Below are 113,889 nucleotides of genomic sequence, written 5' to 3'. Positions count from 1 at the left end.
GACACCAGCACCAGTTTGTAAGCGACCCGTTGTGCGCTTCGATATTCACACCCGGCGCTGTGCAGCACGCCATGTATGCCCTGGTCGTGGCCGAACTCGAGAAACGCCGGCTGGTGCAGCAATCGTTCGAGGTTCAGGGCCGGTGCCAGGCCGATAACCTCGATGTCGAATCGATAGGGCTGGTTGAGTGCTTCGTGACCGCTGAACCGGACCACCTGGAAACTCAGGTCGTCATCGAGAAGCGTCAGGGTGGTGGGACTTTCCTTGTCGTTGTGCATCGAACACGCTGCCGCCGTTGAATAAGGTGCAAAGCGTACGAAACCCCGGCGCATTGCGGACAGGCCAAAGCGGCATTTCAGAATCCCCCTACAACCGCTGGTGAAGATGTCGATGCCAGTCGGGATTTTTTGGTCGATTGCCAACTTTAGGCCGTATAAACTTGCGCAAAGCGTCGGCCAATGGTTGTCTCGACGCCACAGATGTCACAGATAAGAGAGTGAGAAATGGGCGCACAGTGGAAGGTTAAACACAAAGAAGCGGCAGCCAATGCCAAGGGCAAGATCTTCGGCAAACTGGTGAAGGAAATCACCATTGCTGCGCGCAATGGCGCTGATGTTGCTACCAACGCGCACTTGCGTCTGGTGGTTGAACAGGCCAAGAAAGCTTCGATGCCCAAGGAAACACTGGATCGCGCCATCAAGAAGGGCGCGGGCCTGTTGGGCGAGACCGTGCAATACCATCGCGTGACCTATGAAGGGTTCGCCCCGCATCAGGTGCCGTTGATCGTCGAGTGCGTGACCGACAACATCAACCGCACCGTTGCCGAAATCCGCGTGGCGTTCCGCAAGGGCCAACTGGGCGCTTCCGGTTCGGTGGCCTGGGACTTCAACCATGTCGGCATGATCGAAGCGTCGCCGGACACCCCGGACGCCGACCCGGAAATGGCCGCCATCGAAGCCGGTGCACAGGATTTCGAACCGGGTGAAGAGGGTGCAACCCTGTTCCTGACCGAACCGACCGACCTCGACGCGGTACAGAAAGCCCTGCCGGAACAAGGCTTCACCGTGCTGTCGGCCAAACTGGGCTACCAGCCGAAAAACCCGGTCAGCGGCCTGAGCGACGAGCAGATGGCGGAAGTCGAAGCCTTCCTCGAAGGCCTCGATAACCATGACGACGTGCAAGACATGTTTGTCGGGTTGGCGGGTTGATCTGATTCACCAGTGACACCGTCTTCGCGAGCAAGCCCGCTCCCACAGGTTTAGCGCTGTCGCTGTGGGAGCGAGCTTGCTCGCGATTGACCGCATAGCGGTCACAGATTTTTCAGTTGCTCCACGACATCGCTAAACCCCGGCCGCTCCAGCACCTGCGGTTGACAGCAACGCCGCTCCAGATCTTCCAGCACCCCACGCCCTTCATCGCTCAACCCCGAGTCGATCCGCGCCAGCAACTCCCCCAGCAACACCCCGAACGCCCGCACCTCGATCCGCTGCAAGGCACGGCTTTCAAGGCTGTCGGAAATCCCGTGGAACGATGCCGCGCCAAAGTCCCCCAGCAAGCAGTCTCCCTGCTCATTCCACAGGATATTGTGCCCGTAGAGGTCGCCGTGGGTGATGCCATGGCTGTGCAGGTGTTCGGCCACCGAGGCAATGCCCGAGGCAATGCGCAGCGCCACGGCCACACTGAAGCGCAAGTCGTCGGGGTAGATGTCGCGGCTGCACGACGCCAGGCTCGGCAGTGCGGCGAGGTTGCGGTAACTCGGCGCGATCAGTTGCATCACCAGCCCGGCGGTTTGCTGCGGGTGATCGACAATCCGCCCTTCGACGCGGATCAGGTTCGGGTGCAGGCCGGCGGTGATGCAGGCGTTCATCTCGTGCAGCGGTGAACCATCGCTGGTCATTTCGCCCTTGTAGAGCTTTACCGCAACGGCCATGGGCGGTTGCTCTGCCTGTTGCCAGACTGCCTGATGGATCACCCCGGACGCACCTTCGCCGAGCTGTTTTTCCAGGCGCAATGCCGACCAGTCAATGCGCGGTGTCGCGTCGAGGGCCGCGGCGTCGGCTTCGGTTTCCAGCGGGTTACCGGCGTACGCCAGCCAGGTCAGGCTCGGCAATTCCAGCAGCCATTGCGGTAACTCGGTCAACTGGTTGGCCGCAATGCGGATCAGTTCCAGCCGATGGCACTGACGCAACGACTCCGGCAGCGCGCGCAAACGGTTGCCGGCGAGCATGAGCTTTTGCAGGTATGGCCGCTCTCCCAACTCGCTCGGCAGCGTCTCGATGCAGTTGTCGGTCAGGATCAGCCAGCGCAGCAGCGGGGGCAGCGCCGCAGCGGGCACATGGGCGATGCGGTTGGCCTTGAAGCCGATCATCGTCAGTGCGGCGCATTGGCCCAGGCAGGCCGGCAACTCGGTGAAGCGGTTATCGGAACAGAACAGCACGCGCAGACGGGTCAGGCGATGCAAGTCTTCCGGCAGGGCGCTCAAGGCATTGCCGCTGAGGTTGAGTACTTCCAGCGAGTCCGCCAGATCGAAAATTTCCCGAGGGAATTCCGTGAGGTCGTCGACCAGATCCAGCCGCGTGATGCCTGACAACTCGCCGGCACGCAATTGAGCAAGGGTATGCATGAACAGATTCGCCATTAGCCAAGGGGAGGACGCGTGGCCCTGGAAATGGGCGACATGATAGCTGCAAAGATGTGGCGACTGTCAGGCCGCTTTCGCGAGCAAGCCCGCTCCCACATTGGATCACTCCCGTCCGGGCAATTTGGTCAACTGTGGGAGCGGGCTTGCTCGCGAAGAGGCCCTTCAATACAACACAATAATATCGCTCAGGCCGGTTCGCTGACTTCGACCAGTTGCCCCAATCGACTGCGGGTGCGCGCCAGGTCAATGGCATCGCCGTCCAGGCTTTCGCGCAGGGCGTGCTGTGCGAGCAGTGTCAGGTGCTTGTCCTGGTCGTACAGTACGTCGATGAGGTTGATGAAGCGCTGTTGGGCGGCCATCGAGCACTCAGCGAGCCGCGGCAGGTCATCGATGATCCAGCGATCGAAGCGGCGGCACAGCTCCAGGTAATCCATCACGGCCACAGGCTGCTCGCACAGGTCGGCGAAAGTAAATCCGATGCGGCGCTCATCGCACAAACGCGCCCGGAAATGCCGGGTACCTACGGGGAGCGACAGCGGCGGGGCGCCGCGATCCGGCAGATCCAATGAGCGCCGCTGCACCGCGCTGGCCGGCCACACATAATGGCCTTGGGTGAACAGCTGCTGCGCGTGGCTGCGGACCTGGCTGCGATAGTCGTGCGGACCGCCGACTTCCATGACTTGCATGCGTGCATTGATCAAGTCGATCACCGGTTTGAAGCGGGCGTGGTACAGCGGATTGGGCAACAGGCCTGCGGGCGGGTAGTTGGAGGTGACCAGCAACAGGATGCCACGCTGAAACAGTGCCTTGAACAACCGGGTGATGAGCATCGCATCGCCGATGTCGTGCACATGGAACTCATCGAAACACAGCACCTTGCAATCGCTGAGCAGAGCGTCCAGGGTGATCGCCAGGGCGTCGGGCTGTTCGCGATGCTCGAACATGCCCTGGTGCAGTTGGGCGAAAAACTGATGGAAGTGCAGGCGTTGTTTTTGCACGAGGGGAACGGCCCGGAAAAAACCGTCGAGCAGCCAGCTCTTGCCGCGCCCCACGGCACCATGCAGGTAAAGGCCCGGAAGGGTTTGCGTCGAAGTGCCCATCAACAGGCAGGCATGCCGGGCCATGCAGTCGATCACGCGTTGCTGGCTGTGACTGAGGGTGTAGCCCCGGGAATGGGCCTGGTGACGAAAGTAGTCGTGGATAACCTCGCTTGCCTCGGCGCTGCCGGCAGCCGGTGCCTTACCGAGAAGGCGACGCAACGATTGCCAGCGCGATTTGATTCGCGAACGATTGGGTGGTCGAACGGCCACTGAGATGTCACCTCTGGTGTGCGGGCAGGCTCCCTGAGCCGGGGCGCCATAGTGTAACCAGAGCAGAGAATTTGCTTCCAGTTGTGTCGGTGCGCGTCGGAGCGGTTCCGACCGGTCACTTGGAAGGGCCTATAGGAGCGAGCTTGCTCGCGAAAAACTCTGGATAGCGCGGGCACTCAGGCAGCACGCGTTATCGTTGACGTCCATCGCGAGCAAGCTCGCTCCTATAGGAGGGGGCGTTTGCGAAACACAGTCGTGTCAGTCGCCTATCGCTCAATGCTCCGATTCCACCGTGCATTCCACGCAGGGCGCTGTTCGTTGACCTGATCCCAATCCACCGCGATTGCGGTCTCCAGGTATTGTTGCATCGCTTCGACCTGCCCACGGGTTCGCTCGGAGGTCGGGGTATTGGGGTTTGAAGGAATCTGGTCGCCGTCCTCAAGCGCGGCCGCCTGGGCTTCGGGAGTGAGCAGGAACGCGGCGAGTTTTTGCGCCAGTTGCGGTTGCGTGTTGTTGGCGATGGCGCATTCAGCGACGTTGAGCACCACGGCGCCTTCCTTCGGTTGTGCGTATTCCACTGGCATGCCCTTGAGCTTCAGGGCGGTGACCTGGGTCGGTGTCAGCGGAAACAGCGCCGCCTCGTCGGTCTGGAGCATTTCGGAAATCTTCGCCGAACTCGGGATGTATTCCAGTACGTTGCGCCCAACCGTGTTCGGCCAAGCCTTGAACCCCGGATCGACGTTGGTTTCGCTGCCGCCCTGAATCCGGTTGAACATCAGGAAACCGTGCAGGCCGAAGGTGGAGGAGGCCATCGACTGGAACACCAGTTTGTCCTTGAAGCGCGGGTCAGCCATGTCCATCCACGAGGTCGGCGCGCTCCAGCCTTTCTCCTTGAACAAGCGTGTGTTGTAGGCCAGCCCGGTGACGCCGAGACTGACGGCTACCGCTTCATCCTTGATCCGCCCCTTGGCGGGAATCTGCGCCAGGGCCGGGTTGTTTTCGAGTTTGTCGCACAGGCCCATGGCGATGGCGCGGTACATGATGCCGTCGTCGAGGAACATCACATGCATCTGCGGGTTGTCCTTGCTGGCCTGGACCTTGGCCAGGATATCGGCGGAGGTCCCGGGCACGATCACCACTTTGACGTTGTTGGCCTTCTCGAAGGCCGGCAGTACCTTGTCGGCGTAAAGCCGCTCCATGGTCCCGCCGTTCATGCCCAGGTAAAGCGTCGGTTCGGCGTGGGCCGGGGTGAGGGTGAGCAGGGCGCTCATGCAGGACAAACCGAGCAGTGCGTTGCGTTTGAGGTTTTTCATTGGCGCGACCTTCCTCTATCAAGCTACGGAGATGGAGTGAAACCGGGTGATGGAAAACGCATCCAGCGACGTCTTTGACGCGCCGCTACAGATGATCTCGGTGAGCGCCTGGCCCACCGCCGGGCCGATCTGGAAACCGGCGCCGGCAAAGCCGAACGCATGCAACAGACCGGGCTGGGTACGGCTGTGGCCGATCACCGGCTGGCGATCAGGCAGGTAACCCTCGGTGCCGCTCCAGGTACGAATCGCCTGGGCACCTTCAAGAAACGGATAGAGCTCGACGGCCTGGCGCAGGATTTCCAGCACGGCGCCTTGACCGGGGCGGGCGCGGGCGTCGTCCAGGGCAAAACCCTGGCCGCCACCCAACACGCAATTGCCGCGGGCGACCTGTCGCGCGTAGATGCCGCCACCCTCGACGCCGGTGCTGGCATCCATCACCAACGGCAGGGGTTCGGTGACCAGCATTGCCGGGTGCCCGGAATGCATCGGCACCGGTTCGCCGAATTGCGCGGCGATGCTGCCTGCCCAAGCCCCGGCGCAGTTCAGCAGCCAGGGTGCGTGCAACTGCATGCCGTTTTGCGTGCGTACGCAAAAGCGCTGGCCGTCGTGTTCCACGGCGGTGACCGTGCATTGCTCATGTACCTGCACACCGTGTCGCCGCGCCGCCCGGGCGAACGCAGGGGACACCAGACGCGGATTGGCGTGACCGTCATCCGGGCAATACGAGGCGCCCACCGCGACGTCTCCCACCCATGGAAAACGGCTGCGCAGCTCGGTGCGGTCAAGCACCTGCAAGTCGAGGCCGAAGCCCTGGCTGCTGGCAGCGTAGTCTTGCAGGGCACGCAAATCGTCTGTACTGCGGGCGAGTTTCAGGTGGCCGCTGCGTTGATATTCGCCGTCGATGCCAATCAATTGCGGCAGCTGCGCCCAGATGGCGTGGGCACGTTGCGACAGTGGCAATTGCGACAATGGTCGGCCCTGGCGGCGGACGCCACCGTAGTTGACGCCGCTGGAATGGGAACCGCAGAAGTCCCGCTCCAGCAGCACCACGCGACGCCCGGCCTTGCCGAGAAACAGCGCCGCCGAAGCACCCACAATGCCGCCGCCGATGATCACTGCGTCGACTTCGATCATGCGTCGATCTCCAGGCCAAAGGGCAGCGGCTTGATGGGGGCCTGGGCGCGCAGCCGGCCAATGTCGGACACCGCGCGCTGGCTTTCGCAGGCGATGATCTCCGCTGCCGCCGCGCCGCACATCCGACCCTGACAGCGACCCATGCCGACCCGGCAATGGGCCTTGACCCGATTTATTTCCCAGTGACCCTCGCGCACCACTTCACGAATATCGCCGGCGCGGACTTCTTCGCAGCGGCAGACCATCACGTCATCGGCGATGCCGGTGGCCCAGTTCTCGGGAAAGGCGAAGGCGCGCTCCAGGCCCTGACGAAAATCGCCGATGCGTTCCAGCACCTGTTCAAGCTGTGTGGTGCGTTGCGTCGGGATCAGGTAGCCGATGTCTTCGAGCAACGCCAATGCGGCGCGTTCGCCGGCCATTTCCGCGGCGTCGGCGCCCATGATCCCGGCGCCGTCACCGGCCAGGTACACCTCGGCGACGCTGCTGCGCCCGGCGCGATCGCGTTGTGGGAGCCAGGCGCGATTGAGCGGGTTCCAGGCAAATTCGCAGCCGAGCAGGTCGGCGAGCTGGGTTTCGCTGCGCAGGCCGTGGGCGAACGCTACGGCATCGCAGTTCAGTCGATGTTCGCCTTTTGCGTCGGACCAGATCAGCGCCTGCACCCGTTGATCTCCGTCGACATGCTTCAAGGTTGCACCCTGATGCACCGGGATGCCGTGGGCGGTCAGCCAGCCACGGTAGTAGATGCCTTTGACCAGCGTGGCCGGTTGCGACAGCAGGCCGGGCAGGGCGCGAGCCTGGGCGCTGAAGGGTGAGCTGTCGAGTACCGCGACCACCTTGGCGCCAGCCTTGGCGTATTGATACGCGACCAGGTACAGCAACGGGCCACTGCCGGCGAACACCACGCGCTCGCCGATGGCGCAACCCTGAAACTTCAAGGCGATCTGCGCCGCGCCGAGGCTGTAGACCCCGGGTAGCGTCCAGCCCGGCACCGGCAAAATCCGGTCGGTGGCGCCGGTGGCGACGATCACCCGGGAAAATTCCAGTCGTGCGGCACGTCCGTCCTGCAAGGTGTCGAGGGCGCCGTCCTCGGCATTCCACACCAGGGTTTCAGGGCGGTAATCGAGCTGTTCGCGCAACTCGTCGATGGTCTGGTGCAACGCACTGGCCTTGGGCGCTTCGAAGCCATACAGCTTGACTGGCGAACGCTTGAAGTTGACCGGCTGACGCCGATAAACCTGTCCGCCACCGCGTGCAGCTTCGTCCAGCAGCACCGGGCGAACGCCGTGCGCGACCAGGGCTTGCGCCGCGCGAATGCCGGCAGGTCCGGCGCCGATGATGACGATGGATTTCATGCGCACCTCGGCTGCTGTGCTTTTGCGGGAGCGGGCTTGCTCGCGAACACGGCGACACAGGCAGCCGAGATGTTGGCTGGCAGGCCGCTTTCGCGAGCCAGCGCGCTCCCACAGGGGATTCGGTTTCTGTAGTGGGAATGGGTGTTCATATCGATCGCCCCGGTTCGCGGTTGATGTGTTGCCCGGCTTCCAGCAACGTCGAGCACGCACGTACCCGGCGGCCATCGCCCAGGCGCACCCAGCAGTCCTGGCAGGCGCCCATCAGGCAGAAGCCGGCGCGGGGTTCGGCGCTGAAGTCGCTGCCGCGCAGGTGATCGCTGCAGGTCAGCACCGCAGTCAGCACGGTGTCGCCGAGCAAGCCGCTGGCCGGTTGGCCGTCGAGAGTAAAGTCCAGGACCGGGCGGTCGCCTTCGGCCAGTCGTTTCAGCAGCGCCATGGCGTCCTCATTGTTTGCCCACCAGAACCCGATCCAGGCCATAGACCCGGTCGAGCAGAATCATGGTCAGCGCGGTCAGCGCGATGACCAGTGCCGACACCGCCGCCATCATCGGATCGATGGATTCGGTGGCGTAGACGTACATGCGTACCGGCAGGGTTTGCGTGGCCGGCGAGGTGACGAAGATCGACAGGGTGACTTCGTCGAAACTGTTGATGAATGCCAGCAGCCAGCCACCGGCGACCCCCGGCAGGATCATCGGCAAAGTGATCTGCCGGAACAGCGTGAAACGCCCGGCACCCAAGGATTGCGCGGCGTGTTCGGCGCTGCGATCCAGGCCGATGGCCGAGGCCAGCACCAGGCGCAGCACATAGGGTGTGATCACCAACACGTGAGCGAATATCAGCCAGGCGAAGCTGCCGTTGACCCCTATCAGCGCAAACAAACGCAGCAGCGCCACACCCAGTACCAGGTGCGGAATGATGATTGGCGACAGAAACAGCCCATTGAAAAAGTCCCGGCCAGGGAATTCGAAGCGGGTGATCGCCAGCGCCGCCGGCACGGCAATCAGTGTCGCCAGACTGGCCGCGCTGAACGCCAGAATCAGGCTGTTATAGAAGGCATCGACAAAGTCGGCGCGCTCGAACACGGCCCGGAACCAGCGCAGGGAAAACTCGGTGGTCGGCAGGCTCAGGGTGTTCTCCGGAGTGAAGGCCACCAGGCACACCACCACCAACGGAGCGAGCATGAACAGCACCACCAGGGTGTGAAACAGCAGGGCGAAAGAACCGTTCCTGGACATGACGAATTATCCCAATGACTTCTTGTAGCGGCCTTCGATCATGCGGTTCCACGACAGCATGATCAGCAGGTTGATGAGCAGCAGAGCCACGGCGATGGCCGCGCCCATGGGCCAGTTGAGTTCTGACAGGTACTGGTCGTAGATCAGCGTGGCGACCATCTTCAGGCGACGTCCGCCGAGCAGGCCGGGAATGGCGAAGGAGCTGGCGGCGAGGCCGAACACGATCAGGGTGCCGGACAGGATGCCGGGCATGATCTGCGGCAATACCACCTGGCGAATCACCGTGAAGTGACCGGCGCCCAGCGACAGCGCGGCTTGTTCGGCGGCCGGGTCGAGTTTCTGCAGCGAGGTCCACACCGGAATGATCATGAACGGCAGCATCACGTGAACCAACGCAATCACCACCGCGAACGGCGTGTAGAGCAGCTTCATCGGCGAGCCGCCGAAGGCTTGCAGGGTCTGGTTGACCAGGCCGTCGGCGCCGAGCAGCAGGCTCCAGCCGAAGGCGCGTACTACGACCGAGATCAGCAGCGGCGTGAGGATCAGGATCAAAAAAATCGAACGCCACGGCGCACCCATGCGGCTGAGGATGTACGCCTCGGGAACCCCGATCAGCACGCAGAGCAAGGTGGTGAGGGCGCTGATCCACAGGGTGCGCAGAAAAATCTCGTAGAAGTACGGATCGCCCAGCAGGCTGCCGTAGTGTTCGACGGTGTAGGCGTCGCCCTTGATCCCCGAGCCGTAGTCGAAGACGTTGAACGACAGCAGCAACGTCAGCATCAACGGGATCACCAGCAGGCTGACATACAACGCCAGGGCAGGTGCCGACAGCAGGTAACCCTGGCGCCCCAGGCGAATGGCGGCGAGTGCACTCATGCCGTCACCTCGTCGACACTCAGCACCCGCAACAGCGCCGCGTCCCAGTCAAGGCCGACCGCCGTGCCTTCGCTCAATGGTGCCGAGCCATCGTTGCGGCGCACCACGCAGAGTTCGCCCAGGGTCGTCGACACACCGTACAGCCATTGGCTGCCGAGGAAGAAACGGCTGCTGACCTTGCCTTGCAGGCGACCAGCGCCAGCCTCGCGCAGATCGATTTTCTCCGGACGCAGGCTCAGGGTCAGGTCGCCATCGCCACGTCCGCACACCTGAACCACACCGGCCGTATCGCGTTCACCGGGCAGCAGGTTGGCCTTGCCGACGAACCCGGAAATGAACTCGGTACGCGGGTGTTCGTAGAGGGTGTAGGGCGCGTCGATCTGGGTGATGCGTCCGGCCTGCATCACCACCACGCGGTCGCTGATCGACAGGGCTTCGGACTGGTCGTGGGTGACCATCAGCGTGGTGATGCCGACCTCACGCTGGATGCGGCGGATCTCGAACTGCATCTCTTCGCGCAGATTGGCGTCGAGGTTGGACAGCGGTTCATCGAGCAGCAGCACCGGTGGCTGGATCACCAAAGCCCGAGCCAGAGCTACACGCTGGCGCTGGCCGCCGGACAGCTCCCGTGGGTAGCGCTCTGCGTGCTGGTGCAGGCGAACCAGTTTCAGAACCCGCTCAACCCGCTGTTGGATCTCGGCATTCGGCACCTTGCGCATGCGCAGGCCGAAGGCGACGTTGTCCTTGACGGTCATGTGCGGGAACAGCGCGTAACTCTGGAACACCACACCCAGGCCACGGCTGGCGGGCTTGGCATGGGTGATGTCACGACCGTCCAGGACGATACGCCCGCTGGTGACTTCAACGAACCCGGCGATCATTTGCAGGGTGGTGGTTTTACCGCATCCGGAGGGACCGAGCAGGGAAACGAATTCGCCTTTCTCCACCGAGAGGTCGGTGGCGACCACGGCGTCGATTTCACCGTAGCGTTTGCCGAGTTTTTCAAGTTGCAAAAAAGCCATGACTGCGCCTCCACCTGAGATTGTTATGCGTCGCCCGAAGGCGCGCTTTTTTGTATGGGCAGATACGAAAAAAATGTTTCCGGGGGGGCGTTGGCGCTCGACTTGAGTCGGCTGCCGCTGTTGTTCGAATCGCCCCTGTCTGGACGCAGATTAGGACGAAGACTAGGATGGGCTCAATGGCCTATTTCACTGAAGCGCTAACTATTTTCAGTTTCATTCGGTGAGTAAATTAATCGTTGAGAAAATTCATGTCTGATTCCACTGAGCGGAATGTAAATAAAAATGATGTCGGTGTCGGCGCTGTCTCACGACTGTTTGCGGTGCTGCGTGCGTTGGGCGATACCGTCGAGGACGGTGAGCGCGTGACGCAACTGGCGCAACACATCGGTTTGTCGCAGCCGACGACCCATCGTTTATTGCGCAGTCTGATGGACGAGGGCATGGTCGAGCAGGATGCGCGCAGCAAGCGCTACCGCCTGAGCCTGGACTTTTTCGCCTTGGCCGCCCGTGCGGGCAATAGCGGCAACCTGCGCGAACTGGTGCGCCCGGCACTGCTGCGGCTTTCGGCAACGCTGGGGGATTCGTTGTTTCTGCTGGCGCGCAGCGGCTTTGATGCAATCTGCCTGGATCGCAGTGAAGGGCCGTTTCCGATTCGTACGTTCACCGGTGACATCGGCGGGCGCGTGGCGTTGGGGGTGGGGCAGGGCAGCCTGGCAATCCTGGCGTTCCTGCCGGAAGAGGAGCGCGACACGGTGATCCATTACAACCTGCCGCGGCTGAAGGACTTCCATCTGTATGACGAGGTGTTCCTGCGCTCGGAAGTCGAGAGCGTGCGCAAGCTCGGTTACGCCGGGCGCAACACCGGTGTGCTGCAGGGTATGGCCGGGGTGGCGGTGCCGATTCTCGATCGTGAGGGGCGGGCGGTGGCGGCGTTGAGCGTGGCGACTGTGAGTGACCGCCTGGGGCCGGATCGATTGCCGACGGTGGTGGAGATGCTCAAGCGCGAAGCGGCATTGATCGGGCCGCGGATCAATCCGTTCGATCCATTGCTGCGCCGGCCTTCTCAAGTATTTGGACAGGGGTGAGTCACCACAGATCCCCTGTGGGAGCGGGCTTGCTCGCGAAGGCGGTGTATCAGATAAATGAATGTCGACTGACACTCCGCTTTCGCGAGCAAGCCCGCTCCCACAATAGAACAGTGTTCCATTCATGTTCTGTGGGTGTGACTAAAACTGCACGGTCTGCTTCAGCATCTGCGCCGCCGGCGTATCCGCCGGGCTGACCATTGCATAGTTGTAACCGCCCCCCGACCAATACTCGGCCTGCAAGTCGCCATCACTGCGACTGCCTCTTGGCAGCATGAAGTTTTTCGGTCCCGGTGGGCGCACGTAGAAGCTGATTTTCTGCCCGCCCTGATTCTCGTAGACCACCATCGCCGCTGGCCCTTGTTCGGTGCTGAGCAAGCGCCCGCTGGCCGGTTTGAAGCCTGCCCCCGACAGGTCAGGCAAGCGATTGGCCTGGGTGAAATAACGGTCGAGCCAGCTCTGCATGTCGCCGTCGTCGCTGGCCTTGTAGTCGGCTGGCAGGATCCCTTGCTGGGCAATCAGACGATAGGCCTGCAGCGCATCGGTCATCGGCAGCTGTGCGCCAGTGAAGGTCATCTCACGGGCCTGCCAGCCACTGAAGCCGCCGATGCTGACCGCGATCAGCAATGCGGCCACGCTGGCCAGATGTCGCCGCGATTGGCGTTTCAGACGTTGGCGAATCATGGCCGGATCGAGTTCCGGATTGGCCGGTTGTTGCAACACGCCACTCAGGGCCGCGCGCAGTTGCTGGGCATCTTGTTGCCAGGCCCGCACTTGATCGGCAACCGCCGGATTGCTTGTGAGAAAAGTCTCCACCAGGCGCCGGTCGGCGTCGCTCAGTTGGTGGTCGACGTAGGCGTGCAGGTCTCGCTCGCTGGGGGGCATGCTGATCATTTGAGTCTCCGCAGGGAGGGGCGGTTGATTTCGCCATCGCTGAGTTGGCGCAGGGCCTGGCGAGCCCGGGACAGGCGGGACATCACGGTGCCGGTGGGTACGTCGAGAATCTCGGCGACCTCTTTGTAACTCAAGCCTTCTACCGAGACCCAGAGCAGCAGCGCGCGTTGTTCGGTGGGCAGTTGATCGAAGGCATTGAGGGTCGATTGAGCAATGACGGTGCGCTCCACCGAGGGCTGGGCATCGTCACGGCCGGTGAAAAAATCGAGCATGCGCGCGTAGCGCCGGGAGCGGCGGTGCGCATCGAGAAACTGCCGATACAGAATCGAGAACAGCCAGGCGCGCAAGTCGCCCTCGGCGCGTTTGCCAGCCCAACTCGACAGTGCCCGCTCCAGACTCGCCTGCACCAGGTCGTCAGCGCTGCTCGGGTTGCGCGTCAGCGACACGGCGAACCGTCGCAATCGGGGAATGATTTCTCTGAGTTGTTCGTCGATATCGTTCATGAAGTTCTGGCTAGTCACTACGCTTGGGACTAGGAAGACGCCCGGTACTCGAGGTTATTCCACGTCAGAAAAAATAAATACCGCGTGTGGGAATAAACCTGTGTGCGGTTCGTCTGCTTGATTCTTCTCACTTGTGGCCGATGGCCCTGGAGTCTTTCATGGTAGATCGATCATCACCGCCCACCCGGCCACCCTTGAGTGCGGCAAGCCTGACGTTGCGTCTGGCGGGCATTGCCGTGGTCGTTGCCGCACTGGCAGGGGCGTTTGCCTACGTCAACGGCACCTTCGACCCACAGCGCCTGACCCCGAAGAAACTGATCAACGTGCTGGAAACCAACAATGGCGTGCATCCGGGTTTCCGTCGCAACCATTCAAAAGGCGTGTGCGTGATCGGGTATTTCGAGAGCAGTGGTGAGGCGCGCAGCTATTCCACCGCTCAGGTCTTCAATGAGGCGCAGACGCCGGTGGTCGGGCGTTTCGCCTTGCCGGCCGGTAACCCCTACGCGCCGGACAGTGCCGTGCCGATCCGCAGCATGGCCTTGCGCTTTACTCAGGCCAACGGCCAGCAGTGGCGCACCGGGATGAACAGCATGCCGGTGTTCCCGGTGGGCACGCCCGAGGCGTTCTATCAATTGCAAAAAGCCCAGTCACCAGACCCGGCCACCGGCAAACCGGACCCCAAGGCTGTGCCCGCATTCTTTGCTTCGCACCCGGAAGCGGCACCTTTCCTGGCCTGGATCAAAGCCGCCAAGCCGTCGGCCAGTTATGTGACCGAAAACTACAACAGCGTCAATGCGTTCTACCTGGTCAACGCGGCGGGTCAACGCCAGGCCGTGCGCTGGAACATGGTGCCTCTGGCTCAGGACGCACCAGGGGCCACGGCACCGCAGGGCAGTGATTTCCTGGAGAAAGACCTGGTCCAGCGAATCGCCGCAGGCCCGTTGCGCTGGCAACTGAACATCACCCTGGCCAACCCCGGCGATCCGGTGAACGACGCCAGCAAGGCCTGGCCCGAAGGACGCAAGGTGTTGAATGCCGGCACGCTGGTGCTTGAAAAGACTCAGCCGCAACTCAACGGCGAATGCCGTGACATCAATTACGATCCGCTGGTGTTGCCTGCCGGGATCGAAGGTTCCGACGACCCTTTGCTCGCCGCTCGTTCAGCCGGTTACGCCAATTCCTACCTGCGTCGCACCAGTGAAGTCAGCCAGTTGCCCGCCGCCACACAGGAGACCCGGCAATGAGCACTCAACCGAACCACTTCGCCCCGCTGGCACGCCTGCTGCACTGGCTTATGGCGCTGATGATCATCGCCATGCTGTTTATCGGTGCCGGCATGGTCGCCTCGGTGTCCGAGCGGCATGAATGGCTGATCCATTTGCACAAACCCTTGGGGGTCGCGATTTTGCTGTTGGTGATCGTGCGGCTGGTGGTGCGTTTCTCCACCACACAACCACCGCTGCCAGCGGACCTGCCGGGTTGGCAAGCGCTGGCGGCCAAGGCTTCGCACGTCTTGTTGTATGCACTGATGCTGGTCTTGCCGCTGCTGGGTTGGGCGATGATTTCGGCATCGGGCGAACCGGTCATGCTCAGCAGTTCGTTGCAACTGCCGTCGATTGTGTCGGCGAATGCGCAGCTGTTTGCGTTTTTGCGCAAGGCGCATGGGTATCTGGCGTATCTGTTGTTTCTGACCGTGTTGCTGCATCTGGCGGCGGCGTTGTTTCACGGTTGGGTGCGGCGAGATGAAGTGCTGGACAGTATGTTGCGGGGTAAGGATCGCGGTTGATCACGCTGGGCTGTGATTTGGCTTTTGTCACAGGGTGATCGTCTGCTTACCTGTCAACTCTGACAGTTTCGCTGATCTGAAAAAGCACGTTCAATGCTCAAAGACTGCAGTGGTCCCGAATGGGGCCAGTCGGACAGCACTGATCGTGCCATTCAGGGAGACGAACCATGTTCAAGACTGCAGGCGTGCGTTCCATACGACGCGCTTTTTTCGGGCTGTCGTTAGTGTGTTTGGCGGTGATACTCGGTGCTTGTGCGCATCCGCCGACGACTGACTCCGGAGAACCGAAAAGCTGGGTTGTCGAAAATGTTGCGAGTAAATCGACAGCAGAGCTGTATGCGGACTTGATTGCGCCGGCGGTTTTCGAACGTTCGAGTTCGAAGGTTATTGATGGTTATACCGTTGAGAGTGGCAAGCTGCGCATGCCAGATAAGTCCGAGGGTTCGCTGGTGACGGTGCGTACGGCAAATGGAAGTCTTGTCTCGTTAGTCAATAAGCCAGGCAAAAGCGGGCTGTTTTTAGTCAACAAACAAGGCTTGAGTACGTTTAGTCCAGAGCCGAAATTTGATCCGGCAGTCGAGGACGGCATTCCAAGTCCCGATGAAAAAGTTGCCACGGCGCTGGTAAATTCAGCCAGCGAGGATCCCAAAATTGTTGATGTCTTGTTGGGCTATTCTCGTGCGGCGGTTAATCGAGTAGGCGGGGATGTGATGGCCCATGCGTTATCACAAATAGAGTCTGTTAACTTAGCCTTGAGAATCTCAGAGGTTTCCAATGTTTCACTTAGATTGGTCGGGATTCAGGTAGTGGAGCAGAATTACCCAACAACGACCGGGACCCTAGGGCAATTAAGAAAGATTTTTTCTGCAGGCATGGCCGAATACGTACCTGACATAATTTATGGTTTTTTTGATTCGACTCCAGAGGATACGGCCACAGGTTGGGGGAATATAGGAGGCCGTGCGGGTATTGGATTGGCACGTAGCATCAATACGTATAGGCATGAGGTAGGTCACAATGCTGGAAGTATTCATTGCAATTCCAACGGCGGGGCTAAATACCATTATGGGTATAACAATGGGAAGACTTCTACGATTTTGTGTGGAGAGTCAACGGGGTACTATTCAACACCTGCTCTGAACGATGAGTTCGGTTTGCCGCGTGGGGATGCTGTAACCGCAGATACAGCGCGTATATGGCGCGAAAATGCTGAGCGGCTATCCTCTTACGCTCCCTCCCGGCCAACCGCGCCAGGAAACTTTGCCAAAGTTGGGTCAACTGCTAGTACGATTACTTTTAGCTGGAACGCATCACCTGAAGCCGTTCGATATGAAATATACAGTGTGGAGGTTGCTTATGAAAATTTACCAAAAAAAATTGGAGACAGTACAGCGCTAACGTTTACCGCAACCAATATTTCAGGGGAGGCGCTGTACTTTGTTAAGGCTGTTAGTTCTATTGGACTGGTTTCAGTCCCGAGCAATTCCGTTGTTGCAAGGCCATAAATGCTCAAGTGAGTGACGTGGCCTTTTGTCAGGCCACGTCGCTATGTAGTCGAATCAGCGCAGGGTATCGACCATATCCGCAAGCGTGGTCAGCACATCCTTCCCCAACTGCTTCGACCGCTTGCCCGACCAGCCCGTCAACGGATTCGGATGATCATCATGATCCTTGAACGGCATTTCCAGGGTCAGCGACAGGCAGTCGTACTTCTGGCCAACGCTGTTGCAGGCCAGCGTCATGTTGGCCTGGCCCGGTTCGTCGCGGGTGTAGCCGTACTTGGTCTGGAAGTCTTTGGTGGTGTGCTTCAGGTGGCTGCGGAAGTGCTCCTCGAGCTTTGCGATCCGCGGCGTGTAACCGGGGTTGCCTTCGCAGCCGGCGGTGAACACGTGAGGGATCTCCTCATCGCCGTGAACGTCGAGGAACATATCGACGCCATGCTTTTCCATCTGCTGCTGAACGAACAGGACCTCCGGGCTGATTTCCTGGGTGGCGCTCTGCCAGGCACGATTGAGGTCCTGGCCCATGGCGTTGGTGCGCAGGTGACCGTGGAAAGCGCCGTCCGGGTTCATGTTCGGCACCAGGTACAGGTCGGCGCTGGCCAGCAGTTTGTTCAGCACCGGGTCGTCGTGTTTTTCCAGGCGTTCGATCACGCCTTCCATGAACCACTCGGCCATGTGTTCGCCCGGATGTTGCTGGGCAATCATCCACACCTTGCGTCGGCCTTCGGCCCCGGTGCCTTTGCGCAACAGCTGGATGTCACGGCCTTCGACGCTCTTGCCGGTGGCTAGCAGTTCGGTACCGGCCTTGCTCAGCGCCTGTTCGATCAGCCAGTCGTGGCGGCCACGGCTGTAGGGTTCGAAGTAGGCGAACCAGGCGTGGGTCTGCTCGGCTTCGAGGCTGAAGCGCAGGCAGTCGCCTTCGAAAATGGTGGGTACGCGGAACCAGTTGACGTGATCGTAGGACGCCACCGCCTGATAGCCGGTCCAGGCTTTGTTATAGGAGGACTGGCTGGCATTGTTCAGGCGAAACCAGTGCTCCTGGCCGACATGCAGGCCGCTGGCCTTGAAGTGGAACCACTGGAAATGGGCGCTGCGGGTGTCCGGGCGAATGGCCAGAAGCGGTTTGAGCGGATCGCTGATGTCGATGACTTGGATGTTGCCGCTGTCGAAGTTGGCACTGATGTCGAAAGAGGATTTGCCCACGGTCATAATCGGGTCCTGAATATGATTTTTATCGCGGCTACTTTACACGCAAGAGAGGGGTGAAACCGAGGGAAATTGCGGGTTGCAGGGGGGGCGTCCTCCTTGACGCCGACGCAGCTTAGAGGCTATGCGATTGATTCTCAAGTGCTATCTGTCGCTGGTTTGAACCCATGATGCCGGGCTTCTCTTGCCAACTGGAATTCTTTTGATATCATCCGCGCCATCGAATTTGCGGCACCCAAAGACTTCATTAGCCTGAAGCCAAAGCCAGAAAAAACTGGCAAAAAAAAGACCCGGCAAAAAGCCGGGTCAAAAACCGTGATTAGCCTGATGAGGAGATAGTCCAGGAGACCGACCTAAGGTCACCTGGTCCATCGACTGATCTCGCGACCAGCTGAAGCAATAATAATCATTCTCGTTTGCGGGTCAAGCATTTTTACCTGCGCGGCAGGAAAATTCTTTCCTGTCCTCTCGATTTACCTTCTCACTTCAAGTGTTTTCATACTTTTCCAGCGAACGATCGACCATCGCCTTGGCCATGTCGATCATGTGCACCGTCGAAAACGCCAGGTCACGGTTTACGCCTTGCAGGTGACTGGCTGATTCGTATGCAGTGGCGGCAGCACAGCGCAGCAGGTCCAAGGCATGGACCAGCGCCTCTTCGCCGCTGATGTTGCGGTTGACATCAAAAAAACGCGACTCGGCCACTTCCTCCGAAACGGCAGGTTTCAGGTAATAGTCCAGCGCGCGTTGTGCCGCCGCCGAGTCCAGGGATGAGGTGAGGGTAGTGTCGATTTGCGCGTCCGGCAGGTCATTGGCGGGTGGGTTCATGGCGATGGCAAGCTCCGTGTTAGATTCAGATCCGTGAGTCGATCCTAATACGAACTGTATTTGTGACGAGGATTTAAATACTACAATTTGTGTTTTGATGGTCGGAGGCGCCCACGTATCGTGCCGCACATGGATAAATGGATTGAATTGGTCAAGGCCAAGATGAGTGAACTCAAAATCACTCAAGAGATACTCGCCGAGCGCCTCGGGATGTCCCAGGGCGGCATTGGCCACTGGCTCAACAAACGTCGTGAACCCGGCATCGATGACATGAACCGTGTGCTGCAGGCGTTGGGCCTGGAGTTTCTCGAGGTGGCGCTGGTGATCCGGGAACCGCAGGCGTCAACGGACGACGAAATCCCCCTGACCCGCAAGTACAACCCGTACTTTCGCTATCCGATCAGTGACTGGCACGAGCCTGCCGAAGTGCGCGACGGCGAGGTCCCGGTGTACGGCAAGGAGCGCTATGAACTGTCCGATTACCACGCCCGGGGGCCGGCATTCTGGTTGAGAGTGGCAGGCGATGCGATGACCGCGCCCAATGGCATCAGCATCCCGGAAGGCATGTTGATTCTGGTGGACCCGGCCGTGGAAGCCGTGCCTGGCAAACTGGTCATTGCCCAGTGGCCGGACAGCACCGAAGCCACGTTTCGCAAGCTGATCGAAGAGGGTGGTCAGCGTTATCTGGTCCCGCTCAATCCGACGTATCCGAAAGCCTTGTACGCCGATGAGTGTCGAATCATCGGCGTAGTGGTTCAGGCAACCGCCAGGTTCTGATCAGATGGGTCCTGGCAATGCGCAGGACCCATCTTCATTTCACGCTTCTTCCAGTTCGACCAGTGCACTGCCTTCGCTGACCATCTCGCCTTCCTGGCAATACAGCGCCTTGATCACCCCGGCATGGGGCGCGCGAATGCTGTGCTCCATTTTCATCGCTTCCAGTACCACCAACTGCGCCCCGGCCTCGACCGATTGCCCGGCCTCCACCAGCACGCGGACGATGCTGCCGTTCATCGGTGCGGTCAGCCCGCCCTGATGGCTGTGGCTGGCCTCGACGGCGCTGATCGGGTCATAGGCCTCGATGCGGTGCAATTCGCCATCCCACTGCAAATACACATGCTCGCCACGGCGTATTGCCCGGTGTTGACGGCGCACGCCAGCCTGCTCGGTCAACAGATGCTCACCCTTGAGCCGGGCACTGTGAGCATTGATATCGCCCAGCGTCAGTGCACGGTCCTGGCCTTCACAACTCAAGTGCAGAGTGATTTCTCTCGGCAAACCGGCACGCAGACCATTAGGCGCCGCCCACGGTGAGCTCGGGTCATCGGCACGGGTTGCGTGCGGCTGGCTCTGGGCAAATGCCTGGGCGGCGGCTTGCCAGAACTCATCGCCGAGTTGTGCTGGCGCCGGCAGCAACTGTTCCTGATAGCGCGGAATGAAGCCGGTATCGAGTTCGGCAGCGGCGAACGCCGGGTGACCGATGATGCGCCGCAGGAAGTTGATGTTGGTTTTCAACCCGCCGATGGCGAACTCGTCGAGCATGCTCAGCAGGCGCAACCGTGCCTGTTCACGATCCTCGCCCCAGGCAATCAGCTTGCCGAGCATCGGGTCGTAGAATGGCGAAATTTCATCGCCTTCTTCGACGCCGCTGTCCACCCGGCGCCCAGGCCCCGGGGCGGATTCGCGATACAGCTCCAGGCGACCGGTCGCCGGCAGGAAATCATTGCCTGGATCTTCGGCGTACAGCCGCACTTCGATCGCGTGACCCACCAGCGGCACCTGATCCTGAGTCATCGGCAACGCTTCACCGCGTGCCACGCGAATCTGCCAGGCCACCAGGTCGAGACCGGTGATGGCTTCGGTGACCGGGTGTTCGACTTGCAGGCGGGTGTTCATCTCCATGAAGAAGAATTCGCCGCGGGCATCCAGCAAAAACTCGACGGTGCCGGCACCGACGTAGCCGATGGCCTGCGCCGAACGCACAGCCGCTTCACCCATGGCGCGCCGCAGTTCCGGGCTCAGGCCCGGTGCCGGGGCTTCTTCGACGACTTTCTGGTGCCGGCGCTGAATCGAGCAGTCACGCTCGTTGAGGTACAGGCAGTTGCCGTGCTGGTCGGCGAACACCTGGATTTCCACATGACGTGGCTTGAGCAGGTATTTCTCCACCAGCATCCGCGAATCGCCGAACGACGATTGCGCCTCACGCTGCGCCGAGGCCAGGGCTTCGGCCAGCTGGCTGACGTCCTCGACCACTTTCATGCCTTTGCCGCCACCGCCCGCGGTGGCCTTGAGCAGTACCGGGTAGCCGATGCGTTCGCAGGCGGCGCGGAAGGTTTCCAGGTCCTGGGCTTCGCCGTGATAACCAGGCACCAGTGGCACGCCGGCGGTTTCCATCAGGGCTTTGGCCGCGGACTTGCTGCCCATGGCGTCGATGGCCGAGGCCGGTGGGCCGAGGAAAATCAGACCGGCGTTTTCAATGGCGCGGGCGAATCCGGCGTTCTCCGACAGAAAACCATAGCCGGGGTGAATCGCCTGGGCGCCGCTGGCCTTGGCGGCGGCGATCAGCTTGTCGATCTGCAGATAACTGTCGGCGGCTTTGCTGCCACCCAGGTCAACGCGAATGTCGGCTTCGCGGCTGTGCCGGGCGTCACGGTCGGTGGCGCTGTGCACGGCCACGGTCGTCAGGCCCAGGGCCTTGGCGGTGCGCATCACCCGGCAAGCGATTTCGCCACGGTTGGACACCAGCAGGGTGGTGAGGACAGGTGCGCTCATCAACGGGGCTCCTTGGTGGTTTCGGCTTGCCAGCTCGGCGGACGTTTTTGCAGGAAGGCACGCAGGCCTTCCTGCCCCTCGGGGCTGACGCGGATGCGGGCGATGGCGTTTTCGGTGTAGCGGCGCAATGCCGGGGTCAATGAGCCGTCGCCGACTTCGCGCAACAGATCCTTGCTGGCGCGCATGGCCGCCGGGCTGTTGAGCAGCAGATTGTCGATCCACTGCTCGACTTTCTGTTCCAGCTCGGCACTGGCATAGCTCTCCGACAACAGGCCGATTTCCCGTGCCCGTTGCCCGCCAAAGCGCTCAGCCGTCAGGGCATAACGCCGGGTCGCGCGCTCGCCGATGGCTTGCACCACGAATGGGCTGATCACTGCAGGTGCCAGGCCGATGCGCACTTCCGACAGGCAGAACTGCGCGTCATCGGCACCGATGGCCATGTCGCAGCAACTGATCAGGCCCAGCGCGCCGCCGAAGGCTGCGCCTTGCACCACGGCCAGGGTCGGCACTTTCAGTTTGGCCAGGTTGTACATCAACTCCGCCAGTTCCCGGGCGTCATCGAGGTTGGTGGCGTAATCGAGTTCGGCCGATTGCTGCATCCAGGCCAGGTCAGCGCCGGCGCTGAAGTGCTTGCCACGGCCGCGCACGATCAGGAATCGCAGGCTGGCATCGCTCGCGACTTTGTCGAGGGCGATGATCAGTTCGCGGATCATTTCGGCGTTGAAGGCGTTGTTCTTTTCTTCACGGCTGAGCCACAGGGTGGCAAAACCACGCGGATCGCTCAGCAGTTCGAGGGTGTTGAAGTCGCTCATATTCGTCCGTCTCCACGGCTCTTGTGTAGGAGCGAGCTTGCTCGCGATGGGCTACAGGGCGGCGCGTTTTTTCAGAAAACACGCGTTATCGTTAACGTCCATCGCGAGCAAGCTCGCTCCTACAGCAAAAAAATCACATCCGGAACACGCCGAAGCGGCTCGGTTCGATTGGCGCGTTCAACGACGCGGACAAGGCCAGGGCCAGTACGTCGCGGGTCTGGGCCGGGTCGATGACACCGTCGTCCCACAGGCGCGCGCTGGAATAGTAGGGGTGACCCTGTTCTTCGTACTGGTCGAGGATCGGTTGCTTGATCTCGGCTTCCTGCTCGGCACTGAAACCATGGCCGCTGCGTTCGGCCTGTTCGCGCTTGACCTGCACCAGCACGCCGGCCGCCTGCTCGGCGCCCATCACCCCGATGCGTGCGTTTGGCCACATCCACAAGAAGCGCGGATCGTAGGCGCGACCGCACATGCCGTAGTTACCGGCACCGAAGCTGCCGCCGATGATCACCGTGAACTTCGGCACCTTGGCGCAAGCCACCGCCGTCACCAGTTTCGCGCCGTGCTTGGCAATACCGCCGGCTTCGTATTTCTGGCCGACCATGAAGCCGGTGATGTTTTGCAGGAACAACAACGGAATGCCGCGCTGGCATGCCAGTTCAATGAAGTGCGCGCCTTTCTGCGCCGCTTCGGCGAACAGAATGCCGTTATTGGCGAGGATAGCGATCGGGTAACCGTGCAGGTAAGCAAAACCGCAGACCAGCGTTGTCCCGAACAGCGCCTTGAACTCGTCGAACACCGACCCGTCCACCAGTCGCGCGATGACTTCGCGCACGTCGAACGGCTGCTTGGCATCGGCCGGCACCACGCCGTACAACTCGTCGCTGCCGTAGAGCGGGGCGATCGGCGTGCGTTGTTGAACCTCGCCTTGTTTGCGCCAATTGAGGTTGGCCACACTGCGGCGCGCCAGCGCCAGGGCGTGTTCATCGCTCTCGGCGTAATGGTCGGCCACACCGGAAATCTTGCAGTGCACATCGGCCCCGCCGAGGTCTTCGGCGCTGACCACTTCACCGGTCGCGGCCTTCACCAGCGGCGGACCGGCGAGGAAGATCGTCGCTTGTTCGCGGACCATGATCGCTTCGTCGGCCATCGCCGGCACGTAGGCGCCGCCAGCGGTGCAGGAGCCCATGACCACGGCAATCTGCGGAATGCCCATGGCGCTCATGTTGGCCTGGTTGAAGAAGATCCGGCCGAAGTGCTCACGGTCAGGGAACACTTCATCCTGACGCGGCAGGTTGGCGCCGCCCGAATCCACCAGGTAGATGCACGGCAGGCGGTTCTGCTGGGCAATGGTCTGGGCGCGCAGGTGTTTTTTCACGGTCAGGGGGTAATACGAGCCGCCTTTTACCGTGGCGTCGTTGGCGACGATCATGCACTCGACGCCTTCCACACGACCGATCCCGGCAATCACGCCCGCAGCGGGGACGTCTTCGCCATACACCTCATACGCCGCCAGTTGGCTGATCTCCAGAAACGGCGAACCCGGATCGAGCAAGCGGTTGATGCGCTCGCGAGGCAGCAGTTTGCCCCGCGAGGTGTGGCGTTCCTGAGCCTTCGGGCCGCCACCTTGTGCCACTTGGGCGAGCAGGGTGTGCAGCGCGTCGACCTGCTTGAGCATCGCCGCGCTGTTGGTGGCGAACTCCGCTGAACGAGGGTTGAGCTGGGTATGCAGAATCATGGCTTACTCCGTAAGCAGCTTTAAGCGGCAAGCTTCAAGCTGCAAGAGGATCGCTTCTGCTTGTCGCTTGAAGCTTGCCGCTTGCAGCTGACGAAATTCATTTCGTCTCGTTAAACAGTTCGCGACCGATCAGCATGCGACGGATCTCACTGGTGCCCGCGCCGATTTCGTACAGCTTGGCGTCACGCAACAGACGGCCGGCCGGGAATTCATTGATGTAGCCGTTGCCACCGAGAATCTGGATCGCGTCCAGAGCCATTTGCGTGGCGCGTTCGGCGCTGTAGAGGATCACGCCGGCGGCGTCCTTGCGCGTGGTTTCGCCGCGCTCGCAAGCCTGGGCCACGGCGTACAGGTAGGCGCGGCTGGCGTTGAGCTGGGTGTACATGTCGGCGACCTTGCCCTGGATCAGCTGGAATTCGCCGATGCTTTGGCCGAACTGCTTGCGGTCGTGGATGTACGGCACGATCAGGTCCATGCACGCCTGCATGATGCCGGTCGGGCCACCTGAAAGGACGACGCGCTCGTAGTCGAGGCCGCTCATCAGCACTTTCACGCCGCCGTTGAGCACGCCGAGGATGTTTTCTTCCGGCACTTCGACGTCATCGAAGAACAGCTCGCAGGTGTTCGAACCGCGCATGCCGAGCTTGTCGAACTTGTTGCTGCGGCTGAAACCTTTCCAGTCGCGCTCGACGATGAACGCGGTGATGCCGTGGGGGCCCTTTTCCATGTCGGTCTTGGCGTAGATCACGTAGGTGTTGGCGTCCGGACCGTTGGTGATCCAGGTCTTGCTGCCGTTGAGCACGTAGTGGTCGCCACGCTTGTCGGCGCGCAGTTTCATCGAGACCACGTCGGAACCGGCATTCGGCTCACTCATGGCCAGCGCGCCGATGTGCTCGCCTCTGATCAGCTTCGGCAGGTATTTGGATTTCTGTTCGTGGTTGCCGTTGCGGTTGATCTGGTTGACGCAGAGGTTGGAGTGGGCGCCATAGGACAGGGCCACCGAGGCCGAGCCGCGGCTGATTTCTTCCATGGCGACCACGTGAGCCAGGTAACCCAGGCCAGCGCCGCCGTACTCTTCCGGCACGGTAATGCCCAGCAGGCCCATGTCGCCGAATTTGCGCCACAGGTCGGCGGGGAACAGGTTGTCGATGTCGATCTGAGCGGCGCGCGGGGCGATCTCCTTGGCGACGAAGGACTGGACCTGATCGCGCAGCATGTCGATGGTTTCACCGAGGGCAAAGTTCAGGGATGGATAGCTCATGGGTCACCTTTTGGCTTTTTTGTGGGGCGGGGGAGGGCCGTGATTGGGTTCTCACCTTTACGTTAACGTAAGCCTGTGACGAATGGCTGTCAATCACCCTTTACGTTAACGTCAACTTGAGCGAGAGTAGAGGCAGTTCAAGATAGAACGCGGACCCATCCTGTGGGAGCGGGCTTGCTCGCGAAGGCGTCCTGTCAGTCGACATTCATGTTGTCTGATACACCGCTTTCGCGAGCAAGCCCGCTCCCACAAGGGACCGCCGGTAGCCCATAAATAAAGACAATAGGGGTCGTCATGGATCAACCCAGTGCAAGCCCGCAACGCAGTTACACCCGTGGTTCCCAGGACAAAGCCTTGCTGGCGATGACCATCGGCCAGGCGTTCGACAACACGGTCGCGCAGTACCCGGACGGGGAGGCGCTGGTGGTGCGCCATCAACAGCTGCGTTACACCTGGCGGCAACTGGCCGAGGCTGCGGACCTGCACGCCAGGGCGCTGCTGGCGCTGGGGCTGCAAGCCGGGGACCGCCTTGGTATCTGGGCGCCGAACTGTGCGCAGTGGTGCATCAGCCAGGTTGCCACCGCGAAAATCGGCGTGATCCTGGTCAATATCAATCCGGCGTATCGCAGTTCCGAACTCGAATACGTGCTCAAGCAATCCGGCTGCCAATGGCTGGTTTGCGCCGGCGCCTTCAAGACGTCGAACTATCACGCGATGCTGCAAGGCCTGGTGCCCGAGCTGGCCGAGCAATCCATCGGCAAACTGCAGAGCGAGCGGTTGCCGCAGTTGCGTGGCGTAATCAGCCTGGATGCCCAGCCGCCGTCGGGGTTCCTGCCCTGGTCGCAACTGGCCGGTCTGGCGGGCAGCGTGACGGTCGAGCAACTGCATGAGCGCCAGAACAGCCTGCATTTCGATCAGCCGGTGAATATCCAGTACACCTCTGGCACTACCGGTTTCCCCAAGGGCGCGACCCTCAGTCACTACAACATTCTCAACAACGGTTACATGGTCGGTGAAAGCCTGGGCCTGACGGCGGCCGATCGCCTGGTGATCCCGGTGCCCTTGTATCACTGCTTCGGCATGGTCATGGGCAATCTCGGCTGCATCACCCATGGCAGCACGATGATTTATCCGAACGACGCGTTCGATCCGTTGCTGACCCTCAGCACTGTGGCTGACGAAAAAGCCACGGCGCTGTACGGCGTGCCGACCATGTTCATCGCCATGCTCGATCAACCTCAACGTGCCGAATTCGATCTGTCGAGCCTGCGCACCGGGATCATGGCAGGCGCAACCTGTCCTATTGAAGTGATGCGTCGGGTCATCAGCGAAATGCACATGAGCGAAGTGCAGATTGCCTACGGCATGACGGAAACCAGTCCGGTGTCATTGCAGACCGGTCCTTCAGACGACCTGGAACTGCGCGTGACCACCGTCGGCCGCACCCAGCCGCAGCTTGAAAGCAAGATCATCGACGAAGCCGGCAACCTGGTGCCGCGGGGCACCATCGGTGAGCTGTGCACTCGCGGTTACAGCGTGATGCTGGGTTACTGGAACAACCCCGAAGGCACCGCAGAAGCCATCGATCAGGCAGGCTGGATGCACACCGGTGATCTGGCGAGCATGAACGATGAGGGGTACGTGTGTATTGCCGGGCGCAACAAGGACATGATCATCCGTGGCGGTGAGAATATTTACCCGCGGGAGCTGGAAGAGTTTTTCTTCACGCATCCGGCCGTTGCGGATGTTCAGGTAATCGGCATTCCATGCTCGCGCTACGGCGAAGAGATCGTTGCCTGGATCAAGTTCCACCCCGGCCACAGCGCTACCGAACAAGAGCTGCAAGCCTGGTGCAAGGAGCGCATCGCGCACTTCAAGACGCCGCGTTACTTCAAGTTCGTGGAAGAGTTTCCAATGACCGTGACCGGCAAGATCCAGAAATTCCGGATGCGCGAGATCAGTATCGAGGAGTTGCGCATCAACAAAGGCTGAACACAACCTAATGTGGGAGCGGGCTTGCTCGCGAAGGCGTCGGATCAGTCGATACATGTATTGACTGATCCGACGCCTTCGCGAGCAAGCCCGCTCCCACAGTTTTGATCGAGGAAAACCTGAATGCCAGACAGCACAAAGGGGAGCCGAAGCTCCCCTTTAATTTGTCGTTGCGCGTGCTCTTTTTTTATTATTGAGGGTCGGTCTGTTGTTGTTTTTGGCAACCGTTGCCCTTTACCGCTGTTTTTGGCGATCCCCATCCGGGATCAAGAGCAAACGTATTTTTTTGAGCGCTGATCTGCTTTTTCGCTGAGCGATCCAACCAGTACGGGAGCTACCTGAAGGTAGTTTTATTATTCTCTGTCTGGTCGCGGGTCACTTCGAAAAGCACCCTGAAAAGCACATCTTCTCCAAAAAAATCTGTTAGCTGCGTCTCTGCCGTGTTGTTTTTGTTATGTCAGAGTCGTTACGTCTTGTTTTTATTAGGGTTGCCGCAATTTTTTTATTCTTGTTATGCGATAGATATAGCAGGAGCCGTGCCAACTTTTTAAAAGTCTTTAAAATCAACGTTTTACGGTTTTGCAGGGTTTTTCGACTCAGGCAAAACCCTACATTTTGTTTCCGTGTTACTCGCTTGTGCCCACGTTTGAGTCTGCGCGGTAACACCCGGACACACTCAACCCACTCACTGTGCGCTGCGAGCCCTGGCCACGCGGGAACCGGTCGGGCGACCCAATACGCTGCAAATCTGTTGACCGGCGAGCATCAGGGCGTCGAGGTCGATTCCGGTGGCGATACCCAGGCCGTTCAGCAGGTAAACCACGTCTTCGGTCGCGACGTTACCGCTGGCGCCCTTGGCATAGGGACAGCCGCCGAGACCGGCGATGGAGCTGTCGAACACCGAGATACCTTCCAGCAGGCTGGCGTAAATGTTGGCCACGGCCTGGCCGTAGGTGTCGTGGAAGTGCCCGGCGAGTTTTTCACGGGGTACATCCTTTGCTACCACTTCGAACATTTTCCGCGTCGCGCCAGCGGTGCCGGTGCCGATGGTGTCCCCCAGCGAGACCTCGTAGCAGCCCATGGCATAGAGCTCGCGAGCGACCAAAGCGACTTGCTCCGGGGGAATGTGACCTTCATAGGGGCAGCCCAGCACGCAGGACACGTACCCGCGCACGGTCACTCCCTGTTGTCTGGCGGCCTCCATGATCGGCGCGAAACGCTCCAGGCTTTCGCTGATCGAGCAATTGATATTGCGCTGGGAAAACGCTTCGGACGCCGCGGCGAACACGGCCACTTCCTTGACCCCGGCGGCGAGGGCATCTTCAAAACCGCGCAGGTTGGGAGCAAGTGCGCCATAGACCACACCCGGTTTGCGCTGGATCTGCGCGAAAACCTCGGCGGAGCCGGCCATCTGCGGCACCCACTTGGGCGACACGAAACTGCCGACTTCTATATAGCCGAGCCCGGCTGCGGTCAGTGCATCGACCAGTTGCACCTTGTCGGCAACACTGATGGGTTGGGCTTCGTTTTGCAGGCCGTCGCGCGGGCCGACTTCGACAATGCGTACGTGGGAGGGGAGGGACATGGGCTTCGACCTGTGCTGATTGTTCGGAGAAACCTGTAGGAGCGAGCTTGCTCGCGATGGGTTCTCAGGCACCGCGTTTATCCAGCAAACACGCGTTATCGTTAACGACCATCGCGAGCAAGCTCGCTCCTACAGGGGGGCGGTGTGGATTTATTGAATCGATTCCTGGCTTTTGAGGGTCTGCTCCAGCGCCTGTACGCAGCGCTCTTCGGCAGTATCGAGCTCCAGTTTCATCTGTTCGATGTCCAGCAACTGTTGTTCAAGCTGCTCACGGCGCTCGCTGATTTTCGCCAGCATGCTGTGCAACTGTTTGGTGTTACCGCTGGACGGATCGTAAAGCTCGATCAGCTCGCGGCATTCAGCCAGCGAGAAACCGATGCGTTTTCCCCGCAGGATCAGCTTCAGGCTGACTTTGTCCCGGGGCGAGTAAATGCGTTCCTGACCACGGCGCTCGGGGCTGAGCAGGCCTTGCTCCTCATAAAAGCGAATGGCGCGGGTGGTGATGTCGAGCTCGCGGGCGAGGTCGGAAATGCTGTAGGTCTGGCTGCTCATGGAAGCGCTCGCAAAAGGTCATGGCGCTAAGCTAATGGCAGGTTGACGTTTACGTCAAGGGGCGTGAATTTTCAGTGTTCTTGCTGGCCCCTTCGCGAGCAAGCTCGCTCCCACATTGGATCTTCAGTGGACACAAAACTGGTGCCCTGCACAGATCCCTGTGGGAGCGAGCTTGCTCGCGATGGGGGCACCCCGGTATCAAGCCCTACACCTTCTCGAGCTTCTTCTCCTGCGCCGTCACCTGCTGGCACAACTCGATCATCTGCTCGCGCATCCAGCGGTTCGCAGGGTCCTGGTCAGTGCTTTCGTGCCAGTAAAGGTGGGTTTCCACCGGCGGCACATCGTTGACCGGCAGATAAAAGGCGTGCAGGTCGTTACGGCGGGCGAAGCGTTCCGGCACGGTCATGACCATGTCCGTCTGCTGCAACACCTGCGAGGCCATCAGGTAATGCTGGGAACGCAGGGCGATCTTGCGCTGGATGCCCATCTTGCCCAGCGCCAGGTCGACATAGCCGAGGCCGCTGCGGCGGCTGGAAATATGGATGTGGGTCAGGCTGAGGTAGTCATCCAGCGTGAGTTTTTCCTTGCCCGCCAGCGGATGCCCCTTGCGCATGGCGCACACGTAGCGGTCTTCCATCAACTTGACGTGACGCACTTGCGGGTCGGTGTTGAGCGGCGCATCGACCGCAAAGTCCAGGCGGCCGGCCGCCAGTTCCTTGGTGGTCTCGCGGCGTTTGGACAGAAAACTCTCGATGATCACCGTCGGCGCCAGGCGGCGCAGGCGCTGGAACAACGGCGGCAGGATCACCGCTTCGGTGAGGTCGGTCATGCTGATGCGATAGGTCTTGACCGCTTGCTGCGGGTTGAAAATGCGGCTTTCCTGCACCGACACGCGTAGCAGTGAGAGCGCATTGCGCACCGGGCCGATGATGTTCTGCGCCATGGGCGTCGGCACCATGCCCTGGGCCGTGCGTACGAACAGCGGGTCGTTGAAGGTCTCGCGCAGGCGGGCCAGAGCGTTCGACACCGCCGGTTGGGTGATGCCGACAATCTGCCCGGCGCGGGTCAGGTTGGCTTCGGTGTAGATCGCGTCGAAGACGATGAAAAGGTTGAGATCGACCTTGCTCAGATTCATTACGCGGCTCTCTTATTGTGTGGGCGGGCTGACCTTGACGATCAGCCGATCATATATCGGTGATGAATGTTTATACACGCCGAGAATAGGCTAGGTAAATTTTCATGGCTGTTCTAGCATCGATTGCATGATCTAAACAACCTCCCCCAAGAAGGTATCTCGCTCATGGATTTCGCTTATTCGCCCAAGGTTCAGGAACTGCGTGAGCGCGTAACAGCGTTCATGGACACCTACGTTTATCCCGCCGAAGCCGTGTTCGAGCGCCAGGTCGCCGAGGGCGACCGCTGGCAGCCGACCGCGATCATGGAAGAACTCAAACTCAAGGCCAAGGCTGAAGGGCTGTGGAATTTGTTTCTGCCTGAGTCTGAGCTCGGTGCCGGTCTGACCAACCTCGAATACGCGCCGCTGGCGGAAATCATGGGCCGCTCGCTGCTGGGGCCAGAGCCGTTCAACTGCTCGGCACCGGACACCGGCAACATGGAGGTGCTGGTGCGTTATGCCAACGAAGAACAGAAGCAACGCTGGCTCGAACCCTTGCTGCGCGGCGAGATTCGCTCGGCATTCGCCATGACCGAACCGGACGTGGCGTCCTCCGATGCCACCAACATGGCCGCCCGTGCGGTGCGCGATGGTGATGAGTGGGTGATCAACGGCAAGAAATGGTGGACCTCGGGGGCTTGCGATCCTCGCTGCAAAATCCTGATTTTCATGGGGCTGAGCAATCCGGACGCGCCACGCCACGCCCAGCACTCGATGATTCTGGTGCCGGTCGATACCCCCGGCGTGAAGATTGTGCGTCCGCTGCCGGTGTTCGGTTACGACGATGCGCCTCATGGTCACGCCGAAGTGCTGTTTGAAAACGTCCGGGTGCCGTACGAAAACGTCCTGCTGGGCGAAGGACGCGGCTTCGAAATCGCTCAAGGTCGCCTTGGTCCGGGCCGGATTCACCACTGCATGCGTTCGATCGGTATGGCCGAGCGTGCGCTGGAACTGATGTGCAAGCGCTCGGTGAGCCGTACGGCATTCGGCAAGCCCCTGGCGCGGCTGGGCGGTAACGTCGACAAGATCGCCGATTCGCGGATGGAAATCGACATGGCACGCCTGCTGACACTCAAGGCGGCGTACATGATGGACACCGTTGGCAACAAAGTGGCCCGCAGCGAGATCGCACAGATCAAGGTCGTCGCGCCAAACGTTGCGCTGCGGGTGATCGACCGGGCGATCCAGATCCATGGCGGGGCAGGGGTTTCCAACGATTTCCCGCTGGCCTACATGTACGCGATGCAGCGCACCCTGCGCCTGGCCGACGGCCCGGACGAAGTGCACCGTGCGGCGATCGGCAAGTTCGAGATCGGCAAGTATGTGCCGAAAGAGATGATGCGTAGCGGGCAGTAATACCGCGGCGCCTGCCTTCGCGAGCAAGCCCGCTCCCACATTGGATCTCTACATGGCGCAGATTCAGTGTGGGAGCGGGCTTGCTCGCGAAGGCGTCATTCCATTCAATACAGCAACATCAGATTCAATACACCCAAACCTCAACCCGCCGATTCTTGATCCTTCCCTCATCGGCGCTATTGGCCGCCACCGGCATCTGCGCTCCAAACCCGCGAATCTCGCGAAACACCACACCGCTTTTCACCAACTCCCGCCTTACCGCCATGGCCCGCAGCTTCGACAACAGATCGGCGCGCGCCGGGTCGCTCTTGGCATCGCCAAAGCCCACCAGTGTTACCTGGCCATTGGTTTTGTCGTGCTGCTTTATATAGTCGAGCACCCGGGACAAGTCTTGTTGCGCCTTGTTGTCCAGCGTTGCGCTGCCTTCCTCGAAACGAAAGTTGACCGACAAACGCTGCGCATGACGGCTGAGGGCCTGATAACCCTCGGGCATCAACGCATTGGGTGTCACGGTCATGGCCTGGACGGTCTGGGCGATGAAACCGTTGGCGGCGACAATCGCTTGTCCTTTACTGCTTTGGGCGAACGCCGCCAGTGCATCGGCCCAAGGGTTGTTTCCGCTCGGTGGCAGATAAAAAAACAGTCGGCGGGACAGCGGATAGTCTTCCGTGGCAATCAGGTTGTCCAGTGGCGGCATGGCTTGTGATTGCCCATCGACAATCGCCACGGCTTTGGCCCGACGCACGTAGGGCAGGCCGATAAAACCAATGCCTTGTGGGTCTGCACTCACGGCGTCGGACAGTTGTTCACTGGATTCGAAGCGTTTCGCCGCGCTACTGAGACTTTTCCCTCGATCACTCAGGACCAGCTCCTTGAAGGTGTCGTAGGTACCGGACTGATCATCCCGCGCATACAGGTGAATCGGCCCGCCGCGGCCGCCGATGTCTTCCCAGGTTTTGACTTCGCCACTGAAAATGCGCGCCAGTTGCTCGGTGCCGAGTTGAGTCAGCGGATTGTCCGGGTGCAGGATGATCGCCAGGCCATCGATGGCGATGACTTGTTCGGCACCCGGGCTTTTCAGATCGCCCAGGGATGCAAGGCTCATCCGTTCGCTGTCCTTGATCGGGCGCGATGAGGCGGCGAGGTCGGCATTGGCGGCTTTCAGGGCGGCAAAACCAGTGCTCGAACCGTGGGCTGCGACTTCAACGACAACCCGGCTGCCCTGATCGGTTTCACCCACGATGCGCAGTTCGTTGGCGGTAGCCAGGGTTTCGCGGTGAATCCTGCGCAGGCCCTGTTCGCCCAGCAGGCCCTCGACCAGCGCCGGTCCCAGGGCTGCACCGATGGTGTTGGAGCCCTGAATGCGCAGCACCGGGCCTTGTCCGGCTGTCGGCAAATTGCCGGCAGCCGCCAGGTGTGGCAAGCCGAGGCACAGCATCAACAGGAACAATACGCGCAGCATCATGCCGGCACCTTATATAGCCAAGGGAGGTGTCGGGAGATTAAGTCAGTAAGGTTTCCGAAAAATGACACTTTTCCAATGTGGGAGCGGGCTTGCTCGCGAAGAGGGCGTATCAGTCGACATCATTGTTGAATGACACACCGCTTTCGCGAGCAAGCCCGCTCCCACATTGGTGTTGCGTACGTCTCGGGATCAGCTCAACTCAAGCCAGATCGGCGCATGGTCCGAAGGTTTTTCCATGCCGCGCAGCTCGTAGTCCACACCGGCGGCCTTCACACGCGGCAGCAAGCCGTGGGAGGCGAGGATCAGATCGATGCGCAGGCCTCGCTTGGGTTCGTCTTCGAAGCCACGGCTGCGGTAGTCGAACCAGCTGAAGGTGTCGGTCACGTCCGGGTTCAGGTGACGGAAACTGTCGACCAGGCCCCAGTTCTTCAGGCGGGCCATCCACTCGCGCTCTTCCGGCAGGAAGCTGCATTTGCCGGTTTTCAGCCAGCGCTTCATGTTGTCCGGGCCGATGCCGATGTCGCAGTCTTCCGGGGAAATGTTCACATCGCCCATCACCACCAGCGGCTGGTCGTTCTTGAACTGGCTTTCCAGCAATTGCTGCAAGTCGCCGTAGAAGCGTTCCTTGGCCGGGAATTTGGTCGGGTGGTCGCGGCTTTCGCCCTGTGGGAAATAACCGTTCATGATGGTGACCGGTACACCGTTGGCGTCGGCGAAGGTGCCCCAGATGAATCGCCGCTGGGCATCTTCTTCGTCGGTGGCGAAACCTTTATGCAGGGCCAGCGGTTCCTGGCGCGAGAGCAGGGCGACGCCGTAATGGCCTTTTTGCCCGTGGAAATACACGTGGTAGCCCAGCGCCTGCACCTCGGCCAGCGGGAACTGCTCATCGTGGACTTTGGTTTCCTGCAAGCCGATCACATCGGGCTGGTGCTTTTCGATCAGCGCCGCCAGCTGATGGGGACGGGCGCGCAGCCCGTTGATGTTGAAGGAGACGATCTTCATGGTCGGCAGTCCTGGCAAAAGGGCGATGCTAGCTGACATGGGGGAATCGGGCCAGTGTGGGGTGAGGGGATTGAGTTTTTCCAGTCAGCCTTGTGTGGGCAGTGATGGCCTTTTCGCGAGCAAGCCCGCTCCCACAGGTTTATGCGCCGGCCTTTGCTTTTGTGGGAGCGGGCTTGCTCGCGAAGGCTATTTCATTGCCTACACTGATTGCGGATCTGTAAGGAACTGTGACAGCACCGATCAGCTCGTAACAACAGGAGCGCAGCCATCCGAGCTGTGCCGGGGAGATCAACCGTCATGCCCGAAACCTCGACCGCCATCGCCGATATTCACATGCTCGACAGCGGCTACGCCCGTGAAGCCCGTTCGCTGCTGTACCAGGCTTATCGACACGAACCGACTTTCGGCTATCTGTTCGAAGCTGAACGCCCCGGTTACGAACAGCGGGTTCGCGCCACGGTGCGCGAACTGGTGACCCAGCATTTTCTCCAGGACCTGCCGGCCATCGGTCTGCTGGTCAACGACCGCCTGATCGGCATCGCCCTGATTGCGCCGCCGCAACGTCGCCTTGGGGTCACCGAAAGTTGGGCGTGGCGCCTGCGCATGGTGCTCAGCACGGGATTTCGCTGCACCCGTCGCTACCTCGAGTATCACGCTGCCGTGGAGGCCTGCGTGCCGAACGACTCGGTGCACGTCTTGCCGTTGCTGGGGGTTCACCCGCAGTTCCAGGGCCAGCATTTCGGCGAACAGCTGTTGCAAGCCGTGCACAACTGGTGCGCGGTGGATGAACACTCACAGGGCGTGATCCTCGACACCGGGAACCCTCGCTATCTGGAGTTCTATAAACGTCAGGGCTATGAGGAAATCGGTGAAGTTGCGGTTGGGCCGGTTCGCGAACACGTGTTTTTTCACCCCAATCCCCAGGTGTTACAAACAGCAACGGCTTAGACCACGAACTTTCCGGGCATGTCAGGCTCTATCACGCTTCCGTGTTCATGAACCATGCTCGTGATAGCATCCGCGCCTATGAAGTTTCCAGGAAGATTTACCAGTGGCGTGCTTATGCTGTTATCCAGCTGCACGGCGCTGGCGCAAAGTGAATTGGATGTGCGGATCAAACCGTCCAACGATGAACTGAAGGCCAATATAGAGGGCTATATCGGCAGCCTCGGCGATCGTGACGAAGAAGCCTTGCAGCGCTTCAGTCGTGGCGCCGAGGAGCAGGCGCGCAAGGCCGCCCAGGCCTTGGGTTATTACCAGCCGCACATCGACAGCGAAGTGAAGGGTGGCGAAAAGCCACGCCTGGTGTTGAAGGTCGACCCCGGCGAGCCGGTGCACTTGCGCAATGTCACGGTGCGAGTCGAAGGACCCGCGGCGTCCCTCAAATCCTTTCGAATCCCCAAAAGCGACGCGCTCAAGCCCGGTGCCGTGCTCAACCATGGGCATTACGAGGACGCCAAGCGCCTGATCCAGAACCAGGCTTCGCGTTATGGCTTTTTCAGCGGCCGTTTCACCCGTTCGACACTGTCGGTCGACCCCCGGGCCGGCGTTGCCGATATCGACCTTATCTATGAAAGCGGTCCACGCTATTCCTTGGGCAAGGTCAGTTTCGAGGGCGATACGCCGTTCGATGACGAACTGCTGCAGCGCATGGTGCCCTTCAAGGCCGGTACACCTTACGACTCGGAGCTGATTGCCGAACTCAATCAGAACCTGCAATCGAGTGGCTACTTCGAAGGCGTGCGCGTGGACGCAGCACCCGCGGCGTCAAAAGAGAATGCGATCCCGGTAGACGTCAAGCTCGAAACCCGCAAGCCACGGACCATGGGCCTGGGCCTGGGTTTCTCCACCGACGTCGGCCCACGGGCCAAGGCCAACTGGACCCGGCACTGGGTCAACCCACAAGGGCACAGTTATGGCTGGGAAACCGAAGTCTCGGCACCCCGGCAAAACGTCGGGCTGTTCTACGACATTCCGCTGGACCCGCCACTGACCGACAAACTGCGTTTTGCCGGTGGCTACCAGAATGAAGAAATCGCCGATAAGGAAAGCCACAGCAAGTTGCTGACCCTCGGCCCCGAGTGGCACAGCAAACTGCCCAGCGGCTGGCAACGGGTGGTGTCGCTGAAGTGGCAGCGCGAAGATTACCAACTGGGCGATGACTCGGGACTCAGCACCTTGCTGATGCCCGGTGTGAGTTATTCGTACCTCAAAAGCGACAACCGCATCGATCCGCACAACGGCTATCGCCTGCAATTCGAATCCAAGGTGGCCAAGGAGGGGCTGGGTTCCGACAGCAACCTGCTCTATGGCACGGCATTGGTCAAAGGCCTGACTACGGTGTTCGATAAACACCGCTTCCTCGGACGGGTGCAGGTCGGCGGCAGTGCCACCAACGGCTTCAAATCTGTACCGCCATCGTTGCGCTTCTTCGCCGGTGGCGATCAGAGCGTGCGCGGCTACGACTATCAGAGCCTGTCGCCGGAAAACTCCGACGGCGATCGCATCGGTGGCCGCTACATGGTGGCCGCCAGCGCGGAGTATCAGTATTCGGTCGCCGAAAAATGGCGGATAGCGACCTTTGTCGACCAAGGCAACGCCTTCAACACCCTCGAACTGCCGAGCCTCAAGACCGGGGTCGGTATCGGCGTGCGCTGGGTATCGCCGGTGGGGCCGATCCGCCTCGACCTGGCCCATGCACTGGACGACGATGGTGGCATTCGACTGCACTTTTCCATGGGGCCTGAGCTGTGAAGCGTGGTTTGAAAGTAACGCTGTTGGCGATAGCCGCACTGTTGATGCTGGTTGTCCTGACGCTGGCCACTGTGCTGGGCACGGCGACGGGCAGCCGTTGGGCGTTGGGCTTCGTGCCGGGATTGACCCTGGACAACTTCCAGGGCCGGTTGGGCGGGCAGTGGAGTGCTGACCGTGTGTTGTGGCAGCAGGACACCAGCCGGATTGAACTGAACCAGATGATTTTCGCCTGGTCGCCGTTGTGCCTGACCCGCATGACCTTGTGCATCGAGCAATTGCAGGCCGACCAGGTCAGCCTGACGTTCCCGCCGGGTTCCGAAGAGCCGGACAGCGGCCCGATTACCCTGCCGGAACTGAAGTTGCCGCTGGCCATCGAGTTGGGAGATGTCAAGGTCGGCAGCCTGCTGTTCAACGGCAGTGAAGAGCTCAAGGGTTTGCAGCTGGCAGCACACTGGACCCCTGAGGGCATGCAGATCGATTCCGTGCATTTGCAGCGCGATGACCTCAACCTGAACCTGTCCGGCTCGCTGCAACCGATCGGCAATTGGCCGCTTCACGCGCAAGGCAAGTTGACCCTGTCGACCCCCGCGCCGTGGGAGCTGGCGCTCAAGATTGATGGCGACCTGCTGAAAACCCTCAATCTCAGAGCCGACAGCAGCGGTTACCTCAACGGGCAACTGACCGGCGAACTGCAACCGCTGGTGGACAACCTGCCGGCCAAGGTGCGGATCACCGCCGATGGCTTCAAACCCGGTGCCGATCTGCCGGACACCCTGCAACTCAATCAGCTTGAACTCAGCGGTGCCGGCGACTTGAAGAACGGCTACGCGCTGCTCGGCAAGGCCACGCTGCCCGCCGAGCAAGGGCCGGTCGCCCTGGCGCTGCAAGGCAAGGTCGACGCCAACGGCGCGCAGATCGCCGCGCTCGACCTGACCGCCAACGACAAGCAAAGCCTCAAGCTCACAGGGCTCGTGGATTGGAGCAAAGGCCTGAGCGCCGAAGCGAAAATCGACTGGCTGGACTTCCCGTGGCACCGTCTCTATCCATTGATCGACGAGCCGGAGGTGGCGTTGCGCCGCTTCAACGGTGAGGTGTCCTACACCGACGGCAAGTACCTTGGTCATTTTGAAGCCGCGGCGGATGGTCCGGCCGGTGCCTTCACCCTGGCCAGTCCGTTCGCGGGCGACCTGAAGACAATCTACCTGCAACAGATTCAACTCCAGGCCGGGCAGGGTAAGGCTGAAGGGCACCTGAACCTGCAGTTCGCCGACGGTATTGCCTGGGACACCGCGCTGGACCTGTCGGCGATCAACCCGGCGTACTGGGTCGCGGAGCTGCCGGGCACGCTGGCGGGGCCGTTGCGCAGCACGGGCGAATTGAAAAACGAAGTGCTCAGCCTCAACGCCGACCTGGACCTCAAGGGCAAACTGCGCGGCCAGCCAGCGGTGATCCAGGCCAAGGCCGATGGCCGTGGTGAGCAATGGAACCTCAACGCCCTGCAGGTTCGCCTGGGCGAGAACAGCATCAGCGGCAAGGGCAGCCTGCAACAGAAACTCGCCGGGCAGATCGATCTCAAGCTGCCGCGCCTGGCCCAGCTCTGGCCAGAGCTGCGCGGCCAACTCAATGGCCGCGTGGATGTCGCCGGCACACTCAAGGCGCCCCAGGGCAAGCTTGACTTGCAAGGCTCGCAATTGGTTTTCCAGGACAATCGCCTGCAAAGCCTGAACCTGGACGCCACGCTGGACAATGCGCAACGGGCGAAAGTCGATCTCAAGGGCAGCGGCATCCAGGCCGGTGACACCTCGCTGGGAACCCTGACCGCCAGTGGCCAGGGCGATATCAAGAACCAGAAGCTGAGCCTCGATCTGCAAGGGCCGAAACTGAAACTGGCGCTGGGTCTGGACGGTGCGCTGGATAAAGGCAATTGGCGTGGACGCCTGGCCAGCGGTGATATCCAGGCCGGTGGCCAGGACTGGAAGCTGCAAGGGCCGGCGAAACTCGAACGCCTGGCGGACGGCAAAATCAACTTCGGTGCCCATTGCTGGGCATCCGGCCAGGCCAGCCTGTGCGGGGAAGACTCGCGCCTGATGCCAGAGCCGAAGCTGCGTTATCACCTCAAGCAGTTCCCGATCGACAGCCTCGCACAGTGGTTGCCGAAGGATTTCGCCTGGCAGGGGCGGCTCAATGCCGACCTGCAACTGGATCTGCCGGCCAGTGGCCCCAACGGCCAGGTCAGTGTCGATGCTGGTGGCGGCACGTTGCGCATCAAGGACAAGGACCAGTGGCTGGACTTCCCGTACCAGACCCTGAAACTCACCAGCAAACTCACGCCCAAACGTATCGACACCGAACTCAATTTCGTCGGCGGCAAGCTCGGCGAATTGATGGTGCAGGCGCAGCTCAATCCGTTGCCGAAGAACAAGCCGTTGAGCGGCTCGTTCCGTTTGAGCGGGCTGGACTTGTCGGTGGCTCGGCCATTCGTGCCAATGGTCGAGAAGCTGACGGGGCGCCTGAATGGCAGCGGCACGATTTCCGGCGGACTTTTGGCGCCGCAGGTCAATGGCAGTCTGCAACTCAGTGACGGCGTGGTGGCCGGGCCTGAATTGCCGATGGAGTTGCAAAACCTGCACGTTCAGGCGCTCATCGCCGGTGAAAGCGTGCAACTGAACGGTGGCTGGAACAGCGGCAAGGCCGGGCAGGGCCGCTTGAACGGCAACATCGCCTGGGGTCAGGCGCTGGTGGTGGATCTGGTGCTCAAGGGCACGCAATTGCCGGTCACCGTCGAGCCTTACGCCAAGCTTGAAGTCGCACCGGACCTGAAGATTTCAATGAAGGGCGATGAGCTGGCCATCGCCGGCAAGGTGCTGGTGCCCAGGGGCGAAATCACCATTCGTGAATTGCCGCCGTCGACGGTCAAGGTCTCCGATGACACGGTGATCGTCGGTCAGCAGACCGAGGAGGGCAAGCCACCGCTGGCAATGAAGATGGACATCGAAGTGCTGGTCGGCGAGGACAAACTGAGCTTTGCCGGGTTTGGCCTGACGGCGAATGTGCAGGGGCATGTGCACATCGGCGACAACATGGACACCCGTGGCGAGCTGTGGCTCAACGACGGGCGTTACCGCGCCTATGGCCAGCGGCTGTCGGTGCGCCGGGCACGTTTGCTGTTTGCCGGGCCCATCGATCAGCCGTACCTGGACATCGAAGCCATTCGCAAGACCGACGACATCATCGCCGGCATTCGTTTGAGTGGCAGCGCCGAACAACCGACCACGCAAATCTTTTCGGAACCGGCGATGAGCCAGGAGCAGGCCTTGTCCTATCTGGTGCTCGGGCGTCCGCTGAGCAGCAATGGCGAAGACAACAACATGCTCGCCCAGGCGGCCCTCGGGTTGGGCTTGATGGGCAGTTCCGGTGTGACCAGCGGCATTGCCAAGAACCTGGGCATCCAGGACTTCCAGCTCGACACCCAGGGCAGTGGCGACGCCACCAGTGTGGTGGCCAGCGGTAATATTTCCGAGAAACTCAGCCTGCGTTATGGCGTCGGCGTGTTCGAACCGGCCAACACCATTGCCCTGCGCTACAAGCTGAGCAAAAGGGTCTACCTCGAGGCCGCCGGCGGCGTGGCCAGTTCGCTGGACATCTTCTACAAGCGGGATTTCTAAGCCCGCATTTCCTACAAAAGACCGAGTCACCCCATTCGCGAGCAAGCCCGCTCCCACAGGTTCAGCGTGATCCCTGTGGGAGCGGGCTTGCTCGCGAAGGCGTCGGCGTGGACAGCACAAAATCTGATGCCATTAGTCAACTATTTACAAAGCATGCTAACTATTGCGTTGACATTCGCTGCCTAGGCAGTAACATTTAGACATATATTCACTGCCTAGGCAGCTAATTGGTGGTCAGATGAAACATTTCTCTCCAGACGATTTCCACAATTGCCATCTCGGCCTGCTGCTCGGACGCGCCGCGCTGCTCAAGGACCGGATCATCGACACCCACATGGAACCCCACGGCATCACCGCCGCGCAGTTCAAGGTGTTGATCATCATGGCCCAGTACGGCGTCGATTCGCCGGGCGAGTTGTGCCGTCATCTGTCCCTGGACAGCGGCTCGATGACGCGCATGCTCGATCGTCTGGAACAGAAGGGCTTCCTCGCCCGCCAACGCTCCGAGGCGGATCGCCGTCAGGTGCAGCTGGTACTCACGGAAGACGGCCAGAAGCTCGCCGGGCTGTTGCCGCACATCGGCGCCGAAGCCATGAATGAACTGGCCGGTGCCATCACTCCAGATGAGCTGAAAACCCTGGAGATGATTCTGAAGAAGATTTTGGTAGCCGCCGGTGACTCGATCACCCTGCTGCGGGTAGGTGACAAATGAGCAGTAAACCCTTGCGTGCCGGCTTGAGCCTGGTGCTGCTGGCCATGAGCCTGGCCGGTTGCGCCAGTTACAGCGGCCTGAAAACCGAAGGTGTCAGCCTCGACGCGAAAAACTTCAAGGCCGGGCAATCCCTCGGCGGCGTGACCCTGTCGCCGGCCGCCTGGCCGAAAAGCGACTGGTGGAAAAGCCTCGGCGACCCGCAACTCGACGGCCTGATCCGCGAGGCCCTGCGCGACAGCCCGGACATGCAGATCGCCGACGCCCGTGCCCACCAGGCCAGCGCCGCCGCCTACGCCGCCGACGCCGCGCGGATGCCGACCCTGGATGCCAGCGCCGGTGTCAGCCGCTCGCGCCTGGCCCGGGACCAGGACCCGCTCGGGCAGGGTGACGCGTACGCCACCCTTCGCAATATCAGCACCAGCTTCAACTACAACTTCGACCTGTGGGGCGGCCAGCGCGATGCCTGGGAAGCGGCCCTCGGCCAGGCCCGTGCCGCCGAAGTCGACCAGCAGGCCGCGCAACTGACCCTGGCCGCCGACGTCGCCCGGGCCTACAGCGATCTCGGTCAGGCGCACATCGTGTATGACCTGTCCAGCGAAGACCTCAAGCGTACCCGGCAAATGCTCGAGCTGAGCCAGCGGCGCCTGACGGCCGGGATCGACAGCCAGTACCAGTTCCAGCAGACCGAAAGCCTCGAAGCCACCTCCCTAGCCAATTTGATCGACGCTGAAAAGCGCCTGAACAGCGCGAAGATCGCCCTTGCGGTGCTGCTCGGCAAAGGTCCGGACCGCGGCAATGAAATTGCCCGGCCGAACATTCTTCAGCCGAGTGCGGTAGCGCTACCTTCGGTGTTGCCGGCCGAGTTGCTCGGGCGTCGCCCGGACCTGGTCGCCGCGCGCTGGCGGGTCGAGGCGGCGAGCAAAAGCATCGACGCCGGCAAGACCCGGTTCTACCCCAACCTGAACCTCAGCGCCGCTGCCGGCGCTGAGTCCTTGTTGGGCGATGCGATGTTTGGATCGGCCAGCCGCTTCTTCAGCATTGCACCGACGATTTCTGTGCCGATTTTCGACGGTGGCCGCTTGCGCGCCGACCTCGATTCGCGCGACGCCGACTACGACCTCGCCGTGGCGCAATACAACAAAAGCCTGGTGAAGGCGCTGGGGGATGTCAGTGACAGCGTCAACCAACTGCGCGATATCGGCCGGCAGATCGCTGCCCAGCAGCATGCCACCGACATCGCCCAGGATTCCTACAACACCGTGGTCCAGCGTTACGGTTCCGGCATCGGCAACTACCTGGACGTGCTCAGCATCGAGCAGCAATTGCTCCAGGCCCAGCGTCAGCTGGCCAACCTGAATGCCGAGCAGATCGACCTGTCGATCCAGCTGATGCAGGCGCTGGGCGGCGGTTTCCAGCCTGAGGCCATCGCCTCGGCCAATGCCACGCCAGCCACGCTGACCCACTAATTCAAGGTACTTGTCATGGCCACTGCCGATACAACTCAACCTCCGGAAAACACCCAAGGCAACCCCGACTCGGGCAAGCGCAAGTTCATGTTGCTGGTGCTGGCTGCCGCCGTCGTGCTCAGCGGCGCGGGTGTCTGGGCCTACCACGAGTTTTATGGACGCTGGAGCGAAAGCACCGACGACGCCTATGTGAACGGCAATGTGGTGGAAATCACCCCGCTGGTCACGGGCACTGTGGTCAGCATCGGCGCCGACGATGGCGATCTGGTGCATGAAGGCCAGGTGTTGGTGAACTTTGACCCGAACGACGCCGAAATCGGTCTGCAAAACGCCCAGGCCAATCTGGCCCGTACCGTGCGTCAGGTGCGTGGCCTGTACAGCGATGTGGATGGCATGAAAGCACAGGTCAATGCGCAGAAAGCCGAAGTGCAAAAGGCCCAGGACAACTTCAGCCGGCGCAAGAACCTCGCCGCCGGCGGGGCGATTTCCCAGGAAGAGCTGTCCCACGCCCGCGACGACCTGACCTCGGCGCAAAACGCCCTGGCCAATGCCGAACAAAAGCTCAAGACCACCAGCGCGCTGGTCGATGACACCGTGGTGTCTTCGCACCCCGATGTGATGGCCGCCGCCGCACAACTGCGTCAGGCCTACCTGAACAACTCACGCAGCGTCCTGATTGCACCGGTCACCGGTTACGTGGCCAAGCGTTCTGTACAGCTCGGCCAGCGCGTGCAACCGGGTACCGCGCTGATGGCGGTGATTCCGCTGGATCAACTGTGGATCGACGCCAACTTCAAGGAAACCCAATTGCGCGATATGCGCATTGGCCAACCGGTCGAGATCGAAACCGACCTGTACGGCAGCAGCGTCAAGTACAGCGGCACCATCGACAGCCTCGGCGCCGGTACCGGCAGCGCCTTTGCCCTGCTGCCGGCGCAGAACGCCACCGGCAACTGGATCAAGATCGTGCAGCGCGTACCGGTGCGAGTCCACGTCAACGCCGAGGAACTGGCCAAACATCCGCTGCGGGTCGGGCTGTCGACCATGGTCGATGTGGACCTGCACGACCAGAGCGGGCCGGTGCTGGCGCAACAGCCGCCGCAGAAGGCTTCGTTCAGCACCAACGTCTACGACCGTCAGCTGGCCGAGGCCGACGCGATGATCACCCGGTTGATCCACGACAACAGCGCCGCGGTCAGCAAAACCGCGCAACGCTGAAATGCCATTACCTCGAGCCTGTGGGAGCGGGCTTGCTCGCGAAGGCGGAGGGTCAGGCGACATCCATGTTGAATGTGCCGACCTCTTCGCGGGCAAGCCCGCTCCCACAGGGTTGGCTGCGTCCGTGACGGACGCGGCACCCATCAGGTTTCCAAGGGTTCGCGATGAGCAATAACGCGTCTTTCACACCGCCAAGCCTGTTACTTAGCACCATCGGCCTGTCGCTGGCGACCTTCATGCAGGTGCTCGACACCACCATCGCCAACGTGGCGCTGCCGACGATTTCCGGCAACCTGGGCGTGAGTTCGGAGCAGGGCACCTGGGTCATCACCTCGTTTGCGGTGAGCAATGCCATCGCCTTGCCGCTGACCGGTTGGCTCAGTCGGCGTTTTGGCGAGGTGAAGCTGTTTGTCTGGGCGACACTGCTGTTCGTGCTGGCCTCGTTCCTGTGCGGGATTTCCACCTCGATGCCCGAGCTGGTGGGCTTCCGGGTGCTGCAAGGGGTGGTGGCGGGGCCGTTGTACCCGATGACCCAGACGTTGCTGATCGCGGTTTATCCGCCAGCGAAGCGGGGGCTGGCCCTGGCGTTGCTGGCGATGGTCACGGTGGTCGCGCCGATTGCCGGGCCGATCCTCGGCGGCTGGATCACCGACAGCTATAGCTGGCCGTGGATTTTCTTCATCAACGTGCCGATCGGCCTGTTCGCGGCATGGGTGGTCACCCAGCAGATGAAAAAGCGCCCGGTGGTCACCAGCCGCCAGCCGATGGATTACGTTGGTCTGATTGCGCTGATCATCGGTGTCGGGGCGCTGCAGATCGTGCTCGACAAGGGTAACGATGCCGACTGGTTCGAATCGAGCTTCATCGTGATCGGCAGTGTGATTTCGGTGGTGGCCCTGGTGTTCTTCGTGATCTGGGAAATGACCGATGAACACCCGGTGGTCAACCTGCGTCTGTTCGCCCACCGCAACTTCCGCTACGGCACCATTGTGTTGATCCTGGGCTATGCCGGGTTCTTCGGGATCAACCTGATCCTGCCGCAGTGGCTGCAGACACGCTTGGGCTACACCGCGACCTGGGCCGGTTTTGCCGTGGCACCGCTGGGGATCCTGCCGGTGTTGCTGGCACCCTTTGTTGGCAAATACGCACCGAAATTCGACATGCGGTTACTGGCGGGCGGTGCGTTCCTGGCCATTGGCCTCAGTTGCTTCATGCGCGCCGGGTTCACCAATGAAGTGGATTTCCAGCATATCGCCATGGTGCAGCTGTTCATGGGGATCGGCGTGGCGCTGTTCTTCATGCCGACCCTGACCATCCTGCTCTCGGACCTGCCGCCGAGCCAGATCGCCGACGGTTCCGGGTTGGCGACGTTCCTGCGGACCCTGGGCGGTAGTTTCGCGGCGTCGCTGACCACCTGGATCTGGATTCGCCGTGCCGACCAGCACCATGCCTACCTGACCGAAAGCATCACCCCGTTCGACCCGGCGACCCGCGAAGCGCTGAGCAATCTGGGCGGGGCGGGGGCCAAGGCCTATACGCAACTGGATCAGATGGTGATCAGCCAGGCGTACATCATGTCCACGGTGGATTACTTCACCTTGCTGGGCTGGATGTTCCTGGGGCTGATCCTGATCGTGTGGCTGGCCAGGCCGCCGTTTACGGCCAAGGCCGGGCCTGCGGCCTCGGGACACTAAGGCAGCACATAACCTGTGGGAGCGGGCTTGCCCGCGAAGGCGGCGGATCAGTCATACAGATCTCGACTGACACTCCCTCTTCGCGGGCAAGCCCGCTCCCACAGGTTTTTGTGTTCGGCTGTTAGTTTGCGGGTGCTGCCAGTTGCGGTGGCGGTGTGAAATCAAACGGCGCCAGCGCAAACCCTTGCTCATCCACCTGCAACGCCCACCCCTGACGATCCCAATCCCCCAGCACAATGCGCCGGGCGGCCTGGTCGCCCAACTGCAACTTGTGGATCGCCGGACGATGGGTATGCCCGTGGATCAAGGTCTTCACCCCGAACTCCTGCATGATCCGCGGAATCTCTTCGGGCGTGACGTCGACGATGTCATTGGCCTTCATCCGCACCTGGGCACGGCTTTCACTGCGCAGTTTGCGTGCCAGCTTGTGCCGGGTGCGCAAGGGCAGGTTGCGCAGGATGAACAGGGTGATCGGGTTGCGCAGGTAGCGGCGCAGCTTCATATAGCCTTCGTCGCGGGTGCACAGGCTGTCGCCGTGCATCAGCAGCACCGGCTCGCCGTTGAATTGCACGACACTCGGGTCTTTGAGCAGGGTGCAGCCAGCCTGCTTGCAGAAGGCCTTGCCGAGCATGAAATCACGATTGCCGTGCATCAGGAAAATGGCCGTGCCGCTGTCGCTGAGGTCGCGCAGGGCCTGGCAGATGGAGCGCTGGAAGGGCGTCATGGCGTCGTCGCCAATCCACACCTCGAAAAAGTCGCCCAGGATGTACAACGCACTCGCCGAGCGGGCGCGTCCGGCGAGCAAATCCAGAAACGCCCGGGTAATGTCCGGGCGCTCCTCTTCCAGATGTAAATCTGAAATCAGCAATATCACTCAATGATCTCGGCTTTCTCGATGATCACGTCGTCTGCCGGAACGTCCTGGTGGCCGGACTTGGAAGTGGTGGCCACGCCTTTGATCTTGTCGACAACGTCGGTGCCGGCGGTCACTTTACCGAATACCGCGTAGCCCCAGCCTTGAACGTTCTTGCCGCTGTGGTTGAGGAAGCTGTTGTCCGCCACGTTGATGAAGAACTGTGCGGAAGCCGAATGCGGCTCCATGGTGCGGGCCATGGCGATGGTGTACTTGTCGTTGGAAAGACCGTTGTCGGCTTCGTTCTGGATGCTTGGACGCTTGTCTTTCTTTTCTTTCATGCCTGGCTCGAAACCGCCGCCCTGGATCATGAAGTTGCCGATGACACGGTGGAAAACGGTGTTTTCGTAGTGACCGGCTTTAACGTACTCGACGAAGTTGGCCACGGTGATCGGGGCTTTGTCGGCGTTCAGTTCGAGGACGATGTCGCCGAAATTGGTAGTCAGTTTGACTTGGGTCATGATCGTTACTCACTAAGGGAATTCGTGGTTTTGGGACATTCCATCCCGCAACCGGTTCAGCCTGTCTCGGCCAAGGTGCGCAGTTTAGCGTGACAGGCACGAATTTCGAGGCGGTTTTTTCATTTGCGGCCCATTAAATGCGACGGTTTACAGAGTGCGCTCTGTCAGGCACTTGACGGCATCGGCTATGATAGCGGCTTTGTTTTGTCCGGCCTTCATTACGGCCACGCACTTGTACGTTCAAGGATCCTATGAGCAAGCCCACTGTCGACCCTACCTCGAATGCCAAGACCGGCCCAGCCGTGCCGGTCAACTTCCTGCGGCCGATCATCCAGGCAGACCTGGACTCGGGCAAGCACACGCAAATCGTCACCCGTTTCCCGCCTGAACCCAACGGCTACCTGCACATCGGTCACGCCAAGTCGATCTGCGTGAACTTCGGCCTGGCCCAGGAGTTCGGCGGCGTCACGCACCTGCGTTTCGACGACACCAACCCGGCCAAGGAAGACCAGGAATACATCGACGCGATCGAAAGCGACGTCAAATGGCTGGGCTTCGAGTGGTCCGGTGAAGTGCGCTACGCCTCGCAATATTTCGACCAGTTGCACGACTGGGCAGTGGAGCTGATCAAATCCGGGAATGCCTACGTCGATGACCTGACGCCGGAGCAAGCCAAGGAATACCGTGGCAGCCTGACCGAACCTGGCAAGAACAGCCCGTTCCGCGATCGCAGCGTCGAAGAGAACCTGGACCTGTTCGCCCGCATGAAGGCCGGCGAGTTCAAGGACGGCGCACGGGTGCTGCGGGCCAAGATCGACATGGCTTCGCCGAACATGAACCTGCGTGATCCGATCATGTATCGCATCCGTCACGCTCACCACCACCAGACCGGTGACAAGTGGTGCATCTACCCGAACTACGACTTCACCCACGGTCAGTCGGACGCCATCGAAGGCATCACCCACTCGATCTGCACCCTGGAGTTCGAAAGCCACCGTCCGCTGTACGAGTGGTTCCTCGAGCACTTGCCGGTGCCGGCCAACCCGCGCCAGTACGAGTTCAGCCGCTTGAACCTGAACTACACCATCACCAGCAAGCGCAAGCTCAAGCAGCTGGTCGATGAGAAGCACGTCAACGGCTGGGACGACCCGCGCATGTCCACGCTGTCGGGTTTCCGCCGCCGTGGCTACACGCCGAAATCGATCCGCAACTTCTGCGAAATGATCGGCACCAACCGTTCCGACGGCGTGGTTGACTTCGGCATGCTCGAGTTCAGCATCCGTGACGACCTCGACCACAGCGCTCCGCGTGCCATGTGCGTGCTGCGTCCGCTGAAAGTCGTGATCACCAACTACCCGCAAGGCCAGGTCGAGAACCTCGAACTGCCGTGCCACCCGAAAGAAGACATGGGCGTGCGTGCTTTGCCGTTCGCCCGTGAAATCTACATCGACCGTGAAGACTTCATGGAAGAGCCGCCGAAGGGCTACAAGCGCCTGGAACCGGCCGGTGAAGTGCGTCTGCGTGGCAGCTACGTGATCCGCGCCGACGAAGCGATCAAGGACGCCGATGGCAACATCGTCGAACTGCGCTGCTCGTACGATCCGGACACCCTGGGCAAGAACCCGGAAGGCCGCAAGGTCAAAGGCGTGATCCACTGGGTGCCGGCCGCGGCCAGCGTCGAGTGCGAAGTGCGTCTGTACGATCGTCTGTTCCGTTCTCCGAACCCGGAGAAGGCCGAAGACAGCGCCAGTTTCCTGGACAACATCAACCCTGACTCGCTGCAGGTACTCACCGGTTGTCGTGCTGAGCCTTCGTTGGGCAATGCACAGCCGGAAGACCGTTTCCAGTTCGAGCGCGAAGGCTACTTCGTCGCCGATCTCAAGGACTCGAAACCAGGTCAGCCGGTATTCAACCGTACCGTGACCCTGCGTGATTCGTGGGGCCAGTGATTCAGCGTCAAGGGAAATAACGTGCTTACGATCTACAACACGCTCACCAAGAGCAAAGAAGTCTTCAAGCCGCTCGATGGCAACAAGGTGCGCATGTACGTGTGCGGCATGACCGTGTACGACTACTGCCACCTGGGCCACGGCCGCAGCATGGTTGCGTTCGACCTGGTGACCCGCTGGTTGCGCTTTAGCGGTTACGACCTGACCTATGTGCGCAACATCACCGACATCGACGACAAGATCATCAATCGGGCCAATGAGAACGGCGAGTCGTTCGAAGCCTTGACCGAGCGCATGATCGCGGCGATGCACGAAGATGAAGCGCGCCTGAACATCAAGAAGCCGGACATGGAGCCGCGTGCCACCGATCACATTCCGGGCATGCACGCGATGATCCAGACCCTGATCGACAAGGGTTATGCCTACGCCTCGGGCAATGGCGACGTGTACTACCGCGTCGGCAAGTTCATGGGCTACGGCAAGCTGTCGCGCAAGAAGATCGAAGACCTGCGCATCGGCGCGCGCATCGAAGTCGACGAGTCCAAGCAGGACCCGCTGGACTTCGTGCTGTGGAAAGCGGCCAAGCCGGGCGAACCGAGCTGGGAATCGCCGTGGGGCGCCGGGCGTCCGGGCTGGCACATCGAATGCTCGGTGATGTCGACCTGCTGCCTCGGTGAGACTTTCGACATTCATGGCGGCGGCAGCGATCTCGAGTTCCCGCACCACGAAAACGAAATCGCCCAGAGCGAAGCGGCCACCGGCAAGACCTACGCCAACGCGTGGATGCATTGCGGCATGATCCGTATCAATGGCGAGAAGATGTCCAAGTCCTTGAACAACTTCTTCACCATCCGCGACGTGCTCGACAAGTACCACCCGGAAGTCGTGCGTTACTTGCTGGTGTCGAGCCACTACCGCAGCGCCATCAACTACTCGGAAGACAACCTCAAGGACGCCAAGGGCGCCCTGGAGCGTTTCTACCACGCGTTGAAAGGCCTGCCGAATGTGGCGCCGGCGGGCGGCGAAGCCTTCGTCGAGCGTTTCACCCAGGTGATGAACGACGACTTCGGCACGCCGGAAGCCTGTGCGGTGCTGTTCGAGATGGTCCGCGAGATCAACCGTCTGCGCGAGAGCGATCTCGACGCAGCGGCTGGTCTGGCAGCCCGTTTGAAAGAACTGGCCAGCGTGCTGGGTGTGTTGCAGCTCGAAGCCGATGACTTCCTGCAGGCCGGTGCCGAAGGGCGCGTGGATGCAGCCCAGGTCGAGGCGTTGATTGCCGCTCGCCTGGCGGCACGTGCCGGCAAGGACTGGGCCGAATCCGACCGCATCCGCGACCAGCTCACCGCCATGGGCGTGGTGCTGGAAGACGGCAAGGGCGGCACGACCTGGCGTCTGGCTGACTGACAGCGGCTGTATTGGCTATAAAAACAAAACCCGCCTTGTGCGGGTTTTTGTTTTTCGGGGGTGGCTGTTCGTTCTTTGGCGACAGGACTGACGCCTTCGCGGGCAAGCCCGCTCCCACAGTTGATCTTTGGTGTGTTTGAGTTTTGAGTACAACGCAAATCCAATGTGGGAGCGGGCTTGCCCGCGAAGAGGCCCATTCGGCCAACTTGTCATTCAGCCTGGCGCAACCGCTTGTACAGGGTATTGCGACTAACTCCCAACCGCCGCGCCAGATACGAAATATTCCCCCCGACCGCCTGCAACTGCCGATTCAGTGCTTCCACATCATTCAAGTCGATGCCCAGCGGCTCCGGCGTCTCCACCGGTTCCATCTCCAGGTCGACAAAAAAATCATCCGGCAAGTGCTCAGCCCGCACCGGCTGTTCCTCGGCCATGGCCAGGGCCACCTGGATCACGCTGCTGACCTGGCGCAAGTTGCCCGGCCACGGGTGGCGGCTGAATAACGCCATCACTTCCTGACTCAAACCGGCCCATTGCGTCGGTTCGCGGTGCTGCTCCCACAGGCGTTTGAACAGTGCCTCCTTATCGCTGCGCTCGCGCAGGGGCGGCAGTTCCAGGGTCAGGCCGCCGATGCGGTAGTACAAGTCTTCACGAAACCGCCCCAGTTGTACTTGTTCGCGCAGCGAGCGATTGGTCGCTGAAATGATGCGCAAGTCCACAGGGAACAATTCGCTGCTGCCCACCGGCTGTACGCAACGTTCCTGCAACACCCGCAACAGTCGCGCCTGTGTCGGCAGCGGCATGTCACCGATTTCGTCGAGAAACAGCGTGCCTTTGTCAGCCTTGCGGATCAGCCCGATGCTGCCTTTCTGGTTGGCGCCGGTGAACGCGCCTTTCTCATAGCCGAATAACTCGGACTCCACCAGTTCGGCGGGAATCGCCGCACAGTTGACGGCGATGAGCGCTTGTTTGCTGCGCGAACTGGCCTGGTGCAGGGCCTTGACGAAGACTTCCTTGCCGACCCCGGTTTCACCATGGATCAGCAGTGGAATGTCTTTTTCCAGCAAGCGTTCGGCCTGGCGCACGGCTTTTTCCACGCGGCTGTCGCCGAAATGCAGGGTGTTGAGGCTGATGGCCGCGGGTGTAGCGACAACCGGCTCGGTGAATACTCGGGGTTGAATGGATGCCTGTTTCGGCCGCTTCAGCAGGCACTGGAAGCGGTTGCGTCCTGAGGTTTGCAAGGCGAAGGGCAGGCCTTCGGGCTGATTGAGCAGTTCCAGCAGAGAGACCTTGAACAGGCTCTCGACACTGACCCGCGACAGGCTGATGCCCAGCAGATTGTCGGCCCGGCGATTGGCCGACAGCACCTGGCCGCTTTCATCGAAAATCAGCAAGCCAGCCCATTGGCTGTCGAGGTTGTTCAGCCCGGTGTTGAACGTCAACTGGAAATGCTGGCCATGGAACAGGTTGAGGATCAGCCGGTTTTCCACGGTCTGGCTCATCATCTTGACCATGCCCAGGGTGTGGGATGGCGGCAGGTAGCTGTCGCTGGACACGTCCAGCACCGCGATTACCTTGCGCTCGGCATCGAAAATCGGCGCGGCGGAACCGGTCATGAAGCGGTTGGCCTTGAGGAAATGTTCGTCGTGCTCGATGTGCACGGCTTGTTCACAGGCCAGGGCGGTGCCAATGGCGTTGGTGCCGGTGCAACGTTCCATCCAGCTGGCGCCGGCGCTGAAACCCCGGGCCAGTTTCGGCTCGATAAAACGCTGGGTGCCCCACGATGTGAGCACCTGGCCCTGATGGTCGGCGAGCATGATCAGGCAATTGGAATTGCTCAGGATGTTCTCGTAGTAGGGCAGCACTTCCTGATGGGTGGTTTGCACCAGTGAGTGCTGGCTCTCCAGCAGTTGCGCGATGCCCGCGGCCGGCAATTGATCGAATGCCGGCGCGCTCTGATGACTGAGGCCGAACGCGCGGCAACGCGACCAGGAGTCCTGGATGATGGCGTCGTGGGACAGCGGCAGGGCAGGTGCGGCCATGGCAGTCGATCTCTGAACAAGACTTTATTGTTTTTATGGGATAGCGCCGATCCCTGTAGGAGCGAGCTTGCTCGCGATGCACGTGAGAGCGCCGCATTTACTCAGGCAGCCCTCGTCAACGTTAACGTCCATCGCGAGCAAGCTCGCTCCTATAGGGGCCGTGAACAGTCCGTAGAGTGTTGTTCACTATTGTTCACTGTCAATGGGTGAACTGTTCAATTGTTCATTTCGGATTGTTCATTTGTGTTCAGCAACGAACGTCGATGGGCCGTGATTTTCACTTATTTTAAGCTAAATCAGTGGCTTGGGATTTTTGGCACGGATGTCGCTTTATCGCTCCGGTCGCTTGACTCCAATAATAAAAGGCCGAGCCATGTCACTCACCCTGGAGCACGTCAGCCGCACCGTCGAGGGCCAGACCTGGATCGACGATGCCAACCTGAGTTTTGAACCCGGTTCCTTCAACGTTTTGCTGGGGCGCACCCTGTCCGGCAAAACCAGCCTGATGCGCCTGATGGCCGGTCTGGACAAGCCCGACAGCGGGCGCATCCTGATGAACGGCGTCGACGTTACCCAACGGCCAGTGCGTTTGCGCAATGTGTCGATGGTTTATCAGCAATTCATCAATTACCCGACGATGACGGTGTTCGACAACATCGCCTCGCCGCTGCGCCAGGCCGGTGTATCCAGCGAGCTGATCCAGAGCAAGGTGCTGGAAACCGCGAAGATGTTGCGCATCGAAAAATTTCTGAAGCGCTATCCGCTGGAGCTTTCCGGTGGCCAGCAACAACGCACGGCCATGGCCCGGGCGCTGGTCAAGGATGCCGAGTTGATCCTGTTCGACGAGCCACTGGTCAACCTCGACTACAAGTTGCGCGAGGAACTGCGCCAGGAAATGCGCGAGCTGTTCAAGGCGCGCCATACCATCGCGATCTATGCCACCACCGAACCCAACGAGGCCCTGGCCCTGGGCGGCACCACCACCATTCTTCACGAAGGGCGGGTGATCCAGAGCGGCCAGTCGTCTTCGGTCTATCACCAGCCGCAAACCGTGCTGGCGGCGGAGCTGTTCTCCGAGCCGCCGATCAACCTGATGCCGGGGCGCATTGCCGGCAACGAAGTGAGTTTCGCCAACTTCGTGCACTTTCCGCTGAACGTCGATTTGCGCCCGGTGGGCGAGGGCGAGTTCCGCTTCGGCGTGCGACCCAGCCATATCTCGCTGGTGCCGAGCAATGACGATGACCTCGAACTGGCGGTAACCGTCGAGGTGGCCGAGATCAGTGGCTCGGAAACTTTCCTGCACGTGCGCAACGAGCATTTCCTGCTGGTGCTGCACCTGCCGGGAGTTCACGAATACGACGTCGATGCGCCCATCCGTATCTACATCCCGACCCATAAACTGTTTGTGTTCGATACGCAGGGCCGGCTGGTTCAGGCGCCGGGCCAGCGTGTCGCGAGGGTAGCCTGATGGCCGAAATCCGTTTGCAGAACCTCGCCCACAGTTACACCAAAACCCCGGTGGGACCCGAGGACTACGCGATCCGCGAGATGGACCACATCTGGGAGCAGGGCGGCGCCTATGCGTTGCTCGGTCCGTCGGGCTGTGGCAAATCAACCTTGCTCAACATTATTTCCGGGCTGCTCAGCCCGTCCCAGGGGCATGTGCTGTTCGACGGCAAAGCGGTCAACGACCTGACGCCGGAGAAGCGCAACATTGCTCAGGTTTTTCAGTTCCCGGTGGTCTACGACACCATGACGGTGTTCGACAACCTGGCCTTCCCGCTACGCAACCAGGGCATGGCCGAGGCAAGCATTCATACCAAGGTGCAGGAAATCGCCGAAGTCCTCGACCTGCAGAGCCTGCTGAGCAAAAAGGCGCGCAACCTCACCGCCGACGAAAAACAGAAAGTCTCCATGGGCCGTGGGCTGGTACGCGACGATGTGTCGGCGATCCTGTTCGACGAGCCGCTGACGGTGATCGACCCGCACCTGAAGTGGAAACTGCGACGCAAGCTCAAGCAAATTCACGAGCAGTTCAACATCACCATGGTCTACGTCACCCACGATCAGCTGGAGGCCTCGACCTTCGCCGACAAGATTGCGGTGATGTACGGCGGGCAGATCGTGCAATTCGGCACACCACGGGAATTGTTCGAGCGCCCGAGTCACACCTTTGTCGGCTACTTCATCGGCAGCCCGGGGATGAACCTGATCGAGGTGCAGCCGCAGCCGGGGGGCGTCGGGTTCGCCTCGACCCACCTGCCGCTGTCCGAGGCCATGCAACAACGCATCTCCGAATCCGAATGGCAAACCCTGAAGGTCGGCATTCGCCCGGAGTTCGTCCATGTGTGGGACGAAGCCTTTGATGATGCGCTGCGGGCACAGGTCGTACACGTCGAGGACCTGGGTACCTACAAGATCATGAGCCTCAACCTCGATGGCACGCCCCTGAAAGTGCGCCTGGCCGAAGACAAACCGGTGCCACAGGGCACGGCCTACATCAGCTTTCCTGCGCAATGGCTGATGGTCTATGCCGATGATTTCCTGCTCGAAGCCCATGCCAACCAGGAGGCGCAGCCATGAACAAGGTGCAGAACAACAAGGCCTGGTGGCTGGTGCTGCCGGTGTTCCTGCTGGTGGCGTTCAGTGCGGTGATCCCGATGATGACTGTGGTCAACTATTCGGTGCAGGACATCTTCGACCAGTCCAGCCGCTATTTCGTCGGCGCCGACTGGTACAAGCAGGTACTGCTCGACCCGCGGCTGCATGACTCGCTGCTGCGCCAGTTCATCTATTCCGCCTGCGTGCTGCTGATCGAAATTCCGCTGGGCATCGCCATCGCCCTGACCATGCCGACCAAGGGCCGCTGGTCGTCGGTGGTGCTGATTGTGTTGGCCATCCCGCTACTGATCCCGTGGAACGTGGTCGGCACCATCTGGCAGATCTTCGGCCGCGCCGACATCGGCCTGCTCGGTTCGAGCCTCAATGCCATGGGCATCAGCTACAACTATGCGGCGAACACCGCGGACGCCTGGGTCACCGTGCTGGTGATGGACGTCTGGCACTGGACCTCGCTGGTGGCGCTGTTGTGTTTCTCCGGGTTGCGGGCGATTCCGGATGTGTATTACCAGGCGGCGCGGATCGACCGCGCCTCTGCCTGGGCGGTGTTCCGGCATATCCAGTTGCCCAAGCTCAAGAGCGTGCTGCTGATCGCCGTGATGCTGCGTTTCATGGACAGTTTCATGATCTACACCGAGCCCTTCGTGCTCACGGGCGGCGGTCCGGGCAATGCCACGACCTTCCTCAGCCAGACCCTGACCCAGATGGCCGTAGGGCAATTCGACCTGGGGCCGGCCGCAGCGTTCTCGCTGGTGTACTTCCTGATCATCCTGTTGGTGTCCTGGCTGTTCTATACCGCCATGACTCACTCTGACGCCAACCGTTGAGGCCCGCGCCATGAGCAAAAGAAAGCTTATCCCCCTGCTGCTCTACATCCTGTTCCTGCTGGTGCCGATCTACTGGCTGCTGAACATGTCCTTCAAAAGCAACAGCGAAATCCTCGGCGGCCTGACGCTGTTCCCGCAGGATTTCACCCTGGCCAACTACAAGGTGATCTTCACCGACCCGAGCTGGTACACCGGCTACATCAACTCGGCGTATTACGTGAGCCTGAACACGATCATTTCCCTGACCGTGGCACTGCCGGCGGCTTATGCGTTTTCACGTTATCGCTTCCTGGGCGACAAGCACCTGTTCTTCTGGCTGCTGACCAACCGCATGGCGCCGCCGGCGGTGTTCCTGTTGCCGTTCTTCCAGCTGTATTCGTCGATCGGGTTGTTCGACACCCATATTGCCGTGGCCCTGGCTCACTGCCTGTTCAACGTGCCGCTGGCGGTGTGGATTCTCGAAGGCTTCATGTCCGGCGTGCCCAAGGAAATCGACGAAACCGCCTACATCGATGGCTACAGTTTTCCCAAGTTCTTCGTGAAGATTTTCATCCCGCTGATCGGCTCCGGCATTGGTGTGACGGCGTTCTTCTGCTTCATGTTTTCCTGGGTCGAACTGCTGCTGGCACGAACCCTCACCTCGGTGAACGCCAAACCCATCGCGGCGGTGATGACCCGCACCGTTTCGGCATCCGGTATCGACTGGGGTGTACTGGCAGCGGCGGGGGTGTTGACCATCCTGCCGGGCATGCTGGTGATCTGGTTTGTTCGCAACCACGTGGCCAAGGGCTTTGCCCTGGGCCGGGTATGAGGAGCTGATGATGGAATGGATGAGTTGGACCGCCCCTACGGCGGCGTTCTTCGGCGTCATTGCCTTGATCCTGGTGGGCATGACCACCTGGGAGTTGCGTTCGCCGAGCGTGCTTCGGCGAGGTTTGCTACCGATTGCCACCACCCGTGGCGATCGCTTGTTCATCGGTCTTCTCGGCAGCGCCTACCTGCATTTGCTGGTAATCGGCGTCACCGACTGGAGCATCTGGGTGGCGTTCGCGTTGTCCCTGGTGTGGCTGTTGGCTGTGATGCGTTGGGGCTAGTCGAATCGCTCGGCACTGTTGCTCCGAAACCCAATAAGGAGGTCTTATGTTCGACAAAAACAATAAGCTGCGACATAGCATTTCATTGGCAGCCATGCTGGCACTCAGCGGTTTGAGCGCTTCGGCCTGGGCCGATGCTTACGAAGATGCCGCAAAAAAATGGATCGGCAGTGAATTCAAGCCATCCACGCTGACGGCCGATCAACAGCTGGAAGAGTTGAAGTGGTTCATCAAGGCGGCGGAACCCTTTCGCGGAATGAACATCAAGGTGGTGTCGGAAACCATCGCCACCCACGAGTACGAGTCCAAGGTGCTGGCCAAGGCCTTTACCGAGATCACCGGGATCAAGCTCACCCACGACCTGCTGCAGGAAGGCGATGTGGTGGAAAAGCTGCAGACCGTGATGCAATCGGACAAGAGCATCTATGACGGCTGGGTCAACGACTCGGACTTGATCGGTACGCACTTTCGGTACGGCAAGACCGAATCGATCACCGACCTGATGGCGAACGAAGGCAAGGACTTCACCTCGCCGACCCTCGACCTCAAGGACTTCATCGGCATTTCCTTCACCACCGCGCCGGACGGCAAGATCTACCAGCTGCCTGACCAGCAGTTCGCCAACCTGTACTGGTTCCGCGCCGACTGGTTCGAGCGCGCGGACCTTAAGGCCAAGTTCAAGGAGAAGTACGGCTACGACTTGGGTGTACCGGTGAACTGGTCCGCCTATGAAGACATTGCCAAGTTCTTCAGCGAAGACGTCAAGGAAATCGACGGCAAACGCGTCTACGGGCACATGGACTACGGCAAGAAGGACCCGTCCCTGGGCTGGCGCTTCACCGATGCCTGGTTCTCCATGGCCGGTGGCGGCGACAAGGGCATCCCCAACGGATTGCCGGTGGACGAGTGGGGCATTCGTGTCGAGGACTGCCACCCGGTGGGTTCCAGCGTGACCCGCGGTGGCGACACCAACGGCCCGGCGGCGGTGTTCGCCACCACCAAGTACGTCGACTGGCTGAAAAAGTACGCGCCACCGGAAGCGGCGGGCATGACCTTTTCCGAATCCGGCCCGGTGCCGTCCCAGGGCAGCATCGCCCAGCAGATTTTCTGGTACACCGCCTTCACCGCCGACATGACCAAGCCAGGCCTGGCGGTGATGAACGCCGATGGCACGCCGAAATGGCGCATGGCGCCGTCACCACGGGGACCGTACTGGGAAGAGGGCATGAAGCTGGGCTATCAGGACGTGGGTTCCTGGACCTTCATGAAGTCCACGCCCGAGAAGCAGAAACTGGCGGCCTGGCTCTATGCGCAGTTCGTGACCTCGAAAACCGTGTCGCTGAAGAAAACCATCGTCGGCCTGACGCCTATCCGCGAATCGGACATCAACTCACAAGCGATGACCGACCTGGCGCCGAAACTCGGTGGCCTGGTGGAGTTCTACCGCAGCCCGGCCCGCGTGCAATGGACCCCGACCGGGACCAACGTACCTGATTATCCTCGCCTCGCGCAGTTGTGGTGGAGCCACATCGCCGAAGCGGCCAGCGGCGACAAAACCCCGCAACAGGCACTCGACGGCCTGGCCAAGGATCAGGACGCGATCATGACCCGTCTGGAGCGTTCGAAGGCACAAGCCACCTGCGCACCGAAAATGAACCCCGAGCGCGATGCTCAGTACTGGTTCGACCAGCCGGGCGCACCGAAACCTAAACTGGAAAACGAGAAACCTAAGGGAGAGACCGTGAGCTACAGCGAGCTGCTGAAATCGTGGGCGGATGCGCGTAAGTAAGTGTTTGGGAGTGTGAAAGGCGAACGGCACCGAAAGGTGCCGTTTTCATTTGTGCTTGACCTACAGTCTTCGCGAGCAAGCCCGCTCCCACATTTGATCGGAGATGGGCTGACTAAATCAAAATAGCCAAATCCGTGTACTTGGCCACCAATGGGTCAGACGTTAGAAGTTTCATGGGTTCAGTCATCGCGGTTGCAACAATGAGGCGGTCGAACGGATCACGATGGTGATGTTCGAGGTCTTTCACGGCAATGGCATGTTCTGAAGTCACAGGCAATTCGATGAACCCGCTTTCGAGGCAGTACTGGCGGATTTCTTCCAGATCAACATTGAGCTTTCCCAGCCCGACCTTGATTGCCATTTCCCAGAATGTCGCTGCGCTGATGTATATGTCGGCAGCGCCTTCAATGAGCTTTCTGGCCTTGCCGGAGAGTTTGGGGTCATCGCTGAGAGCCCAAAGCAAAACATGAGTGTCCAGCAGAACCCTCATTCGTGGGTTCCTTCAAAAGCATCCAGCATGTCGTCCGGCAGTGGTGCATCGAAGTCTTCAGCCAGAACCAGTTTGCCTTTCATCGCACCGATACGCTTCCCGTTGGTTTTTCCTACGGGAACAAGGCGGGCCAAGGCTCGACCATGCTTGGCAATCGTTATGATCTGGCCCGCCGCTGCATCATCGACGAGTTTGGACAGATTGTTTTTTGCTTCGGCCAACGGAACGATGATCATGATTTCTCTCCCATATTCTGGACAAATATAGCCAGAATTTTTCGGGGTGGCAAAGGCAAGCGAGCCATAGCTCGGTTTCGCCATTTCATTGCACATCATCACCATCGGTTCTTGTTTCATTTGAATACTCCTGTAAGCCCGTCGCTCACATTAGCGTTCGGAGCAATCGCCGGATGTCATCGATTGCTGATCGCCAGACAAATACTTTCTGAAAGGAGGGTAGGCCATGAAGATTAAAAGATCGCAGCCTGCGGCAGCTCCTACAGGCTGTACGCCTCCCCAATGTAGGAGCTGCCGCAGGCTGCGATCTTTTGACCTTGAAAACCCCAAACGCAAAAACGGCACCCGAAGGTGCCGTTTCTGTTTGTTGCCGAAAGTCGCCTAAGCGATCAACCCGCCAGACCCGATTGCTGAACCAGGTTCAGCAGCGGTTGTGGGTACAGGCCGAGGAAGAAGGCCAGTACCGCGATGGCCAGCAGCATCACGCCGCCTGCACGTTGTTCCCAGTGCAGCTGGGCATCGACGCGACGCAGGTTCGGTTCGATCAGGTACAGGGTGACCATCACACGCAGGTAGTAGAACACGCCGATGGCGCTGCCCAGTACCAGGGAACCGACCAGCCACCATTGGTGCGACTCGACACCGGTGGCGATGATGTAGAACTTGCCGATGAAGCCCGCGGTCAGCGGGATACCAGCCAGGGACAGCATCATCACGGTCAGTACGGCGGTCAGGTACGGACGGCGCCAGAACAGGCCGCGGTATTCGTACAGGGCGTCTGCGTCACGGCCTTTGTACGGCGAGGACATCAGGGTGATCACGCCGAAGGCGCCGAGGCTGGTGATCACGTAGGTGACCAGGTATACGCCGATGGCTTCCACGGCCAGGCCCTTGCTCGCCACCAGGGCGATCAGCAGGTAGCCGAAGTGGGCGATGGACGAGTAACCCAACAGACGCTTGAGGTTGCTCTGGGTCAGTGCCAGCAGGTTACCGAACAGGATCGACGCAATGGCGATGATGGTCAGCACGTCGCTCAGCACGCCGCTGCTGGCCGCTGGCGAGATCTGGAACAGGCGCACCATCACTGCGAACACGGCCACTTTGGAAGCGGTGGCCAGGAACGCTGCGACCGGTGCCGGAGCACCCTCGTAGACGTCTGGAGTCCAGAGGTGGAAGGGCACCAGCGACAGCTTGAACGCCAGGCCGATCAGCATCATGCCCAGGCCCAGTTGTGCCAGCGAGCTTGGCAGGCCGGTAGCCGCCAGCGCCTGACCGATGCCGACGAAGCTCAGGGAGCCGGAGTCTGCGTACAGCAGGGCCATACCGAACAACAGGAACGCGGAGCCGGCAGCCGACAGCACCATGTACTTGATACCGGCTTCCAGCGAACGCTTGTTGAAGAAGGCATAGGCCACCAGACCGTAGACCGGCACCGACAGCAGTTCCAGACCGATGAACAACCCGGCCAGGTGCTGCGCGCTGACCAGCACCAGGCCACCGGCGGCGGCCATCAGGATCAGCAGGTACAATTCTTCACGGTTGCCCGGGTAACCCGTGCCGCCATCGCCGAGGTAGGCGTGGGCGAGGGTGACACAAGCGAGGGTGGCGACCAGGATCAGTGCCATGTACAGGCAAGCGAAGCTATCGATTTGCAGCAGTGGGGTCACGGCCAATGGCGCGACCTTCAAGGCTGGCAGGATCGACAGCAACGCCAGGTTCAGACCCGCCACGGACAGCAGGAAGGTCTGGGAGTGGTTGCGGCGCCAGGCGATCGCCAGCATCACCACGATGATCGTGGCGCTGGTAATCAACAGCGGCGCTAGCGCGATAAAGTGTTGAGTCGTGAATTCCATAGCGCTCTTACCGGGCCGAAGCGAGTTGAGTGAAGGCGGTGCCGAGCCATTGCTGCACGCCATGCATCGTAGCGGCAGAGGTATCGAGGAACGGTTGTGGGTAGATGCCGATGTAGACCAGCAGCGCTGCCAGACCGACCACCATGATCATTTCGCGACCGTCCATGCCATGCAGTACCGCGTCCGACTTGGCTGGGCCGAAGAAGGCACGGTGGACCATGATCAGCGAGTAGACCGAACCGAACACCAGGCCGGACGTGGCGATGATGGTGACCCATGGGGCGATCGGGAAGGTGCCGATCAGGATCAGGAACTCACCGACGAAGTTACCGGTACCCGGCAGGCCCAGGGACGCCGCCGCGAAGAACAGGCTGAGGGCCGGCAGGTAGGCGATCTTCGACCACAGGCCACCCATTTCACGCATGTCGCGGGTGTGGGTGCGTTCGTACAGCTGGCCACTCAGGATAAAGAGTGCCGCCGCCGACAGACCGTGGGCCAGCATCTGCATCACCGCGCCCTGCAGCGCCAGTTGGCTGCCGGAGTAGATGCCGATCAGTACGAAGCCCATGTGGGAAACGGACGAGAAGGCGATCAGACGCTTGATGTCGGTTTGCGCGAACGCCAGGAACGCACCGTAGAAGATCCCGATCAGACCCAGGGTCATGGCGATCGGCGCGAACTCGGCCGAGGCATTCGGGAACAGCGGCAGGGCGAAACGCAGCAGGCCGTAGGCAGCGGTCTTCAGCAAGATACCGGCGAGGTCGACGGAACCGGCGGTTGGCGCCTGGGCGTGAGCGTCAGGCAGCCAGGAGTGGAACGGCACCACGGGCAGCTTGACCGCAAAGGCGATGAAGAAGCCGAGCATCAGGATGTACTCGGTGGTCATCGACATCTTGGTCTTCAACAGGTCGGCGTAGTTGAAGGTAATCACGCCGGTGTCGTTGAAGTTGACCAGTACCAGACCCAGGATCGCCACCAGCATGATCAGGCCGGAAGCCTGAGTGAAGATGAAGAACTTGGTCGCCGCGTAGATCCGGGTTTTCTTGCCGTCCGAAGAACTGTGACCCCAGAGCGCGATGAGGAAGTACATCGGCACCAGCATCATTTCCCAGAAGAAGAAGAACATGAACAGGTCGAGGGCGAGGAACACGCCGACGACACCGCCCAGGATCCACATCAGGTTCAGGTGGAAGAAGCCCACGTGACGCTGGATCTCTTTCCACGAGCAGAGTACCGAGAGGACACCCAGCAGGCCGGTCAGCATGATCATCAACAGCGACAGGCCGTCGAGGGCCAGGTGCACATTGATACCGAAGCGCTGGATCCAGACGTGCTTGAACTCAAGCGCCCAGGTCGGATCGGCACCCGGTGCCGGAGCAAATGAATAGTCACCGTTGGCCCACAGCCAGAGGCCGAGGGAAAGCAGCAGGGACATGGTGATCAGCGCAATCCAGCGGGGGAGGGTGGCGCCGAAGCGCTCACCCATCCAGCACAGCAGGCCGCCGATGAAGGGGATCAGGATTAGCCAAGGCAGAATCATGACGGGTTCGTTTCCTTTCGCAAATTCGCAAGGTTCATATCAGACCGCTACCAGCACGACGGCGCCGATGACCAGCACGGCACCCGCAGCCATCGAGGCGGCATACCAACGCAGTTGACCGGTCTCGGTACGGCTCAGGGCGGTGTGACCGCCTTTGGCCATGCGCGGGATCAGACCGATGGTCTGGTCGAGCGGGTCTTTGCGCAGGATGTGGCTGATCGCCAGGTAAGGCTTGACGAACAGTTTGTCGTAGATCCAGTCGAAGCCCCAGGCAGCGAACCACCAGGCCGAAAGGACACGGCCGATGCCGCTGTTGGCGATGGCCGTCACGAAGCGACGCTTGCCGAGGAACAGCAGCGCGGACAGCAGGATACCGGCCAGGGCGATGGCGCCCGAAGCGATTTCCAGGCTGTGCTTGGCTTCGCCGCCGGCGTGGCCGACGCTCTCAGGCAGCACGCCGTGCAGCGGTGGAACGATCATTGCGCCGACGAAGGTCGACAGCACGATCAGCACCGACAGTGGCAGCCAGTGGGCAATGCCGTGACCGGCGTGGGCTTCGGTCTTCGCTTCACCGTGGAATGCGATGAAGATCAGGCGGAAGGTGTAGAGCGAAGTCATGAACGCACCCACCAGACCTGCGTAGAGCAGACCGTGGTTGCCGCTGGCGAACGCTTCCCAGAGGATTTCGTCCTTGGAGTAGAAGCCCGCGGTGACCAGTGGCAGGGCCGCCAGGGCCGCACCGCCGACGATGAAGCTGGCGTAGGCCAGTGGCAGCTTTTTCCACAGACCGCCCATCTTGAAGATGTCCTGCTCGTGGTGGCAGGCAACGATCACCGCACCGGATGCAAGGAACAGCAGGGCCTTGAAGAAGGCGTGGGTCATCAGGTGGAAGATCGCGCCATCCCAGGCACCGACGCCCAGGGCCAGGAACATGTAGCCGATCTGGCTCATGGTCGAGTAGGCGAGGATACGCTTGATGTCGGTCTGAACCAGGGCTGCAAAACCTGCCAGGACCAGGGTCACGCCACCGACAATGCCTACCAGGTGCAGGATTTCCGGCGCCAGGGTGAACAGGCCGTGGGTACGGGCGATCAGGTAGACACCGGCGGTCACCATGGTTGCGGCGTGGATCAGTGCCGAAACCGGGGTAGGACCGGCCATCGCGTCCGCCAGCCAGGTTTGCAGTGGCAGTTGCGCGGATTTACCGACAGCGCCGCCCAGCAGCATCAGGGTGGCCATGACCATCCAGAAGTCGCCGGCCTGGAATTTCTGCGGTGCCAGCACCAGCAGTTCCTGGACGTTCAGCGTGCCCAGTTGGGCAAACAGAATGAACAGGCCGATGGCCATGAACACGTCACCGATGCGGGTCACGATGAAGGCCTTGAGTGCGGCGTTACCGTTGTTGCGGTTGCTGTAGTAGAAACCGATCAACAGGTACGAGCACAGGCCCACGCCTTCCCAGCCGAAGTACAGGAACAACAGGTTATCGCCCAGCACGAGGAACAGCATGCTGGCGATGAACAGGTTGGTGTAGGCGAAGAAACGCGAGTAACCGGCTTCACCGCGCATGTACCAGGACGCGAACAGGTGGATCAGGAAGCCGACGCCGACAACCACACCGAGCATGGTCAAGGACAGACCGTCCAGGTACAGGGCGAAATTAGGCGTGAAGCCTTCCACCGCCATCCACTGCCACAACACCTGGGTGTAGTGGCCGCCTTCCGGCGGGGCGACGTTGAATTGCCAGATCACGTAGGCGGTAACGATCGCCGACAGACCGATGGAGCCGACGCCAATCAACGCGGCCAGGTTTTCCGAGATGCGTCCACGGGAGAACGACAGCAGCAGGAAACCGATGAGAGGGAATACGAAAGTCAGATAGAGAAGGTTCATCCGCGCATCTCACTGGCAGCGTCGATATCGAGCGTGTGGAAGCGGCGATACAGTTGCAGCAGGATCGCCAGGCCGATACTGGCCTCGGCGGCTGCCAGGCTGATCACCAGGATGAACATGATCTGTCCATCCGGCTGCGCCCAGCGGCTACCGGCAACGATGAACGCCAAAGCGGAGGCATTCATCATGACCTCCAGGCTCATCAGCACGAAAAGGATGTTGCGGCGGACCATCAGGCCGACCAGGCCGAGGCAGAACAGGATGCCGGCGACCGCCAGACCATGCTCCATGGGGATAGCAGGCATCGTCATTGCTCCTTGGCTTCGTTGCGGCCCAAGTGGAACGCCGTGACGGCTGCGGCGAGCAGCAGCATCGAGGCGAGTTCAACCACCAGCAGGTAAGGGCCGAACAGGCTGATGCCCACGGCCTTGGCGTCTACGGTGGTGTGGCCGATGGCTTCACCGGTCTGGTGGGAGAACAGCACGTACAGCAGTTCCACCAGCAGCAGCGTGGCGAGGAGGACCGGGCCGCCCCATATGCCAGGCTTGAGCCAGGCGCGCTCTTGCTGAACCGAGGCCGGGCCCAGGTTCAGCATCATCACCACGAACACGAACAGCACCATGATGGCGCCAGCATAGGCGATCACTTCCAGGACACCGGCAAACGGTGCGCCGAGGGCGAAGAACGTCATGGCCACGGCGATCAGCGAAATGATCAGGTAGAGCAGGGCGTGCACAGGGTTGGTGTGGGTGATCACGCGAAGCGTGGACACCACAGCGATACCCGATGCGAAATAGAAAGCGAATTCCATCTTTCTTCCTTAAGGCAGCAAGCTCTTCACGTTGATCGGCTGGGCTTCGTTCTGGGCGGAGCCTTTCGGCTTCCCGGCAATCGCCATACCTGCAACACGATAGAAGTTGTAATCAGGGTTTTTGCCGGGGCCGGAGATCAGCAGATCTTCTTTCTCGTAGACCAGGTCCTGACGTTTGAACTCGGCCATCTCGAAATCCGGTGTCAGCTGGATCGCGGTGGTCGGGCAGGCTTCCTCGCAGAGGCCGCAGAAAATGCAGCGCGAGAAGTTGATGCGGAAGAAGTCCGGGTACCAGCGACCGTCTTCGGTTTCAGCTTTCTGCAGCGAGATGCAACCGACCGGGCAGGCCACGGCGCACAGGTTGCAGGCTACGCAACGCTCTTCACCGTCGGGGTCGCGGGTCAGGACGATACGTCCACGGTAGCGCGGCGGCAGGTAGACCGGTTCTTCCGGGTACTGCAGCGTGTCGCGCTTGCGGAAGGCGTGGCCGAAAATCATCACCAGGCTGCGAAGCTGGGTGTAGAAGCCATGCACGATGTCAAATATGTACTTCATGATTCTCTATCCTCACTGAGCCGCGACGGCGGGCGTGTTGAGCAACACGATCGCAGCGGTCACCAGCATGTTGACGAGGGTCAGCGGCAAGCAGAACTTCCAGCTGAAATCCATCACTTGGTCATACCGTGGGCGCGGGATCGAAGCGCGCAGCAGGATGAAGATCATGATGAAGAACGCGGTTTTCAGTGCGAACCAGATGAACGGGATCTGCGGCAGAAGGCCGAACGGACCGTGCCAGCCACCGAAGAACAAGGTCACCAGCAGCGCCGAAATCAACACGATGCCGATGTACTCGCCGACGAAGAACATGCCCCATTTCATGCCGGCGTATTCAATGTGGTAACCGTCGGCCAGTTCCTGTTCTGCTTCCGGCTGGTCGAACGGGTGACGGTGAGTCACGGCCACGCCAGCGATGAAGAAGGTCAGGAACCCGAAGATCTGCGGAATGATGAACCACAGGTTCTGCGCCTGATATTCAACGATGTCGCGCATGTTGAACGAGCCGACCTGGATCACGATGCCCATCAGCGACAGGCCCATGAACACTTCGTACGACACGGTTTGCGCCGAGGCACGCAAGCTGCCCAGCAGGGCGAACTTGTTGTTGCTCGACCAGCCGGCGAACAGCACCGCGTAGACCGAGAGGCCAGCCATGGCGAAGAAGAACAGGATGCCGATGTTGATGTCCGCCACGCCCCAGGTCGGGGTGATCGGGATGATCGCGAAGGCAATCAGCAGGGCGCTCATGGCCACGACCGGTGCCAGGGTGAAGATCATCTTGTCGGCGAATGGAGGCGTCCAGTCTTCCTTGAAGAACATCTTGATCATGTCGGCGGCGATCTGGAACGCGCCGAACGGGCCGACGCGGTTCGGACCGTAACGGTCCTGCCAGAGGGCGAGCAAACGTCGCTCGACCCAGCTCAGCAGGGCGCCGCAAACCACCACGGCGAGCAGAATCACCACGGCCTTGAGGACCGTGATGATGATGTCGATCACTTCAGGAGTGAACCAGGTCATTGAGCTGCCTCCTGCAGACCGTCAACGGAAAAGCCTGCGATCGCTGGCGGAATGCCGGCGATGCCCGCAGGCAATGCCACCAAGCCTGCGCCCAGCTCTTCATTGATACGCAGCGGCAGACGCAGGGTCTGGCCGGCCACGTTCAGGCTCAGCATGGCACCGTCGTTGACGCCCAGGCGGTCGGCTTCGGACTTGGCCAGTGCGACGTAGGCCGCCGGAATGCGTTCCTGGACCGGAGCGGCTTTCGAAGAGTTTTCTTCGCTGCCGAACAGGTGGAAGAACGGCACAACCTGCCAGGTGCCTGGAGCCGGGTTGAACGCGCGTGGAACGCTGGCGAACCAGTTCAGCGAGTCACCGGTGCTTTCGATCAGGCGGGTGCCCGGGTCGCCAGCGCGGATGTGACCACCGACTTCGTCCTGGAACTTGTTCCAGGCTTGCGGCGAGTTCCAGCCCGGAGACCAGGCGAATGGCACTTGCTGACGCGGTTCGGCCGAACCCGAGTAACCTTCCATGGAGAAGGCGAACGCGGTGTCCTTGTCCTGCGGGGTACGCGGTTCGTGCACGTTGATGTCGGCGCGCATGGCGGTACGACCGGAGTAGCGCAGCGGTTCACGGGCCAGTTTCATGCCCTTGATGCGGAACGCGGCGGACGGTGCGGCGTCGACAATGCGGTTCAGGACCGGTGTGCTGGAAGCGACAGCGGCGGTGACGTGGTCCAGCTGGGTCCAGTCGATCGGCTGGTTCAGCAGGGTGGCGCGCAGGGCATGCAGCCAGCGCCAGCCTTCGTGGACCAGGATGCTCGCGTCCATGTACTTCGGATCGAAGACCTGGAAGAAGCGCTGGGCGCGACCTTCCTGGCTGACCAGGGTACCGTCGCCTTCAGCGAAGCTGGCGGCTGGCAGTACCAGGTGCGCGCGATCGCTGGTGGCAGTCTTCTGATGGTCGGCCACGATCAGCACTTTCGCGGCGCTCAGGGCAGCATCGACACGGGCCTTGTCGGTACGGGTGTACAGATCGTTTTCCAGCACGACAATGGCGTCGGCCTTGCCGTCGATCACCGCTTGCAGCGCGGCGTCGACCGATTCACCACCGAGCATGGCCAGGCCGAGGCTGTTGGCCTCCGGCACGATCAGGCTGATGGAACCGTTCTTCTCGCGCAGCTTCAGGGCCTTCGCAATGTTGGCAGCAGCCTCGATCAGCGCTTTGGAGCCCAGGGAAGTACCGGCGATGATCAGTGGGCGCTTGGCCGCGAGCAGGGCGTCGGCAATGCGCTTGGCCAGCTCAAGGGCTTCAGCGTCCAGGCCTTCAACGGCCGGTGCGCTGGCGTCGAGGGCGTGAGCCACGGCGAAACCGATGCGGGCCAGATCGTCCGGAGCGGCGTGAACGCACTCTTCGGCGATGTCGTCGAGCTTGGTTTCAGCCAGGCTGGCGATGAACAGCGGGTTCAGCGCGTGCTGGCCGATGTTCTTCACCGCGGCGTCGAGCCAAGGCTGGACGCGCATGGCGTCGGCCATGTCTTCGGCCTTGCCCTTGACCGATTGACGCAGGGACAGGGCCATGCGCGCAGCCGTCTGGGTCAGGTCTTCACCGAGGACGAACACGGCGTCGTGGTCTTCGATGTCGCGCATGTTCGGCACTGGCAGCGGGCTGTCTTTGAGCACTTGCAGGACCAGGCGGATGCGCTCCAGTTCGGCGGCTTCGATACCCGAGTAGAAGTGCTCGGCACCGACCAGTTCGCGCAACGCGTAGTTGCTTTCGAGGCTGGCGCGTGGCGAACCGATACCGACGATGTTGCGACCGCGCAGCAAATCAGCAGCTTTATCCAGCGCGTCGTCGAGGCTCAGCTTGGTGCCATTGGCCAGCTGCGGCTGACGTGGACGGTCTTCGCGGTTGACGTAGCCATAGCCGAAACGGCCACGGTCGCACAGGAAGTACTGGTTCACCGAACCGTTGAAACGGTTTTCGATGCGGCGCAGTTCGCCGTAACGCTCGCCCGGGGAGATGTTGCAACCGCTGGAGCAGCCATGGCAGATGCTCGGCGAGAACTGCATGTCCCACTTGCGGTTGTAGCGCTCGGAGTGAGTCTTGTCGGTGAACACACCGGTCGGGCAGACCTCGGTGAGGTTACCGGAGAACTCGCTTTCCAGGGTGCCGTCTTCAACGCGACCGAAGTACACGTTGTCGTGGGCGCCGAATACACCCAGATCGGTGCCGCCGGCGTAGTCCTTGTAGAAGCGCACGCAGCGGTAGCAAGCGATGCAGCGGTTCATTTCGTGGGAAATGAACGGGCCCAGTTGCTGGTTCTGGTGGGTACGCTTGGTGAAACGGTAACGGCGCTCGTTGTGGCCGGTCATTACCGTCATGTCTTGCAGGTGGCAGTGACCGCCTTCCTCACAGACCGGGCAGTCGTGAGGGTGGTTGGTCATCAGCCATTCAACAACACTGGCGCGGAAGGCCTTGGACTCTTCATCCTCGATGGAGATCCAGGTGTTGTCGGTGGCAGGGGTCATGCAGGACATGACGATGCGACCACGGGTGTCGTTCTCGTCGGTGTACTGCTTGACCGCGCACTGGCGGCAAGCGCCAACGCTGCCCAGGGCAGGGTGCCAGCAGAAATAAGGGATATCGAGGCCTAGCGACAGACATGCCTGTAACAGGTTGTCTGCCCCATCGACTTCGAGCTCTTTGCCGTCTACGTGGATAGTGGCCATGGTTCAAAGTTCTTCGTTGGCCCGGTGTCAGCGGGCGTGGCTAATGGAATCTTGTCATTCGCGTGAATCAACACAGCCGCTTACGGCGTCATCACACGAAAAGCGAAGGGCACGGACCCTTCGCCTTTTTAAGCAGTTACGCGCCGACTACGATCGGCCTTGCCAGAGGCGGGACGGCGGCGCTGACAGGCGCGATACCGGCTTCGAACTCTGGACGGAAGTATTTGATTGCGCTGCCCAACGGCTCCACGGCGCCCGGTGCGTGAGCACAGAAGGTCTTGCCTGGGCCGAGGAAGCCGACCAGGCCCAGCAGGGTCTCGATGTCGCCTGGCTGGCCTTCACCGTTCTCGATGGCCATCAGGAGCTTGACGCTCCATGGCAAGCCATCGCGGCACGGGGTGCAGAAACCACAGGATTCGCGGGCGAAGAACTGCTCCATGTTGCGTAGCAGGGACACCATGTTGACGCTGTCGTCCACCGCCATGGCCAGGCCGGTACCCATACGGGTACCCACTTTGGCGATGCCGCCGGCGTACATTTGTGCGTCCAGGTGTTCCGGCAACAGGAAGCCGGTACCGGCGCCGCCAGGCTGCCAGCACTTGAGCTTGTAACCGTCGCGCATGCCACCGGCGTAGTCTTCGAACAGCTCGCGACCGGTGACGCCGAACGGCAATTCCCACAGGCCCGGATTCTTGACCTTGCCGGAGAAGCCCATGAGCTTGGTGCCCATGTCTTCGCTGCCTTCGCGAGCCAGGGATTTGTACCAGTCCACGCCGTCGGCAATGATCGCCGGCACGTTGCACAGGGTCTCGACGTTGTTCACGCAAGTCGGCTTGCCCCACACGCCAACGGCGGCAGGGAAGGGCGGCTTGGAGCGCGGGTTGGCGCGGCGGCCTTCGAGGGAGTTGATCAGTGCGGTTTCTTCACCGCAGATATAACGCCCGGCACCGGTGTGGACGAACAGCTCGAAATCGAAACCGCTGCCCAGGATGTTCTTGCCCAAAAGGCCCGCTGCCTTGGCTTCTTCCACGGCACGGTTCAGGTGCTTGGCGGCGGTGGTGTATTCGCCACGCAGGAAGATGTAGCCACGGTAGGTTTTCAGCGCGCGGGCGCTGATCAGCATGCCTTCGATCAGCAGATGGGGCAGTTGCTCCATCAGCATGCGGTCTTTCCAGGTGTTCGGCTCCATTTCATCCGCGTTGCACAGCAGGTAGCGGATGTTGATGGATTCGTCCTTGGGCATCAGGCCCCACTTCACGCCAGTGGGGAAGCCTGCACCGCCACGACCCTTGAGGCCGGAATCTTTCACGGTCTGGACGATGTCGTCCTGGGCCATGTCGGCGAAGGCCTTGCGCGCAGCGGCGTAACCGTTCTTGGCCTGGTACTCGTCGAGCCATACGGCTTCGCCGTCGTCGCGCAGACGCCAGGTGAGCGGGTGAGTCTCGGCCGAACGCTTGATGCGGTTGGCTGGACCGAAGGAAGTCAGGGTCATACGTAGCCCTCGAGCAATTTGGCAACGCCTGCTGGCTGCACATCACCGAACGTGTCGTCGTCGATCATCAAGGCTGGTGCCTTGTCGCAGTTGCCGAGGCAGCAGACCGGCAGCAGGGTGAAACGACCGTCGGCGGTGGTCTGACCCAGGCCGATGCCGAGCTTGCTCTGGATTTCGCTGACCACGGACTCGTGGCCGCCGATGTAGCAGACCATGCTGTCGCAAACGCGAATGATGTGACGGCCGACCGGCTGACGGAAGATCTGGCTATAGAAAGTAGCCACGCCTTCAACGTCGCTGGCCGGGATGCCGAGGATCTCGCCGATGGCGTACAGGGCGCCGTCCGGCACCCAGCCACGTTCCTTCTGGACGATCTTCAGGGCTTCGATCGACGCCGCGCGCGGGTCTTCGTAGTGATGCAACTCGTGCTCGATGGCCGAGCGCTCGGTTTCGCTCAGGGCGAAACGGTCTGTCTGGATAAGCGTGCTGTTCATGCTTAGCGGTCCACGTCGGCCATAACGAAATCGATACTACCCAGGTACGCAATCAAGTCCGCGACCATGCTGCCTTTGATCACCGAAGGGATCTGTTGCAGGTGCGGGAAGCTTGGGGTACGAATCCGGGTGCGGTAGCTCATGGTGCCGCCATCGCTCGTCAGGTAATAACTGTTGATGCCCTTGGTCGCTTCGATCATCTGGAAGGATTCGTTGGCCGGCATGACCGGACCCCACGAAACCTGCAGGAAGTGCGTGATCAAGGTTTCGATGTGCTGCAGGGTGCGCTCTTTCGGCGGCGGCGTGGTCAGCGGGTGATCCGCCTTGTACGGGCCTTCCGGCATGTTGCGCAGGCACTGGTCGATGATCCTGATGCTCTGGCGCATCTCCTCGACGCGCACGATGCAGCGGTCGTAGGCATCGCCGTTGGCGGCCAGCGGCACTTCGAATTCGAAGTTCTCGTAGCCCGAGTACGGGCGCGCTTTACGCAGGTCGAAATCGCAACCGGTCGAACGCAGACCGGCACCGGTGACACCCCATTCCAGGGCCTCTTTGGTGTTGTAGTCGGCGACGCCGATGGTGCGGCCACGCAGGATGCTGTTGTCCAGGGCGGCTTTCTGGTATTCGTCCAGACGCTTGGGCATCCACTCGACGAAGTCCTTGACCAGCTTTTCCCAGCCGCGCGGCAGGTCGTGGGCGACGCCACCAATGCGGTACCAGGCCGGGTGCAGGCGGAAACCGGTAATGGCCTCGATCACCGTGTACGCGCGCTGGCGGTCGGTGAAGGTGAAGAACACCGGGGTCATGGCGCCGACGTCCTGGATGTAGGTACCCAGGAACAGCAGGTGGCTGGTGATCCGGAAGAACTCGGCCATCATGATGCGGATGACGTCGACCTTCTCGGGCACCTTGATGCCGGCCAGCTTCTCGACCGAGAGCACGTACGGCAGGTTGTTCATCACGCCGCCGAGGTAATCGATACGGTCGGTGTACGGGATGAAGCTGTGCCACGACTGACGCTCGGCCATTTTCTCGGCACCACGGTGGTGGTAACCGACGTCCGGTACGCAATCGACGATCTCTTCACCGTCCAGCTGCAGGATGATGCGGAATGCACCGTGTGCCGAAGGGTGGTTCGGGCCGAGGTTGAGGAACATGTAGTCCTCGTTCGGGCCGGAGCGCTTCATGCCCCAGTCTTCCGGCTTGAAGCGCGCGGACTCTTCTTCGAGCTGCTGCTTGGCCAGGTTCAGGGTGAACGGGTCGAACTCGGTGGCGCGCGCCGGGAAGTCCTTGCGCAGCGGGTGACCTTCCCAGGTCGGCGGCATCATGATGCGCGACAGGTGCGGGTGGCCTTTGAAGTCGATGCCGTACATGTCCCAGACTTCACGCTCGTACCAGTTGGCGTTCGGCCAGATGCTGGTGACGGTCGGCAGGCTGAGGTCGCTCTCGGACAAGGCGACCTTGATCATTACGTCACTATTACGTTCGATCGACATCAAGTGGTAGAACACGGAGAAGTCGACGCCGTTCGGCAGCCCTTGACGCTTGGTGCGCAGACGCTCGTCCACGCCGTGCAGGTCATAGAGCATGACGTACGGCTTGGGCAGGTTACGCAGGAAAGTCAGGACTTCGACGAGTTTGGCGCGGGCAACCCAAAGCACCGGCATGCCGGTGCGGGTAGGCTGGGCGGTGAACGCCTCCGGGCCAAAACGGTTGTTCAGTTCGACGACCACATCCTGGTCGTCTGCCTTGTAAGGCGGGATGTACAGAGCACTGCCTGTAGTCATGGTTATTTATCGCTTTCGGTCAACGTAAAGAATGAAGCCAGGTTCTCGTTTCTTTGAAACAGCAGATCTGGATCAGACTTCGTCGGGGCTGCGCAGGTTGGTTACCTGAATACGCTGTTCGCGACGCTTTTCCTTCTCGGAAGGCATCTCGGCGCGATACACGCCTTGATCGCCAACGACCCAGGAAAGTGGGCGACGCTCCTGGCCAATCGACTCCTGCAACAGCATCAGGCCTTGCAGGAAAGCTTCAGGGCGGGGCGGGCAGCCAGGCACGTAGACGTCCACGGGCAGGAACTTGTCCACCCCTTGAACGACGGAGTAGATGTCGTACATGCCACCGGAGTTGGCGCACGAACCCATGGAGATGACCCATTTAGGCTCGAGCATTTGCTCGTAGAGACGCTGAATGATCGGCGCCATCTTGATGAAGCAGGTACCGGCGATAACCATGAAATCCGCCTGGCGCGGCGATGCCCGGATAACCTCGGCGCCAAAGCGCGCGATGTCGTGGGGCGCCGTGAAGGCGGTGGTCATTTCCACGTAGCAGCACGAAAGACCGAAGTTATACGGCCACAGGGAGTTCTTGCGCCCCCAGTTGATCGTGCCGTTGAGCACGTCTTCGAGCTTGCCCATGAAAATGTTTTTGTGGACTTGATCTTCTAACGGATCGGAAACGGTTTCCCGCTGGCCAATCGGATACTGCTCGTTAGGAGCATCGGGGTCGATCCTGGTGAGATTGTATTGCATTGCCAAAGCCTCATTGTTTCAGCTTCGCTTGCCGCTTGCGCCGAGCTTCCGGAGCCCAGTCAAGGGCGCCCACTCGGAATAGGTAGACAAGGCCTGCCAACAGAATTGCTATGAAAACGAGAGCTTCGACGAATCCGGTCCAGCCGCTTTCGCGGACGGACACAGACCATGCAAAGAGAAAGAGGGCTTCGATATCGAAGATCACGAAGAGCATCGCGACCAGATAGAATTTGGCTGAGAGCCGCAAGCGGGCGCCACCTGTAGGTAGCATGCCGGACTCGAACGGTTCGTTTTTGCTGCGGCCCCAGGCTTTTGACCCGAGGAGGCTGGAGACGCCCAGCATGAAGGCGCAGAGGCCGACGACGCCTAGAAGGAAAATGGCAAAGCCCCAGTTGTGGGCCATGAGTCCTGTCGCTTCGGGCATGCTGGTAATCCTTAACAGAGAGCAAAGGTCTCTGAGCTTGAAAAGAAACAAAAGCAGTGACGATATGTCGCAGCAATCAATCCCGCTGATTTTATGGCTAAACACCCGGCAAGTAAAATTCCTATAGCGAAATTATTTATAGGAATAAGGACATAGGGAACCCCAAAAGCCCTGTGGCCCTTGGCCCATGGGCATTAGCCGGCATTTCGTCAATTATGTTTTGTAGGGAATGTAACGAACATAGTTGCAGTTAAATGATAATCAATATTGTTTAGCTTGGTTTTTATGCTGCTTGTCCTTCAGATACTCGGGAAGTTGTCTTATATGGGCGTTACTTGTAGGAGCGAGCTCGCTCGCGATGGTCGTGAACGATAACGCGGGGAACCAGATTCCCCAGCGGCGTCCTTGAGTTTTTCGCGAACAGGCTCGCTCCTACAGGGAGAGTGTGGTGTTGGTGAACTCTCAGGCAAAAAAACGCCCCGAACCAGGCGGTCGGGGCGTCAGATGTGCAGCGCTGCGGTTAGCTTTCTATTCGGCCCGCGGCGGCTGATGTCTCAGGCGAAGCAGATCAGTGGAACTGTTCTTCTTCAGTCGAGCCGGTCAGTGCGGTTACCGAAGACGAGCCACCCTGGATCACGGTGGTCATGTCGTCGAAGTAGCCGGTGCCCACTTCCTGCTGGTGAGCCACGAAGGTGTAGCCTTTGGCGGCGTCAGCGAATTCCTGCTCTTGCAGCTTCACGTAGGCAGTCATGTCGTTGCGGGCGTAGTCGTGCGCCAGGTTGAACATGCTGTGCCACATGTTGTGAATGCCGGCCAGGGTGATGAACTGGTGCTTGTAGCCCATGGCGGACAGTTCGCGCTGGAACTTGGCGATGGTCGCGTCGTCCAGGTTTTTCTTCCAGTTGAAGGAAGGCGAGCAGTTGTACGACAGCAGTTGGTCCGGGTATTCCTTCTTGATCGCTTCAGCGAAGCGACGAGCCTCGTCCAGGTCCGGCTTGGCGGTTTCGCACCAGATCAGGTCGGCGTACGGAGCGTAGGCCAGGCCGCGAGCGATGGCCTGGTCCAGACCGGCGCGCACTTTGTAGAAGCCTTCCTGGGTACGTTCGCCGGTTACGAATGGCTGGTCGTACGGGTCGCAGTCGGAAGTCAGCAGGTCGGCAGCGTTGGCGTCGGTACGGGCCAGGATGATGGTCGGCGTACCGGCGACGTCAGCTGCCAGACGGGCAGCGGTCAGCTTCTGCACGGCTTCCTGGGTAGGAACCAGAACCTTGCCGCCCATGTGGCCGCATTTCTTCACGGAAGCCAGCTGGTCTTCGAAGTGAACGCCGGCGGCGCCTGCTTCGATCATGCTCTTCATCAGCTCGTAGGCGTTCAGTACGCCGCCGAAACCGGCTTCGGCGTCAGCCACGATCGGTGCGAAGTAGTCGATGTAGCCAGCGTCGCCAGGGTTCTTGCCGGCTTTCCACTGGATCTGGTCGGCACGACGGAACGAGTTGTTGATGCGCTTGACCACGGTTGGAACCGAGTCCACCGGGTACAGCGACTGGTCCGGGTACATCGATTCGGCGGAGTTGTTGTCCGCAGCAACCTGCCAGCCCGACAGGTAGATTGCCTGGATACCGGCTTTGACTTGTTGTACAGCCTGGCCGCCGGTCAGGGCGCCCATGCAGTTGACGAAATCTTTCTCAGGACGGAAGGCTGGCTTGGCACCCTGGGTGACCAGGTTCCACAGCTTCTCGGCGCCCATTTTTGCAAAGGTGTGCTCAGGTTGAACCGAGCCACGCAGGCGGACGACGTCAGCAGCGGAGTAAGTGCGTGTCACGCCTTTCCAGCGCGGGTTTTCAGCCCAGTCTTTTTCGAGGGCTGCAATTTGCTGTTCGCGTGTCAGTGCCATGGGAGATAAACCTCGTCGCGTCTTTATGAAAAGTTGTTCTGCGGTGGAAAATTCCTGCGCTCGCTGACCAGAAGCTTAAGCGGTCAAGTCGGATTCGGCGGGGAGGGCGACGGGATGAACGATGGGCTCGAGGGGAAGTGAGCAGGTAAAGGCGAACTGCGGGCGCATTCGGGCGTCGTGGGCCTTGGTACGAACATCAGTGTGGTGCCGGGTTACCTATTACGCTTCCGTCCCTCGGGACAACTTCGTTCCAGTCGACAACCTCGTCAAACACACCTTGTGGGCGGTACAGACACGAAGCGGTTCGCGGGGTAGGTGCGAACATCGCCTCGAAGGCCCTTGCCAGGGCCCCTGATTAGCGGGAGCGAGGCCATCATGCCTTCGCTTTTTTGGCTCGTCAAACGTTTTGTAGTGCTTTTTTTCAAGCACTACATCTTTTGTCTAATACGACTCGTCAGTCAGTATTTGGTGATTTAGTCCAAGGTGTCGACTTTCACCCGCAAAGTCATGTCGTTGCGGCTCTGGGTTGAGTAGCTGCGGGTCTGGCCCTGTTTGTCGGCCTGGGTCTGGCCATTGACCCCGGCCAGCAGGATCCACTCACCGAGGTGGCCGGTGACGGTTGTGTCGGTGCTTTGCACGTTCACTACATCGGGACGTTCCTGGCTCATGCGGTCACGGTTGGTACTGATCGAGAGGTGAACGATGTCGCCGGTGACGTTTGCGGTGACGTAAAAGCCCTGGGTGACGTTGCGGTATTCGGTCTGGCTGCGCAGGTCACCATAGCCATCGGTCTGCGAACTGGTCAGGGGCACGCTCTGGCCGACCTGGATCAGCGCCGGTGCGCCTTCGCTGGCCTGCACTTGCTGAATACCGCCGTCACGGCTGTCGGTGCTGTAGTTGATGATGCGAGTCTTGGCGCCGTTGGCTGAAGAACCCTGGTCACTCTGGAAGTTGTTGTCGCTGGTGTCGACAGTGATCAGCAGGCGCTTGGGGGCTGTGTCGAGTTGGGAGATAAGGGCTTTAAGTTCGTCGATCTTGCGCTGATCGGCGTTGACGATGAGTTGATTGCCGTAGGCGCTGACCTGTCCGTCCTTGCCGATGAAATCCTGCGCCACCGGCAGCAGGTCGGCGCTGGTGCGATAGCTCAGGGGCACGATTTCGGTGGCTGCCATGACCGAAAAACTGCAGGCTACCAGCAGGGTGCTGAGCAGGGTGCGTAGGGACATATCCGTTATCTCCGGCTTCGTGATTTGTGTAGGAGCGAGCTTGCTCGCGATGGTCGTCAACGATAATGCGTGAAGCCTGACACCCCGCGGCGCTCTCAGGTGCATCGTCGGAACGCCGCCCGGAGCAAGCTCGCTCCTACAGGTGCATGTGTTGATATTGCCAGTTTGTCGGCCTGTAGTGGCGCTAGTTGAATCCTAGACAGCAAAACGCCCCGGCATCGTGTGATGTCAGGGCGTTTTGTGGTGTTCTTGAGGCTGCTATCGCGAGCAAGCTCGCTCCCACAGGGATCGATGGTGTTGCCAGAATCTTCAGCAACTCACAAATCTATTGTGGGAGCGAGCTTGCTCGCGATGTAGGCGACTCGGTCTCAGGCCGAATGGCGAACCATGTCCACATGCGGAATCCCGGCTTCCAGGAACTCCTCACTGACCATGTGAAAACCCAGGCGCTCATAGAACGCCGTGGCTTGTACCTGGGCGCTGAGCATCTGCTGCTTGAGTCCGCGCTCTTCGGCTTCGCCGATGACCGCTTGCATCAGCGCATCGCCGACTTTCAGGCCGCGCCAGTCCTTGAGTACCGAGACCCGGCCAACGTGACCGTCAGGCAACAGGCGCGCGGTGCCAATCGGAAAGTCGCCTTCGTAAGCGAGGAAATGCACGGCATCAATGTCATCGGCGTCCCATTCCAGTTCCGGCGGAACGGATTGCTCGGCGACGAACACCGCTTCACGAATGCGCCGGATCTCGGCGTTGTCCTTTTGCCAGTCTGCGACACGTACGTGAATCTTATTCATCGGCAAACCCCAGGCTTCCTTGCTTGACCAGTTCGCACAACAGGCCGCGGCCGTCTTCATCGCTCAACCATTCGCCGAGGTTGTCGGCGTGCAGCGCGTCGGCGGCGCAGATCATCTTCAGCAGTTCGCGCAGTTTGCCCGGCAGGTAACGGCTCTGGCCGCTGGCGAACAGCAGCAGGTCGTCATCGACTTCGGACCACGCCAGGCGCGCGCTCGGGTTGCGAATCAGGATCGCACCTTGCTCGAGGGCGGACATGAAGTCCTCTTCTTCGACGTCTTCCGGGCCCACTACCAGTTCCGGATAGCGTGGCTCGGTCATGAACTGGCCGAACCAGGTCAGCAGCAGGCGCTCGTCACTCATGTGCTCGGCCAGCAGGCCTTTGAGGCGGTCGAGTGCATCGCGCTGGATCTGGTGAGGATCGGCAGTCGGCAGGGCGTCGGCGTCGGTGTAGCGTTCTTCGTCCGACAGGAACTGGCTGAGGAAGTCGGTGAAGTGGGTCAGCACTTCAGCGGCGCTCGGCGCGCGGAAGCCCACCGAGTAGGTCATGCAGTCATCCACGGCGACGCCGCAGTGGGCCAGGCGCGGCGGCAGGTAGAGCATGTCGCCAGGTTCCAGCACCCATTCATCGGTGGCTTCGAATTCGGAGAGGATGCGCAGGTCGGCGTGGGCCAGCATCGGGCTCTCGGTGTTGCACATCTGGCCGATCTTCCAGTTGCGCTTGCCGTGGCCTTGCAGCAGGAACACGTCGTAGTTGTCGAAATGCGGGCCCACGCTGCCGCCTGGCGCGGCGTAGCTGATCATCACGTCGTCGATGCGCCAGCTCGGCAGGAAGCGGAAATTTTCCAGCAGTTCGCTGACTTCCGGGACGAACTGATCCACGGCCTGAACCAGCAGGGTCCAGTCACGCTCAGGCAGCTTGCTGAATTCATCTTCGGCGAACGGGCCGCGACGCAGTTCCCATGGACGCTCGCCATTCTCGATGATCAGGCGCGATTCGACTTCTTCTTCCAGCGCCAGGCCGGCCAGTTCGTCGGCGTCGATCGGGCTTTCGAAATCAGGAATCGCCTGGCGGATCAACAGCGGCTTTTTCTGCCAGTAATCGCGCAGGAATTCCCGTGCCGTGATGCCGCCCAGAAGTTGAAGAGGAATATCAGGATTCATGTGTAACCTATTGAAAAAATGCACTTTTCAGACGGGAATAAAAACGCCCGGCGCGGCCGGGCGTCTTCAAAGGGTCTAGCGATCGATCAGATGCGTCTGGCTTGTTCCACGGCATTGCCGATGTAGTTCGCCGGGGTGAGCAGTTTCAGCTCGGCCTTGGCGGCGGCTGGCATGTCCAGGCCGTCGATGAAAGTCTGCAGCGCTTCAGGGCTGATGCCCTTGCCGCGCGTCAATTCTTTCAGTTTTTCGTACGGGTTTTCGATGTTGTAGCGACGCATCACGGTCTGGATCGGCTCGGCCAATACTTCCCAGCAGGCGTCCAGGTCAGCGGCAATCTTCTGCTCGTTGAGCTCAAGCTTGCTGATGCCCTTGAGGCTGGCTTCGTACGCGATCACGCTGTGGGCGAAGCCGACGCCGAGGTTGCGCAGTACGGTGGAGTCGGTCAGGTCGCGCTGCCAGCGGGAGATCGGCAGCTTGCTCGCCAGGTGCTGGAACAGTGCGTTGGCGATGCCCAGGTTGCCTTCGGAGTTTTCGAAGTCGATCGGGTTGACCTTGTGCGGCATGGTCGACGAACCGATTTCGCCAGCGATGGTGCGCTGCTTGAAATAACCCAGGGAAATGTAGCCCCAGATGTCGCGGTCGAAGTCGATCAGGATGGTGTTGAAGCGGGCGATCGCGTCGAACAGCTCGGCAATGTAGTCGTGGGGCTCGATCTGCGTGGTGTACGGGTTGAAACCCAGGCCCAGTTCGTCTTCGATGAAGGCGCGGGCATTGGCTTCCCAGTCGATCTCAGGGTAGGCCGACAGGTGGGCGTTGTAGTTGCCGACAGCGCCGTTGATCTTGCCCAGCAGCGGAACGGCAGCGACTTGAGCGATCTGGCGCTCCAGACGGTAAACCACGTTCGCCAGTTCTTTGCCCAGGGTGGTCGGCGAGGCTGGTTGACCGTGGGTGCGCGACAGCATTGGCACGTCGGCGAAGCGGATGGCCAGTTCGCGGATGGCGTTGGCGGTCTGGCGCATCAGCGGCAGCATCACGTCATCACGGCCTTCGCGCAGCATCAGGGCGTGGGACAGGTTGTTGATGTCCTCGCTGGTGCAGGCAAAGTGGATGAACTCGCTGACCTTGGCCAGCTCCGGCAGCTTGGCCGCTTGCTCTTTGAGCAGGTATTCGATGGCCTTGACGTCGTGGTTGGTGGTGCGCTCGATCTCTTTGACGCGCTCGGCGTGCTCCAGAGAGAAGTTTTCCGCCAGGGTGTTGAGCACAGCGTTGGCTTCGGCGGAGAACGCCGGCACTTCGCTGATGGCAGGGTGAGCGGCCAGGCGCTGGAGCCAGCGCACTTCAACCAGAACGCGGGCACGGATCAGGCCGTACTCGCTGAAAATTGGGCGCAGGGCCTGGGTTTTGCCGGCGTAGCGGCCGTCAACAGGGGAAACCGCAGTGAGCGAAGAGAGCTGCATGGGGTGTTCTCGGACAGTCAGGCAACGAAATGGGGCGCGTATCATACATGAAAAAATCCGCCGGTCCGTCGCCAACTGACCGGCGTATTACGCGTATTGCTAAGTTCTGTTCTGTCGATGCGGGTTATTCGTTACGCATCAAGGGGTAAAGCTCTTTGAGCAATTTGCGACGGCTGATCACCAGCTGCCAGCGATGACCGCCCAATTGCCGCCACAGGCGTGCAGAACGGATGCCGGCCAGCAGCAGGGCACGAATTTTCGAGGCGTTGCTCGGTTGTTGCAGGTTGCGCATGTCGCCGTGCACCTGGATACGTTGGCGCAGGGTGCTCAAAGTATCCTGGTACAGCGCGCCGCAGGCGGCGATCACGTTTTCGTGAGCCGGGCCGAAGTGTTCGACCTGGGACTGAATCTGCGGCAGACGCTTGCCGATCACCTCAAGCATGTCGCCACGTTTTGCCAGTTGGCGCTCAAGACCGAGCATGGCCAGGGCATAGCGCAGCGGTTCGCGCTGCAGGGTGCTTGGGTCGCGCTCGAGGGCGCCGATCAGGGCGCGATAACCTTCACGCAGGTTGATGTCATCGCCGCCATAGACTTCCAGGGTGTCCTTGGGGTCGCGGATCAGCAGGCTGCCGAGCATGCAACTCAGGCCAGCCTCGTTGGTCTGGCCGCTCTTGGCAATCCTGTCCACCAGCACGGCGGCGAGAAACACGCCGCCCAGTGCTGTCAGTTGCTCCTGAATCGGGTTCATAGGGCCTGGCCCTTGCTCGTCCACGGCTCGGCTACTTCAATCACGCCGCCGCCGAGGCAGATCTCACCGTCGTAGAACACCACGGACTGGCCCGGAGTGACCGCGCGCTGCGGGTCATCGAAGGTCGCGCGATAACCGGTGGCGGTTTTTTCCAGGGTGCAGGGCTGGTCGCTCTGACGATAACGAACCTTGGCGGTCAGCTTGCGTGGCTGGCTCAGGTCGATCGGGTTGACCCAGTAGATATCGGAAGCGAGCAGGGCGCGGGAGAACAGCCACGGGTGGTCATTGCCCTGGCCAACGATCAGCTCGTTGTGCTCCAGGTCCTTGATCAGCACGTACCACGGCTCGTCGCTGGCGTCTTTGAGGCCGCCGATGCCCAGGCCCTGACGCTGGCCGATGGTGTGATACATCAGGCCGTGATGACGGCCGATGATTTCACCTTCGGTGGTCTTGATCTCGCCCGGTTGTGCCGGCAGGTACTGTTTGAGGAAATCGCTGAAACGGCGCTCGCCGATAAAGCAGATCCCGGTGGAGTCCTTCTTCTTCGCGGTCGCCAGCTCGTACTTTTCGGCAATCGCGCGCACTTGCGGTTTTTCCAGCTCGCCGACCGGGAACAGGGTCTTGGCGATCTGTTCGCCGCCGACGGCGTGCAGGAAGTAGCTCTGGTCCTTGTTCGGGTCCAGGCCCTTGAGCAGTTCGGTGCGACCATCGATGTCGCGGCGACGCACGTAGTGGCCGGTGGCGATCAGGTCCGCGCCAAGCACCATGGCGTAGTCGAGGAACGCCTTGAACTTGATTTCGCGGTTGCACAGGATGTCCGGGTTCGGCGTGCGTCCGGCCTTGTATTCGGCCAGGAAGTGCTCGAACACATTGTCCCAGTACTCGGCGGCGAAGTTGGCGGTGTGCAGCTTGATGCCGATCTTGTCGCACACGGCCTGGGCGTCCGCCAGGTCATCCATGGAGGTGCAGTATTCCGTTCCATCGTCTTCTTCCCAGTTCTTCATGAACAGGCCTTCCACCTCATAGCCCTGCTCGATCAGCAGGAGGGCGGAAACGGAAGAGTCCACGCCGCCGGACATGCCGACAATGACGCGCTTCTTTTGTGTGTCAGAAGGGGCTGGATCACGCATAGGGATTCAATGAGTGTCTTGAAAAAGGACGCGATTCTAACAGGCCGGAGCCCGCATGGCTAAAGAGAAGGACGGATCAATTCAAGGCCGAAGTGTTGGCCTGCCAGATAGTCATCGATGCAGCGCATGATCAGCTCGCTGCGCCAGTTGCCGCGCTCCTCGATTAATTCCTCGCGGGTCAACCACTTGGCGCCGACGATGCCGTCGTCCAGTTGATAATCGGGGTGGTGTTTCAGCGCTTTGGCGATGAAGCAGACCCTCTGGTAGGTTACGCCGTTGCTTGGGGCGGTGTAGAGGTAAATGCCCAGTACGCCGGTCGGTTCGACGTCCCAGCCGGTTTCCTCGAGGGTTTCGCGCACGGCGGCTTCGGTCAGGGTTTCGCTCGGATCCAGGTGACCGGCGGGCTGGTTGAGCACCACGCGACCGTGCTTGAGTTCTTCGACCATCAGGAAGCGGCCGTTGTCTTCGACGATGGTGGCGACGGTGATGTGGGGTTTCCAGTCCATGAGATCTCCTCGAAGTTGAAATGCTGTCCCTGTGGGAGCGGGCTTGCTCGCGAAAGCGGTGGGTCAGTCAATGAAGGTGTTGAATGATAAACCGCTTTCGCGAGCAAGCCCGCTCCCACATTGGTCCGTGTGTCACCGGTAAATTGTGTGAAGGCCAGAAAACACAAACCCCGGCACAGGGCCGGGGTTTGTGGTGCTTCCTTACAACCTTAAACCAGCGCTGCAACCGCCGCGTTGAAGGTTGCGCTTGGGCGCATGGCCTTGCTGATCAGCTCGGCGTCGGCGTGGTAGTAACCGCCGATGTCCACTGGCTTGCCCTGAACGGCGTTGAGTTCGGCAACGATGGTCGCCTCGTTCTCGGTCAGGGTTTTGGCCAGGGTCGCGAACTGCGCTTGCAGTGCAGCGTCTTCGGTCTGGGCGGCCAGGGCTTGAGCCCAGTACAGCGCCAGGTAGAAGTGGCTGCCGCGGTTGTCGATGTTGCCGACTTTGCGCGATGGCGACTTGTTGTTGTCCAGGAACTGGCCGGTGGCCTGGTCCAGGGTCTTGGCCAGTACCAGCGCCTTCGGATTGTCGTAGGTCACGCCCAGGTGTTCCAGGGACGCGGCCAGGGCCAGGAATTCACCCAGCGAATCCCAGCGCAGGAAGTTTTCTTCCAGCAACTGCTGAACGTGCTTCGGCGCCGAACCGCCGGCGCCGGTTTCGAACAGGCCACCGCCGTTCATCAGCGGCACGATCGACAGCATCTTGGCGCTGGTGCCCAGTTCCATGATCGGGAACAGGTCGGTCAGGTAGTCGCGCAGTACGTTGCCGGTCACCGAGATGGTGTCCTTGCCTTCGCGGGTGCGCTGCAGGGTGAACTTCATGGCGTCGACTGGCGACATGATCTGGATGTCCAGGCCGGCGGTGTCGTGATCCTTCAGGTAGGCCTGAACTTTCTCGATCACCACGCCGTCGTGGGCGCGCATTGGGTCCAGCCAGAAAATCGCCGGCGTGCTGCTGGCGCGAGCACGGTTGACCGCCAGTTTGACCCAGTCCTGGATCGGTGCATCTTTGGTCTGGCACATGCGGAAGATGTCGCCGGCTTCGACCGACTGCTCCAGCAGCAGGTTGCCCTTGCTGTCGGTGACGCGAACAACGCCGTCAGCCTTGATCTGGAAGGTCTTGTCGTGGGAACCGTATTCTTCGGCTTTCTTCGCCATCAGGCCAACGTTCGGCACGCTGCCCATGGTGGTCGGATCGAATGCGCCGTTGGCTTTGCAATCTTCGATCACGGCCTGGTAGATGGTCGCGTAGCAACGATCCGGGATCACGGCCTTGGTGTCGTGCAGCTGGCCGTCGGTGCCCCACATCTTGCCGGAGTCACGGATCATCGCCGGCATCGAGGCGTCGACGATCACGTCGCTCGGCACGTGCAGGTTGGTGATGCCTTTGTCGGAGTTGACCATTGCCAGGGAAGGGCGAGCGGCGTAGACCGCCTGGATGTCAGCTTCGATGGCCGCTTGCTGTTCGGCAGGCAGGGCCTTGATGCGAGCGTACAGGTCGCCGATGCCGTTGTTCAGGTTGAAGCCGATCTGTGCCAGCACGTCAGCGTGCCTGGTCAGTGCGTCTTTATAGAACTCGGCAACGATCTGGCCGAACATGATCGGGTCGGAAACCTTCATCATGGTGGCTTTCAGGTGAACCGACAGCAGTACGCCTTGTGCCTTGGCGTCTTCGATTTCGGCGGCGATGAAGCGGCGCAGGGCGTTTTTGCTCATGACCGCGCAATCGAGGATCTCACCGGCTTGTACGCTGGTCTTTTCTTTCAGGACGGTGGCGGTGCCGTCTTGCGCGATCAGTTCGATTTTCACGGCGTCAGCGGCGTCGATCAGGGCGGCTTTTTCGCTGCCGTAGAAATCGCCGGTGCTCATGTGCGCAACGTGGGACTTGGAGTCCTTGGCCCAGGCGCCCATTTTGTGCGGGTGCTTGCGCGCATAGTTCTTGACCGACAGCGGAGCGCGACGGTCGGAGTTGCCTTCACGCAGAACCGGGTTCACGGCGCTGCCCTTGACCTTGTCGTAGCGCGCCTTGGCTTCTTTGTCGGCGTCGCAGGTCACGGTTTCCGGGTAGTCCGGCAGGTTGTAGCCCTGGGCTTGCAGCTCTTTGATCGCGGCTTGCAGTTGTGGAACCGAAGCACTGATGTTCGGCAGCTTGATGATGTTGGCTTCAGGCGTAACGGCCAGGGCGCCCAGTTCGGCGAGGTGGTCGGCTACGGCTTTGTCACCCAGTTGCTCGGGGAAGCTGGCCAGGATGCGCCCTGCAAGAGAGATATCGCGGGTTTCAACGGCGATATCAGCCGAGGCGGTGAAGGCCTCTACGATAGGCAACAGTGAATAGGTGGCGAGGGCAGGAGCTTCGTCGGTGAAGGTATAGATGATCTTCGAGCGGGTGGGCATATTCGGATTAACTCTCTCTTCTTTGCTAAAGCGTGCGCAGAAACTCGAGGGCGCCGGGTAAGCGCGTTCGTTCAAAGTCATCCATGAGCCGAATATCGAGGTTTCGTTGCTGTGATGTTGGGTGCATCAGTGGGGCGTCAAGCAGTCGGGCTGCGGTAACAGACCGACTTATCGGGTTGAAACTCTCGTCGTAGAGCCGTTCAACCCGTCGTGACCCTTTAGTCAGCGGCGGCATTATACATAGGTAGCTGGCAATCTGCCGATGGTTCATACGCAACGAATGTCGTCCATTGGTCTAAAGGTCGCAGGGGCGAGGAGGGCGTAAGGTCATTCGTCGTGCTTGAGTTTGGCGTTTTTCCCTTTGCTTTCAGGCTTGTAGGTCGCTGGTTGTGCGGCTTTGCGGCATATGGATAGAACATAGGGTTTGCGCGCCGATTCAACTGGGTTACGCTCGAACCAAGCCAGATGTTCAATCCAATCAATGGAGTTCAGCATGGGTTACAAGAAGATTCAGGTTCCAGCCGTCGGCGACAAAATCACCGTCAATGCAGACCATTCTCTCAATGTTCCTAATAACCCGATCATCCCCTTCATCGAAGGCGACGGCATTGGTGTCGACATCAGCCCGGTCATGATCAAGGTTGTCGATGCTGCAGTTAAGAAGGCTTATGGTGGCGAGCGCAAGATTTCCTGGATGGAGGTGTACGCCGGGGAAAAAGCGACTCAGGTCTACGATCAGGACACCTGGCTGCCTCAGGAAACCCTGGACGCGGTCAAGGATTACGTGGTTTCCATCAAGGGCCCTCTGACCACCCCGGTCGGTGGCGGCATCCGTTCACTTAACGTGGCCCTGCGTCAGCAACTCGACCTGTACGTCTGCCTGCGCCCGGTGCGCTGGTTCGAAGGCGTGCCTAGCCCGGTCAAGAAACCGGGTGATGTCGACATGACCATCTTCCGCGAGAACTCCGAAGACATCTACGCCGGCATCGAGTGGAAGGCCGGTACGCCGGAAGCCACCAAGGTCATCAAGTTTCTTAAAGAAGAAATGGGCGTCACCAAGATCCGTTTCGACGAGAACTGCGGTATCGGTGTCAAGCCGGTTTCGCTGCAAGGCACCAAGCGTCTGGCGCGCAAGGCCCTGCAATATGTGGTCGACAACGATCGCGATTCGCTGACCATCGTGCACAAAGGCAACATCATGAAGTTCACCGAAGGTGCCTTCAAGGAATGGGCCTACGAAGTGGCGGCTGAAGAATTCGGCGCGACCCTGCTCGACGGCGGTCCGTGGATGCAGTTCAAGAACCCGAAAACCGGCAAGAACGTCATCGTCAAGGATGCCATCGCCGACGCCATGCTCCAGCAGATCCTGCTGCGCCCGGCCGAATACGATGTGATCGCGACCCTGAACCTGAACGGTGACTACCTCTCCGACGCCCTGGCGGCGGAAGTGGGCGGTATCGGTATTGCACCGGGGGCCAACCTGTCCGACACCGTGGCCATGTTCGAAGCCACCCACGGTACGGCACCGAAGTACGCCGGCAAGGACCAGGTCAACCCGGGTTCGCTGATCCTCTCCGCTGAAATGATGCTGCGCCACATGGGCTGGACCGAAGCGGCCGACCTGATCATCAAGGGCACCAATGGCGCGATTTCCGCCAAGACCGTGACCTATGATTTCGAGCGTCTGATGGAAGGGGCGAAACTGGTGTCGTCTTCCGGTTTCGGTGATGCGCTGATCTCGCACATGTAAGAACACGCAGGTACACAAAAACCGCCTGATTCAAGAAGTTGAGTCAGGCGGTTTTTTTTATGACTGGATGACGCGGCGGTATTAAACCGAAACGGTCTGCTCAGGTGACGGTGTCGCGGTTTTCGAGGCGTCCACCGGGTTGCCGATGTTGACCGCGTGAAGGCCTTTGGGGCCCTGGATGATCTCGAATACGACAGCTTGCCCGGCTTTCAGGGTTTTATAACCTTCCATTTTTATGGCCGAGTAGTGGGCAAACAGATCCTCTGTCTTGCCTTCCTCGTTGATGAATCCGTAACCCTTGGCGTTGTTGAACCACTTCACCTTGCCGACTGCCATACCCAACTCCCTCTGCAACAGACTCCATCACTGGAGTATCATCCACTACATCCGCAGTCGAACCTGTAAATAAGTTTGACTCCGCGGACCTTTTTTACCCACTGTGGGCTCTATTGGTTGTAACACCCTTTTGCCGATAGTCAAGCTGACCGGCAGTCGGAGTTGAAATCGCTGATAGCCGCCCCCACCACTGTATTTGAACAACTGACGAACCTTTCTTTCCATGCATGCAATCAGCCAGATTCGACTAACATTCAATCAGGATCGCCCTGATTTACACGACGACGATTCCGCAGGCATTGCTGTTCAGGAGGCAAAGCCTGCTCTACAGGCGCCGCCGATGTACAAGGTGGTTTTGTTCAATGATGACTACACACCGATGGATTTCGTCGTCGAAGTGCTCGAGGTGTTTTTTAACCTGAATCGCGAGCTGGCGACCAAGGTCATGCTGGCCGTCCATACAGAAGGACGGGCAGTATGTGGAGTGTTTACCCGCGACATCGCGGAGACCAAGGCCATGCAGGTCAACCAGTACGCCAGGGAAAGCCAGCATCCGCTACTCTGTGAAATCGAGAAGGACGGTTAATCGCCGACCACTTGGGTATGAGGTGAAGCTATGTTAAACCGCGAGCTCGAAGTCACCCTCAATCTTGCCTTCAAGGAAGCCCGTTCGAAGCGTCATGAGTTCATGACCGTCGAACACCTCCTGCTGGCCCTATTGGACAATGAGGCTGCCGCCACCGTTCTGCGCGCGTGCGGCGCAAACCTCGACAAACTCAAGCATGACCTGCAGGAGTTCATCGACTCCACCACGCCATTGATCCCCGTGCATGACGAGGATCGCGAAACCCAGCCAACCCTGGGCTTCCAGCGTGTACTGCAACGTGCTGTGTTTCACGTACAGAGCTCGGGCAAACGCGAAGTGACTGGTGCCAACGTGCTGGTCGCGATCTTCAGTGAGCAAGAGAGTCAGGCGGTGTTCCTGCTGAAACAGCAGAGCGTTGCCCGCATAGATGTCGTCAACTACATCGCCCATGGCATTTCCAAGGTGCCGGGGCATGGCGATCACTCTGAAGGTGAGCAAGATATGCAGGACGACGAGGGCGGTGAGTCTTCTTCCTCGGGCAATCCCCTGGATGCTTATGCCAGCAACCTCAACGAACTCGCGCGACAGGGTCGTATCGATCCCTTGGTGGGGCGTGAGCTGGAAGTCGAGCGTGTCGCACAGATCCTGGCGCGTCGGCGCAAGAACAACCCGCTGCTGGTGGGCGAGGCGGGCGTGGGTAAAACCGCGATCGCCGAAGGCCTGGCCAAGCGCATTGTCGACAACCAGGTGCCGGACCTGCTGGCCAACAGCGTGGTTTACTCCCTCGACCTGGGTGCCTTGCTGGCCGGTACCAAATACCGTGGCGATTTCGAGAAGCGCTTCAAGGCGTTGCTCAATGAGCTGAAGAAACGGCCGCAGGCGATCCTGTTCATCGACGAGATCCACACCATCATTGGTGCGGGTGCCGCGTCCGGTGGTGTCATGGATGCCTCGAACCTGCTCAAGCCGCTACTGTCCTCGGGTGATATCCGTTGCATCGGATCGACCACCTTCCAGGAATTCCGCGGCATCTTCGAGAAGGACCGTGCCTTGGCCCGGCGTTTCCAGAAGGTCGATGTGTCGGAGCCTTCGGTGGAAGACACCATTGGCATTCTGCGCGGCCTGAAGGGGCGTTTCGAAAGCCATCACAATATCGAATACAGCGATGAAGCCCTGCGTGCGGCTGCCGAACTGGCTTCGCGTTACATCAATGATCGTCACATGCCGGACAAGGCGATCGATGTGATCGACGAAGCGGGTGCCTACCAGCGCCTGCAACCGGTCGAGATGCGTGTCAAGCGCATCGAAGTGCCTCAGGTCGAAGACATCGTCGCGAAAATCGCGCGGATTCCGCCAAAACACGTCACCAGCTCCGACAAGGAATTGTTGCGTAATCTCGAGCGTGACCTGAAGTTGACCGTATTTGGTCAGGATGCCGCGATCGACTCGCTGGCCACCGCGATCAAGCTGTCCCGTGCCGGCCTCAAGTCCCCTGACAAGCCTGTCGGTTCGTTCCTGTTCGCCGGGCCTACCGGTGTCGGTAAAACCGAAGCGGCGCGTCAGTTGGCCAAGGCGCTGGGTGTCGAGCTGATTCGCTTCGACATGTCCGAGTACATGGAGCGCCACACCGTATCGCGTCTGATCGGTGCGCCTCCGGGTTATGTCGGGTTCGACCAGGGCGGTCTGCTGACCGAAGCCATCACCAAGCAACCACACTGCGTGCTGTTGCTCGATGAAATCGAGAAAGCGCATCCGGAAGTCTTCAACCTGCTGCTGCAGGTCATGGACCACGGTACCTTGACCGATAACAACGGGCGCAAGGCGGATTTCCGTAACGTGATCGTCATCATGACGACCAACGCCGGTGCCGAGACAGCTGCTCGTGCTTCGATCGGTTTCACCTTCCAGGACCACTCGTCCGATGCGATGGAAGTGATCAAGAAGAGCTTCACGCCGGAATTCCGCAACCGTCTGGACACCATTATCCAGTTTGGTCGCCTCAGCCATGAGGTCATCAAGAGCGTGGTGGACAAGTTCCTTACCGAGCTTCAGGCGCAGCTGGAAGACAAGCGAGTGTTGCTGGAAGTCACCGATGCGGCCCGCAGCTGGCTGGCCGAAGGTGGCTACGACGCGGCGATGGGTGCTCGCCCAATGGCTCGCCTGATCCAGGACAAGATCAAGCGTCCACTGGCGGAGGAGATTCTCTTTGGCGAACTGGCCGAACATGGCGGTGTGGTGCACATCGACATCAAGGATGGCGAGCTGACCTTCGAGTTCGAGACCACGGCCGAGATGGCCTGACGTTAAACCGCCACAAAGCAAAAAGGCGCCGAAAGGCGCCTTTTTGTTGTCTGCAAAATGCACATCAAAACCTGTGGGAGCGAGCTTGCTCGCGATAGCGGTGCATCAGCTTGCATCAATGTTGGACCAACTGACGCCATCGCGAGCAAGCTCGCTCCCACAGGGTTTTGTGTTGTGGTCGCTAAATCGCAGACAAACAAAAACGCCCGGCATAAGCCGGGCGTCTTGTATTGACCAGATTAGCGGGCGCGGTAAGTGATGCGCCCTTTGCTCAAGTCATAGGGAGTCAGCTCTACGCGCACTTTGTCGCCGGTAAGAATACGGATGTAGTTCTTGCGCATCTTGCCGGAGATGTGCGCGGTTACGACGTGCCCATTTTCCAACTCCACACGAAACATGGTGTTGGGCAGGGTGTCGACGACAGTGCCTTCCATTTCGAAGCTGTCTTCTTTCGACATGCAGTAAAGCCCTCGGTGTCCAATGAATGGCCCGGTGCAACTGCGCCAGGCAAAAGCGGCGTGCATTGTGCCCGAAAAGTGGGGTTTAAGCCAAGGGGTTTAGGGCCGGCTCTAGTTTAGAACCACCCAGCGCTGATTAATCAGCAACTCAATAGGGCGATATTGAGTCTTGTAATTCATTTTTTTGCAGTTTTTGATCCAGTAGCCGAGGTAGACCGCCTCCAGCCCCAGACGCCGGGCCTCGGCGATTTGCCACAGGATTGCATAGCGTCCAAGGCTGCGACGCTCTTCGGCTGGCTCGTAGAAGGTGTAGACCGCCGAAAGACCGTTCGGCAGCAAATCGGTGACGGCGACGGCCAGCAGCTGGCCGTTCAGGCGAAACTCATAAAACCGTGAAAACGGCAGGTCCCGCACCAGGAAAGTCGAAAACTGGTCGCGACTGGGCGGGTACATGTCGCCATCGGCGTGACGCTGTTCGATGTAGCGCTGGTAAAGCTCGAAGTACTCTTCGTTGAAGCGGGGCTTGGCCGGACGCACCTGCAAGTCCGCGTTGCGCTTGAAGATGCGTTTCTGTTGCCGGTTGGGCGTGAACTGCCCCACGGGAATGCGCGCCGGAACGCAGGCATTGCAATTCTGGCAATGCGGCCGGTAGAGATGATCGCCACTGCGACGAAACCCCATCTCCGACAGGTCTGCATAGACATGCACATCCATGGGCTGGCTAGGATCGAGGAACAGGGTGGTGGCCTGCTCATCGGGCAGATAACTGCAAGAGTGCGGCTGAGTGGCATAGAACTTCAAACGCGCCAACTCGGTCATGATCAACCCTCGGGATAATGCTTTTGAATAAGTGTAAGCCACGCGCGCAAATGTCGCTCAGCAAACCCAGGTGGCATGGTTGGGTTGGTCCAGATATCCGGCCAGATAGCTGGCAAACTCACGGCGGGGGATGGCCCGGGCTCCGAGGCTGTGCAGGTGATCGGTCGGCATCTGGCAATCGATCAGTACAAACCCCGAGTCTTTCAGATGCCGGACCAGGGTGGCAAAGCCGAATTTAGAGGCGTTGTCAGCGCGACTGAACATGGACTCGCCAAAAAACAACCGGCCCATGGCCAGGCCATACAGGCCGCCGACCAGTTCGTCCCCGTCCCACACTTCCACCGAGTGCGCGTGACCCCGCCTGTGCAGTTCGATGTAGGCCTCCTGCATCGCTTCGGTGATCCAGGTGCCGTCGGCATAATCCCGGGGAGCTGCACAAGCGCGGATGACGGCGGCGAAGTCCTGGTCGAAGGTCACTTGATAGCGTTGCTGGCGCAGCAGTTTGTTCAGGCTTCGCGAGACGTGCAATTCGTCGGGAAACAGAACCGTACGCGGGTCCGGCGACCACCAGAGAATCGGCTGGCCTTCGGAAAACCATGGGAAGCAGCCGTGGCGATAAGCCGAGATCAGCCGATCGGCGGACAGGTCGCCACCGGCAGCCAGCAGCCCGTTGGGGTCGCGCATGGCCTTTTCCAGCGGTGGGAAATGCAAGGTGTTGCGTTGTAACCAAGTCAGCATGGCATCCGGGCTTGCAGAAGGGGAGGGCAGTGGCGGGCATTGGCCCGCCGTAAAGTTTGCCTTCAAACGGCAGGAATGTCGTCGAGGTATTTTTCGGCGTCCAGCGCCGCCATGCAACCGGCACCGGCAGACGTAACGGCCTGGCGATAAACATGGTCGGCCACGTCGCCGGCGGCAAACACACCTGCAATCGCCGTGGCGGTAGCATCGCCTTCGCTGCCGCCCTTGACCAGCAGATACCCGTCGCGCATTTCCAGTTGCCCGGTGAACAGGTCGGTGTTGGGTTTGTGGCCGATGGCGATAAACACCCCGGCCAGCGGCAGCTCTTTGGTTTCACCTGTTTGGCTGTCCCGCAGGCGGGCACCGGTCACGCCACTGGCATCGCCGAGCACTTCGTCCAGATTCTGGTTCCAATGCAGGCGGATATTGCCGTTGGCGGCTTTTTCGAAGAGTTTGTCCTGGAGGATTTTCTCCGAGCGCAGTTTGTCGCGTCGATGGATCAGGTGCACTTCCCTGGCGATGTTCGACAGGTACAAGGCTTCCTCGACCGCCGTGTTGCCGCCGCCGACCACCGCGACCACCTGGTTGCGATAGAAGAACCCGTCACAGGTCGCGCACGCCGACACCCCTTTGCCGGCAAATGCTTCCTCCGAGGGCAGGCCCAGGTATTGTGCGGAGGCGCCGGTGGCAATGATCAGGGCGTCGCAGGTGTAGGTGCCGCCATCGCCAATCAGCTCGAATGGCCGTTGTTGCAACTTGGCGGTATGGATGTGGTCGTAAACGATCTCGGTGGCAAAGCGCTCGGCGTGTTTTTGCATGCGCTCCATCAGCACGGGGCCGGTCAGGCCTTCGACGTCGCCTGGCCAATTATCGACTTCGACGGTGGTGGTGAGCTGGCCACCTGCCTGTATGCCGGTAATGACAACGGGCTTGAGGTTGGCGCGGGCGGCATAAACGGCTGCGCTGTAACCGGCAGGGCCGGAGCCCAGGATGATCAAGCGGGAATGCTTCGCTTCGCTCATAAAAACACCTCATAAGCCTTTGTCACAAAAGACAATGCATGCTCAAATTGAATAGCATGTCATGTGCTGTTGACTATGCTACACCCAAGGGTCTCAAGCATGGCGTCGTGCGTACAAACCCGTACAATGCCCTGCGTGTTACATATATTCAGTGCGCACCGTGTTTATAAAAGCCGGGACGCAGTGTTAAAAGTAGTCCCGGTTACGTGTGTTAACTTTTTTACCTGCCTGGATTGGGCGGTTTTTTAGACATTCAACAGATGGACGCGCCATTGGCGCAGGAAAAGAAGCGTTTTGAAGAAATCCACCGCAGCACCTAAACCAGCCGTCGTTCCGCTCTGGCGCCAGCACTTGCACTACCGACTCAAGGAAGGTGCGCTGATCGCCATCGGTGCCCTGTGCCTGTTCCTGATGATGGCCTTGCTGACCTATGGCAAGGATGATCCGGGCTGGAGCCATAACAGCAAGATCGACGACGTGCAGAATTTCGGCGGGCCCGCGGGCTCCTACAGCGCCGATATCCTGTTCATGGTGCTGGGTTACTTCGCCTACATTTTCCCGTTGCTGCTGGCGGTCAAGGCGTACCAGATCTTCCGTCAGCGTCACGAGCCTTGGCAGTGGAGCGGCTGGCTGTTCTCCTGGCGCCTGATCGGCCTGGTGTTCCTGGTGCTGTCGGGGGCCGCGCTGGCCCATATTCATTTCCATGCCGCGACCGGTCTGCCGGCCGGTGCGGGCGGTGCGCTGGGGGAAAGCCTCGGCGAACTGGCGAGGAACGCCCTGAATATCCAGGGCAGTACGCTGCTGTTCATCGCGTTGTTCCTGTTCGGCCTGACGGTGTTTACCGACCTGTCGTGGTTCAAGGTGATGGACATCACCGGCAAGATCACCCTCGACCTGTTCGAACTGTTCCAGGGGGCGGCCAATCGCTGGTGGGCGGCCCGTACCGAGCGCAAACAGCTGGTCGCCCAGTTGCGTGAAGTCGATGACCGTATGGGTGAAGTGGTTGCGCCGACCGTCACCGACAAGCGCGAACAGGCCAAGGTCAAGGAGCGGTTGATCGAGCGTGAGCAGGCCCTGAGCAAGCACATGTCAGAGCGTGAGAAGCAGGTGCCGCCGGTGATTGCACCCGCGCCGCCAAAACCTGCCGCGCCGAGCAAACGCGTTGAAAAAGAGAAGCAGGCGCCACTGTTCGTCGACAGCGCCGTGGAAGGCACCTTGCCGCCGATCTCGATTCTTGATCCCGCGGAAAAGAAACAGCTCAATTATTCGCCCGAATCCCTGGCGGCGGTCGGCCACCTGTTGGAAATCAAGCTCAAGGAGTTCGGCGTCGAAGTGACTGTGGACTCGATCCACCCGGGTCCGGTGATTACCCGTTACGAAATCCAGCCCGCCGCTGGCGTCAAGGTCAGCCGCATCGCCAACCTGGCCAAAGACCTGGCCCGTTCCCTGGCCGTGACCAGCGTGCGCGTGGTGGAAGTGATTCCGGGCAAGACCACGGTCGGTATCGAGATTCCCAACGAAGACCGGCAGATCGTGCGTTTCTCCGAGGTGTTGTCGACCCCCGAGTACGACAACTTCAAATCCCCGGTCACCCTGGCCCTGGGCCACGACATCGGCGGCAAGCCGGTCATCACCGACCTGGCGAAGATGCCGCACCTGTTGGTGGCCGGTACCACCGGTTCCGGTAAGTCGGTGGGCGTGAACGCGATGATCCTGTCGATCCTGTTCAAGTCCGGCCCGGAAGACGCCAAGCTGATCATGATCGACCCGAAAATGTTGGAACTGTCGATCTACGAAGGCATTCCGCACCTGCTGTGCCCGGTGGTCACCGACATGAAGGACGCCGCCAACGCCCTGCGCTGGAGCGTTGCCGAGATGGAGCGACGCTACAAGCTGATGGCCAAGATGGGCGTACGGAACCTGTCGGGTTTCAACGCCAAGGTCAAGGAAGCCCAGGACGCCGGCGAGCCGTTGAGCGATCCGCTGTACAAGCGCGAAAGCATCCACGACGAAGCGCCGCTCCTGCAAAAGCTGCCGACCATCGTGGTGGTGGTCGACGAATTCGCCGACATGATGATGATCGTCGGCAAGAAGGTTGAAGAGCTGATCGCGCGTATCGCCCAGAAGGCGCGTGCGGCCGGCATTCACTTGATCCTCGCGACCCAGCGTCCGTCGGTGGATGTGATCACCGGTCTGATCAAGGCCAACATCCCGACCCGCATGGCGTTCCAGGTATCGAGCAAGATCGACTCGCGGACCATCATCGACCAGGGTGGCGCCGAACAACTGCTGGGCCACGGTGACATGCTGTACATGCCGCCGGGCACCAGTCTGCCGATTCGTGTTCACGGTGCCTTCGTGTCCGACGATGAGGTTCACCGCGTGGTGGAGGCCTGGAAACTGCGGGGCGCGCCGGAATACAACGACGACATCCTCAATGGCGTCGAAGAGGCGGGCAGCGGCTTCGAAGGCAGCAGCGGGGGCGGCGACGGTGACGATCCCGAGGCCGACGCGCTGTACGACGAAGCGGTCCAGTTCGTGCTGGAAAGCCGTCGCGCCTCCATTTCCGCGGTTCAGCGCAAGCTCAAGATCGGCTACAACCGCGCCGCGCGCATGATCGAAGCCATGGAAATGGCCGGGGTCGTGACGTCCATGAACACCAACGGTTCGCGTGAAGTCCTGGCCCCTGGCCCGGTGCGCGACTGACACGAATATGAAAGGGTGGCGCCCTTTGGCGCCGCTCGCACTCCCACGAATGTTATGAGGACTCCCATGCGTCTGATCCGCATGCTGTTGCTGCCGGTACTGGCTTTGACCACGCTCCAGGCTAACGCCGATGACAAGGATGTGGCACGCCTGACCCAACTGCTGGAAAAATCCCAGACCCTGACGGCGCGTTTCTCGCAACTGACCCTTGATGGCACCGGCACCCAGTTGCAGGAAACTGCCGGCGACATGTCCCTGCAGCGCCCGGGCCTGTTCTATTGGCACACCGATGCACCGGCCGAACAGACCATGGTGTCCGATGGCAAGAAGGTCACCCTGTGGGACCCGGACCTGGAACAGGCCACCATCAAGAACCTCGACCAGCGCCTGACCCAGACTCCGGCCTTGCTGCTGTCCGGTGACGTGTCCAAGATCAGCCAGAGCTTCGACATCAGCGCCAAGGAAGCCGGCGGCGTGATCGACTTCACCCTGAAGCCGAAGACCAAGGACACCCTGTTCGACAGCCTGCGCCTGTCGTTCCGCAATGGTCTGGTCAACGACATGCAACTGATTGACAGTGTCGGCCAGCGCACCAACATCCTGTTCACCGGGGTGAAGGCCAACGAGCCGATCCCGGCGTCCAAATTCAAGTTCGACATCCCCAAGGGTGCCGATGTAATCCAGGAATAAAACGCAGAACCCCTGTAGGAGCGAGCTTGCTCGCGATGGACTCAAGGACACCACTGGGTGTCAGGCTGCCAGCGTTATCGTTAACGTCCATCGCGAGCAAGCTCGCTCCTACAGGATCGGCATTCGACCCAGTGAGGTTTCATAGATAGCCATGGATCTGTTTCGCAGCACCCCCATCGCCCAGCCCCTGGCCGCCCGCCTGCGCGCGGCCAACCTGGACGAGTACGTCGGTCAGGAACACGTGCTCGCTCGCGGCAAGCCCTTGCGCGAAGCGCTGGAGCAGGGTGCCCTGCATTCGATGATTTTCTGGGGGCCGCCGGGCGTGGGCAAAACCACCTTGGCGCGATTGCTCGCGGAAGTCTCGGATGCGCACTTCGAAACGGTCTCGGCGGTGCTGGCCGGGGTCAAGGAGATCCGTCAGGCGGTGGAAATCGCCAAGCAGCAGGCCGCGCAGTACGGCCGCCGCACCATTCTGTTCGTCGACGAGGTGCATCGTTTCAACAAGTCCCAGCAGGACGCGTTCCTGCCCTATGTCGAAGACGGCACTCTGATTTTCATCGGCGCGACCACGGAAAACCCTTCGTTCGAACTCAACAACGCCTTGCTGTCCCGCGCCCGCGTCTACGTGCTCAAGAGCCTCGACGAAGCGGCCCTGCGCAAACTGGTGCAGCGCGCGCTGACCGAAGAGCGGGGCCTGGGCAAGCGCAACCTGACCCTCAGCGATGAAGGCTTCCAGATGCTGCTGTCGGCCGCGGACGGCGATGGTCGACGCCTGCTCAACCTGCTGGAAAACGCCTCGGACCTGGCCGAAGACAACAGCGAAATCGGCACCGAGCTCCTGCAAAGCCTGCTCGGCGACACCCGTCGACGCTTCGACAAGGGTGGCGAAGCCTTCTACGACCAGATATCCGCGCTGCACAAATCGGTGCGCGGCTCCAACCCCGACGGCGCGCTGTACTGGTTCGCGCGCATGATCGACGGCGGTTGCGACCCGCTGTACCTGGCCCGGCGCGTGGTGCGCATGGCCAGCGAAGACATCGGCAACGCTGACCCGCGCGCCCTGAGCCTGTGCCTGGCAGCCTGGGAAGTGCAGGAGCGTCTTGGCAGCCCGGAAGGCGAGCTGGCGGTGGCCCAGGCCATCACCTATCTGGCCTGCGCGCCGAAAAGCAACGCGGTGTACATGGGCTTCAAGACCGCATTGCGCGCCGCCGCCGAACACGGCTCGCTGGAGGTGCCGCTGCACCTGCGCAACGCGCCGACCAAGCTTATGAAACAATTGGGCTATGGCGACGAATACCGCTATGCCCACGACGAACCGGATGCTTATGCCGCCGGGGAAGACTATTTCCCCGAAGAACTCGACCCGATTCCGTTCTATCAGCCCGTGCCCCGTGGCCTGGAGTTGAAGATCGGCGAAAAACTCAACCACCTGGCAAAACTCGACCGTTTAAGCCCCCGGCAGCGGAGAAAATAGTGCTTCCCTTGATCGTTGCGGTTTCCGCTGGCGGGATGGCCGGCACGCTGTTGCGCTTCGCCACCGGCGACTGGATCAACGCGAATTGGCCGCGGCACTTCTATACCGCGACGCTGGCCGTTAATATCGTGGGCTGTTTGCTGATCGGCGTTCTATACGGTCTGTTTTTGATACGCCCGGAGGTGCCCATCGAGGTGCGCGCCGGGTTGATGGTCGGCTTCCTCGGGGGGCTGACGACTTTTTCATCCTTTTCACTGGATACGGTGCGCCTGCTGGAAAGCGGGCAAGTGCCGCTGGCCCTGGGCTATGCGGCACTCAGCGTATTCGGCGGGCTGCTTGCCACCTGGGCCGGCCTGTCCTTGACCAAACTTTGATAAACGAGAAACCGACATGCTCGATTCCAAACTGTTACGTAGCAACCTTCAGGACGTAGCGGACCGCCTGGCATCCCGTGGCTTTGTGCTGGATGTTGCGCGCATCGAAGCGCTGGAAGAACAGCGCAAGACCGTCCAGACCCGCACCGAAGCACTGCAGGCTGAACGTAACGCGCGCTCCAAATCCATCGGTCAGGCCAAGCAGCGTGGCGAAGACATCGCGCCGCTGATGGCGGACGTCGAGCGCATGGCGGGCGAATTGAGTGCCGGTAAAGTCGAACTGGACGCTATCCAGACCGAACTGGACTCGATCCTGCTGGGTATTCCCAACCTGCCGCACGAATCCGTGCCGGTTGGCGAAGACGAAGACGGCAACGTCGAAGTGCGCCGTTGGGGGACCCCGACTGCCTTCGATTTCCCGGTTCAGGACCACGTGGCCCTGGGCGAGAAGTTCGGCTGGCTGGACTTCGAAACCGCCGCCAAGCTGTCCGGCGCCCGTTTCGCCCTGTTGCGCGGTCCGATTGCCCGTCTGCACCGCGCCCTGGCGCAGTTCATGATCAACCTGCACGTCACCGAGCACGGCTATGAAGAGGCCTACACGCCTTACCTGGTCCAGGCCCCGGCGCTGCAAGGCACCGGTCAACTGCCGAAGTTCGAGGAAGACCTGTTCAAGATCGCTCGCGAAGGCGAGGCCGACCTGTACCTGATCCCGACCGCCGAAGTGTCGCTGACCAACATCGTCGCCGGCGAAATCGTCGATTCGAAACTGCTGCCGATCAAGTTCGTCGCCCACACGCCGTGCTTCCGCAGTGAAGCCGGCGCATCGGGTCGTGATACCCGCGGCATGATCCGTCAGCACCAGTTCGACAAGGTTGAAATGGTGCAGATCGTCGAGCCGTCGAAGTCGATGGAAGCGCTGGAAGGCCTGACCGCCAACGCCGAGAAAGTCCTGCAACTGCTGGAACTGCCTTACCGCACCCTGGCGCTGTGCACCGGCGACATGGGCTTCAGCGCGGTCAAGACCTACGACCTGGAAGTGTGGATCCCGAGCCAGGACAAGTACCGCGAAATCTCGTCGTGCTCCAACTGTGGCGACTTCCAGGCCCGCCGCATGCAGGCGCGCTTCCGCAACCCGGAAACCGGCAAGCCGGAACTGGTACACACCCTCAACGGCTCAGGCCTGGCAGTGGGTCGCACCCTGGTGGCGGTGCTGGAGAACTATCAGCAGGCCGACGGTTCGATCCGGGTGCCCGAGGTTCTCAAGCCGTACATGGGTGGTCTTGAGGTCATCGGCTAAATGAAATATCTGCCGCTGTTTCACAACCTTCGCGGCAGTCGTGTGTTGGTCGTCGGCGGGGGGGAGATTGCCTTGCGCAAATCCCGCCTGCTGGCCGATGCCGGTGCGCAGCTGCGGGTGGTTGCACCTGAAATCGAAGCACAACTGCGCGAACTGGTTGCCGGCAGCGGTGGCGAGTGCCTGTTGCGTGGCTACGCCGAAGCGGATCTGGACGGTTGCGGGCTGATCATTGCCGCCACCGACGACGAAGCGCTGAATGCACAAGTCTCCGCCGATGCCCATCGGCGTTGCGTGCCGGTCAATGTGGTGGACGCGCCGGCCCTGTGCAGCGTGATCTTCCCGGCCATCGTTGACCGTTCCCCGTTGATCATTGCCGTGTCCAGCGGTGGCGATGCGCCGGTGCTGGCACGCTTGATCCGCGCCAAGATCGAAACCTGGATTCCTTCCACCTACGGTCAACTGGCCGGTCTGGCGGCGCGTTTTCGTCACCAGGTCAAAGGCCTGTTTCCGGATGTGCAGCAGCGTCGGGCATTCTGGGAGGATGTTTTCCAGGGCCCGGTTGCCGATCGGCAACTGGCCGGGCAGGGCGCTGAAGCCGAGCGTCTGCTGCAGGCGAAAATCGATGGTGAAGCTCCTGTTGCGACCGGTGAGGTCTATCTGGTGGGCGCAGGGCCAGGTGATCCCGATCTGCTGACGTTCAAGGCACTGCGCCTGATGCAGCAAGCCGACGTGGTGCTGTACGACCGTCTGGTAGCGCCGGCGATTCTCGAATTGTGCCGTCGCGACGCCGAGCGGGTCTACGTCGGCAAGCGCCGTGCCGATCACGCGGTGCCGCAGGATCAGATCAACCAGCAATTGGTGGATCTGGCCAAGCAAGGCAAGCGTGTAGTGCGGCTGAAGGGCGGCGATCCGTTCATCTTTGGTCGTGGCGGTGAAGAGATCGAAGAACTGGCGGCCCATGGCATCCCGTTCCAGGTCGTGCCGGGGATCACGGCGGCCAGTGGTTGCGCGGCCTATGCCGGGATTCCGCTGACCCACCGCGATTACGCGCAATCGGTACGCTTTGTCACCGGGCACCTGAAGGACGGCTCAACCGATTTGCCGTGGGCCGATCTGGTCGCGCCAGCGCAGACGCTGGTGTTCTACATGGGCCTGGTGGGCTTGCCGATCATCTGCGAGCAACTGATCAAGCACGGTCGCGGCGCTGATACCCCGGCGGCGTTGATCCAGCAGGGCACCACGGTCAATCAGCGCGTCTTCACCGGAACCCTGGCCGACTTGCCACGATTGGTGGCGGAGCATGAAGTGCATGCGCCGACGCTGGTGATCGTCGGTGAAGTGGTGCAACTGCGCGAGAAACTGGCGTGGTTCGAAGGGGCTCAGGGGCAGGTCTAGAGACCGAGGTGCCCCCATTCGCGAGCAAGCCCGCTCCCACATTGGATTCGTGAACGACACAAATCCCCTGTGGGAGCGGGCTTGCTCGCGAAGAGGCCCTCACATCCACCGCAAAGCTCAGCTCAGACACAGGCCTTGCGCCAAACCCCTTTCCCGCTCAACCGCTCCCGGTCATGGGCCACGGTAAAGTCCTGCGCCGGCCCCTTGGGCACCACACCCGTCGGGTTGATGGTGCGATGGCTGGCGTAGTAGTGGTGCTTGATGTGTTCAAAATCCACCGTCTCGGCAATCCCCGGCCACTGATAGATCTCCCGCAGCCAGTTCGACAGGTTCGGATAATCCGCAATCCGCCGCAGGTTGCACTTGAAGTGCCCGTAGTACACCGCATCGAAGCGAATCAGCGTGGTGAACAGGCGGATGTCCGCTTCGGTCAGGTATTCGCCAGCCAGATAGCGGTTGGCGTCCAGCAGCAACTCCAGGCGGTCCAGTTCGGCAAACACCTCGTCGAAGGCTTGTTCGTAAGCCTGTTGCGAGGTGGCAAACCCGGCGCGGTACACGCCATTGTTCACTGCCGGATATATCCGCTCGTTCAACGCATCGATCTCACCGCGCAGCGGCGCCGGGTAGAAGTCCAGGTCGTTACCGGTCAGATCATCGAAGGCAGCGTTGAACATGCGGATGATTTCCGATGATTCATTGTTGACGATGCGCTTTTGCTGTTTGTCCCACAGCACCGGCACGGTGACCCGGCCGCTGTAGTCGGCGGTATCGGCGGTGTAGCGCTGGTGCATGAAGTCAAAGTGATCGAGCTTGTCGCCGGTGGAGCCGAGGGCTTTGTCGAAGGTCCAGCCGTTTTCCAGCATCAGCCAACTGACCACCGAAACGTCGATCAGGCTTTCGAGGCCTTTGAGTTTGCGCAGGATCAGGGTGCGATGGGCCCACGGACAGGCCAGGGACACGTACAGGTGATAGCGACCGGGTTCTGCGGCAAACCCGCCGACGCCGGTCGGTCCCGGCTTGCCGTCTGCGGTCAGCCAGTGGCGACGCTGCGCCTGCTCACGCTGGAACGCGCCGTCTTTGCTGCTTTCGTACCACTTGTCCTGCCAGCGGCCATCGACTAACAAACCCATGTTCAAGACTCCCGGAGCCAATAATCGTTGGAGTCGAGTCTATTCCCATGGGTTCGAACAAAAAGCGCAAAGATCGGGCGCGAATGATCGGTTAAATCGATTTGTTGCGCGCGGCCCAGTATTGTTCGGCGGTTTCAAAGGCCTGTTCGCGGCTCTGGCCGAGTCCACGCAGGGCCAGGGCCATGGTCGAGATCAGGGCCATTTGCGGGTAGCTGTCGACCACCTCGCCACGCCACACCGCTTTCAAGTGCTCGGGATCGAGCGAGGCGGGTTTGACGTGACGCTGCGCCGACAACTGCGGCCATTCCTCGTCCCAGCTCTCGCCGCCAGTGGTGCCGTACAGATGGCTGTCGGCGTCCGGGTTGATCTCGATCTCGCCGCCATCGCCCTTGATCACGATCGCGGTATCGCCGAGCAAGCCGCTGGCATCGCGATGCACGGCCTGATAGCCGGGGTGGAAAATGCTCTGCAGGCCGCAACGCGCGCCCAGCGGATTGAGAATCCGCGCCAGCGAGTGGATTGGCGAGCGCAGACCGAGGGTGTTGCGCAGATCGATCATCCGTTGCAGCTGCGGTGCCCAGTCCACCAGGGGCATGAAGGCCAGGCCGCCGTTATCCAGCGCCGAGCCGACCTGTTGCCAGTTGCGGCACAGCGGGATGTTCAACTCACCCAGCAGTTGCTCGCTGTACAAGCGACCGGCCGTGTGGGCGCCGCCGCCATGCATGAAAATCCGCACGCCGTTTTGCGCCAGGCACTTGGCCGCCAACAGGTACCACGGCAAGTGCCGTTTCTTGCCGGCGTAGGTCGGCCAGTCCAGGTCCACCGCCAGCGCCGGAGGGTTCAGGCGTTCGCGCAAGGCTTCGGTGAACCCGGCCATTTCCTCGGCGCTTTCTTCCTTGTGCCGCAACAGCATCAGGAACGCGCCGAGCTGGGTTTCCTCGATCTTTTCATCGAGCACCATGCCCATGGCCTCGCGGGCCTCGACCCGGGTCAAGTCACGGGCGCCGCGCTTGCCTTTGCCAAGGATCCGCACGAACTGGGCGAACGGGTGCTCGGCGGGCGTTTCGAGGGTCAGTGCTGGGTAATCGGTCATAAGCAATTCGTCGGTTTGGGCAGGCCCGCCAGCTTCGCGGCGAGTTTGGCGGGGGTGCCTTTGAACAGTCGGTTCAGGTGCAGGCTATTGCCTTTTTCCGGGCCGAGTTTCAATGCGGTGTACTTGATCAACGGGCGGGTGGCCGGTGACAGCTGGAACTCGGCGTAGAAACTGCGCAGCAATTCGAGGACTTCCCAGTGCTCGGGCGTCAACTCGATGTCTTCGGCAGCCGCCAGGGCGCTGGCCACATCGGCAGACCAGTCATTGAGTTCGACCAGGAAGCCGTCCTTGTCCAGCTCGATGGCGCGGGCGCCGACCGTCAATGCATTCATAGCCAACTGTTGACCTTGTCATAGTGAATCGACAGTTCGACGAAGGCCGGGTAATCGATGGCCTGGGCCCAGTCCGGAACCACCAGCGCACGGGCCTGGGCATCTTCGGCCAGGACGAACAGCTTCAGGCCACGGGCGCTGAGTGCCGTGAACGGCGCGGTGCCTGGCTGCAACGCATAGGCGGCATCGCCGGACAGCAGCAAGCCGTCGTTGGCACCGATCACGCGCAGGCAACTGGTCAGGCGTTCGTCGCCGAACGGGGAGTGAGACAACACATGCAAAGTCGACATCAGAGGGTGATCACCTGGTCGTAGCGGTCAATGAGGGCGGTGATTTCGTGGGCGGCCAACACCCGGGCTTCTTCCAGCGCCAGGCCGCTCGGGTCGAGGCCGCGCCGGGCGATGCTGTCGCCACAGGCGAACAGTTCCTCGACACCGAACATCGGCAGGGCTTGCAGGTTGGCGCTCAGGTCTTTTTGTTGCAAGGCCCTGGCGTTCTGGCTGGCGGCCAGCTGGAACACGCCGTCATCGAGAAACAACAGGCCAATCGGCAGATCGAAGGCCCCGCCGGCCAGCACGATATCCAACGCCTCGCGCGCGCCCGGGCCGGACCATGGCGACTGGCGGCTGATGATCAATATGGATTTGGCCACGTCATGCGCCTCCGAAACAGATCAGACGGTCGGCATCCTGCGCCGCGTCATGCAATTGGCCGAGGCCGGACAATTCCCACGGTGCACCGACGGCAACAGCCTCGCGCTGATAGCGCCGGGCTTCTTCTTCATTCAAGACACCACGACGCAGGGCGGCGGCGATGCACACCACGCCGTCGAGTTGATGGTCGCTGACAAAAGTGCGCCATTGCTTGGGCAAGTCCGCTTCATCCTGGGGCGTGACCACGCTGGCGGACGCGTTGTAGACGCCGTCCTGATAGAAAAACAGCCGGACGATCTCATGCCCGCCGGCCAGCGCCGCTTGGGCGAACAGCAGGGCGCGGCGCGAGGAGGGCGCGTGGGCGGCGGAAAACACGGCGATGGCGAACTTCATGACAGACTCGATCAGCGAAACTGCGGCCATGATAATGCTTTATCGGCGGGGCGGCCAAAGTGATGTTGTCTGTACGGGCCTCTTCGCGGGCAAGCCCGCTCCCACAGGTTTTGTGGTCATGCCGTAATCTCTGGCATTGCACAGATCACTGTGGGAGCGGGCTTGCCCGCGAAGGCGGCCGAACAGGCGATGCAAAACTCAGCGCGGCATGTACCCCAACTGCCAGCGCCGCGGGATCTTCAACGACAATACCCCGAGCGCGGCAGCCAGCAGGCCACTGGCAAACAACGCCTTGAGTCCCAGGTGATGTTCCAGCACGGCACCGAGTACCGCGCCGGCGAACATGCCGGTCCAGGGAATCAGTTGCACGCGCCAGCCGTTGCGGCGCTCGCCGAGCATATAGCGGCCCAGTCCGCGGCCGAAACGCGACAGGGCGCCGGTAACGTAAGTCAGGCCCACCGGCAGGCCGTTCACTTCTTCCACCGCGGCGTTGAGCATGCCCATTGCGATGATCGCCGCCAGCAGGGCCGGCAGTTGCGCGTCATAAGGCCAGGCTGCGGCGGCGCACAGCAGGGTGGCGATGCACAACAGCAGCGGCAGGGCCCGGCGGCCACCCAGGCGGCTGACGATAATGCCCAGCGCGTTGCCGACGATGAAGGTGGCGACGAGGATCACCAGGCGCAGGGTCAAGCCAAGGTCGCCAGCGCTGATGGCGACAGCCATCCGGGTGGTGTTGCCGCTCATGAACGAGACGAAGTCGCCGCTGGCCATGAAGCCGATGGCGTCGGTCATGCCGGCGAGTACCGAGAGCATGGCCACCAGGCTCAGGCCTATGCGCCCGCGCCATTTCTGCGTGTGCAAGTGACCGGGGCTGGCGTGGGTCCTGGCGGTGTTGGGCAGCATTGGCGACGGCATCCTTGAACAGTGCTCAGGGTTTTATCCCATTCAACTCGCAATACTCAAGCCAGTCCATACCGGCCATTTCCGCGACTTCCCGGTGCACTTCCAGGCGCTGCGCTTCGTAGTCCCGGGGGGTGGCGGCGGTTAACTGCAACGTCAGTTCCCAAGCGAACAACTGCTGGCGTTCTGCTTCAGCTTCAAACGCTTCGTGCAGCCGTTCCTCGCGATACTGTGCCGCCGTTTCACCCTTGGCCTGAGCCAGCAGCGGGTTGAGGTGGTCGAGTTCTTCGCGCAACTCGGGGCGTGCATCGAGAAACTTCTTGAGTGCTTGCTCATGCTGCAGTTCGGTTGCCGCCATGGTCGCTCCTTGAGAACGGATTACGAGGATTGCTGCTTGCTGGCTTTGGCCGCTGCCGCCAGGCATTCGAGGGCAAACTGCTCGGTGTAGGTCATCTGGATCGGCGTGGTTTCGCCTTTGACGGTTCTTTCGCCGTCGAGGATGTAGCGAATCCGCTTGTCGGTGACGCCGATTCGCTTGGCGATCCAGGACGGCGTCTGACCGATCTGGCTGATCAGCTTGTCGGCATACTCAGTGCTCGGTTTGTAGAACTCGGCATTAGGTGTCATCAGATTTCCAGTCAGGGGTGCGATGGGGCGTTATTGGCGCGACAGGGTGCGCGAATCGTTGTGCGCTGTCGCGGTATAAATGCAGTAAAGCAGAACGATACGGGCTGGCGGGGTGATAAAGTCCGCTTTTTCCTGATGAGTGAATGCAATGCGAATTCTGATGGTGGCGCTGGCCGTGACGTTGCTGGCCGGATGCGCCAGCTCGGCGATGAACGACGCCCGCACCAAGGCCCCGTACAAGACCCTGAACTCGGAAAAACCGGGAAAGGACGTCGCCCAGTGCGTGCAGTTTTCCTGGCAGGACGAGGCTGTGTTCGGCGTTGATGCCGCCGCCTATCTGGAGCCGGGCGAGAAGGGCGGCACGACCGTTTATACCCGTTCGGCGGAGTCCTTCGTCGACGTGACCACCGATGCCTCGGGCACGGTGTTGAGCTACTACGCGCAGAAGGATGATTTCGTGGCCAAGCGCCGGTTGGCGGCGTTGGCGACTTGCCTCTGATCTGACGCTGTACCCCTGTAGGAGCGAGCTTGCTCGCGATGGTCGTCAACGAAAACGCTGGGTGCCTGACACCCCGCGGCGTTCCGGTTTTTTTCGCGAGCAAGCTCGCTCCTACAGGGGGGGCGGTATGGATCAGTAGCTCAGGCGCTTCTGGAAGAAGAAGTGCTTGTGCCCCGGCGGGTAATCGGCAATGTGCCCGATCTCGCTGTAGCCGCATTTTTTGTAGAACTCCGGGGCCTGGAATTCGAAGGTTTCCAGCCACAGACCGACGCATTCCTTTTCGCGCGCAAGGTCTTCGGCCATCTGCATCAACCTGGTGCCCATGCCTTGTCCCCGGGCCTGTTCCGGCACCGCCAGCAAGTCTATGAACAACCACTGATAAAACAACCGGGCGTAAACGCCGCCGACGATTTCGTCGTTGTCATCGCGTATCAGCAATGCGATATGTTCCGGTGGCGGGCTTGCAGACTTCGAGGCGTTGTAGGTGCGCAACGGCACGAGGATCGCCTCGCGCTCTTCGGTGCTGGGGTTGTGCTTGCGTTCAATACGCAGGTTCATGGCTATATCCTTATGGCAGCGAAGCCGCAGCCTATCCCGGTTGCTGTGATTGTTCCATCCCCGGGAAAGTTGAACCGTCGCCAACGCACAGCTGTCATTCCTTAAGACGCGTCACTCCAGGCGCCGCTGATGAGGACAACGCCCCGTGAACATTTTTGAAGCCTTGCGCGAAAGCCACGAACGCCAACGGACCTATGCCAAGGCGCTGATCCACACCAGCGGCGATACGCCTGAGCGGGTCGAGGCGTACAAGCAACTCAAGTCAGAATTGCAGGCTCACGCCACGGCCGAAGAGCGGCATTTCTACATTCCGCTGATGAAGTTCGACAACGGCGTCGACCTCAGCCGTCATGGCATCGCCGAGCACCACGAAATGGACGAAATGATGGAGGCGCTCGATGACACCGAAATGTCCAGCCCGGCCTGGCTGGTGACCGCGAAGAAGCTCTCGGAGACGGTGCATCACCACCTCGAGGAAGAAGAGCAGAAGTTCTTCCAGATGGCCGGCAAGTTGCTCGACGACAAACAGAAAGAGTCGTTGGCCGGGCAATACGAGAAGGAGTACAAGGCGCAGCTTGCTTGAAGGGGCAGGTTTTCACCTAACATGTGCACTCTCTGACAAATAACAGGACGCGTTGTCATGTCGAACACAGCCGAGCGGGTCAACATCCTTGAGTCCCAGGTGTTGTCCCACGACTGGTACCTGCTCAAGAAAATCACCTTCGATTACCAACGCAACAACGGCGAGTGGCAACGCCAGACGCGAGAGGTCTACGACCGTGGCAACGGCGCAGCGATCCTCTTGTACAACCGCGAAAAGAAAACCGTGGTACTGACCCGACAGTTTCGCCTGCCGGTGTTCGTCAATGGTCACGACGGGCTGTTGATCGAAGTGGCGGCGGGGCTGCTGGAAGGCGCGGCGCCTGAAGACCGCATCCGTGATGAAGCGGAGGAGGAGACGGGTTACCGCGTGCACCATGTGCAGAAGGTGTTCGAGGCGTACATGAGCCCCGGTTCGGTGACGGAAAAACTGCACTTCTTCATTGCCGAATACGACGCCAGGTCGAAAGTCAGCGACGGTGGCGGGCTGGAGGCGGAAACCGAAGAACTGGAAGTGCTGGAGTGGGCGTTCGACGATGCACTCGAAGCGTTCTACCGTGGTGAGATCTGCGACGCCAAGACCATCATGCTGCTGCAGTATGCGGCGATGAAAAACCTCTTCAATCAATCCTGATCTCCCCGTAGGAGCTGTCGCAGGCTGCGATCTTTAAAAGATCAAAAGATCGCAGCCTGCGGCAGCTCCTACAAGGTCAAAAGCCGGGCAGGCGCGCGGTGCCGGGCGTTTGCCCGCCTTCAAGGGTGAGCAACAACGCCTTCGCCTCAAGCCCACCGGCAAACCCGGTGAGCTTGCCCGACGCACCAATCACCCGGTGACACGGCGCCACGATCGAAATCGGGTTCTTGCCATTCGCCGCACCCACCGCCCTGACCGCCGCCGGGTTGCCGATCTGTTCGGCGATCTGGCTGTAGCTGCGGGTCTCGCCGAACGGGATGGTCAGCAGCGCCGCCCAGACCTTTTTCTGAAATTGCGTGCCGGCAAAGTCCAGTTCCAGTTCGAAGCGATCGCGGGTACCGGAAAAATATTCGCTTAGTTGCGCGGCGGTGCGCACCAGGATCGGATTGTCCGGCGCCTCGCTCATCGGGCCGAGGCGCACCCGCCCGGGTTTGTCGTTTTCCCAGAGGATGGCTGCCAGTCGCGAACCGTTCGCCACCAGCTTCAACTGGCCGACCGGGGAAGCCACGGTGATGCAGGTATAGGTCATGCCAGGGCTCGCGGGAAATTGCTGAACAAGCGTTAAGGATACTGTGTCGACGAGGAGGCGCAATACGTAATCCCGACCATACTTGCTCACGGCTTTTGAAGCGTTCCCCAGGTTAATAACAAGAAGAGACCGACTCATGAAGTACGAACCTTTTGCCAAATCGCTGATTGCGACCTCATTGGCTCTCAGCTGCCTGACTGCTCACGCTGCCTCCGTGGCCCCGGCGACGGGGGAAAACGGCATGGTGGTCACCGCCCAGCACCTGGCCAGCCATGTCGGCGTGGATGTGCTCAAGAACGGCGGCAACGCCGTCGACGCAGCGGTCGCGGTCGGCTATGCGCTGGCGGTGGTGTACCCCGCGGCAGGCAACCTCGGCGGCGGTGGTTTCATGACCATTCAACTGGCGGACGGGCGCAAGACCTTCCTAGACTTCCGTGAAAAAGCGCCGCTGGCCGCCACCGCCAACATGTACCTGGACAAGGACGGCAACGTCGTTCCCGATCTGAGTACCCGTGGCCACCTGGCCGTGGGTGTGCCGGGCACCGTTTCGGGCATGGAACTGGCGCTGTCCAAGTACGGCACCAAGCCGCGCAAGGAAATCATCGCCCCGGCCATCAAGCTGGCCGAAGACGGTTTCGTACTGGAGCAGGGTGACGTCGATCTGCTGGACTACGCCACCGACATGTTCAAGAAGGACATGAAGGATTCCGGCTCGATCTTCCTCAGCAACGGCGAGCCGATGCAGGTCGGCCAGAAGCTGGTGCAAAAGGACCTGAGCAAGACCCTGCGGGAAATCTCCGAGAAGGGCGCCGACGGTTTCTATAAGGGCTGGGTGGCCGACGCCATCGTCACCTCCAGCCAGGCCAACAAGGGCATCATCACCCAGGCCGACCTCGACAAATACAAGACCCGCGAACTGGCGCCCATCGAGTGCGACTACCGTGGCTACCACGTGGTCTCGGCACCGCCACCGAGCTCCGGCGGCGTGGTGATCTGCGAGATCATGAACATCCTCGAAGGCTATCCGATGAAGGAACTGGGCTATCACTCGGCCCAGGGCATGCACTATCAGATCGAAGCGATGCGCCACGCCTATGTGGACCGCAACAGCTACCTGGGCGACCCGGATTTCGTGAAGAACCCGATTGCCCACCTGCTGGATAAAAACTATGCGACCAAACTGCGCGAAGCGATCAAACCACAAAAAGCTGCGGTATCGAGTGAGCTCAAGCCCGGCGTAGCGCCCCATGAAGGCAGCAACACCACGCATTACTCCATCGTCGACAAATGGGGCAACGCGGTGTCGGTGACCTACACCCTCAACGACTGGTTCGGCGCGGGCGTGATGGCGAGCAAGACCGGGGTCATCCTCAACGATGAAATGGACGATTTCACCTCGAAAATCGGCGTGCCAAACATGTACGGCCTGGTGCAGGGCGAGGCCAACGCCATCGCACCCGGCAAGGCGCCGCTGTCGTCCATGAGCCCGACCATCGTCACCAAGGACGGCAAAGTGGTGATGGTGGTCGGCACGCCGGGTGGCAGCCGCATCATCACCGCGACCTTGCTGACCATGCTCAACGTGATCGACTACGGCATGAACATCCAGGAAGCGGTGGATGCACCGCGTTTCCACCAGCAGTGGCTGCCGGAGGAGACCAACCTGGAAGCCTTCACCACCAGCCCGGACACAGTGAAGATCCTCGAAAGCTGGGGGCACAAGTTTGCCGGTCCACAGGACGCCAACCACCTGGCGGCGATCCTGGTCGGCGCGCCGTCCCTGGGTGGCAAGCCAGTGGGCAAGAACCGTTTCTACGGGGCGAACGACCCACGGCGTAACACCGGGTTGTCGCTGGGTTACTGAGGGTTGTGTCCGGAGGGGGGCGGGCTTATGTTCGTCCCCTGAACCATCGACCGTTCAAGGAAGGAAATCATGACCACTGCGTTGTTAATCATCGACGTCCAGCAGGCCTTGTGTTGCGGTGAGTACGAGTGCTTCGAGATCGGCCGGGTCATCGACACCATCAATGACCTGTCTGCCCGGGCGCGCAAGGCCGGCGTGACCGTGGTGCTGATCCAGCACGAAGAAACGGGCAGCCCGCTGGCGCATGATGTTCCCGGCTGGCAACTGGCCGCAGGACTGCAAACCTCGGCCACGGATCATCGCGTGCGCAAGACCACCCCGGATTCGTTCTACAAGACCCACCTGCAAAATCTTTTACCGGTGCAGGACTTCGAGCGCCTGGTCATCTGTGGCTTGCAGACGGATTACTGCATCAATACCACCGTGCGCCAGGCCCTGAAACTGGGCTATGACGTGGTGCTGGCGAGCGATGCACATTCCACCGTCGACAACGGCAACCAGACCGCCGAAGACATCATCGCCGAACACAACAAGGACCTGAAGCGCCTGACCGGTTCCGTGGCGCGAATCGACGTGATCCCGGCCAAGGACATCCATTTCTGATCCCACCACATCCCCCTGTGGGAGCGGGCTTGCTCGCGAAAGCGGTGTATCAGTCAACATCAATATTGACTGTAGCGACGCTTTCGCGAGCAAGCCCGCTCCCACAGAGCCCTACACCGCTCCGAAAATCTCCATCAGCTCGTTGAGGAACGCACTCACCAGGTCCTTCTGACGAGATGAATGCCGCACCGCCGCATGAAAGCTCACCTCATAACGCAGCAGATCCGGGTTCAGCGGGTGCAATTGCCCCAGCTGTTCATGCCGGGTCGCGTAGTGCTGTGGCAGAAACCCCAGGTGCTGGCCGGACAGGATCAGCAGGGCCGCGCCGTCCATGCTGTCGGTGAGCACGGTCAGGCGTTCGAGGGAGGTGGGGGCCGGCATCTCCGGCAGCGGATGGCTCGGCCAGACCCAGTCAAAGCCGCTGACATCTTCGCGGGTCAGTGCGCCGACCTGGTCGAACAACGGATGCGAGGGCGCGCAGTAGGCAATCTGGGTTTCCGGGAACAACGGGAAATAATCGATGCTGGGCAAGCGGTGCCAGAAGTAACCAATGGCCAGGTCGATATGGCCGTTGATGATTTTCTCTTCCAGCAGCGACGACGACAGCTCGGTGAAATGGAAGTACAGCCCCTCGTGCCGAGCCCGCAAACGGGCAATGGCCAGGCCGATTTTCTTGTTCGCCACCGGATCGATCTGCCCCAGCAGGCCGATGTTGATGCTGCCCGAGACTTTGCGGTTGATGTGCTGCACCTCGACCCGGAATCCTTCGGCCGCCGCCAGCAAGCGTCGGGCCGCCTCGATGAACTGCGTGCCTTTGGGCGTGACGGAAAACCCGCCACGTCCGCGTTCGCACAGACGGAAACCGACCCGCGCTTCCAGCGTCGCCAATTGCGCGCTGATCGTCGGCTGCGTGGTGTTGAGGGCGGTTTGCGCCGCCGAGATGCCGCCGGCCTCGACGACGGTCAGAAATACCCGGATCAGACGCAGATCCAGCTCCGTAACAGTTCCCAGCATGGGGGCTCCCGGTTCTCGATTACATAGGCGCTGATCTATGTGA

The 113,889-nt window shown here is 60.6% G+C and carries 105 protein-coding genes (1 of these 105 only partly in view); 37 read left to right on the top strand and 68 right to left on the bottom strand.

Translation table 11 applies throughout. The annotated features are described in order from the left end of the window. On the bottom strand, nt 1-278 hold the beginning of the coding sequence (locus tag BSF40_RS20900) for a type VI secretion system Vgr family protein (RefSeq protein WP_095966544.1). Its footprint begins 1,135 nt before the window's first position; 278 of the gene's 1,413 nt are visible here — the first part of the coding sequence; it begins with the start codon at nt 276-278; the stop codon falls past the left edge of the window. A gap of 225 nt (nt 279-503) precedes the next feature. On the opposite strand from BSF40_RS20900, the gene BSF40_RS20895 reads away from it, so the two are divergent. Further along, entirely contained in the window at nt 504-1,208 is a 705-nt protein-coding gene (locus BSF40_RS20895; RefSeq protein WP_007976978.1) for a YebC/PmpR family DNA-binding transcriptional regulator, read from the top strand. A 101-nt stretch (nt 1,209-1,309) separates the two neighbouring features. Here BSF40_RS20895 and BSF40_RS20890 read toward each other — a convergent pair whose 3' ends face one another. The 9 genes from BSF40_RS20890 to BSF40_RS20850 form a co-directional block, all read right to left on the bottom strand. Further along, a complete protein-coding gene (locus BSF40_RS20890) occupies nt 1,310-2,623 on the bottom strand; it encodes a leucine-rich repeat-containing protein kinase family protein (RefSeq protein WP_095966543.1) in 1,314 nt (437 codons plus the stop codon). Between the two features lie 203 nt (nt 2,624-2,826). Then, complete coding sequence (zapE, locus tag BSF40_RS20885) at nt 2,827-3,951, bottom strand: cell division protein ZapE (protein ID WP_095966542.1); 1,125 nt, start codon at nt 3,949-3,951, stop codon at nt 2,827-2,829. A 266-nt stretch (nt 3,952-4,217) separates the two neighbouring features. Beyond that, the gene (locus tag BSF40_RS20880; RefSeq protein WP_095966541.1) at nt 4,218-5,264 is read right to left on the bottom strand and encodes an ABC transporter substrate-binding protein; all 1,047 of its coding nucleotides are present in this window, start codon (nt 5,262-5,264) and stop codon (nt 4,218-4,220) included. An 18-nt stretch (nt 5,265-5,282) separates the two neighbouring features. Beyond that, nucleotides 5,283-6,398 carry an FAD-binding oxidoreductase gene (locus tag BSF40_RS20875; protein WP_095966540.1) on the bottom strand — a complete coding sequence of 372 codons (1,116 nt, stop codon included), beginning with the start codon at nt 6,396-6,398 and terminating at the stop codon, nt 5,283-5,285. After that, the gene (locus tag BSF40_RS20870; protein ID WP_095966539.1) at nt 6,395-7,750 is read right to left on the bottom strand and encodes an NAD(P)/FAD-dependent oxidoreductase; all 1,356 of its coding nucleotides are present in this window, start codon (nt 7,748-7,750) and stop codon (nt 6,395-6,397) included. Before BSF40_RS20870 ends, BSF40_RS20875 begins: the two co-directional genes overlap by 4 nt. 145 nt (nt 7,751-7,895) lie before the next feature. Further along, nucleotides 7,896-8,186 carry a (2Fe-2S)-binding protein gene (locus BSF40_RS20865; protein ID WP_095966538.1) on the bottom strand — a complete coding sequence of 97 codons (291 nt, stop codon included), beginning with the start codon at nt 8,184-8,186 and terminating at the stop codon, nt 7,896-7,898. 7 nt (nt 8,187-8,193) lie between these two features. Then, a complete protein-coding gene (locus BSF40_RS20860) occupies nt 8,194-8,988 on the bottom strand; it encodes an ABC transporter permease (protein WP_095966537.1) in 795 nt (264 codons plus the stop codon). A 6-nt stretch (nt 8,989-8,994) separates the two neighbouring features. Further along, nucleotides 8,995-9,864: an ABC transporter permease gene (locus BSF40_RS20855; protein ID WP_007992817.1), complete on the bottom strand. Its 870-nt coding sequence runs from the start codon at nt 9,862-9,864 to the stop codon at nt 8,995-8,997. Beyond that, nucleotides 9,861-10,886 carry an ABC transporter ATP-binding protein gene (locus BSF40_RS20850; RefSeq protein ID WP_095966536.1) on the bottom strand — a complete coding sequence of 342 codons (1,026 nt, stop codon included), beginning with the start codon at nt 10,884-10,886 and terminating at the stop codon, nt 9,861-9,863. Before BSF40_RS20850 ends, BSF40_RS20855 begins: the two co-directional genes overlap by 4 nt. Nucleotides 10,887-11,134: 248 nt before the next feature. Between BSF40_RS20850 and BSF40_RS20845 the strand changes: the two genes are divergently transcribed. Beyond that, a complete protein-coding gene (locus BSF40_RS20845) occupies nt 11,135-11,971 on the top strand; it encodes an IclR family transcriptional regulator (RefSeq protein ID WP_095966535.1) in 837 nt (278 codons plus the stop codon). A gap of 141 nt (nt 11,972-12,112) precedes the next feature. Here the strand turns inward: BSF40_RS20845 and BSF40_RS20840 are convergent, their stop codons facing one another. Together BSF40_RS20840 and BSF40_RS20835 are read right to left on the bottom strand one after the other, a co-directional pair. Then, entirely contained in the window at nt 12,113-12,865 is a 753-nt protein-coding gene (locus tag BSF40_RS20840) for an anti-sigma factor (RefSeq protein ID WP_095966534.1), read from the bottom strand. Beyond that, nucleotides 12,862-13,368, bottom strand: a complete 507-nt coding sequence (locus BSF40_RS20835) for an RNA polymerase sigma factor (protein ID WP_095966533.1) — start codon at nt 13,366-13,368, stop codon at nt 12,862-12,864. The genes BSF40_RS20840 and BSF40_RS20835 overlap by 4 nt, the downstream gene beginning before the upstream one ends. Before the next feature lie 158 nt (nt 13,369-13,526). On the opposite strand from BSF40_RS20835, the gene BSF40_RS20830 reads away from it, so the two are divergent. The 3 genes from BSF40_RS20830 to BSF40_RS20820 all read left to right on the top strand — a co-directional run bounded on the left by BSF40_RS20830 (nt 13,527) and on the right by BSF40_RS20820 (nt 16,659). After that, nucleotides 13,527-14,612 carry a catalase family peroxidase gene (locus BSF40_RS20830; RefSeq protein WP_095966532.1) on the top strand — a complete coding sequence of 362 codons (1,086 nt, stop codon included), beginning with the start codon at nt 13,527-13,529 and terminating at the stop codon, nt 14,610-14,612. Continuing rightward, nucleotides 14,609-15,154: a cytochrome b gene (locus tag BSF40_RS20825; RefSeq protein ID WP_007976988.1), complete on the top strand. Its 546-nt coding sequence runs from the start codon at nt 14,609-14,611 to the stop codon at nt 15,152-15,154. Before BSF40_RS20830 ends, BSF40_RS20825 begins: the two co-directional genes overlap by 4 nt. A 167-nt stretch (nt 15,155-15,321) precedes the next feature. Then, nucleotides 15,322-16,659 (top strand): hypothetical protein, encoded by a 1,338-nt coding sequence (locus BSF40_RS20820; RefSeq protein WP_095966531.1) that lies wholly within the window; start codon nt 15,322-15,324, stop codon nt 16,657-16,659. A gap of 54 nt (nt 16,660-16,713) precedes the next feature. Here the strand turns inward: BSF40_RS20820 and BSF40_RS20815 are convergent, their stop codons facing one another. Together BSF40_RS20815 and BSF40_RS20810 are read right to left on the bottom strand one after the other, a co-directional pair. Continuing rightward, nucleotides 16,714-17,865 (bottom strand): M14-type cytosolic carboxypeptidase, encoded by a 1,152-nt coding sequence (locus BSF40_RS20815; protein WP_095966530.1) that lies wholly within the window; start codon nt 17,863-17,865, stop codon nt 16,714-16,716. A gap of 483 nt (nt 17,866-18,348) precedes the next feature. Then, entirely contained in the window at nt 18,349-18,690 is a 342-nt protein-coding gene (locus BSF40_RS20810; RefSeq protein WP_095966529.1) for a DUF6124 family protein, read from the bottom strand. Between the two features lie 129 nt (nt 18,691-18,819). Between BSF40_RS20810 and BSF40_RS20805 the strand changes: the two genes are divergently transcribed. Continuing rightward, the gene (locus tag BSF40_RS20805) at nt 18,820-19,467 is read left to right on the top strand and encodes a LexA family transcriptional regulator (protein ID WP_095966528.1); all 648 of its coding nucleotides are present in this window, start codon (nt 18,820-18,822) and stop codon (nt 19,465-19,467) included. A 39-nt stretch (nt 19,468-19,506) separates the two neighbouring features. On the opposite strand, the gene BSF40_RS20800 is transcribed toward BSF40_RS20805, so the two are convergent. The 4 genes from BSF40_RS20800 to BSF40_RS20785 all read right to left on the bottom strand — a co-directional run bounded on the left by BSF40_RS20800 (nt 19,507) and on the right by BSF40_RS20785 (nt 25,273). After that, nucleotides 19,507-21,462: an acetyl/propionyl/methylcrotonyl-CoA carboxylase subunit alpha gene (locus BSF40_RS20800; protein ID WP_095966527.1), complete on the bottom strand. Its 1,956-nt coding sequence runs from the start codon at nt 21,460-21,462 to the stop codon at nt 19,507-19,509. After that, nucleotides 21,462-22,274 (bottom strand): gamma-carboxygeranoyl-CoA hydratase, encoded by an 813-nt coding sequence (locus BSF40_RS20795; RefSeq protein ID WP_007981004.1) that lies wholly within the window; start codon nt 22,272-22,274, stop codon nt 21,462-21,464. The genes BSF40_RS20800 and BSF40_RS20795 overlap by 1 nt, the downstream gene beginning before the upstream one ends. A gap of 133 nt (nt 22,275-22,407) precedes the next feature. Next, nucleotides 22,408-24,012 carry a carboxyl transferase domain-containing protein gene (locus BSF40_RS20790; RefSeq protein WP_095966526.1) on the bottom strand — a complete coding sequence of 535 codons (1,605 nt, stop codon included), beginning with the start codon at nt 24,010-24,012 and terminating at the stop codon, nt 22,408-22,410. Nucleotides 24,013-24,109: 97 nt separating this feature from the next. After that, entirely contained in the window at nt 24,110-25,273 is a 1,164-nt protein-coding gene (locus BSF40_RS20785; RefSeq protein ID WP_095966525.1) for an isovaleryl-CoA dehydrogenase, read from the bottom strand. A gap of 294 nt (nt 25,274-25,567) precedes the next feature. On the opposite strand from BSF40_RS20785, the gene BSF40_RS20780 reads away from it, so the two are divergent. After that, a complete protein-coding gene (locus BSF40_RS20780; protein ID WP_095966524.1) occupies nt 25,568-27,265 on the top strand; it encodes an AMP-binding protein in 1,698 nt (565 codons plus the stop codon). A 685-nt stretch (nt 27,266-27,950) separates the two neighbouring features. Here the strand turns inward: BSF40_RS20780 and BSF40_RS20765 are convergent. The 3 genes from BSF40_RS20765 to BSF40_RS20755 all read right to left on the bottom strand — a co-directional run bounded on the left by BSF40_RS20765 (nt 27,951) and on the right by BSF40_RS20755 (nt 30,537). Further along, entirely contained in the window at nt 27,951-28,850 is a 900-nt protein-coding gene (locus BSF40_RS20765; RefSeq protein ID WP_095966523.1) for a hydroxymethylglutaryl-CoA lyase, read from the bottom strand. A 150-nt stretch (nt 28,851-29,000) separates the two neighbouring features. Further along, complete coding sequence (locus BSF40_RS20760; RefSeq protein WP_007980992.1) at nt 29,001-29,402, bottom strand: MerR family DNA-binding transcriptional regulator; 402 nt, start codon at nt 29,400-29,402, stop codon at nt 29,001-29,003. A 205-nt stretch (nt 29,403-29,607) separates the two neighbouring features. Beyond that, the gene (locus BSF40_RS20755; RefSeq protein ID WP_007970503.1) at nt 29,608-30,537 is read right to left on the bottom strand and encodes a LysR family transcriptional regulator; all 930 of its coding nucleotides are present in this window, start codon (nt 30,535-30,537) and stop codon (nt 29,608-29,610) included. Nucleotides 30,538-30,702: 165 nt separating this feature from the next. On the opposite strand from BSF40_RS20755, the gene BSF40_RS20750 reads away from it, so the two are divergent. Then, nucleotides 30,703-31,932: an acyl-CoA dehydrogenase gene (locus tag BSF40_RS20750; protein ID WP_095966522.1), complete on the top strand. Its 1,230-nt coding sequence runs from the start codon at nt 30,703-30,705 to the stop codon at nt 31,930-31,932. Nucleotides 31,933-32,056: 124 nt separating this feature from the next. On the opposite strand, the gene BSF40_RS20745 is transcribed toward BSF40_RS20750, so the two are convergent. Both BSF40_RS20745 and xthA read right to left on the bottom strand, forming a co-directional pair. Beyond that, on the bottom strand, nt 32,057-33,397 hold the full coding sequence (locus BSF40_RS20745; RefSeq protein ID WP_095966521.1) for a substrate-binding domain-containing protein: 1,341 nt from the start codon (nt 33,395-33,397) through the stop codon (nt 32,057-32,059). A 189-nt stretch (nt 33,398-33,586) separates the two neighbouring features. Continuing rightward, entirely contained in the window at nt 33,587-34,399 is an 813-nt protein-coding gene (gene xthA / locus BSF40_RS20740) for an exodeoxyribonuclease III (RefSeq protein ID WP_007970500.1), read from the bottom strand. Nucleotides 34,400-34,696: 297 nt separating this feature from the next. On the opposite strand from xthA, the gene BSF40_RS20735 reads away from it, so the two are divergent. The 7 genes from BSF40_RS20735 (at nt 34,697) to BSF40_RS20705 (ending at nt 45,908) form a co-directional block, all read left to right on the top strand. Next, a complete protein-coding gene (locus BSF40_RS20735; protein WP_095966520.1) occupies nt 34,697-35,347 on the top strand; it encodes an N-acetyltransferase in 651 nt (216 codons plus the stop codon). 78 nt (nt 35,348-35,425) lie between these two features. After that, entirely contained in the window at nt 35,426-37,153 is a 1,728-nt protein-coding gene (locus BSF40_RS20730) for an autotransporter assembly complex family protein (protein ID WP_095966519.1), read from the top strand. Continuing rightward, nucleotides 37,150-40,818, top strand: a complete 3,669-nt coding sequence (locus BSF40_RS20725) for a translocation/assembly module TamB domain-containing protein (RefSeq protein WP_095966518.1) — start codon at nt 37,150-37,152, stop codon at nt 40,816-40,818. Before BSF40_RS20730 ends, BSF40_RS20725 begins: the two co-directional genes overlap by 4 nt. 238 nt (nt 40,819-41,056) lie before the next feature. Continuing rightward, nucleotides 41,057-41,530: a MarR family winged helix-turn-helix transcriptional regulator gene (locus BSF40_RS20720; protein WP_095966517.1), complete on the top strand. Its 474-nt coding sequence runs from the start codon at nt 41,057-41,059 to the stop codon at nt 41,528-41,530. Next, nucleotides 41,527-42,996: an efflux transporter outer membrane subunit gene (locus BSF40_RS20715; protein ID WP_095966516.1), complete on the top strand. Its 1,470-nt coding sequence runs from the start codon at nt 41,527-41,529 to the stop codon at nt 42,994-42,996. The genes BSF40_RS20720 and BSF40_RS20715 overlap by 4 nt, the downstream gene beginning before the upstream one ends. A 15-nt stretch (nt 42,997-43,011) precedes the next feature. Then, nucleotides 43,012-44,214: an efflux RND transporter periplasmic adaptor subunit gene (locus BSF40_RS20710; RefSeq protein WP_095966515.1), complete on the top strand. Its 1,203-nt coding sequence runs from the start codon at nt 43,012-43,014 to the stop codon at nt 44,212-44,214. Nucleotides 44,215-44,378: 164 nt separating this feature from the next. Beyond that, entirely contained in the window at nt 44,379-45,908 is a 1,530-nt protein-coding gene (locus BSF40_RS20705; RefSeq protein WP_095966514.1) for a DHA2 family efflux MFS transporter permease subunit, read from the top strand. 121 nt (nt 45,909-46,029) lie between these two features. Here BSF40_RS20705 and lpxH read toward each other — a convergent pair whose 3' ends face one another. Together lpxH and BSF40_RS20695 are read right to left on the bottom strand one after the other, a co-directional pair. Next, nucleotides 46,030-46,782: a UDP-2,3-diacylglucosamine diphosphatase gene (gene lpxH, locus BSF40_RS20700; RefSeq protein WP_095966513.1), complete on the bottom strand. Its 753-nt coding sequence runs from the start codon at nt 46,780-46,782 to the stop codon at nt 46,030-46,032. After that, a complete protein-coding gene (locus BSF40_RS20695) occupies nt 46,779-47,282 on the bottom strand; it encodes a peptidylprolyl isomerase (RefSeq protein WP_095966512.1) in 504 nt (167 codons plus the stop codon). The genes lpxH and BSF40_RS20695 overlap by 4 nt, the downstream gene beginning before the upstream one ends. A 251-nt stretch (nt 47,283-47,533) precedes the next feature. Between BSF40_RS20695 and BSF40_RS20690 the strand changes: the two genes are divergently transcribed. Next, nucleotides 47,534-49,231: a glutamine--tRNA ligase/YqeY domain fusion protein gene (locus tag BSF40_RS20690; RefSeq protein WP_095966511.1), complete on the top strand. Its 1,698-nt coding sequence runs from the start codon at nt 47,534-47,536 to the stop codon at nt 49,229-49,231. A 21-nt stretch (nt 49,232-49,252) separates the two neighbouring features. Further along, nucleotides 49,253-50,635 (top strand): cysteine--tRNA ligase, encoded by a 1,383-nt coding sequence (gene cysS, locus BSF40_RS20685; RefSeq protein ID WP_095966510.1) that lies wholly within the window; start codon nt 49,253-49,255, stop codon nt 50,633-50,635. Between the two features lie 209 nt (nt 50,636-50,844). Here the strand turns inward: cysS and BSF40_RS20680 are convergent, their stop codons facing one another. Further along, a complete protein-coding gene (locus BSF40_RS20680) occupies nt 50,845-52,677 on the bottom strand; it encodes a sigma-54-dependent Fis family transcriptional regulator (protein WP_095966509.1) in 1,833 nt (610 codons plus the stop codon). Nucleotides 52,678-53,050: 373 nt separating this feature from the next. Here BSF40_RS20680 and BSF40_RS20675 point away from each other — a divergent pair, with 373 nt between their 5' ends. Genes BSF40_RS20675 through BSF40_RS20650 form a run of 6 tightly spaced genes read left to right on the top strand, consistent with a single transcriptional unit; the run spans nt 53,051 to nt 59,006 of the window. Further along, the gene (locus tag BSF40_RS20675) at nt 53,051-54,145 is read left to right on the top strand and encodes an ABC transporter ATP-binding protein (RefSeq protein ID WP_015094365.1); all 1,095 of its coding nucleotides are present in this window, start codon (nt 53,051-53,053) and stop codon (nt 54,143-54,145) included. Then, entirely contained in the window at nt 54,145-55,260 is a 1,116-nt protein-coding gene (locus BSF40_RS20670) for an ABC transporter ATP-binding protein (RefSeq protein ID WP_095966508.1), read from the top strand. Before BSF40_RS20675 ends, BSF40_RS20670 begins: the two co-directional genes overlap by 1 nt. Then, nucleotides 55,257-56,123, top strand: a complete 867-nt coding sequence (locus BSF40_RS20665; RefSeq protein WP_007970461.1) for a carbohydrate ABC transporter permease — start codon at nt 55,257-55,259, stop codon at nt 56,121-56,123. Before BSF40_RS20670 ends, BSF40_RS20665 begins: the two co-directional genes overlap by 4 nt. 10 nt (nt 56,124-56,133) lie before the next feature. Beyond that, on the top strand, nt 56,134-56,934 hold the full coding sequence (locus BSF40_RS20660) for a carbohydrate ABC transporter permease (protein ID WP_007970460.1): 801 nt from the start codon (nt 56,134-56,136) through the stop codon (nt 56,932-56,934). A gap of 10 nt (nt 56,935-56,944) precedes the next feature. After that, the gene (locus tag BSF40_RS20655; RefSeq protein ID WP_015094367.1) at nt 56,945-57,217 is read left to right on the top strand and encodes a DUF2160 domain-containing protein; all 273 of its coding nucleotides are present in this window, start codon (nt 56,945-56,947) and stop codon (nt 57,215-57,217) included. Nucleotides 57,218-57,263: 46 nt separating this feature from the next. Next, nucleotides 57,264-59,006 (top strand): ABC transporter substrate-binding protein, encoded by a 1,743-nt coding sequence (locus BSF40_RS20650; protein WP_095966507.1) that lies wholly within the window; start codon nt 57,264-57,266, stop codon nt 59,004-59,006. A 112-nt stretch (nt 59,007-59,118) separates the two neighbouring features. On the opposite strand, the gene BSF40_RS20645 is transcribed toward BSF40_RS20650, so the two are convergent. The 25 genes from BSF40_RS20645 to BSF40_RS32745 all read right to left on the bottom strand — a co-directional run bounded on the left by BSF40_RS20645 (nt 59,119) and on the right by BSF40_RS32745 (nt 86,906). Continuing rightward, nucleotides 59,119-59,496 (bottom strand): type II toxin-antitoxin system VapC family toxin, encoded by a 378-nt coding sequence (locus BSF40_RS20645; RefSeq protein ID WP_007981254.1) that lies wholly within the window; start codon nt 59,494-59,496, stop codon nt 59,119-59,121. Continuing rightward, the gene (locus BSF40_RS20640) at nt 59,493-59,828 is read right to left on the bottom strand and encodes a type II toxin-antitoxin system Phd/YefM family antitoxin (RefSeq protein WP_371918110.1); all 336 of its coding nucleotides are present in this window, start codon (nt 59,826-59,828) and stop codon (nt 59,493-59,495) included. Before BSF40_RS20640 ends, BSF40_RS20645 begins: the two co-directional genes overlap by 4 nt. 293 nt (nt 59,829-60,121) lie before the next feature. Then, nucleotides 60,122-61,585 (bottom strand): NADH-quinone oxidoreductase subunit NuoN, encoded by a 1,464-nt coding sequence (gene nuoN, locus BSF40_RS20635; protein WP_015094370.1) that lies wholly within the window; start codon nt 61,583-61,585, stop codon nt 60,122-60,124. A 7-nt stretch (nt 61,586-61,592) separates the two neighbouring features. Next, a complete protein-coding gene (gene nuoM, locus BSF40_RS20630; RefSeq protein WP_095966506.1) occupies nt 61,593-63,125 on the bottom strand; it encodes an NADH-quinone oxidoreductase subunit M in 1,533 nt (510 codons plus the stop codon). A 39-nt stretch (nt 63,126-63,164) separates the two neighbouring features. Beyond that, nucleotides 63,165-65,018: an NADH-quinone oxidoreductase subunit L gene (nuoL, locus tag BSF40_RS20625; protein WP_095966505.1), complete on the bottom strand. Its 1,854-nt coding sequence runs from the start codon at nt 65,016-65,018 to the stop codon at nt 63,165-63,167. Beyond that, the gene (gene nuoK / locus BSF40_RS20620; RefSeq protein WP_007946416.1) at nt 65,015-65,323 is read right to left on the bottom strand and encodes an NADH-quinone oxidoreductase subunit NuoK; all 309 of its coding nucleotides are present in this window, start codon (nt 65,321-65,323) and stop codon (nt 65,015-65,017) included. Before nuoK ends, nuoL begins: the two co-directional genes overlap by 4 nt. Before the next feature lie 2 nt (nt 65,324-65,325). After that, nucleotides 65,326-65,829, bottom strand: a complete 504-nt coding sequence (gene nuoJ, locus BSF40_RS20615; protein ID WP_015094373.1) for an NADH-quinone oxidoreductase subunit J — start codon at nt 65,827-65,829, stop codon at nt 65,326-65,328. 9 nt (nt 65,830-65,838) lie between these two features. Beyond that, complete coding sequence (nuoI, locus tag BSF40_RS20610) at nt 65,839-66,384, bottom strand: NADH-quinone oxidoreductase subunit NuoI (RefSeq protein ID WP_015094374.1); 546 nt, start codon at nt 66,382-66,384, stop codon at nt 65,839-65,841. Nucleotides 66,385-66,396: 12 nt separating this feature from the next. Continuing rightward, complete coding sequence (gene nuoH, locus BSF40_RS20605) at nt 66,397-67,404, bottom strand: NADH-quinone oxidoreductase subunit NuoH (protein WP_095966504.1); 1,008 nt, start codon at nt 67,402-67,404, stop codon at nt 66,397-66,399. After that, on the bottom strand, nt 67,401-70,115 hold the full coding sequence (gene nuoG / locus BSF40_RS20600) for an NADH-quinone oxidoreductase subunit NuoG (protein WP_095966503.1): 2,715 nt from the start codon (nt 70,113-70,115) through the stop codon (nt 67,401-67,403). Before nuoG ends, nuoH begins: the two co-directional genes overlap by 4 nt. A 136-nt stretch (nt 70,116-70,251) precedes the next feature. Continuing rightward, nucleotides 70,252-71,607 (bottom strand): NADH-quinone oxidoreductase subunit NuoF, encoded by a 1,356-nt coding sequence (nuoF, locus tag BSF40_RS20595; protein WP_095966502.1) that lies wholly within the window; start codon nt 71,605-71,607, stop codon nt 70,252-70,254. Next, nucleotides 71,604-72,101 carry an NADH-quinone oxidoreductase subunit NuoE gene (gene nuoE, locus BSF40_RS20590; RefSeq protein ID WP_007970445.1) on the bottom strand — a complete coding sequence of 166 codons (498 nt, stop codon included), beginning with the start codon at nt 72,099-72,101 and terminating at the stop codon, nt 71,604-71,606. Before nuoE ends, nuoF begins: the two co-directional genes overlap by 4 nt. A gap of 2 nt (nt 72,102-72,103) precedes the next feature. After that, nucleotides 72,104-73,888: an NADH-quinone oxidoreductase subunit C/D gene (gene nuoC, locus BSF40_RS20585; protein ID WP_095966501.1), complete on the bottom strand. Its 1,785-nt coding sequence runs from the start codon at nt 73,886-73,888 to the stop codon at nt 72,104-72,106. A gap of 72 nt (nt 73,889-73,960) precedes the next feature. Continuing rightward, nucleotides 73,961-74,635: an NADH-quinone oxidoreductase subunit B family protein gene (locus tag BSF40_RS20580; protein WP_007970441.1), complete on the bottom strand. Its 675-nt coding sequence runs from the start codon at nt 74,633-74,635 to the stop codon at nt 73,961-73,963. Between the two features lie 10 nt (nt 74,636-74,645). Next, nucleotides 74,646-75,059, bottom strand: coding sequence for an NADH-quinone oxidoreductase subunit A (locus BSF40_RS20575; RefSeq protein WP_003223812.1), 414 nt, complete (start codon nt 75,057-75,059; stop codon nt 74,646-74,648). A gap of 568 nt (nt 75,060-75,627) precedes the next feature. After that, a complete protein-coding gene (aceA, locus tag BSF40_RS20570; RefSeq protein WP_007970439.1) occupies nt 75,628-76,953 on the bottom strand; it encodes an isocitrate lyase in 1,326 nt (441 codons plus the stop codon). A 473-nt stretch (nt 76,954-77,426) separates the two neighbouring features. Then, nucleotides 77,427-78,179 carry a secretin N-terminal domain-containing protein gene (locus BSF40_RS20565; protein WP_095966500.1) on the bottom strand — a complete coding sequence of 251 codons (753 nt, stop codon included), beginning with the start codon at nt 78,177-78,179 and terminating at the stop codon, nt 77,427-77,429. 368 nt (nt 78,180-78,547) lie between these two features. Then, nucleotides 78,548-78,973, bottom strand: coding sequence for a GNAT family N-acetyltransferase (locus tag BSF40_RS20560; RefSeq protein WP_095966499.1), 426 nt, complete (start codon nt 78,971-78,973; stop codon nt 78,548-78,550). Then, a complete protein-coding gene (locus BSF40_RS20555) occupies nt 78,966-80,135 on the bottom strand; it encodes a cupin domain-containing protein (protein WP_007972092.1) in 1,170 nt (389 codons plus the stop codon). Before BSF40_RS20555 ends, BSF40_RS20560 begins: the two co-directional genes overlap by 8 nt. Nucleotides 80,136-80,221: 86 nt before the next feature. Further along, a complete protein-coding gene (gene purB / locus BSF40_RS20550; RefSeq protein ID WP_007981277.1) occupies nt 80,222-81,592 on the bottom strand; it encodes an adenylosuccinate lyase in 1,371 nt (456 codons plus the stop codon). Nucleotides 81,593-81,716: 124 nt separating this feature from the next. After that, nucleotides 81,717-82,340 (bottom strand): high frequency lysogenization protein HflD, encoded by a 624-nt coding sequence (gene hflD / locus BSF40_RS20545; protein ID WP_095966498.1) that lies wholly within the window; start codon nt 82,338-82,340, stop codon nt 81,717-81,719. Then, nucleotides 82,337-83,470, bottom strand: coding sequence for a tRNA 2-thiouridine(34) synthase MnmA (gene mnmA, locus BSF40_RS20540; RefSeq protein WP_095966497.1), 1,134 nt, complete (start codon nt 83,468-83,470; stop codon nt 82,337-82,339). The genes hflD and mnmA overlap by 4 nt, the downstream gene beginning before the upstream one ends. Nucleotides 83,471-83,529: 59 nt before the next feature. After that, nucleotides 83,530-83,976 (bottom strand): NUDIX hydrolase, encoded by a 447-nt coding sequence (locus tag BSF40_RS20535; RefSeq protein WP_095966496.1) that lies wholly within the window; start codon nt 83,974-83,976, stop codon nt 83,530-83,532. A 209-nt stretch (nt 83,977-84,185) separates the two neighbouring features. Further along, nucleotides 84,186-86,411: an NADP-dependent isocitrate dehydrogenase gene (locus BSF40_RS20525; protein WP_095966495.1), complete on the bottom strand. Its 2,226-nt coding sequence runs from the start codon at nt 86,409-86,411 to the stop codon at nt 84,186-84,188. Between the two features lie 327 nt (nt 86,412-86,738). Then, nucleotides 86,739-86,906, bottom strand: a complete 168-nt coding sequence (locus BSF40_RS32745) for a hypothetical protein (protein ID WP_172435730.1) — start codon at nt 86,904-86,906, stop codon at nt 86,739-86,741. On the opposite strand from BSF40_RS32745, the gene icd reads away from it, so the two are divergent. Continuing rightward, the gene (gene icd, locus BSF40_RS20520; protein WP_007972065.1) at nt 86,905-88,161 is read left to right on the top strand and encodes an NADP-dependent isocitrate dehydrogenase; all 1,257 of its coding nucleotides are present in this window, start codon (nt 86,905-86,907) and stop codon (nt 88,159-88,161) included. The genes BSF40_RS32745 and icd overlap by 2 nt on opposite strands. Nucleotides 88,162-88,242: 81 nt before the next feature. On the opposite strand, the gene cspD is transcribed toward icd, so the two are convergent. Beyond that, on the bottom strand, nt 88,243-88,497 hold the full coding sequence (cspD, locus tag BSF40_RS20515) for a cold shock domain-containing protein CspD (RefSeq protein ID WP_015094393.1): 255 nt from the start codon (nt 88,495-88,497) through the stop codon (nt 88,243-88,245). 223 nt (nt 88,498-88,720) lie between these two features. On the opposite strand from cspD, the gene clpS reads away from it, so the two are divergent. Both clpS and clpA read left to right on the top strand, forming a co-directional pair. Then, nucleotides 88,721-89,083, top strand: a complete 363-nt coding sequence (gene clpS, locus BSF40_RS20510; RefSeq protein WP_015094394.1) for an ATP-dependent Clp protease adapter ClpS — start codon at nt 88,721-88,723, stop codon at nt 89,081-89,083. A gap of 30 nt (nt 89,084-89,113) precedes the next feature. Then, on the top strand, nt 89,114-91,384 hold the full coding sequence (gene clpA, locus BSF40_RS20505) for an ATP-dependent Clp protease ATP-binding subunit ClpA (RefSeq protein ID WP_007972069.1): 2,271 nt from the start codon (nt 89,114-89,116) through the stop codon (nt 91,382-91,384). Nucleotides 91,385-91,623: 239 nt separating this feature from the next. On the opposite strand, the gene infA is transcribed toward clpA, so the two are convergent. From infA to trxB, 4 genes are all read right to left on the bottom strand, one after another. After that, a complete protein-coding gene (infA, locus tag BSF40_RS20500) occupies nt 91,624-91,842 on the bottom strand; it encodes a translation initiation factor IF-1 (protein WP_002553999.1) in 219 nt (72 codons plus the stop codon). Between the two features lie 111 nt (nt 91,843-91,953). Further along, nucleotides 91,954-92,661, bottom strand: a complete 708-nt coding sequence (locus BSF40_RS20495; RefSeq protein WP_015094395.1) for an arginyltransferase — start codon at nt 92,659-92,661, stop codon at nt 91,954-91,956. 57 nt (nt 92,662-92,718) lie between these two features. Then, on the bottom strand, nt 92,719-93,399 hold the full coding sequence (gene aat / locus BSF40_RS20490) for a leucyl/phenylalanyl-tRNA--protein transferase (protein WP_095966494.1): 681 nt from the start codon (nt 93,397-93,399) through the stop codon (nt 92,719-92,721). Between the two features lie 62 nt (nt 93,400-93,461). After that, on the bottom strand, nt 93,462-94,421 hold the full coding sequence (gene trxB, locus BSF40_RS20485; RefSeq protein WP_095966493.1) for a thioredoxin-disulfide reductase: 960 nt from the start codon (nt 94,419-94,421) through the stop codon (nt 93,462-93,464). A 294-nt stretch (nt 94,422-94,715) separates the two neighbouring features. On the opposite strand from trxB, the gene BSF40_RS20480 reads away from it, so the two are divergent. From BSF40_RS20480 to cysG, 6 genes are all read left to right on the top strand, one after another. Then, nucleotides 94,716-97,127: a DNA translocase FtsK gene (locus BSF40_RS20480; protein ID WP_095966492.1), complete on the top strand. Its 2,412-nt coding sequence runs from the start codon at nt 94,716-94,718 to the stop codon at nt 97,125-97,127. 66 nt (nt 97,128-97,193) lie between these two features. Further along, a complete protein-coding gene (gene lolA / locus BSF40_RS20475; protein WP_095966491.1) occupies nt 97,194-97,817 on the top strand; it encodes an outer membrane lipoprotein chaperone LolA in 624 nt (207 codons plus the stop codon). 151 nt (nt 97,818-97,968) lie between these two features. Beyond that, nucleotides 97,969-99,291 (top strand): replication-associated recombination protein A, encoded by a 1,323-nt coding sequence (locus BSF40_RS20470; RefSeq protein ID WP_015094400.1) that lies wholly within the window; start codon nt 97,969-97,971, stop codon nt 99,289-99,291. Continuing rightward, nucleotides 99,291-99,665: a fluoride efflux transporter CrcB gene (gene crcB, locus BSF40_RS20465; protein WP_095966490.1), complete on the top strand. Its 375-nt coding sequence runs from the start codon at nt 99,291-99,293 to the stop codon at nt 99,663-99,665. The genes BSF40_RS20470 and crcB overlap by 1 nt, the downstream gene beginning before the upstream one ends. 16 nt (nt 99,666-99,681) lie before the next feature. Next, nucleotides 99,682-100,962: a serine--tRNA ligase gene (gene serS / locus BSF40_RS20460; protein WP_015094401.1), complete on the top strand. Its 1,281-nt coding sequence runs from the start codon at nt 99,682-99,684 to the stop codon at nt 100,960-100,962. Then, nucleotides 100,963-102,357, top strand: coding sequence for a siroheme synthase CysG (cysG, locus tag BSF40_RS20455; protein WP_095966489.1), 1,395 nt, complete (start codon nt 100,963-100,965; stop codon nt 102,355-102,357). A gap of 122 nt (nt 102,358-102,479) precedes the next feature. On the opposite strand, the gene BSF40_RS20450 is transcribed toward cysG, so the two are convergent. The 9 genes from BSF40_RS20450 to BSF40_RS20410 all read right to left on the bottom strand — a co-directional run bounded on the left by BSF40_RS20450 (nt 102,480) and on the right by BSF40_RS20410 (nt 107,485). Next, nucleotides 102,480-103,487, bottom strand: coding sequence for a glutathione S-transferase family protein (locus BSF40_RS20450; protein WP_095966488.1), 1,008 nt, complete (start codon nt 103,485-103,487; stop codon nt 102,480-102,482). Between the two features lie 91 nt (nt 103,488-103,578). After that, entirely contained in the window at nt 103,579-104,580 is a 1,002-nt protein-coding gene (locus tag BSF40_RS20445) for a glycosyl transferase family protein (RefSeq protein ID WP_095966487.1), read from the bottom strand. Continuing rightward, nucleotides 104,577-104,912 (bottom strand): TusE/DsrC/DsvC family sulfur relay protein, encoded by a 336-nt coding sequence (locus tag BSF40_RS20440; protein WP_015094405.1) that lies wholly within the window; start codon nt 104,910-104,912, stop codon nt 104,577-104,579. Before BSF40_RS20440 ends, BSF40_RS20445 begins: the two co-directional genes overlap by 4 nt. Then, a complete protein-coding gene (gene tusB, locus BSF40_RS20435; RefSeq protein ID WP_095966486.1) occupies nt 104,909-105,202 on the bottom strand; it encodes a sulfurtransferase complex subunit TusB in 294 nt (97 codons plus the stop codon). Before tusB ends, BSF40_RS20440 begins: the two co-directional genes overlap by 4 nt. Next, nucleotides 105,202-105,564 (bottom strand): sulfurtransferase complex subunit TusC, encoded by a 363-nt coding sequence (gene tusC, locus BSF40_RS20430; protein WP_015094407.1) that lies wholly within the window; start codon nt 105,562-105,564, stop codon nt 105,202-105,204. The genes tusB and tusC overlap by 1 nt, the downstream gene beginning before the upstream one ends. Nucleotide 105,565: 1 nt before the next feature. Then, nucleotides 105,566-105,958 (bottom strand): sulfurtransferase complex subunit TusD, encoded by a 393-nt coding sequence (tusD, locus tag BSF40_RS20425; protein ID WP_095966485.1) that lies wholly within the window; start codon nt 105,956-105,958, stop codon nt 105,566-105,568. Between the two features lie 198 nt (nt 105,959-106,156). Continuing rightward, complete coding sequence (locus BSF40_RS20420; RefSeq protein WP_095966484.1) at nt 106,157-106,861, bottom strand: YoaK family protein; 705 nt, start codon at nt 106,859-106,861, stop codon at nt 106,157-106,159. A gap of 25 nt (nt 106,862-106,886) precedes the next feature. Next, nucleotides 106,887-107,216 carry a DUF6388 family protein gene (locus BSF40_RS20415; RefSeq protein ID WP_095966483.1) on the bottom strand — a complete coding sequence of 110 codons (330 nt, stop codon included), beginning with the start codon at nt 107,214-107,216 and terminating at the stop codon, nt 106,887-106,889. Between the two features lie 20 nt (nt 107,217-107,236). Beyond that, nucleotides 107,237-107,485 (bottom strand): hypothetical protein, encoded by a 249-nt coding sequence (locus tag BSF40_RS20410; protein ID WP_095966482.1) that lies wholly within the window; start codon nt 107,483-107,485, stop codon nt 107,237-107,239. Between the two features lie 148 nt (nt 107,486-107,633). Here BSF40_RS20410 and BSF40_RS20400 point away from each other — a divergent pair, with 148 nt between their 5' ends. After that, complete coding sequence (locus BSF40_RS20400; protein ID WP_015094411.1) at nt 107,634-107,984, top strand: hypothetical protein; 351 nt, start codon at nt 107,634-107,636, stop codon at nt 107,982-107,984. Between the two features lie 132 nt (nt 107,985-108,116). Here BSF40_RS20400 and BSF40_RS20395 read toward each other — a convergent pair whose 3' ends face one another. Next, nucleotides 108,117-108,542, bottom strand: a complete 426-nt coding sequence (locus tag BSF40_RS20395; RefSeq protein WP_095966481.1) for a GNAT family N-acetyltransferase — start codon at nt 108,540-108,542, stop codon at nt 108,117-108,119. Nucleotides 108,543-108,687: 145 nt separating this feature from the next. On the opposite strand from BSF40_RS20395, the gene BSF40_RS20390 reads away from it, so the two are divergent. Together BSF40_RS20390 and BSF40_RS20385 are read left to right on the top strand one after the other, a co-directional pair. After that, the gene (locus tag BSF40_RS20390) at nt 108,688-109,125 is read left to right on the top strand and encodes a hemerythrin domain-containing protein (protein WP_007980611.1); all 438 of its coding nucleotides are present in this window, start codon (nt 108,688-108,690) and stop codon (nt 109,123-109,125) included. 57 nt (nt 109,126-109,182) lie between these two features. After that, on the top strand, nt 109,183-109,776 hold the full coding sequence (locus BSF40_RS20385) for an NUDIX domain-containing protein (RefSeq protein ID WP_095966480.1): 594 nt from the start codon (nt 109,183-109,185) through the stop codon (nt 109,774-109,776). Nucleotides 109,777-109,852: 76 nt separating this feature from the next. Here BSF40_RS20385 and BSF40_RS20380 read toward each other — a convergent pair whose 3' ends face one another. Beyond that, nucleotides 109,853-110,365, bottom strand: coding sequence for a methylated-DNA--[protein]-cysteine S-methyltransferase (locus BSF40_RS20380; protein ID WP_015094415.1), 513 nt, complete (start codon nt 110,363-110,365; stop codon nt 109,853-109,855). A 136-nt stretch (nt 110,366-110,501) separates the two neighbouring features. On the opposite strand from BSF40_RS20380, the gene ggt reads away from it, so the two are divergent. Together ggt and BSF40_RS20370 are read left to right on the top strand one after the other, a co-directional pair. Beyond that, nucleotides 110,502-112,229, top strand: a complete 1,728-nt coding sequence (gene ggt, locus BSF40_RS20375) for a gamma-glutamyltransferase (protein WP_095966479.1) — start codon at nt 110,502-110,504, stop codon at nt 112,227-112,229. 69 nt (nt 112,230-112,298) lie between these two features. Continuing rightward, on the top strand, nt 112,299-112,832 hold the full coding sequence (locus BSF40_RS20370; protein ID WP_095966478.1) for a cysteine hydrolase family protein: 534 nt from the start codon (nt 112,299-112,301) through the stop codon (nt 112,830-112,832). Nucleotides 112,833-112,943: 111 nt separating this feature from the next. On the opposite strand, the gene BSF40_RS20365 is transcribed toward BSF40_RS20370, so the two are convergent. Beyond that, complete coding sequence (locus tag BSF40_RS20365) at nt 112,944-113,846, bottom strand: LysR family transcriptional regulator (protein ID WP_095966477.1); 903 nt, start codon at nt 113,844-113,846, stop codon at nt 112,944-112,946. Nucleotides 113,847-113,889: the final 43 nt, after the last annotated feature.

This window comes from Pseudomonas sp. ACN5 (assembly GCF_002303975.1).
GTDB lineage: Bacteria > Pseudomonadota > Gammaproteobacteria > Pseudomonadales > Pseudomonadaceae > Aquipseudomonas > Aquipseudomonas laurylsulfatiphila.
Note: the sequence above shows the minus strand (reverse complement) of the source record. Positions and strands in the feature narration are given on the sequence as shown.

Coding starts and splice junctions, on each gene's coding strand:
- BSF40_RS20895 (WP_007976978.1), top strand. CDS start 504: ATGGGCGCACAGTGGAAGGTTAAACACAAAGAAGCGGCAGCCAATGCC.
- BSF40_RS20890 (WP_095966543.1), bottom strand. CDS start 2,623: ATGCATACCCTTGCTCAATTGCGTGCCGGCGAGTTGTCAGGCATCACG.
- BSF40_RS20880 (WP_095966541.1), bottom strand. CDS start 5,264: ATGAAAAACCTCAAACGCAACGCACTGCTCGGTTTGTCCTGCATGAGC.
- BSF40_RS20875 (WP_095966540.1), bottom strand. CDS start 6,398: ATGATCGAAGTCGACGCAGTGATCATCGGCGGCGGCATTGTGGGTGCT.
- BSF40_RS20870 (WP_095966539.1), bottom strand. CDS start 7,750: ATGAAATCCATCGTCATCATCGGCGCCGGACCTGCCGGCATTCGCGCG.
- BSF40_RS20865 (WP_095966538.1), bottom strand. CDS start 8,186: ATGGCGCTGCTGAAACGACTGGCCGAAGGCGACCGCCCGGTCCTGGAC.
- BSF40_RS20860 (WP_095966537.1), bottom strand. CDS start 8,988: ATGTCCAGGAACGGTTCTTTCGCCCTGCTGTTTCACACCCTGGTGGTG.
- BSF40_RS20855 (WP_007992817.1), bottom strand. CDS start 9,864: ATGAGTGCACTCGCCGCCATTCGCCTGGGGCGCCAGGGTTACCTGCTG.
- BSF40_RS20850 (WP_095966536.1), bottom strand. CDS start 10,886: ATGGCTTTTTTGCAACTTGAAAAACTCGGCAAACGCTACGGTGAAATC.
- BSF40_RS20845 (WP_095966535.1), top strand. CDS start 11,135: ATGTCTGATTCCACTGAGCGGAATGTAAATAAAAATGATGTCGGTGTC.
- BSF40_RS20840 (WP_095966534.1), bottom strand. CDS start 12,865: ATGATCAGCATGCCCCCCAGCGAGCGAGACCTGCACGCCTACGTCGAC.
- BSF40_RS20835 (WP_095966533.1), bottom strand. CDS start 13,368: ATGAACGATATCGACGAACAACTCAGAGAAATCATTCCCCGATTGCGA.
- BSF40_RS20830 (WP_095966532.1), top strand. CDS start 13,527: ATGGTAGATCGATCATCACCGCCCACCCGGCCACCCTTGAGTGCGGCA.
- BSF40_RS20825 (WP_007976988.1), top strand. CDS start 14,609: ATGAGCACTCAACCGAACCACTTCGCCCCGCTGGCACGCCTGCTGCAC.
- BSF40_RS20820 (WP_095966531.1), top strand. CDS start 15,322: ATGTTCAAGACTGCAGGCGTGCGTTCCATACGACGCGCTTTTTTCGGG.
- BSF40_RS20815 (WP_095966530.1), bottom strand. CDS start 17,865: ATGACCGTGGGCAAATCCTCTTTCGACATCAGTGCCAACTTCGACAGC.
- BSF40_RS20810 (WP_095966529.1), bottom strand. CDS start 18,690: ATGAACCCACCCGCCAATGACCTGCCGGACGCGCAAATCGACACTACC.
- BSF40_RS20805 (WP_095966528.1), top strand. CDS start 18,820: ATGGATAAATGGATTGAATTGGTCAAGGCCAAGATGAGTGAACTCAAA.
- BSF40_RS20800 (WP_095966527.1), bottom strand. CDS start 21,462: ATGAGCGCACCTGTCCTCACCACCCTGCTGGTGTCCAACCGTGGCGAA.
- BSF40_RS20795 (WP_007981004.1), bottom strand. CDS start 22,274: ATGAGCGACTTCAACACCCTCGAACTGCTGAGCGATCCGCGTGGTTTT.
- BSF40_RS20790 (WP_095966526.1), bottom strand. CDS start 24,012: ATGATTCTGCATACCCAGCTCAACCCTCGTTCAGCGGAGTTCGCCACC.
- BSF40_RS20785 (WP_095966525.1), bottom strand. CDS start 25,273: ATGAGCTATCCATCCCTGAACTTTGCCCTCGGTGAAACCATCGACATG.
- BSF40_RS20780 (WP_095966524.1), top strand. CDS start 25,568: ATGGATCAACCCAGTGCAAGCCCGCAACGCAGTTACACCCGTGGTTCC.
- BSF40_RS20765 (WP_095966523.1), bottom strand. CDS start 28,850: ATGTCCCTCCCCTCCCACGTACGCATTGTCGAAGTCGGCCCGCGCGAC.
- BSF40_RS20760 (WP_007980992.1), bottom strand. CDS start 29,402: ATGAGCAGCCAGACCTACAGCATTTCCGACCTCGCCCGCGAGCTCGAC.
- BSF40_RS20755 (WP_007970503.1), bottom strand. CDS start 30,537: ATGAATCTGAGCAAGGTCGATCTCAACCTTTTCATCGTCTTCGACGCG.
- BSF40_RS20750 (WP_095966522.1), top strand. CDS start 30,703: ATGGATTTCGCTTATTCGCCCAAGGTTCAGGAACTGCGTGAGCGCGTA.
- BSF40_RS20745 (WP_095966521.1), bottom strand. CDS start 33,397: ATGATGCTGCGCGTATTGTTCCTGTTGATGCTGTGCCTCGGCTTGCCA.
- xthA (WP_007970500.1), bottom strand. CDS start 34,399: ATGAAGATCGTCTCCTTCAACATCAACGGGCTGCGCGCCCGTCCCCAT.
- BSF40_RS20735 (WP_095966520.1), top strand. CDS start 34,697: ATGCCCGAAACCTCGACCGCCATCGCCGATATTCACATGCTCGACAGC.
- BSF40_RS20730 (WP_095966519.1), top strand. CDS start 35,426: ATGAAGTTTCCAGGAAGATTTACCAGTGGCGTGCTTATGCTGTTATCC.
- BSF40_RS20720 (WP_095966517.1), top strand. CDS start 41,057: ATGAAACATTTCTCTCCAGACGATTTCCACAATTGCCATCTCGGCCTG.
- BSF40_RS20715 (WP_095966516.1), top strand. CDS start 41,527: ATGAGCAGTAAACCCTTGCGTGCCGGCTTGAGCCTGGTGCTGCTGGCC.
- BSF40_RS20710 (WP_095966515.1), top strand. CDS start 43,012: ATGGCCACTGCCGATACAACTCAACCTCCGGAAAACACCCAAGGCAAC.
- BSF40_RS20705 (WP_095966514.1), top strand. CDS start 44,379: ATGAGCAATAACGCGTCTTTCACACCGCCAAGCCTGTTACTTAGCACC.
- BSF40_RS20695 (WP_095966512.1), bottom strand. CDS start 47,282: ATGACCCAAGTCAAACTGACTACCAATTTCGGCGACATCGTCCTCGAA.
- BSF40_RS20690 (WP_095966511.1), top strand. CDS start 47,534: ATGAGCAAGCCCACTGTCGACCCTACCTCGAATGCCAAGACCGGCCCA.
- BSF40_RS20680 (WP_095966509.1), bottom strand. CDS start 52,677: ATGGCCGCACCTGCCCTGCCGCTGTCCCACGACGCCATCATCCAGGAC.
- BSF40_RS20675 (WP_015094365.1), top strand. CDS start 53,051: ATGTCACTCACCCTGGAGCACGTCAGCCGCACCGTCGAGGGCCAGACC.
- BSF40_RS20670 (WP_095966508.1), top strand. CDS start 54,145: ATGGCCGAAATCCGTTTGCAGAACCTCGCCCACAGTTACACCAAAACC.
- BSF40_RS20665 (WP_007970461.1), top strand. CDS start 55,257: ATGAACAAGGTGCAGAACAACAAGGCCTGGTGGCTGGTGCTGCCGGTG.
- BSF40_RS20660 (WP_007970460.1), top strand. CDS start 56,134: ATGAGCAAAAGAAAGCTTATCCCCCTGCTGCTCTACATCCTGTTCCTG.
- BSF40_RS20655 (WP_015094367.1), top strand. CDS start 56,945: ATGGAATGGATGAGTTGGACCGCCCCTACGGCGGCGTTCTTCGGCGTC.
- BSF40_RS20650 (WP_095966507.1), top strand. CDS start 57,264: ATGTTCGACAAAAACAATAAGCTGCGACATAGCATTTCATTGGCAGCC.
- BSF40_RS20645 (WP_007981254.1), bottom strand. CDS start 59,496: ATGAGGGTTCTGCTGGACACTCATGTTTTGCTTTGGGCTCTCAGCGAT.
- BSF40_RS20640 (WP_371918110.1), bottom strand. CDS start 59,828: ATGTGCAATGAAATGGCGAAACCGAGCTATGGCTCGCTTGCCTTTGCC.
- nuoN (WP_015094370.1), bottom strand. CDS start 61,585: ATGGAATTCACGACTCAACACTTTATCGCGCTAGCGCCGCTGTTGATT.
- nuoM (WP_095966506.1), bottom strand. CDS start 63,125: ATGATTCTGCCTTGGCTAATCCTGATCCCCTTCATCGGCGGCCTGCTG.
- nuoL (WP_095966505.1), bottom strand. CDS start 65,018: ATGAACCTTCTCTATCTGACTTTCGTATTCCCTCTCATCGGTTTCCTG.
- nuoK (WP_007946416.1), bottom strand. CDS start 65,323: ATGCCTGCTATCCCCATGGAGCATGGTCTGGCGGTCGCCGGCATCCTG.
- nuoJ (WP_015094373.1), bottom strand. CDS start 65,829: ATGGAATTCGCTTTCTATTTCGCATCGGGTATCGCTGTGGTGTCCACG.
- nuoI (WP_015094374.1), bottom strand. CDS start 66,384: ATGAAGTACATATTTGACATCGTGCATGGCTTCTACACCCAGCTTCGC.
- nuoH (WP_095966504.1), bottom strand. CDS start 67,404: ATGACCTGGTTCACTCCTGAAGTGATCGACATCATCATCACGGTCCTC.
- nuoG (WP_095966503.1), bottom strand. CDS start 70,115: ATGGCCACTATCCACGTAGACGGCAAAGAGCTCGAAGTCGATGGGGCA.
- nuoF (WP_095966502.1), bottom strand. CDS start 71,607: ATGACCCTGACTTCCTTCGGTCCAGCCAACCGCATCAAGCGTTCGGCC.
- nuoE (WP_007970445.1), bottom strand. CDS start 72,101: ATGAACAGCACGCTTATCCAGACAGACCGTTTCGCCCTGAGCGAAACC.
- nuoC (WP_095966501.1), bottom strand. CDS start 73,888: ATGACTACAGGCAGTGCTCTGTACATCCCGCCTTACAAGGCAGACGAC.
- BSF40_RS20580 (WP_007970441.1), bottom strand. CDS start 74,635: ATGCAATACAATCTCACCAGGATCGACCCCGATGCTCCTAACGAGCAG.
- BSF40_RS20575 (WP_003223812.1), bottom strand. CDS start 75,059: ATGCCCGAAGCGACAGGACTCATGGCCCACAACTGGGGCTTTGCCATT.
- aceA (WP_007970439.1), bottom strand. CDS start 76,953: ATGGCACTGACACGCGAACAGCAAATTGCAGCCCTCGAAAAAGACTGG.
- BSF40_RS20565 (WP_095966500.1), bottom strand. CDS start 78,179: ATGTCCCTACGCACCCTGCTCAGCACCCTGCTGGTAGCCTGCAGTTTT.
- BSF40_RS20560 (WP_095966499.1), bottom strand. CDS start 78,973: ATGAATAAGATTCACGTACGTGTCGCAGACTGGCAAAAGGACAACGCC.
- BSF40_RS20555 (WP_007972092.1), bottom strand. CDS start 80,135: ATGAATCCTGATATTCCTCTTCAACTTCTGGGCGGCATCACGGCACGG.
- purB (WP_007981277.1), bottom strand. CDS start 81,592: ATGCAGCTCTCTTCGCTCACTGCGGTTTCCCCTGTTGACGGCCGCTAC.
- hflD (WP_095966498.1), bottom strand. CDS start 82,340: ATGAACCCGATTCAGGAGCAACTGACAGCACTGGGCGGCGTGTTTCTC.
- mnmA (WP_095966497.1), bottom strand. CDS start 83,470: ATGCGTGATCCAGCCCCTTCTGACACACAAAAGAAGCGCGTCATTGTC.
- BSF40_RS20535 (WP_095966496.1), bottom strand. CDS start 83,976: ATGGACTGGAAACCCCACATCACCGTCGCCACCATCGTCGAAGACAAC.
- BSF40_RS20525 (WP_095966495.1), bottom strand. CDS start 86,411: ATGCCCACCCGCTCGAAGATCATCTATACCTTCACCGACGAAGCTCCT.
- icd (WP_007972065.1), top strand. CDS start 86,905: ATGGGTTACAAGAAGATTCAGGTTCCAGCCGTCGGCGACAAAATCACC.
- BSF40_RS32745 (WP_172435730.1), bottom strand. CDS start 86,906: ATGCTGAACTCCATTGATTGGATTGAACATCTGGCTTGGTTCGAGCGT.
- cspD (WP_015094393.1), bottom strand. CDS start 88,497: ATGGCAGTCGGCAAGGTGAAGTGGTTCAACAACGCCAAGGGTTACGGA.
- clpS (WP_015094394.1), top strand. CDS start 88,721: ATGCATGCAATCAGCCAGATTCGACTAACATTCAATCAGGATCGCCCT.
- clpA (WP_007972069.1), top strand. CDS start 89,114: ATGTTAAACCGCGAGCTCGAAGTCACCCTCAATCTTGCCTTCAAGGAA.
- infA (WP_002553999.1), bottom strand. CDS start 91,842: ATGTCGAAAGAAGACAGCTTCGAAATGGAAGGCACTGTCGTCGACACC.
- BSF40_RS20495 (WP_015094395.1), bottom strand. CDS start 92,661: ATGACCGAGTTGGCGCGTTTGAAGTTCTATGCCACTCAGCCGCACTCT.
- aat (WP_095966494.1), bottom strand. CDS start 93,399: ATGCTGACTTGGTTACAACGCAACACCTTGCATTTCCCACCGCTGGAA.
- trxB (WP_095966493.1), bottom strand. CDS start 94,421: ATGAGCGAAGCGAAGCATTCCCGCTTGATCATCCTGGGCTCCGGCCCT.
- lolA (WP_095966491.1), top strand. CDS start 97,194: ATGCGTCTGATCCGCATGCTGTTGCTGCCGGTACTGGCTTTGACCACG.
- BSF40_RS20470 (WP_015094400.1), top strand. CDS start 97,969: ATGGATCTGTTTCGCAGCACCCCCATCGCCCAGCCCCTGGCCGCCCGC.
- serS (WP_015094401.1), top strand. CDS start 99,682: ATGCTCGATTCCAAACTGTTACGTAGCAACCTTCAGGACGTAGCGGAC.
- cysG (WP_095966489.1), top strand. CDS start 100,963: ATGAAATATCTGCCGCTGTTTCACAACCTTCGCGGCAGTCGTGTGTTG.
- BSF40_RS20450 (WP_095966488.1), bottom strand. CDS start 103,487: ATGGGTTTGTTAGTCGATGGCCGCTGGCAGGACAAGTGGTACGAAAGC.
- BSF40_RS20445 (WP_095966487.1), bottom strand. CDS start 104,580: ATGACCGATTACCCAGCACTGACCCTCGAAACGCCCGCCGAGCACCCG.
- BSF40_RS20440 (WP_015094405.1), bottom strand. CDS start 104,912: ATGAATGCATTGACGGTCGGCGCCCGCGCCATCGAGCTGGACAAGGAC.
- tusB (WP_095966486.1), bottom strand. CDS start 105,202: ATGTCGACTTTGCATGTGTTGTCTCACTCCCCGTTCGGCGACGAACGC.
- tusD (WP_095966485.1), bottom strand. CDS start 105,958: ATGAAGTTCGCCATCGCCGTGTTTTCCGCCGCCCACGCGCCCTCCTCG.
- BSF40_RS20420 (WP_095966484.1), bottom strand. CDS start 106,861: ATGCTGCCCAACACCGCCAGGACCCACGCCAGCCCCGGTCACTTGCAC.
- BSF40_RS20415 (WP_095966483.1), bottom strand. CDS start 107,216: ATGGCGGCAACCGAACTGCAGCATGAGCAAGCACTCAAGAAGTTTCTC.
- BSF40_RS20410 (WP_095966482.1), bottom strand. CDS start 107,485: ATGACACCTAATGCCGAGTTCTACAAACCGAGCACTGAGTATGCCGAC.
- BSF40_RS20400 (WP_015094411.1), top strand. CDS start 107,634: ATGCGAATTCTGATGGTGGCGCTGGCCGTGACGTTGCTGGCCGGATGC.
- BSF40_RS20395 (WP_095966481.1), bottom strand. CDS start 108,542: ATGAACCTGCGTATTGAACGCAAGCACAACCCCAGCACCGAAGAGCGC.
- BSF40_RS20385 (WP_095966480.1), top strand. CDS start 109,183: ATGTCGAACACAGCCGAGCGGGTCAACATCCTTGAGTCCCAGGTGTTG.
- BSF40_RS20380 (WP_015094415.1), bottom strand. CDS start 110,365: ATGACCTATACCTGCATCACCGTGGCTTCCCCGGTCGGCCAGTTGAAG.
- ggt (WP_095966479.1), top strand. CDS start 110,502: ATGAAGTACGAACCTTTTGCCAAATCGCTGATTGCGACCTCATTGGCT.
- BSF40_RS20370 (WP_095966478.1), top strand. CDS start 112,299: ATGACCACTGCGTTGTTAATCATCGACGTCCAGCAGGCCTTGTGTTGC.
- BSF40_RS20365 (WP_095966477.1), bottom strand. CDS start 113,846: ATGCTGGGAACTGTTACGGAGCTGGATCTGCGTCTGATCCGGGTATTT.